Raw genomic sequence first — 112,770 nt, 5'->3', positions numbered from 1 at the left:
GGCGGAGGAGATCTACCCGATGATCGGGAATGCGAAGACCGTGGCTCGGGTCCTTGGGATTCCGTACTTTCCGGTGACGCCCACGTTTCCTTGGCTGGGGCCTTTGGGGGTGGTGCCGTTGCCCACGAAGTGGACCATTCAGTTCGGGGAGCCGATCCCTACGGATGGGTATCCGCCCGAGGCGGCTGAGGATCCGATGCTGATGTTCAATTTGACGGATCAGGTGCGGGAGCAGATTCAGCACACGCTGTACAAGTTGTTGGTGCAGCGGCGGTCTGTGTTCTTCTGACGGTCGGTGTTCTGCTGGCGGTCGGTGGCCCTCGCGGGGCGCCCCAGGCCCGCCCCTTCCTGAACCGGGGGCCGCCGCCCCCGGGCCCCCGGCTCAACCGCATTGGCGCTTCGCGCCTCGTCCTCAAACGCCGGACGGGCTGAAATGCCTCGCCGCTGCGCGGCTTGTCCTCGTTTACGTCTGGTCTTCGCCTTCGATTCCCAGTTCTGGGAGGAGGCCTGGGATCAGGGGCGGCAGGGTTACCTCTGGGTTGGCGGGCTTGGGGTGGGGGTTGGGGTTTTCTGGGCTGGTGGGCTTGGGGGTGGGGGCGTCCGCCTTTGGTGGGTCGATCAGGCCGTCGGTGACGCCGGGCAGCAGGCCGTCGCTCTCCTTGTGGGAGGGGGAGGGCGGCTTCGGCTTGCCCGGGGTGCGGTGGGGCTGGGAGTCGTCCGAGGCGTGCGGGGAGGCGGGGCGGTCCCGGTGCGGGGCGTCGGGGGCGCTCTCGCGGGGGCGGTCGTCCGGTGCGCGGTGCTTGCCGCCGGGGGCGCGGGGGAGCAGGGAACGCAGCGGTTCGACTTCCTGCTCCATGGCGTCGAAGACGGAGGTGACCTCCGCGCCGACGTCGCCGAGCTGGACCGGGAGCTTGGCGCGCAGGTCGCGCCAGCTGGCGCCGTGGGCCTTGGCGAAGGAGGAGAGGGCCTGGATGGGGCCGAGGGAGCCGTCGCGCTGGTAGGCCTGGGTGAGGAGGCGGTGGCCTTCCGAGGCGTCGTGGCGCATGCCGGACAGGGCGCGGCGGATCTCGCCGAGCGACTCGTGGTCGAGGTCGCCGGAGCGGGCGCGCTCCATCAGGCGGCGGGCCTCGCTGAAGCGGGTCGAGGCCTGGTCGAGATAGATCTGGCCGCGGTCGGTGTCGTTGTCGGCCATGCCGAGCTTGAGGTCTTCCATGCCGCGTTTGAGGCCGTAGAGCGAGTCTCCCGGCAGCGCGTCGTTGCTGGCGGCGGCGATGCCGCCGAAGGCGCCGGCGGCGACGCCGACGGTGAGCCCGCCCGCGGCGATGCCTTTGGACAGGCGGGTGCGCGGCTTGAGCTTCCGCAGGGCGCGGTGCGCGCCTTTGCGGGAGCGCTGGCGTGGTACCGCTGCGCCGTCGCCCGTGGTGCCTGCCGCCAGCATGGCCTCCATGGCCGCTACCAGCTGGGCCCGCTGTACCACCTTGACCTCCGGGTCCAACTCCGGCTTCGGGAGTTGGGCCAGGCCGTCGGCGAGCGCCAGGAGGCGGTCGCCGACGGCCGGTCCGGGAGCGGCGGAATCATCGGTCTTGTCGGCCGCCGGGTCCTGGCCGGAGAGCTCCTCCAGGGCCTGGGCGAAGGCGTTCGCCCGCCGGTGGGCCGATACGTTCGCGATCACTGGCGGCACCTCCTCTCGTCATGACGTCGACTCCCCAGGGGGTCCTGAGGGTTGCACGTCCTGAACGCTTCCACACGATCGAGTGAGCGGAGGCAGTCAGGCCGCGACCACAGGGAGCCTGCATCCCGCACAACGAGCGTCGCGGCACTTGGGTTACGGACGGAGGATGATCGGACCGCGAAAGAATGAGGTGCCGCCGCGACGGCCATCTGGCCGCCACGGAGGGTGAGTTGGCCGTCGCCCGGTGTGCTGGACCGGGGGCGGCGGGCCGCTCGGTCGCCGGGTCCGGGCGGTCAGCGGGCCGTCAGCGGGCGTCGTCCGGGAGGAGCCGGGCGAGGGTGCGGACCGCTCGGTACTGAAGGGTTTTGATCGCACCTTCGTTCTTGCCCATGACGCGCGCGGTCTCGGCGACCGAGAGGCCCTGGAGGAAGCGCAGCGTCACGCACTCCTGCTGCTGCGGGTTGAGGCGGCGTACGGCGTCGAGGAGCGCGGCGTTCGACAGGGACTCGAGGACGGAGTCCTCGGGGCTGCGTTCGACCTCGTTGGCGTCGAGCATTTCGCCGGTGGTCACTTCGAGGCGGAACCGGCTCGATTTGAAGTGGTCGGCGACGAGGTTGCGGGCGATCGTGACCAGCCAGGCGCCGAAGTCGCGGCCCTGCCAGGTGAAGGTGCCGATCCTGCGCAGGGCGCGCAGAAAGGTCTCGCTGGTGAGGTCCTCGGCGGTGGCCTTGCCGCCGACGCGGTAGTAGATGTAGCGGTAGACGGTGTCGCTGTACTGGTCGTAGAGGCGGCCGAAGGCGTCGGCCTCGCCCGCCTGGGCGCGTTCGACGAGGTCCATCATGCGGGCGCTGTCGCTGTCCGCGGCGGGGCGGCGAACGGTGGCGGATGCGGCGGCGCCGGAGCGCGCGCGTCTGCTCACCGCGGCACCGCCGTCCGCCAGGGCGTAGCACGGCCCGGCGGGTGCCGGGACGGCGAAGGCGGGGACGGCGTACGCGGTGGGGACGAAGCCGCGCAGGCGGTCGAGGACCGTTGCGCGGAGCGTAGCCAGGCCCGAGGCGTCAACCCCGACGTGTGGGTACACGGGACTCCCAGAGGCAGAGCTTCCATCACGTTCAGTGCGGGACCGTTCACCCGTCGTAGCGACGTGCGAGGTCCGGTATGCGTCTGAGGAGAATAACGCTTCGTACAGGCAGCGCTACACCCAGTTGCTCAAATCATCGATTACGTCGCTTCTCTTACCGATCGGCGGTCGGTCAAGTACCGCTTATTGAACGTTTGTTGATCGGATTAGCGCGCATTCGGGCTGGGCGTGGAGCGTGTTGTGGCCGAGTCGCACGAACGGGACTGGCGGGAGGCCTGGCGGGTAAGAGACAACGATTGCCGTTGTGTTCGCGCACGTGACACTGCGTGGCGAAGGCCGCGCGCAGCCTGAGTGGCTCGGCGGTGGGTCAGTGGCGGGGCAGTGCCGGGTCAGTGGCGGCCGCGGTGCCGGGTCAGTGGCGGCGGCGGTGCAGGGCGACGGCCGCGGCGGCGCCGCCCGCGAGCGCGCCCACGCCGGCGGCGGCCGGGATGCCGACCTTGGCCGCCTTGAGCCCCGTGCGGTAGTCCCGCAGGCGCCAGTCGCGGGCGCGGGCGTGCTTGCGCAGCTTGGCGTCGGGGTTGATCGCGTACGGGTGGCCGACGAGCGACAGCATGGGGATGTCGTTGTGCGAGTCGCTGTACGCGGCGCAGCGGCCCAGGTCCAGGCCCTCGGCGGCGGCCAGGGCGCGCACGGCCTCGGCCTTCGCGGGGCCGTGCAGGGGCTCGCCGACCAGCTTGCCCGTATAGACGCCGTGCATGGACTCGGCGACCGTGCCGAGGGCGCCGGTCAGACCGAGGCGGCGGGCGATGATGGTGGCCATCTCCACGGGGGCCGCGGTGACCAGCCACACCTTCTGGCCCGCGTCGAGGTGGGCCTGGGCGAGGGCGCGGGTGCCGGACCAGATGCGCTCGGCCAGATAGTCGTCGTACACGGCCTCGCCGATGGAGATCAGCTCGGCGACGCGGTGGCCCTTGACGATGGACAGGGCGCTTTCGCGGGCGTCCTGGAGGTGTTCCGGATCCTCTCCCGCGAGCCGGAACCAGGCCTGCTGCCAGACGAAGCGGGACAGCTCGCGGCGCTGGAAGAACTTCCGCTTGTACAGACCCCGGCCGAAGTAGAAGATCGCCGCACCCTGGAGGACGGTGTTGTCGAGGTCGAAGAAGGCGGCGGCCTTGTCGTCGCCGACGACCGGGAACTCCGGGGCCGCGGCGTCATCGGGCGCCGGGGCGGGGGCGAGGTCCTCCAGCTCCCGTGAGGACTTGCGCGCGGCCTCCGCCGAGGCCTCGCCTGCCAGGACGCTGCGCGCGGTGGCGGAGCGCCTACGGGGGTGGAGCCAACGCAGAGTGGCCATGCCGTCGAGCATAGCCACTCTGTTCGGTTCCCCCATGAATGCAAGGATTCGAACCCGTCAACTCGCTGTGTCGCGCTGGTCACAGTGGGACGTCCACGACGTTCACGATGTTCACGACGTGCGCGGGGCGCGCGGAGCACTGAAGAGGAAGGTGGCGGCATGAGCCCGCTTTTTCGCAGGTCGGCCCGGTCGGACGCGACGAAGGGGACGCGGCCTGCCCCCGGTGATCGCCTCGTCACGCTGATCGGCAAGCCCGAGTGCCATCTGTGCGAGGACGCCGAGGCGGTCGTCGCGCGGGTGTGCGGGGAGCTCGGCGTGCCGTGGGAGAAGAAGGACATCACCGAGGACGAGGCGCTGCACCGGGAGTACTGGGAGCAGATCCCGGTGGTGCTTGTGGACGGGGAGCAGCACACGTTCTGGCGGGTGGACGCCGGGCGGCTGCGGCGGGCGCTGACCGGCTGAGCGCGGGTGCCGGGGCCCCGGCCGGGACCGATGGCCGGATCTGGCGTCCGGGGCTGTCCGGAAAGTCGTTTAGCATCGGGGGCGGTTTTCAAGGTCTCGGGGGCGTGGATCGTGAGGAGTGTGTGCGGTTTTGCCCCCGTCGGGTGAGTGTCGTTCCTGGCTGCGCGCCGGTTCCACACAAGTGCGCCAGGAGCGCGTGACGCCGGTCACGTTGGCCGGGCAAATCGGACACCATCTTTGTGCACGCGTTCACAAAGACATAGCCTGCATCCGACGGGGCGGTCCTGGGACACGACGAGTGGCGCACGCCCGCCCGCAGCCCCGCTCTACCCGCAGGAGCACCGTGGCAACTGGCCGAACTCACCGACCGGCGACCCGTAGCCGAGGGATTCCCGAGGCCACCGTCGCCAGGCTTCCGCTGTACCTGAGGGCGCTGACCGCACTGTCGGAGCGCTCGGTGCCCACGGTCTCCTCCGAGGAGCTCGCGGCGGCCGCGGGGGTCAACTCCGCGAAGCTGCGCAAGGATTTCTCGTACCTCGGTTCGTACGGCACGCGGGGTGTCGGCTACGACGTCGAGTACCTCGTCTACCAGATCTCCCGTGAGCTCGGACTGACGCAGGACTGGCCGGTCGTCATCGTCGGCATCGGCAACCTCGGCGCGGCGCTCGCCAACTACGGCGGGTTCGCCTCGCGCGGGTTCCGCGTGGCCGCCCTCATCGACGCCGACCCCGCGATGGCGGGCAAGCCCGTGGCCGGGATGCCGGTGCAGCACACCGACGACCTCGAGCGGATCATCAGCGACAACGGCGTCTCCATCGGTGTCATCGCCACCCCCGCCGGTGCCGCGCAGCAGGTGTGCGACCGGCTCGTCGCCGCGGGCGTCACCTCCATCCTGAACTTCGCGCCGACCGTCCTGACCGTCCCGGACGGCGTCGACGTGCGCAAGGTCGACCTCTCCATCGAGCTGCAGATCCTCGCCTTCCACGAGCAGCGCAAGGCCGGCGAGGAGGGCTCCGGCGACTCCGCCGCCGCGCCCGCCGCCTCCCAGGAGCAGCGCAAAGGGCCCGACGGGGACGTCCCCGCCGTGATGCCCGCATGAGCCTTCTCGTCGTCGGCCTCAGCCACCGCAGCGCTCCGGTGAGCGTGCTCGAGCGGGCCGCGCTCACCGCTGGCGCGCAGGCCAAGCTGCTCCAGGACACGCTCGCCGCCGAGCCCGCGGCGGAGGCCGCCGTGCTCGCCACCTGCAACCGCATCGAGCTGTACGCGGACGTGGACAAGTTCCACGCGGGCGTGGCCGAGCTGTCGACGCTGCTCGCGCTGCGCAGCGGCGTGAGCCTGGAGGAGCTCACTCCTTATCTGTACGTGCACTACGAGGACCGGGCCGTCCACCACCTGTTCTCGGTGGCGTGCGGGCTCGACTCGATGGTCGTGGGCGAGGGGCAGATCCTCGGCCAGATCAAGGACGCCCTCGCCCGCGCGCAGGACCTGCACACCGCGGGGCGGCTCCTGAACGACCTGTTCCAGCAGGCGCTGCGGGTCGGCAAGCGGGCGCACTCGGAGACCGGCATCGACCGGGCCGGGCAGTCCCTGGTGACCTTCGGCCTGGAGCAGCTCGCCGGGCGCGAGCCCGTGGACGTGTGGGCCAAGGGCAAGCGCGCCCTGGTGATCGGCGCGGGCTCCATGTCCTCGCTGGCCGCGGCGACCCTCGCCCGCTCCGGCGTCGACGAGGTCGTGATCGCCAACCGCACCTTCGAGCGGGCCGAGCGGCTCGCCCAGATCCTCGTCGAGGGCGGCACGGGCGTGACCGCCCGCGCCGTGCCGATGGCCGACGTGGCCACCGAGTTGACACGTGCCGACGTGGCCGTGTCCTGCACCGGCGCGACGGGCCTGGTCCTGACGGGCGCCGACGTCGCGGCGGCGGTGTCTGGCCGTACCGCAGTAGCCGACTCCCCGGCGGACGGCGGCGCGGGACACGTCTGCCCCGACGACGCCTGCGTCATCACGCCCGCCGACGCCCCCGACGCCCCCGAAGCCGCCGACGCCCCCGGTGCCGTACGGCCGGACACCGGCGCGGGCATCGGTGAGGCCACCGCGTACGAGCGGCACGGCGCCCTTGTCGACAACAGCCCCGCGGTCGGCGGCGCCTCCGTGCCCCGGGCCGCGACGGCCGTGGCCCGCGCTCACCGCCACCTCTCCCGTGGCGTCGCGCTCGCCCTCCTCGACCTGGCGATGCCCCGTGACATCGACGCGGCCGCGCACCGGATCGCGGGCGTCCGGCTCGTCGACATCGAGTCGCTCGCGGAGGCCTCCGCCGACGCGCCGATGGCGGCCGACGTGGACGCCGTGCGCACGATCGTGTCCGACGAGGTCGCCGCGTTCGGTGCCGCGCAGCGCGCCGCGCACGTCGCGCCGACCGTGGTGGCGCTGCGCACGATGGCCGCTGACGTCGTGACCAGTGAGATCGCCCGGCTCGACGGGCGGCTGCCGGAGCTCGGCGACAAGGAGCGCGCCGAGATCACGCAGACCGTGCGCCGCGTCGTCGACAAGCTGCTGCACGCGCCGACGGTACGGGTGAAGCAGCTGGCCAGCGAGCCCGGCGGCGCCGGGTACGCGGACGCCCTGCGCACCCTGTTCGACCTCGACCCGGAGACGGTCGCGGCCGTGTCCAGGGCCGACCACCTGAGCGCCAACGGCGCCAAGCACAACGAGAACGACAACCCCAAGCGAGGCCTGGCATGACCGAGAAGGCGTATCGACTCGGGACCAGGCGCAGCAGACTCGCCCTGGCCCAGTCCGGTCAGGTGGCCGAGAAGGTGCGGCAGCTGACGGGCCGCCCCGTCGAGCTCGTCGAGATCACCACGTACGGCGACACCTCGCGCGAGCACCTCGCGCAGATCGGCGGCACCGGTGTGTTCGCGACCGCGCTGCGGGACGCGCTGCGCGCCGGTGAGGTCGACTTCGCGGTGCACTCGCTGAAGGACCTGCCGACCGCGCTCCCCGATGACCTGGTGCTCGCGGCCCTGCCGCCGCGCGAGGACCCGCGGGACGCGCTCGTCGCGCGCGAAGGACTCACCTTCACGGAGCTGCCGAGCGGCGCGAAGGTGGGCACCGGATCGCCGCGGCGTGCCGCGCAGCTCAACGCCTATGCCCGCGCGCACGGCATGTCCATCGAGACCGTGCCGATCCGCGGCAACGTCGACACCCGGATCGGATTCGTGCGTGACGGCAAGCTCGACGCCGTCGTCCTGGCCGCCGCGGGCCTCAGCCGCGTGGGCCGGATCGGCGAGGTGACCGACTTCCTGTCGGTCGACATGGTTCTGCCCGCCCCCGGCCAGGGGGCACTGGCGATCGAGTGCGCCGCGTCCGACGCGGACCTGATCGCCGCGCTCGCCGAGCTCGACGACCCGTTCACTCGGGTCGCCGTGACCGCCGAGCGCGCCCTGCTCGCCGCCCTGGAGGCCGGTTGCAGCGCACCTGTCGGTGCGTTGGCCGACCTGTTGGCCGACGGGCAGATTGTCAAGGAAATGCGCCTGCGCGGCGTCGTCGGTGCCACCGACGGCTCGGCGCTGGTGCAGCTGTCCACCACCGGTCCCGTGCCCGAAACGGAAGACCAGGCGACGGCGCTCGGGCGGGAACTCGCCGCCGAGATGCTCGCCAAGGGCGCGGCCGGTCTGATGGGGGAGCGAGCACTTTGAGCCCCACCTCGAACTTTTCCGGCCTTCCCGCACACGGGCACGTCACCTTCCTCGGTGCCGGACCCGGAGATCCGGGACTGCTGACCCTCCGCGCCGTCGAGGCGCTGGCCCGAGCGGATGTGCTGATCGCCGAGCCGGATGTTCTCGATGTCGTGCGTGTGCATGCCCGAGGGGGTGTGGACACACCTCTCCCGGACGCGACTGACGGCACGTCAGAAAGCCTGCGGGGCCCGACGTCCCAAGCCGCCGCCAATCTTGTCATGGCGGCCGTGCGGGGCGGCAAGCGGGTCGTGCGCGCGGTGACCGGGGATCCCGGTCTGGACACGGACGCCGCCGACGAGATGCTGGCCTGCGCCGCCGCGGGCATCCCCTTCGAGGTGGTGCCGGGCATCGCGGCCGCGGTCGGCGTGCCCGCCTACGCGGGGGTGCCGCTGCGCGACCCGCAGGGCACCGACGTGCGGTTCGTCGACGCGCGCACGGCGTCCGACCGCTGCTGGAGCGAGGTCGGCGCCTCTGACGGGACCGTCGTGGTCTCCACGTCCCTGGACTCCGTCGCGGCGGCCGCCGGTGAGCTGGTGTCCGCGGGGCGCAAGCCCGACACGCCGATGACGGTGACCATCGCCGGTACGACGACGCGCCAGCGCACCTGGACCGCGACGCTTGGCACCGTCGCGCAGGTCCTCAAGCAGGCGAAGGTCCTCCCGTCCCCCGACGGGGGCCGGTCCGTCATAGCCGTGGTCGGCGAGCGTTCCGCCGCCGCCCAGCGCGACCAGCTGTCGTGGTTCGAGTCGAAGCCGCTCTTCGGGTGGCGGGTCCTCGTACCGCGTACGAAGGAGCAGGCGGCCTCGCTCTCCGACCAGCTGCGGTCGTACGGGGCCGTGCCGCACGAGGTGCCGACGATCGCCGTCGAGCCGCCGCGCACGCCCCAGCAGATGGAGCGCGCCGTCAAGGGCCTGGTGACCGGGCGCTACGAGTGGATCGCCTTCACGTCGGTCAACGCCGTCAAGGCGGTGCGGGAGAAGTTCGAGGAGTACGGGCTCGACGCCCGTGCGTTCGCGGGCATCAAGGTCGCGGCCGTGGGCGAGCAGACGGCCGCCGCGCTCATCGCCTTCGGCGTGAAGCCGGATCTGGTGCCGAGCGGCGAGCAGTCGGCGGCGGGCCTCCTTGAGGACTGGCCTCCTTATGACCCCGTCTTCGACCCGATCGACCGGGTGTTCCTGCCCCGGGCCGACATCGCCACCGAGACGCTCGTCGCCGGGCTCATCGACCTCGGGTGGGAGGTCGACGACGTCACCGCCTACCGGACGGTGCGCGCTTCGCCGCCGCCCGCCGAGACGCGTGAGGCGATCAAGGGCGGCGGGTTCGACGCGGTCCTGTTCACGTCGAGCAGCACCGTGCGGAACCTGGTCGGCATCGCGGGCAAGCCGCACAACGTGACCGTCATCGCCTGCATCGGGCCCGCCACCGCGAAGACCGCGGAGGAGCACGGCCTTCGGGTGGACGTGATGGCTCCGGAGCCGTCCGTGCACAAGCTGGCGGCGGCGCTCGCGGAGTTCGGGGCGCGGCGGCGGGTGGCCGCGCTCGAGGCGGGGGATCCGGTGACGCGGCCCTCCGAGCGGCGGCCGGGGGCGCGCAGGCGGCGGGCCGCCGCGCCGTAGCCTTGCCCTCGCGGGTGCGCCCCAGGCCCGCCCCTTCCCGAACCGGGGGCTGCCGCCCCCGGCCCCCCGCTTAACTGCATTGGCGCTTCGCGCCTCGTCCTCAAACTCCCCCAAGCTCTTAAGGAGCAGGGGGGACCCCCTCGACGGGCTGAACAACGAGGTGAACACATGAGCACGTACGGTTCGTTTCCCGGCTCGCGGCCCCGGCGGCTGCGGACGACCCCCGCGATGCGGCGCATGGTCGCCGAGACGCGGCTGCACCCGGCCGATCTGATCCTGCCCGCGTTCGTGCGGGAGGGCGTCAGCGCGCCGGTGGAGATCGCGTCCATGCCGGGCGTCGTGCAGCACACCCGGGACACCCTGAAGAAGGCGGCCGTTCAGGCGCTGGAGGCCGGGGTCTCCGGGATCATGCTGTTCGGGGTGCCGGAGGAGTCCAAGAAGGACGCCCTCGGCACGCCGGGTACCGACCCGGACGGGATTCTCCAGGTCGCCATCCGCGATGTGCGGGCCGAGGTCGGGGACGACCTGCTCGTCATGTCCGACCTGTGCTTGGACGAGACGACGGATCACGGGCACTGCGGGGTGCTCGACAGCGAGGGCCGCGTCGACAACGACGCCACCCTGGAGCGGTACGCCGAGATGGCGCAGGTGCAGGCCGACGCGGGCGCGCACGTGGTCGGGCCGAGCGGGATGATGGACGGTCAGATCGGCGTCGTCCGGGACGCCCTCGACCAGACGGGGCACGAGGACGTCGCCGTGCTCGCGTACACCGCCAAGTACTCCTCCGCGTTCTACGGCCCGTTCCGGGAGGCCGTCGGGTCCTCGCTGCGGGGCGACCGCAAGACGTACCAGCAGGATCCGGCCAACAGCCGCGAGTCGCTGCGGGAGCTGGCGCTCGACCTGGAGGAGGGCGCCGACATGGTGATGGTGAAGCCCGCCGGGCCCTACCTCGACATCCTCGCCAAGGTCGCCGAGCGCGTGGACGTGCCCGTCGCCGCGTACCAGATCTCCGGCGAGTACGCGATGGTCGAGGCCGCCGCCGAGCGCGGGTGGATCGACCGTGACAAGGCGATCATGGAGTCGCTCCTCGGGATCAAGCGGGCCGGGGCGAACATGATCCTCACCTACTGGGCCACCGAGGTGGCGCGGGGCCTCTGAGCGGGTCCTCCCGGACGGCGCTTGACCTCAACTTTGGTTGAGGGATCAAGGTGGTGTGCGTCAAGACGTACACGTCCCGTGTCCAGGAGGACTTCAGATGCACGCCGTCGTACTGCGCGAGTTCGGGCCCGCCGAGAACCTCCGCTACGAGACCCTTCCCGACCCCGAGCCCGGCCCCGGCCAGCTGCGGATCTCCGTACGGGCGGCGGGAGTCCACTTCATCGAGACCGTGATGCGGGCGGGGGCGGCCAGCGACCTCGCGCCGCCGCTGCCCGAGCTCCCCGCCGTCTTCGGCGGGGAGGTCGCGGGCGTCGTCGACGCGGTCGGCCCCGGCGTGGACGGCTCCTGGCTGGGGCGGTCCGTGGTGACCGCCTTCGGCACGCCTGGCGGCTACGCCGAACTGGCCGTCGCCGACGCCGGGCAGGTCTACCCGCTGCCCGACGGGCTCGGCTTCCAGGACGCCGTCGCCATGGTCGTCACCGGCGCCACCGCCGTGGGGCTGCTGGACATCGCCCGGCTCACCGCCGACGACGTGGTGCTCGTGACCTCCGCCGCCGGGGGCGTCGGGCGGCTCGTGGTGCAGCACGCGCTCGCCGTCGGCGCCACCGTGGTCGGCGCCGCGGGCGGCGGCGCCAAGACCGACGCCGTGCGCGCGCTCGGCGCCGCCGCCGTCGACTACCGGCGGGACGGCTGGGACGACGCCGTACGGGATGTGCTCGGCGGCGCGGCCCGGCCGGTCAGCGTCGTCCTGGACGGCGTCGGCGGGGCGCTGGCGGCCACCGCCGCCGAACTGCTGCGCGACGGCGGGCGGTTCGTGTCCATCGGGGCCGCTTCGCAGGTCGACTTCAAGCCCGCGGGGGACCGGGTCCGCTACGTCAACGCGCTGCACGACCTCCTGGCCCGCCCCGAGGACAGGGCCGGCTACATGCGCCGCGCCCTGGACGCGGGCGCGCGCGGCGAGCTCGTGCCCGCCGTGCAGTCCTTCCCGCTGGCCCACGCCGCCGAGGTGCACGCCGCCCTGGAGCGCCGGGAGACCACCGGCAAGGTCGTGCTCGTCCCCTGAGGGTTCGCGCCTTGAGGGGGGAACGCCTAGCCCCGCTTGAGGAGTTCGGCCAGGCGTGACAGGCCGTCCGCGCCGTGTCCCTGCTCGACCGCGCGGTCGAGGAGGGGCTGCATCCCCTGGAACAGCTCGTCGCTGACGCCCGCCTCCGCGAACGCGGCGAGCAGGTTCGGGAACGCCGCCTGGTTCACCTCCAGGCTGGACACGTCCGTCAGGTGCTGCCCGGACTCCAGGGCCGCCGCCGTGCCGGGCACGAGGCCCCGCGTCATCGCGACGACCCAGTCGGAGAGCAGCGGCGCGAACTCCCGCGGCGGCACTCCCGCTTCGCGGGTCAGCGCGAACGCCTGCGTCACGCCCTGGATCATGCCGTACATGCCGGTGAGCAGCGACAGGTCCCACAGCGCGGCGAGGCCCGCGTCCTCGCCGACCCACTTGGTGTCGGCCATCGCGGCCAGCGTCGCGCGGTGCTCCTGGAACGCCTTCTCGTCACCGCTGTAGAGGATGTACGCGCCCGGCGTCGCGATCATCGGCGGGATCGCCATGATCCCGGCGTCGACGTAGGCGATGTCGTGCTTCGCCGCCCAGGCCGCGAGCTCGCGGGCCTGCGCCGGGGTGCCGTTCGTGGTGTTCACCAGGGTCTTGCCGCGCAGCTCCGCGGTGAGCGGCTCGAAGAGGTCGCGGACGTGGTCGTTGAGGGTGAGGCAGGCGATCACCAGGGGGCTGGCGGTGACCGCGTCCAGGGGCGTCTCGGCGGGGGTCGCGCCCTGGGCCGCGAGGGGGCCCGTCTTGGCCGCCGTGCGGTTCCAGACCGTGGTGGGGTGGCCCGCCCTGAGCAGCGCGGCCGCCAGGGCGCTGCCCATGTTGCCGAGACCGAGGACGGAGACGGGCGGCTTGGGGGACGCGGAGGACATGGGGCTCCTTGAGGAAGGCGGGGGGTGGGTGGAGGGGTGTCTGGGTGGATCGAGGTGATGCCTCGATCCTCTGGCCCCGCGATCCTTTGAACAAGTACCGACTAAATAGTGGGGTACTTACCAAAACGTAAGTGAAGAGGCTGCGCCCGCGAACCAGGGGGAGGTTCGCGGGCGCGGGGCGTGGACTACCAGACGAGGGCGTCGGCCGCCGACGTCTGCCAGTAGGTGACGAAGGCCGAGCTGTCCACGTACACCCCGCCGGCCGGGAGCTTCGGGTGCGTCGTGGAGCCCGCGCCGCCGTTCGCCGCGCGGTTGGCGAACAGGACGCCGAGCTTCTTGGCCTGGTAGCCGTCCGCGCCCTCCGGCGACGACGTGCCGATGCCCGCGTACGCGGACTGGCCCGGCTTCAGCGTGACGACCGCCTGCGGCTGGCTGTCCTGGAGGATGTGCGTGGCGGACTGCGCCTGGTCGAAGCGCAGGTACGGGGCGTGGTAGGCGTAACAGGTCTTCGTGCCCGTGTTCTTGGCGGTCAGGAGCAGGTGATTGATCGGGCGGTCGACCTCCTTGACCGTGACCTTGGTGGTGGCGGAGGTGCAGGCGACGGGGGCCGCGGCGGCCTTGGCCGGGGCGGCGGTCGCCGACGTCCCGGCGAGGGCGGTGAGGGAGAGCGCCGCGGTGAGGGTGACGAGGGCGATCTTGCGCATGGTGAGCCTGTCTTTCTGGGTTTGAGTGGTGAGGTGGTCTGGTGGTCTGTTGGTTTGTCGGTCCGCTGGACTTGGTCAGTTGAGTGCGTCGGTCGAGCTGGTCAGCCAGTACGTGACGCGCAGGCTGTCGTCCACGTGGACGCCCTTCGCCTGGAGCGCGGCCGTGGCCAGCTGGTCGCTGCCCTCGAAGCCGATCTCGAGGCTCTGCGCGGTGCGGCCCTCTCCGCCGCTGCCGTCACCGGCGGAGAGGATCACTCCGGCGTAGCCCTTGGCGCCCGGCTTGAGCGAGGTGACCGCCTGCGGCTTGGTCTGCTCCATGACCGGCGGCACGGACTGCGCGCCCTCGAACTTGACCCGCGGATAGCCCTTCAGGTCGCACATCTTGGAGCCGGTGTTGGTGACCGTGAGGAGCATGTAGTTGAGGGGACGCTGGACCGGCGTCGCCGTGACCGAGGTGTTCGCGGCCGAGCAGGGCACGCGGTTCGCGGGGTCGTACGGGTCGGAGCCCTCGGAGCCCTTGGACCCCCCGGAAGCTTTGGCACCGGACGAGCCCTTGCCGGTGCTCCCCGAGGAGTCGGCGCCGCCGTCCCCGGACGTCCCCGAGGCCGCGCCGGAACCGCTGGCTCCGCCCGGCTCCGCGGACTTCCGCGGGTCCTTGTCTGCGGCCGACTGCCCGGGCTTCGCGGCGCCCTCGTCCCGGGTGCCGTCGCCATCGCCGCCGCACGCCGTCAGCGAGAGCGCGGCGACCGCGAGCGCCGCGGCGGCGAACAGACGGGTACGGGAACGGCGGTGGGGCGCACGCATGGCTGGTCTCTTCTCATGTGATGGGTTAGACGCACGCCGCTCTGCGGGCTTTTCGGGAGCGGCGTGCTTGTATGACCCACAGCTTGTGCGGCGCTTCGTCCCAGGAGCCAGCGTTGCTGGCGCCTTCGGGACGCTGGAACGTTCGCATGGGCCCTGACCTGGGGGAACAGGCGTTGCTTGGAATGGCGGCACGGGATGGAGGACGGCGTGGGGGCGGGCGATCTCGCGGAGTTGCTACGAGAACTGAAGGGAAGGTCCGGGCTCAGTTACGGGGTCCTCGCCAAGCGGCTGCACGTGAGCACGTCGACGCTCCACCGCTATGTGAACGGCACGGCGGTGCCGACGGAGTTCGCCCCGGTGGAGCGCCTTGCCCGGCTGTGCAAGGCCACGCCGGACGAGCTGATGGAGGTCCACCGGCGGTGGATCGTCGCCGACGCGACCCGGGGCCGCAAGGCGGAGCCGTCCGAGGCCGACGCGACGCCTCCGGCGGCGAACGGACCCTCGGCATCCGGGGCCGCCGACCCCGCCGGGACCACCACCCGGCCCGACGCCACCGCGTCCGAGGCCACCGCGTCCGAGGCCGCCGCTGCCTTGGACGAGGCACCGGCACCGGCGTCGGCACCGGCACCGACGTCGGCGGAAGCCTCGCCAGGACCGGAGCTCTCGACGGGTTCAGCGTCCCCGGCGGCGGAGCGCGGCCCCCGCACACCGGCGTCGGCCCTGGACGAGCCCGGACCGGCCCGCGCGGGCGGTGACGAGCGGCAGCCGCGCGCCCGCACGCCGCGTACCAGGCGACGGCAGCTCGCCGCGCTCGCCGCCGTCGGTGTCGTCCTCGCCCTCGGCGGCACGGCCCTCGCCCTGCACGGGCTGTCCGACGGCTCCGGCGGCTCCGACGGCGACCGCAAGAGCTCATCCGTGGGCCAGGGCCCCCGTGGGGCGACCGAGGGCGCGCCGTCCGGCAAGGACGAGAAGGACCCCTCGGGCAAGCCCTCCGCCACGTCCTCCGCGCACCCCTCCAAGAAGGGCGGGAAGGGCGAGGACAAGGGCGACGCGGACGGCGCCGGAGGTGTGAAGGGGAGCGGGACGGGCGGCGAAGGCAGCGAAGGCAACGCCCCGGGCTCCGGCGGCAAGGCCTCCGAAGGCTCCTCCGCCCGCGCCCCCGTCACCGTGTCCACCCAGTCCCAGCACTGGGACTCCCCCTGCGGGCGCCCGTACGTCATCCCGAGGACCCCGGGCCGGCTGCCCGCGCCGCCCAACGAGCAGGACGCCGCGGGCTGGGTGTCCGCGTTCGGCGCGGTCTCGGCCGAGCAGCAGGAGGTGAAGTTCACCGTCCAGGGCACCGGCAAAGAGACCGTCGTCCTTGAGTCCTTGAACCTGCGCGTCGTCGACAGGAGCACACCGCCCGGCTGGAACAAGTACCTCATGGGGTTCCTCGGGGTGGGCTGCGGCGGCAACGTGCCCAAGCACCTCTTCAACGTGGAGCTGGACAAGGGGCGGCCCGCCCTCGTCCCCGAGGGCGACGACTTCCCGTTCAAGGTGAGCGAGAGCGACCCCGAGGCCTTCTACGTCACCGCCTACGCCAAGTCCCGCGACGTGCGCTGGTACTTGGAGCTGGGGTGGTCCAGCGGCAACCGGCGCGGCACGCTCGTCATCGACGACGAGGGCAAGCCGTTCCGCACGACCGCCGCCTCGGACGACCGCCTGTACGGCTACACCATCGAGACCAGGAAATGGGTGAAGGCGTGGCGCAAGCCGGACGGGGGAGACGGGTACGAGTGGGAGAAGTAGGGCGCACGTCCGCATCGCGAAACGACTCCTGTAACGGCCACCCGGACGCTTAGGCTGCGTCACAACCGAAGGAGCCGCCGATGACCGCCCCCGCCCATGCGCCCAGCACCGCGCCCGTCCCCGCTCTCGCGGCCCGAGCCGCCGCCGTCGGCGGCTCGCCCGTACGGGACATCCTCGCGATCACCGCGCGCCCCGAGGTCATCAACTTCGCGGGCGGCCTGCCCGCCCCCGAGTTCTTCGACGGCGAGGGCGTCGCCGCCGCCTACCAGGCCGTCCTCGCCGCGCGGCCCGGGCAGGCGCTCCAGTACTCGACGACGGAGGGCGAGCCCGCGCTGCGCGGCCGCATAGCGGCGCGCCACACGGACCTCGGGCTGGCCACGGACGCCGACGACATCCTCGTCACCAGCGGCTCCCAGCAGGCCCTCTCGCTCCTCGCCACCGCGCTCGTCGAACCCGGCGACACGGTCCTCGTCGAGAACCCCTGCTACCTGGCGGCCCTCCAGGTGTTCGCGTTCGCCGGGGCCCGCGTGGTGGCCGTGCCGGGCGACGAGCACGGCATCGACCCGCAGGCCCTTGAACGGCTCGTCGCCGAGCACCGGCCGAAGCTCCTGTACCTGGTGCCGACGTTCCAGAACCCGACCGGGCGGACCCTGCCCGCCGAGCGGCGCGCGGCGGTCGCCGAGGTCGCCGCGCGGTGCGGCCTGTGGCTCGTCGAGGACGACCCGTACGGGGAGCTGCGGTTCGAGGGCGAGCGCGTGCCGTGGCTCGCCGCCCACCCCGGCGCCGAGGACCGCACCGCGCTGCTCGGCAGCTTCTCCAAGGTGATGGCGCCAGGGCTGCGGCTCGGCTGGCTGCGCGCCCCCGCCGGGCTGCTCCGCGCCTGCGCCATCGCCAAGCAGGCCGCCGACCTGCACACCCCCACCGTCAACCAGCTCGCCGCCGCCTGGTACCTGGAGCGGTACGACCTGGGCGCGCACGTCGCACGGGTGGCGTCCGCGTACGGCGAGCGCCGGGACGCGATGCTCGCGGGGCTCGCGGACGCCCTGCCCGAGGGCTCCACCTGGAACCGCCCGGAAGGCGGCATGTTCCTGTGGGTGCGCCTCCCTGACGGCTACGACGCCACGGCGCGCCTGCGCACCACCGTCACCCACGACGTCGCCTACGTCCCCGGCGCCCCCTTCTACGCGAACACCCCCGACCCGGCCACCCTGCGCCTGTGCTTCGTCACCCAGACCCCGGAGGAGATCGCGGAGGGGCTGCGGCGGCTGCGGGCGGGGCTCGCTGGCTAGGCCGAACAGACTGAGGCCCGGCCCCCGTGCGGGGGGCCGGGCCTCAGTCATGCGTACCTGAAGGTCTCCGCGTACGCGGAGATTCAGAGCCGCTCGGGCGTCCTGATGCCGAGGAGGGCCATGCCCTGGTGGAGGGTGCGGGCCGTCAGGTCGCAGAGGAACAGGCGGTTCTCGACCTCGGCCGGGGTGTCCGCCTTCAGGACCGGGCACTTGTCGTAGAACGTCGTGTACAGGGACGCGAGCTGGTAGAGGTACGCGGCCAGCTTGTGCGGGGCGTACTCCGCCGCCGCCTCGAAGACCGTGTCGCCGAACGCGTCCAGGTGCAGGCCGAGGGCGCGCTCCGCGGGGGACAGGGCCAGCTCCGGGTGCGCGATCGGCTTGGCGTCGCCCGCCTTGCGCAGGATCGACTGGATGCGGGCGTACGCGTACTGGAGGTAGACGGACGTGTCGCCGTTGAGCGAGACCATCTGGTCGAGGTCGAACTTGTAGTCCCGGTTCGGCGACGTGGACAGGTCCGCGTACTTCACCGCGCCGATGCCGACCTGCGCGGCCCGCTCCTGGATCTCGGCCTCGGTGAGGTCCCGCGCCTTCTCGCGCACGACCTCGGCGGCGCGCTGCGTCGCCTCGTCGAGGAGGTCCTCCAGGCGCACGGTTTCACCCGCACGGGTCTTGAACGGCTTGCCGTCCGCGCCGAGCACCGTGCCGTAGCCCATGTTGTGCGCGGTGACGTCGTCGTTCAGCCAGCCCATGCGCCGGGCCGTCTCGAAGACCATCTTGAAGTGCAGCGACTGCCGCACGTCCACCACGTACAGGAGCGTCGTCGCGTCGAGGCCGAAGACGCGGTCGCGGATCGAGGACAGGTCGGAGGCCGCGTAGCCGAAGCCGCCGTCCGCCTTCTGCACGATCAGCGGGACCGGCTTGTCGTCCTTGCCCTTGATGTCGTCGAAGAACACGACGAGCGCGCCCTCGGAGCGGACCGCGACACCGGACTCCTCCAGGAGGCGGGCGGTCTCCGGCATCAGGTCGTTGTACGCCGACTCGCCGACGATCTCCTCGTCGCGGACCTCCATGTCCAGCTTCTCGAAGACCGAGTAGAAGTAGACCTTCGACTCGTCGACGAACCGCTGCCACAGGTCGAGGGTCTCCTTGTCGCCGGACTGCAGGGCGACGACCCGCTTGCGGGCCCGCTCCTTGAACGCCTCGTCCGCGTCGAAGACCGCGCGCGAGGCCTTGTACACCCGGTTCAGGTTCGACATGGCCTGCTGGCCGTCCGTGTCGGTCTCCCCGGAGAGTTCCTCGGGGTTCTCGATCAGGTACTGGATGAGCATGCCGAACTGGGTGCCCCAGTCGCCGATGTGGTGGCGGCCGATCGTCCGCTCGCCCGTGAAGTCGAGCATCCCGCGCAGCGCGTCACCGATGACCGCCGACCGCAGATGGCCGACGTGCATCTCCTTCGCCACGTTCGGCTGGGCGTAGTCGATGACCGTGACGCCCGGCTTCGCCTTCAGCGGCACGCCGAGGCGGTCGCCGTCGGCGGCGCGGGCCGCCAGCGTGCTTGTGATCGCCTGGTCCGTGACCGTGATGTTCAGAAAGCCCGGACCGGAGACCTCGACGTCCTTCAGGAGCTCCGGGGCGTCGATCGCCTCGACGACCTGCACCGCCAGGTCGCGCGGGTTGGCCTGCTGCTTCTTGGCCAGGGCGAGGATGCCGTTGGCCTGGAAGTCGGCCCTGTCGCTGCGTCGCAGCAGCGGGTCGGCGGGGGGTGCCTCCGGCAGGGCTGCCGAGAGGGCGTCCGCGAGGCGCTGGTGGACGGTGGCGGTGAGGGACTGGACCGAGGCCATGGAGTGGGTGCCGTTCTCCTTGAGGGTGTGGATAGACACGGTCAGTATTCCACGGGGTGTCCAGCGGGTTTCGCGTCCGCGGGCCGGGGGCACGGGCCCTCGCGGGGCGCCCCAGGCCCGCCCCTTCCCGCTCCGGGGGCGGCTGCCCCCGTTCCCCCGCTTAACCGCATTGGCGCTTCGCGCCTCGTCCTCAAACGCCGGACGGGCTGAATCCGCGCTTGCCGCCAGCGAAACGCGTTTTCGTGGTTTCTGGAGGACCTGGGAGAATGGGGCGGTCCAGACAGGCAGTGAAGAAAGAAGGGCGTGCCGATCGTGGCTCAGAGCAGCGATACCACCGACTGGGTCTCCCGCTACGCGGATGAGGTCATCGCCGAGTCGGAGCGTCGTGCCCCGGCCGCGAAAGACTCCGGCGCCACCGGTCCCGCGGTCGTCGTCGCCTCGGGCCTCTCCCCGTCGGGCCCCATCCACCTGGGCAACCTGCGCGAGGTCATGACCCCGCACCTGGTCGCGGACGAGATCCGCCGCCGCGGGTACGAGGTCAGGCACCTGATCTCCTGGGACGACTACGACCGGTACCGCAAGGTCCCCGCGGGCGTCCCCGGCGTCGACGAGACCTGGGCCGAGCACATCGGCAAGCCCCTGACGTCCGTGCCCGCGCCCGCCGGGTCCGCGTACGCGAACTGGGCCGAGCACTTCAAGGCCGCGATGATCGCCGCGCTCGGCGATCTCGGCGTGGAGTTCGACGGGATCAGCCAGACCGAGCAGTACACCTCCGGCACCTACCGCGAGCAGATCCTGCACGCGATGCGGCACCGCGCCGACATCGACGCGATCCTCGACCAGTACCGCACCAAGGACAAGGCCACCGGCCAGCCGAAGGGCAAGGGCAAGCAGCAGCAGAAGCCCGTGGACGAGGCCGAGCTGGAGGCCGCCGAGGGCTCCGGCGCCGCCAGCGAGGACGACGGCAGCGGCGGCTCCGCCGGCTACTTCCCGTACAAGCCCTACTGCGGCCAGTGCGAGAAGGACCTGACCACCGTCACCTCGTACGACGACGAGACCACCGAGCTGGCCTACGTCTGCGCGGCGTGCGGCTTCGGCGAGACCGTGCGGCTGAGCGAGTTCAACCGCGGCAAGCTGGTCTGGAAGGTCGACTGGCCCATGCGCTGGGCCTACGAAGGCGTGATCTTCGAGCCCAGCGGAGTGGACCACTCCTCCCCGGGCTCGTCGTTCGTCGTCGGCGGCCAGATCGTGCGGCAGATCTTCGACGGCGTCCAGCCGATCGGCCCGATGTACGCCTTCGTCGGCATCAGCGGCATGGCCAAGATGTCGTCGTCGCGCGGCGGCGTGCCCACCCCGGCCGACGCGCTGAAGATCATGGAGGCGCCGCTCCTGCGCTGGCTGTACGCCCGCCGCAGGCCCAACCAGTCCTTCAAGATCGCCTTCGACCAGGAGATCCAGCGGCTCTACGACGAGTGGGACAAGCTGGTGGCCAAGGTCGCCGACGGCAGCGCCCTGCCCGCCGACGCCGCCGCCCACTCCCGCGCCGTGCGCACCGCCGCCGGAGAGCTCCCGAGCACCCCGCGCGTCATGCCGTACCGGACCCTCGCGTCCGTCGCGGACATCACCGCCGGTGCCGAGGACCAGACCCTGCGCATCCTCAGCGAGCTCGACCCGGCGAACCCGCTGGGCGGCCTCGACGAGGTGCGGCCGCGCCTGGACCGCGCCGAGAACTGGATCAGCACGTACGTGCCCGCCGACGCCCGCACCATCGTGCGCGCCGAACCGGACACGGAGCTCCTTTCGACCCTCGACGACCAGGGCCGCGAATCGCTGCGCCTGCTCCTGGAGGGCCTGGACACCCACTGGTCCCTCGACGGCCTCACCACGCTCGTCTACGGCGTTCCGAAGGTCATGGCGGGCCTCAGCCCCGACGCCAAGCCGACGCCGGAGCTCAAGGTCGCCCAGCGCTCGTTCTTCGCGCTCCTGTACCGGCTCCTGGTGACCCGCGAGACCGGCCCCCGCCTGCCCACGCTGCTGCTCGCCGTCGGCGCGGACCGCGTGCGCAAGCTCCTCGGCGCCTGACCCCGGCCCCACCGCCCCGGACCGCCCTCCCGCCCGCGCACCCCGCGGGCGGGAGGGCGGTCCGCGTTCCGCGTTTCGCGCGCACTGCATCGTTCGGGCTAGCCGGGGTTCCGACCCGGGGACGACGATCCGCCCCCGGGCGGGCGCGAACCTGGAGACATGAGAGAAATCGCCGCCATCGTCGGCTGGGTCGTCGGCATCCAAGGCGCCCTCGGCCTCGCCGGAAACCTCTTCGGCAACGGCTCCTGGGGCCTCATCCACAAGTGGTGGGACGTCCCCACGGCGGGCTACGCCGTGCTCCTCGCCCTCGGCGTCGCCCTCGCGGTCGTCGGCGAGCGCGGCAAGGCCAGGGTCCGCCGCTAGCGCCTCACGTGCTTGCGTAACGCGTTGACGGTGATGGACGGTCCGTCGGTAACGGAGTGTCACACGCTGATGCTGTCTGAGGTGTGACTCTCCGTGCGCGCCGTCCGAAGCCTGCTAGCAGGCCTTGATGTCGTCCTCGCATCCCTCGACAGCGTCTGGGGCGATGGTGTTCAGGCGCCAAAGGAACAGGCCGGTGCCGTCCTTCACCGGTTCAGCGCTGATCTTGAAGGGCTTCCCTGGAGGGATGGTGAACTGGTCGGCTTCGGGGTCTCCGCACCCGATGCCGTAGGGCTGTTCTTCGTCGCCGCGTGTCAGGGTGAGGGTGAGTTCGTCGACGCCGTCGGTGTCGCAGGTGATGTCGAGGCGGTAGGGCCTGTCGCCGGGCGCCTTGTAGGTCTTGGTCAGGCGGTCTGCGATGTACGAGGTGTCCGTGTCGACGAGCTTGGGGTTGGTGCCGTCGCCGTCGTAGGCGTCCAAGGCCCGCTCCGCCCGCTGCAGGGCATCGTCTGGTTCCCAGGCCCGGGCGTTTCCGCTTGACGTGTCTTGGCTGGAGTGGGATGCGGACGGCTGCGCTGCGGGCTTCTGCTCACGCCGTTCGTCGCGGCTGCCGTCTTCGTCCGCGCAGCCGACCAGGAGACCGGCCGTGGCGGCGGTCACGAGGCAGAGACGAAGGGTAGGCCGTATGTGCATGCATGCACCTTATGGGTTGCGCTGGATGACGCGGGCGTGGCCAGCGGGACCTTCTACGCGATGTGTTCTTCGGCGTCCAGGTCCTGCTGGTAGCGGTCGCGGAAGCTCTTCACGTAGGGCCTGAGGGTGCTCTCCGCGAGCGGGCCGCCCGTCTGGCCGGTGACGCCGTAGAGGTCCATCAGGTAGAGGCCCAGCTGGCGGGCGTTCGGGTAGTCGCCCATCTCGCTCACGTACTTGCGGAACGCGGTGAAGTACGCGTCCTCGCGGCTCATGTCGTCCGGCAGTCCGGGGCCGCTGTCGGCGGGCTCGGGCAGTGGCTCCGCCTCCTCGGCGGGGGACTGCGCCGGGGTGTGCTCCTCGCGGGGGTTCGGGATGAGGTGGCCGTTGGCCAGCGGGCGGGTACGGCCCGGGCCTGACGGGACGCGGAACTCGGGCCCCAGCTCCGAGGGGGCGTCGGCCTGCTGCGCGTACTGCTGTGCCTGTGCCTGCTCTTCGTAGGCCCGCTGCTGTTCGAAGGCCTCGTACGCCTGCTGGTCCGCGAAGGCCTCGTGGGCCTGCTGTTCCTCGTACCACTCGTCGTACGGCGCCTCCGGGGCGTACGACACCTGGTCCTGGCCCTGCTGCTGCGGGTGCGGCGCCTGCTGGCTCGCGAACCACGGGCTGGCGTGGTTGACGGGAGCGGGCTCCGGGGCGGGGGCCTCGGGCTCGGCCTTGCGCAGGGGCACGGGCGTGGGCGCGGGCGCGGCCTCGGCGGCGGGCTCCGGGGCCGGAGTGGCCTGGGCGGTGACGGGCTCCGGCGCGGGGGCCGCCGTCAGCTCCGGCTGCTCGGAGGGCGCCTGGACCGGCTGCTGGGCGACGGTCTGGGCCGGGGGAAGGACCGGCGGTTCGATGCCCGCGGCCGCCAGGCCCGCCGGGGCCGTTTCGGTGAGGGGCACGCCGTAGCGGGCCAGGCGCAGGGGCATCAGGGACTCCACGGGGGCCTTGCTGCGCCAGCGGCGGCCGAAGCGGGAGTGGAGGCGGGCCTGGTAGACGAGGCGCTCCTGCTCCAGCTTGATGACCTGGTCGTAGGAGCGCAGCTCCCACAGCTTCATGCGCCGCCACAGCAGGAACGTCGGCACGGGGGAGAGCAGCCAGCGCGTCATGCGCACGCCCTCCATGTGCTTGTCGGCCGTGATGTCCGCGATCCGGCCGATCGCGTGCCGCGCCGCCTCGACGGCGACGACGAACAGGACCGGGATCACGGCGTGCATGCCCACGCCCAGCGGATCGGGCCAGGCCGCCGCGCCGTTGAACGCGATCGTCGCCGCCGTGAGGAGCCACGCCGTCTGGCGAAGCAGCGGGAACGGGATGCGGATCCACGTCAGGAGCAGGTCGAGCGCCAGCAGGACGCAGATGCCCGCGTCGATGCCGATGGGGAACACCACCGAGAAGTCGCCGAAGCCCTTCTTCTCGGCGAGCTCGCGCACGGCCGCGTACGATCCGGCGAAGCCGATCCCGGCGATGATGAGCGCACCGAAGATGACGACGCCGACGAGTATCCGGTGCGTCCGTGTCAGCTGCATCGCGGCCACCCGCGAACCCCTCCCTAGGCCATGTGTTGCGAGCGACAGCCTGGCACATGTGTGCGTACGGGCGTGGGCCGGTACGGCAGGAGCCCGGCCGCGCGGGCGGCCGGGCTCCTCAAATCGCTGGTGGGAGGCGTGAGTTGGGGCTGGGAGCGGGTCGCTCGGGCGGGGTTAGCTCTTCGCCTTGGGCTTGTCGCCGTTCAGCGCGGAGCCCGTGCCCTCGTCGCCGGAGCCGCCCTTCGCGCCGCCGCCGGAGCCCTTGGAGCCGTCCTTGGAGCCGTCCTTGGAGCCGTCCTTGGCGTCGCCCTTCGTGCCGTCTCCGGAGCCGCCCTTCGACTTGTCCGAAGTCGGCGCGCCGCCCGCCTTGTTCGCCGCGGTGACCGCCGCGACGGCCTCCTTCGCGGCCTTCTGCGTGTCCTTGCCGAGGGCGGCGGCGTCCGGCTGCTCGTCGCCCGCGAGACCGGCGCCGTTGTAGTCGACGGTGACGACGGCGTTCTCCACGCGCGCCACCAGCGTCTGCTGCCGGAAGTTCTCCTTGTCCTTCTTCACGCCGTAGCTGACCAGCGTCGCCTGGTCGCCCGTGCCCGGCACCGGCGTGGTCTTGACGCCGTGCGCGCCCTTGACGGCCTGCGCGTCCGAGACCTGCTTGGCGAAGTTCGTCCGCGCCCGCTTCTCGCCGCTGCCCAGGGACGAGTCGGACTCGAAGCGGTTCAGGGAGACCCGCAGCCAGCGGAACTGGGAGCCGTCGACGCCGTTGTCGTCGAGGCTCTCCCAGGTGCAGTTGCCGCGCGTGGACACATCGTCCGACGTGCCCGTCTTGCCCGCCTTGTCCTTGGCGGCCGGGACCAGGTCGTCCAGCGTCTTCTTCGTGACCGTCTTGCACGGCTCGGGAAGCTTGGCGAACACGGCCTTCTCGACCGTCGCCGCCTCGCCGCCGGAGCCCGCCGACGCCGAGGCGGAGGGCTTGGAGCCCGCGTCCTTCTTGGCGTCGTCCGAGCCGGAGCCGGAGTCGTCCCCGCTGCAGGCGGAGGCGAAGAGGATCACCGGTGCGGCTGCCGCGCCCACAAGAACGCGGGTGAGTCGCTGTCGCTGTCGCTGTGCGGGTCGGTGCATGGTTCCTTCACTCGTGTTCGCTCGTGGCGTCCGTGCCGGGTGTGCGTGGACCACGGGGTCCGTTGGGCCACCGTACGCGGTGAGCGACGCGGGTGACCCGGCTTCCCGGGAGCCGGTACGGGCCTTCGGGAGCCGTCAGCCGTCGAAGCGGTCGGCGAGCTTTTCCGCCAGTTCGCGCGCGTTGTCCTGCATTTCCTTGGAGTCGGGGACCTCGGTGCGGCGGGCGGGCTGCTCGTCGTACTCGACGGTGACGATCACGTTCGACGTGCGGAACACCACAGTCACGGTGCGGTGCCTGCTGGCCGAGGCGGCGGTGGCGAGCGCGTCGTTGACGAAGGCCTCGTCGCCGAGGTCGTCCAGGGTGCGGGGTTCGAGGCCCGCGGGGGTCGCCTCGGCGTCGGCGGTGCCCGTGGCGTCATCGGAACCGGCGCTCTCCTCGGGCCCGACGGCGCTCTCCTCGGGCCCGGCGCCGTCCCCCTTCTTGGCCTTCCCCTGGCGCGCGGCCTGCGCGGAGGCGCCGCCCTGCGGCTTGGCGGCGGCCTCCGTGCCGTCGCTGTCGCCGTCGTCAGAGGCCTTGGGCGTGCCCTCCTCGGGCTTCCCGGACTTCCCGGGCTTGCCTGAGCCCCCCTCGTCCCCCTCGTCCCCGGACTCCCCAGACTCTCCCGACTCCTCGGGCTCCTCCGACTCCACAGGCTCCGGAATGCCCGCTTCCGTCAGCTTCGCCCGGTACACCTCCTGCGCGCGGGCGTCATCGCTGACCGTCCCGTCGTACGACACCACGCGCTCGAAGTCGACGAGCAGATGGTGCGTGGCGTCCGCCGACTCCACCTTCCAGCGGCAGCCCACACGCCGGTCGGTGTCGTACGTGACCGTGGCCGTGCCCTCGTACGCCTTCTCGCGCTGCCTCGCGTCGTCGATCTCCTGGAGGCCGGGCAGCATCGAGTCGAGCGTCGAGCTGTCGACCGCGCCGCAGGGCTCGGGCAGCGTCCGGTACTTGCCCGGCTCGGACACGGCGTTCGTACTGTCGGCGTCGCCCGACTTGCCGTCGCCGCCGTCGTCGACGCCCGAGCCGCCGGAGCAGCCGGCCAGCAGCGCCACGAGGAGCGCCGCGGCGCCCGGTACGTAGACCTTCCTCCGCTGCACCGTGCTGGCTCCTCTCGACGTGGACGGGGGGTTGCCCGGCCCGTCCGGCCTGGTTATTGGGTTGCCGCCGGCCTGGGGCCGGTGGACACAATGTGTATCGCACGCACTGCCGTGGACGCCGGTCCGTTATCCCATTCGTTGACCTTGGCTCCGGTATTTGCGCTACAGAACTTTTGTTTTCAGCCGGGGGAAAGAAGGCGTTATGTCATACGTGGAGATGCCGGGAGCGCAGGTCCCGATACGGATGTGGGCCGACCCGGCGACGGTCGAGGACGCCGCGATGCAGCAGCTGCGGAACGTCTCGACGCTGCCGTGGATCAAGGGCCTGGCCGTCATGCCGGACGTCCACTACGGCAAGGGCGCGACGGTCGGCTCCGTGATCGCCATGAAGGACGCGGTGTGCCCGGCGGCGGTCGGGGTCGACATCGGCTGCGGCATGTCGGCGGTGCGCACGTCCCTGACGGCGAACGACCTGCCGGGCGACCTGTCCCGCCTCCGCTCGAAGATCGAACAGGCGATTCCGGTGGGCCGGGGGATGCATGACACCCCCGTGGACCCGGGCACCTTCCATGGCTTCGCCACCGCGGGGTGGGACGGGTTCTGGGGGCGGTTCGACGGGGTCGCGGAGGCGGTGAAGTTCCGCGAGGAGCGGGCGGTCAAGCAGATGGGGACGCTCGGAGCCGGCAATCATCATCTTGAAGTGTCCGTTGATTCAGATGGTTCGGTCTGGCTCACGCTGCACTCCGGGTCCCGCAACATCGGCAAGGAACTCGCCGAGCACCACATCGGCGTCGCCCAGCGGCTCCCGCACAATCAGGGTCTGGTCGACCGCGACCTGGCGGTCTTCGTCTCGGACACCCCGCAGATGGCGGCGTACAGGAACGACCTCTACTGGGCGCAGGAGTACGCGAAGTACAACCGCTCGATCATGATGGCGCTCCTGAAGGACGTCGTCCGCAAAGAGTTCAAGAAGGCCAGGCCGACCTTCGAGCCGGAGATCTCCTGCCACCACAACTACGTGGCGGAGGAGCGGTACGACGGCATGGACCTGCTGGTCACGCGCAAGGGGGCCATCCGGGCGAGCTCCGGTGACCTCGGCATCATCCCAGGTTCCATGGGCACGGCGACGTACATCGTGAAGGGCCTCGGCAACGAGAAGGCCTTCAACTCCGCGTCGCACGGGGCGGGTCGGCGCATGAGCCGCAATGCCGCCAAGCGGCGCTTCTCGCTGCGGGATCTGGAGGAGCAGACGCGGGGCGTGGAGTGCCGCAAGGACTCGGGCGTCGTGGATGAGATCCCGGCCGCCTACAAGCCGATCGAGCAGGTGATGGAGAGCCAGCGTGACCTCGTCGAGGTCGTGGCGAAGCTGAAGCAGGTCGTCTGCGTGAAGGGTTAGCAGGGCCGGTGGGGCGGCCTGAGTGGCCGCCCCACCCGCCTCTGTCAGTCAGGCAGTGGAACCAGTCCGTTCCGGAGCCTCCAGCGGCGCGTCTGACAGGCGCTTTGTGAATAGCCCAGCTCGGCGGCGGCCTCGGCCAGCGTCGGTGCGGCCAGCAGGGTCTTGTCCTCCTCACTCGTCCAGCGGATGCGCGGCGGCTGAGGTCTACTGCCCGCCGGGCGCAGCCAGTTCAGGACCGACATGGCTGAGGCCTGCTTGCGTTCGAGAGCGAGGCAGGCGGGGTGGTAGAGGTCCGCTACCAGCGCCTGCGCCGTCTCTGTGACGTAGAGGATGTTGTAGACGCCGTCCCGTGCGTTGCGCTTGATGGTCCGCTCGGTGCCTGTGAGCTGGCGCGTGTGGTCGCAGAAGAACTCGGCGATCGCTGTACTCGCCGTGGTCAGCGAGACGAAGGGAATGCCTTGGCTGGTGAAGCCGACCGAGCCGTCCGCGTCGACGACACCTCGGACGTAGTCGCGCCGGGAGAAGGCCACGCTTGGTGGTGCGATCTGCGTGGACTTGCGGCCGTAGGGCAGGCCGAGTTCGTTGAGTGTGGTGCGTGCCTCTAGAGAGCACAGGCTCCAGATGGCCGATGTGTGCGTCTGGGCGAAGTTCGTCGAGCGCGTCCGCTGGCGGATGGAGCTCTTGTAGGGAGTCAAGCGCTGGAACGCCTGCAGGATCTCGATGTCCCGGGCGCTGACCTCCACCGTGAGGTGCCCTCTGTCCCGCGACCGAGAGGCCAGGTGCCCGTCCATCTGTAAGAACCCGAACATGTACGCGTACGCGGGGACTTCGAGGTCCATGAAGCGCTGCCCGCTAGGCTCGTGCGCAGCCATGAGGAAGTGCCTTTCCTGTTTGGTCAGGCCCTCGGTTCGGGATGCCGCCCGGCCGGGGGCCGTCTGGTGATGTTGACGGCCTGAGCCTAGGCAGGTCGAACGCCAAGCGGACATGGCGATAGAACGCGTTCACCTGGATAGGTGAACGCGTTCTGGGTGGGGTGGCCGGGCCGCTCGGGGCGGGCGCTTACTTCGCGTGGGAGACCGCGTAGATCATGACGAAGGCCACGATGTGGATGCCGAAGAGGAAGTACGCCAGGTACCACCAGACCATGCGTTCGTTCTTCTTCTCCTCGGCGAGGCGGCGGGACTCCTGTTCGTAGCGGAGGCGGTCGAGGGGGTCGGTGGAGTCGGGGGAGCCGTCGGGGGTGCCGGGGTCGTCGGCGGGGTAGGTCACCGCTGTTCCCGGTGGACCTTCGTGTTGGAGGCCTGGGCGCGGGGGCGGACGACCAGGAGGTCGACGTTGACGTGCGGGGGCCGGGTGACCGCCCAGGTGATCGTGTCCGCGACGTCCTCGGCGGTCAGCGGCTCGGCCACGCCCGCGTACACCTTGGCGGCCTTCTCCTCGTCGCCGCCGAAGCGGGTGCGGGCGAAGCCCTCCGTCTTCACCATGCCGGGGGCGATCTCGATCACCCGGACGGGGGTGCCGACGATCTCCAGGCGGAGCGTCTCGGCGAGGACGTGGGCCCCGTGCTTCGCCGCCACGTACCCGGCGCCGCCCTCGTACGTGGCGTGGCCCGCCGTCGAGGAGACCACGACCACCGTGCCGTCGCCGCTCGCGGTGAGGGCGGGGAGGAGGGCCTGCGTCAGGTTCAGGGTGCCGATGACGTTGGTCTCGTACATCTGGCGCCAGTCGGCGGGGTCGCCGGTGGCGACGGGGTCGGCGCCGAGCGCGCCGCCCGCGTTGTTGACCAGGACCGCGAGCCGGGGGAACGCCGTGGCGAAGGTGTCCACGGCGGCGCGGTCGGTGACGTCGAGGGCGTATGCCGTCGCGCTGTGGCCCGCGTCCGTCAGCTCCGCCGCCAGCGCCTCGACGCGGTCCTTGCGGCGTGCCGTCAGGACGACCCGGTACCCGGCGGCCGCGAGGCCGCGCGCGGTGGCGGCGCCGATGCCGCCGCTCGCGCCGGTGACGACGGCGATGCCGGGCTTGCGGGGTGCTTCGGCGTTCGGCATGGGGGCTGCTCCCTGGGGTGCGGGGCTCGTACGGGTGTGCTGGCTCCGGCAGCCAGGATAGGCGGACGGCGCGGGCCGCTCCGTGGCGCCGCCGGTCAGTGCGGGGCGTACGCGGTCGGGGGAACTCCCACGGTGGCGGTGAAGTCCCGTACGAGGTGGGCCTGGTCGGCGTAGCCGAGGTCGGCGGCGAGGGCGGCCCAGTCCACGGCGGCCTCGGTCTCGGCCCGCTCCAGGGCCTCGTGGATGCGGTAGCGGAGGATGACCCACTTGGGGCCCACGCCCACGTACGCCGAGAACAGGCGCTGCAGCGCGCGCACGGAGAGGCCTTCCGTGCGGGCGAGGGCGGAGACCCGGCGGACGGTGCGGTCGGTGCGGACGCGGTCGACGAGGGCCATGGCCTGGTCGGCGCCCGGGTCCGGCGCGGGACCGAGGCGCAGCAGCAGCGCGTCGAGCGCGCTCACGCGCGCGTGGTCGTCGGCGGGTCCTGTCACGTCCCGTGCGGGGTACGCGGGCAGGGTGGGTGGGGTGGTGAAGACGGCGCTGAGGGGGAGCTGCCTGCCGGTGAGTTCGATCACCGGGTGCTCGGGGGCGAAGGGCCGGAACCCGCCGGGCCGGAACTGTACGCCGCAGACGCGTCCGCGTCCTTCGAGCTTCTTGCTGAACAGGCCGAGGCCGACTCCGGCGACCTCCCCGAAGGGCTCGTCCTCGCCGAGCCGCTGGAAGACGACGTTGACGGAAGGGTGCGGTACGACGTGTGACACGTACGGCGCGGGCAGGTCCCAGTCGATCAGCCAGTAGTGCTCCAGGTAGGGGCGCAGCGGGGGCGCGGGCAGGTGGCGGCGGAACCGTACGTGCCGCAGGAGCGCGGCGGCGTCGACGATGCCCCGGGTGTCGCGGCGGGGCGCGGGGTTCGGCATGGCGGGATGGTATGCGCGGGGTGTGACAGGGCCGGGGAGCGACAGGGCCGGGGTGCGGTGGGCCGTTGCCTCTGGGGTGTCGTGTTTCTTCAAGGCAGGGTGCCCGCTGTCTTCGTACGGTCGGTTCATGGACACGAACACGAACACGAACACGAACCAGAAGCTCGGTGATCTGCTCGCCGTCGCGGCGGGGCGGGCCGTCCCGGTGGTCAGGGGCATCGGTGACGGTCGGCTCGCGGACCGTACGCCGTGTGCCGAGTACGACGTGAAGGACCTGGTGAACCACCTTTTCCACGTGGTGGTGCAGTTTCAGGCGCTGGCCGCGAAGGAGGGCGCCGACTTCGCGGTCACGCCCGACTACGTGGGCGGGGGCGCGGACTGGCGCGAGCGGTTCGCCGGGGAGGCGGACCGGCTCGTGGACGCGTGGTCGGCGCCGGGTGCCGACGAGGGCACGACGGGTGCGATGGACCTCCCGGCGGCCACGGTCGGCGCGATGGTGCTGCTCGACCTGACCGTGCACGCGTGGGATCTGGCGCGGGCGACGGGCCAGGAGTACGGGGACGGGGACGAGCGTGTCCTCGGCGTTCTGCGCGAGGCCGTCGCCGAGATGGCGCCGATGGCGCGCTCCATGGGCATGTTCGGCGATCCGGTGCCGGTGGGCGATGCCGCTTCCGGTCTTGAGCGGCTGCTCGCCTCGACGGGGCGGGACCCCGGCTGGGGGTGACACCGGTGGGCGCCCGGCGGCGCCGTGGCAAGTAACCGTATTCCACGCGGTGTTGGTGTGAGGGGATGACCAGCGTCAGTCTTCCGCTGGCGTGTCATGGCAGCCACCATGGAAGCGGATTCTGAGTCGCGGAACCGTCACGTCAGGGGGAACCACGGTATGGCGAAGTCTGGGAAGGACTTCTGTTCCGACTTGGTTGATCTGTCCGGGGTCTCCTTGATGTCCTTGGCGGAGCTGCACACCGGGGGCGACCCGGCGCTGCGGCGGGCCCTGAGCCGGGTGCGGAGCCAGGCGAGCGTGTCCGCCGCGACGCTGGACGAGCAGAACAGCGAGGAAATGGAGTTGCTGCGCGGCTCCCGGGCGAGGCCGCGGCGGTGATCGGGGCGCGGCTTGACCCGTATCGGCTCACCGAGGAGTCGTTGCGGTCCATCGCCGCGGGTGAGGCGCGGGTGCCGGAGCTGCTGCTGCTGCGCTCCGCCCAGCGCAGCAGGCTGCTGCTGGTGCTGAGGTCCCTGGTCGACCACGGTGGCGCCGGGGCGGCGGCCGACGCGGCCTGGCAGCTGCTGGCCACCGCGCACCGGCGCGACGCCGCGGCCGTCGACGGGGTGCTCGCGGATCCGGCCGTGATGGCCTGGGCGGTGCGGCTGCTGCGCCGGCTGAGCGGTGCGGTGCCGCCGGTCGCGCGCCCGGCGCCGCTGTGGGCGGACGTCGCCCAGTTCCAGGCCGTGGCCGCGGCGGCGGCGCTGCGCGCGGGCGTCCCCGCGACCGTACGGGTGCCCGCGCACCGGGGCATGGTGTGGGTGCCGGGGGCCGGGGTCGCGGGCCGGGTGTCGTCGCGCCGCTGGAGCGAGGCCGAGATCCGCGTGGCGGACGGCGCCACGGTCGTACGGGGCGAGAGCGCGCGGGTCCGGCTGCCACGCGCCCTGCGGGACCGGGCCCCGGGCTGGCATCCGCTGCCGGTGCTTTGGGAGGAGGGGCGGGGGGCGGCCGCCCCCCGCCTGGACGCGGCGGCGACCCCGGGCCCGCACCCGGAAGCGGCGGCGACCCCGCGCCCGGACGCGGCAGCCGCCCCGCACCCGAACCCGCCAGCCGCCCTCCGCCTGGACACCGTCACCCCCTACCGTGACTTCCAGGTCTCGCCGCGCGCCCCCGCGCGGATCAGCGGGCGCTGGGCGCGGCTGTGGCACCGCCGGGTCGCCGCCGCCTGTGTGCTGCTGGCCCGTGAGTGCCCGGTGGACGCCCTCGCCCTTTCGTCGCTGCTTCGGGTGCTCGTGCCGCGCGGCTTCGACGTGCCCGTGCGCGGCCCGGTGGCCAGCTCCTCGTCGGCGGACTCCTTCGGCGCGGTGACGCTGTCGCTGCCGTACGACGAGGTGCAGTTGGCGGCGGCGCTGGTGCACGAGACGCGGCACCAGCAGCTGAACGCCCTGCTCGTCCTCGTCCCCCTGGTGCGCGCCGTCGAGGGGGGCGCGCGGCGGCTCTACTTCGCGCCGTGGCGCAGCGATCCCCGTCCGGCGTACGGCACCTTGCACGGCGTGTTCGCGTTCTCGGGGGTGGCGCGGTTCTGGCGTACGCACCGGGGGTTCGTCGCGGGGGCGGAGGCTCGGCGTGCCGACTTCGAGTTCGCGGTGCTCCGGGAGCAGGTGCGGGAGGCCGTGGCGGCGCTGCTCGCGGGCGGTGAACTGACGCCGCCGGGGCGTTTGTTCGTCCAGGAGGTCGAGGCGGTCGCCGAGGGCTGGCGCGAGGACGAGGTCGCGCCCGGGGCCGCCCGGCTCGCCGCGCACTACGGGGCGTTGCGGCGGGTGGTGTGGCGGGCGCGGCACCGGGAGGCGGACGGCGCGCAGGTGCGGCGGTGCGCGGCGGCCTGGCTGGCGGGGCGGGGCGCTCCGGCGCTGCCGTCGTACCGGCTGCGGCCGCGCCCGGGCGCGTTGCGCACGCATGTGTTCGGGCACGTGGCCCGGTTGTATCTGGCGGCTCCGGAGGACTTCGCCGGGTGCCGGAGCGGGGCCGTGGCGGAGGGGGACGTGGCTCTCGCGGCGGAGTGCGCGGCGGTCGCGGGCGACGCGGAGGAGGCCGCGCGCCGTTACGCGGAGTGGGCCGCGGGGGACCCGGACGGCGTGGAGGCCTGGATCGGGGCCGCGCTGGCCGCGCCGGACCGCTCGGCGGCGGCCGAGCTGCTGCTCGACCGGCCGGAGGCGGTGGCGGCGGTGCGGCGGGCGGTGGCGGACGCCGGGGCCTGTCCGCCGCCCCCGCTGGAGCTGGCGGCCTGGCTCGGCGGGTCCGGCTGACGGCACCGCGTCCGGCCGGGCGGGCACCGCCTGGCCGGACCGGACGGCGCACACCGCGACCGGGACGTTCAGAACGAGATCAGAGCGAGACCAGCGCGAGGTCAGCGCAAGACCAGCGCGCGATCAGAGCGAGATCAGGTCGATGTCGGCGTTGGCCCGCAGGCCCTTCTCGGCGTCGCGGGTGGCCGGGTGGGAGGGGCCGAGGATGGTGCGGTAGGTGGCCAGGGCGTCATCGAGCAGGCGCCCGCTCTCCTCGGTGCGGCCGAGCGCCTTGAGGTCGTGGCTGAGGTTCAGCTGGACGGCGAGGTTCGCCGGGTGCCGTTCGCGCAGCCGTGCCGCCTCCTCGGCCACCGCGGCGTCGATCTCGTGGGCCCGGGTGGCGTCGCCGAGGGCGAAGTGGTCGCTGGCCAGGTTCATCCGGGCGAGGAGGGTGCGGGGGTGCTCCGCCGAGAGGGCCCGGGTCAGGCCGTCGACGATCTCCTGGTCCAGGGCCAGGGCGGCCTCGTTCTGGCCGAGCAGCCGCAGGGTCACGGCGAGGTTCATGGCCATGGCGTGACTGTGCGGGTGTTCGCGGCCGTACAGGCCGCGGTGGTGTTCCAGGGCCTGCTCGGTCAGCGCGCGCGACTCCTGGAGCTTGCCGACCTGGCGCAGGTCGTTGGCGTGGCTGATGGCCATCGTCAGGAACTGGCGGCTGCGCTCGCCGAAGCGGCCCCGGACCATGGAGATATAGGGCGTGGAGAGTTCGTAGGCGCCTTCGTGGTCGCCCTTCTTGCGGCGCGTCACGCAGAGGTTGCGGACCACCTGGGCGGTGAACCAGTGGTCGCCGCCGAGCTGTTCGCGCAGGTCCTCGACGAGCTGTTCGTAGCCTTCGAGGGCCTCCTCGTAGCGGCCGACCTCCTGGAGGTCGAGGAGGTAGGCGTTGTAGGTGGTCAGGGTGTACAGGTGGTCCTCGCCGAGGACCTCCACGCGGCGCTGCCAGGTGTCGTGGTCGAGGTCGCGTGCCTGTGCGGGGGCGCCGGCGAGGCGCAGGCTGACCGCGTAGTTGTGGGCGGTGAGCAGCGTCGCCGGGTCGTCGGGGCCGAACTCCGCGAGGCTGGTCTCGTAGACCCGCTGGTCGATCTCCCTGGCTTCGTAGAAGTTGCCGCGGATGCGGTGGTTGCCCGCCATGAAGCTCTGGGCCTGGAGGGTGTTCTCGTGGGTTTCGCCGAGGGCCCTGCGGTAGCGCTCGACGAGGTCGGCCTGCATGCGGAAGGCGCGGTCGAGGTCGAGGTTCTGCTCGCGTACGGTGCCCGCGATCTGCTGGTCTATGGCGAGGACTTCCTCGTGGTCCTGGCCCAGGCGCTCGCGCCAGATCTCCGAGGCGCGTTCGCCGAGGTTGAGCGCGGCCGCGTAGTCGCCGCGGGCGCGCAGGAACCACACCTCGTTCAGGACGAGGCGGCGGGTCCAGCCCTCCTCGCACTCGACGGCGTTGGAGGCGCGCAGATGGGTCAGGAGGGAGGAGTAGCGCGGCCAGAACGTGGCGCGCTGGGGGTTCCTGGGGTCGGCGTTGGACAGGAGCTGGTGCGCCGCGTGGCGCATCTGGGCGCGCTCCTGGGGGTTCATCTGCTCGACGAGGACGCGCTGGACCAGGCGGTGCAGCTGGACGGTGGACTGGCGGTGGTCGATGCGGGCCAGGGCGTAGCGGCCGATCTCGCGGACGGCGCGGCCGAGTTTGACGGGGTCGTCGAGCGCGGACTGGAGTTCTTGCGGTACGGAGATGCCGCGGACGGCGGAGAACAGGTCCCAGGAGATGGGCTCGGGCGCGAAGAACGCGCAGACCTGGAGGAGTTGGAGGGCGTCAGGGCGGTCCTCGCGGAGCCGTTCCAGGGAGACGTTCCAGGCGGCGGCGACCGGCATCTCGTAGTCGGGCGGCGGGTCGGACTGGAGGAGTTCGGCCCACTTGCGTTCGAAGAGTTCCAGGTACTGCTGGACGGGCATGCCCGTCTCGGCCAGCCAGACCGAGGCCTGTTCGACGGCGAGGGGCAGGTCGCCGAGGGAGGCCGCGAGGTGGTTGACGGCGTCGTCGGGGAGCTCGGGGCTGCGGCGGCGCAGCAGCGAGATGCTTTCCTCGCGGGCGAACACATCCACCTCTAGGGAGCTGGCGGTGTGGGACCACTGGACGTTGCGGGAGGTGACGAGGATGCGGCCGGGTCCGTCGCTGGGGAAGTACTTGCGTACCTCCTTCGGGTCCTCCGCGTTGTCGAACACGAGCAGCCAGTCGCTGTAGGGCTCGCCGCGGCGCAGGGCGTCGAGGACGGCGGGGACCGCCGTGATCTCGGAGCCCGCCTGGAGTCCCATCTGCTCGCCCAGTTCGATGAGTGACTGGACGATCTGGTTCTCCTGCTCGGAGGCCACCCACCAGATGAGGCGGTAGTCGCGGCTGTGCCGGTAGACGTATTCGACGGCGATCTGTGACTTCCCGACACCGCCCATCCCGTGGAGCGCCTCGGGGAGTACCGCGGTGACTCCGGTGCCGAGGCGGTCCTGCAGCTGTTCGAGCAGGACCTCGCGGCCGGTGAAGTTCCTGTTGCGCTGCGGTACGTTCCCCCAGATTCGGGGCGGGTCGTGCGGGCCGCGAGGGCCCGGGGCGACCGGCAGGCCGGCAGACACGGCGGGGCCTCCAGGGTGTGAACGGGGGGAAGGGGAGTTCGGCGGGGGCGACGACGCGGCGGCGGGGGTGGCGGGCGTCGTGCGGGGTGTCGTGGGCGGGGCGGCCTGGGATGGGGGCGATGCCGAAGAGCCCGTGCGGCTCGGGGCGTTCGCCTGGGCCTGCGGCCGGTACCGTATCGCAGTTTGATGGCTCTTTTTCAAGTTTGACCCGCTATCAGCCTGTGAGTACTGTAATGATGGCTTATGTCCTGATGTAAAGGAGCCGTCCTGAGTCAGGGCGCGCGGGCCTGCCGCATGGCGTTGCAAGAGCCTTCCGAGATGGTTGGCACGGGCGAGATAGGGCCCCGAGAGGGCGCACAGCGCGGTGTAGAGGTGGGTCACGAAAGGGCGGGTCTGGTCGGTGATCGGCGGGTCGGCGGGATCGCCGTCCGGCGCGACGAGGGCGCCGCCCCCCTCCCACAGCGCTTCGAGCCGCGGCCCGAGGAAGTCCTGGACCTGCCGCAGCGCCGCGATCGTGTCCGCGCGCCGCCCAAGGGCCAGGAGTTCGTCGCGCACGCCGTCGGCGAAGTCGAACGACACGCGGTGCGCGTCCTCGACGTCGGCCGCCGCGTCGCTGCGGCGGACCAGGCCGAGCAGCATGAGCTCCGCGAGGTTCCAGAACTGCGTGCCCTGCGCGGCCTGTTGGAGCAGCCGCATCACGGGCAGATTCAACGGGACCGCCGCCATCCGCTTCGCCAGGGCGAAGCTCGCGGGCGACGCGACCGCGCGGAAGCGGCGCACCATGGCGGCGGCCCGCGCCGCGCGTGCCTCCGCCGAAGGCGCCGCACGGACCCCACCGGCCGCACCGCCCGCGTCCCGTTCGGCGTCCGGCCCCAGGAGGACGTCCGCGAGCCTCCCCGGCACCCGCTCGGCCTCCTTGGCGCGCACATCGCCCTCCGGCGCGGTCAGAAGCGCGGCCAGGCGGTGCCACTCGCTGCCGTCGGCCGCGGCGACGAGCCGGGACCAGCGGGCGAGGGACTCCGGGCGCAGCTCGACCACGGGCACGGCGACGGCGTCGGCGGGGGCGGGGTCGGGGACCGCGTGCGGCCCGAGCGCGTCGGCGTCGGCGGGGCACGACTCGGCGTCGTAGCGGCGGTTGGGCTCGGCCGGGGACGCGGCCCGAAGCCGGGCCGTGGTGACCGTGGGGAGCGTGAGGTCCCACAGGTGCTGCGGCAGCACGTTCAGGACGGCGGTGGGCGACGAGCTGGCCAGGCGGTGCAGGAGCGCGGCCGCCCGGCCGTCGCGCCAGGCGTCGTGGCCGCCGTCCGTGACGATCAGGACCAGCTGCCGGGCCCCCGGCGCCGCGGCCCGCGCCGCCGCCTCGGCGGCCTCCTCCAGGCGCCAGGACACCCGCCGGACCGTGCGGAAGGCGGCGGTCTGCTCCATCAGCGCGCCGATCTGCCGGGCCGTCCTGCGCCACAGCGCCATGGACGGGCCCTCGTCGACGAGGAGCAGCAGGTCCTGGCGGCGCTCCGGCAGCGAGCGGCACACCGGCGTCCACAGGTCCTCCACCGCGGCCCGCTCGGCGGTCGCCTCCTCGTCCAGTTCCAGGTCGTGGGGCGAGGAGCGGAACAGGCGCAGGGGGCGCAGGGAGCGGCCGAGCGCGAGGGATTCGGCGAGCCGGGGCCGGTCGGGCACGGCGGTCTGGTCGGCCTCCGCGCTCCCGGCGCCCCGGCGCGCCCCGGCGAGCGGCCGGACCGGTGCCGCGGCCGCAAGCGGCGCCCGCTCGTGGGTCTCTGCCGACTCCTCCTGTGGACCCTGGGCGCCCCGGCCCGGACGGCGGCCGCCCGGCACCGGCGGCGGCGGGTCCTCGGTGCGCAGGGCGCGGTCCGTGCTCCGGGCCGTCGCCGTGCCGGGGAACGCGGTCGATGCGGCGTCCTGGAAGGCCGCCAGGTACAGGGCGTCCGCGAGCTCCGTCCACGTGGGGGCGGACTCCTCGCGGACGGCGGGGGCCCGCCCGCCCTGCCGGGCGGGCGGGGGCGGCGGCTCGGAGGCGGCGGCCGGCGCGCTCGTCATCCGTTCCTCGATTCCGCCCCCGCTCCGTCGAGCCGGTGCCACAGCGCGTCAACGAGCTCCGCCAGCGCCTCCTCGTCGGCGGGGAGGCGCCCTGAAGTCGCCAGGTACACGGAGTTGAGCAGTTGGTCGACGGCCAGGCCGCCGCGCTCCTGGCTGCGCCGCAGGAACCGCTCGATCAGATCGCCGTCCTCGGCGTACGCGGCAGCGGCGGCGGAGGCCGCGGGGGCCGCGTCCCGCGCCCCGTCCGGCGGGCGCGCCAGGTGCGCCCGCACCATCTCGACGAGCTGGGCCCGATCGGGATCGGGCATCCGCAGCCGCAAACAGCGGCGCAGGAAGGCGGGCGGGAACTCGCGCTCGCCGTTGGAGGTGATGACCACGATCGGGAAGGCCCGGCAGCGGACGACGCCGCCGGTGATCTCGGCGCTGCCCAACGGGTCGTCGGTCAGGACGGTCACGCGCGGGTGGCGCCGCCTGGCCCGCAGCAGCTCGGAGACCGGGAACTGGCCCTCTTCGAAGACGCTGAGCAGGTCGTTCGCGAGGTCCTGGTCGCTCTTGTCGAGCTCGTCGATCAGCAGCACGCGCGGGGTCTCGTACGGGAGCAGCGCCGTTCCCAGCGGGCCGAGCTGGACGTAGTCGCCGATGCCGGGAAGCTGCTCGTCGCCCGCGCCCGCCGCGCGGCCGTCCGCCGGGGGCGCGCCGTCGGCCGTACGCAGCGCGCGTAAGGCGGCCGAGTCCTGCACGCGGCCGATCGCGTCGTACTCGTACAGTCCCGAACGCAAAGTCGTCCGGCTGGTGATGTGCCAGCGCAGGACCCTGCCGAGGCGCAGTTCGCGGCTGATGCGGTAGGCGAGGCTGCTCTTGCCGGTGCCGGGCCTGCCGGTCACGAGGAGCGGGCGGCGCAGCAGCAGCGCGGCGTTGACCATGTCGGCCTCGCGGCGCAGCTGTTCGGACAGCGCGGGCGTTCCCGAGGGCCGCCCGAGCCTGCGCTCGGCCTCCTCGTCGTCGGCCGGGGGCGGCGCCACCACGGGGCCGCCGGTGAACCTGCGCCAGGGCGGCGGTTCGGGCAGCAGCTCGCGCAGGCTGGTGTCGTACAGGGGCTGGCCCGAGCCGCGGTAGATCCACCATCGGCTCTGGCTGGGGGAGACGGGTCCGGGTCCTTCGGCGCCGGGCGCGGACAGCGTGCCGGGGTCCTTCGCCTCCGGGGCCCCGGTCATGTCCTGTGACCGGACGTCCGTGGCATCCGTGGCGTCCGTGTCGTCCATGGTGTCCGTGTCGTCCGTCTCGTCGACCGGGCGGATCCCCTCGGCTTCGCCGTCCTCGGGAAGCATCGCGTCCTACCCTCCCCCCTGTGCGGAAGAATCCGCCATGGCCCCGCCCCCTCCGGGGAGGCGGTACGGATCGTCCCAGAGCAGTGCTGCATGGCGACCGAGCGTAGAGGAGTCGCCCTCAGCAGCATCCCCGCCTTTCGCCTCTATGCGCAACGATCGGACTGCATCTGGTAGTTGGTGGATTCCGGTGCGAGCGGCCAAGTCGGCCAGTTCGTCGCGGAACACCGGATCGACGCCGCCCCGCCTGTCCCACACCACGATCGGCACCCCCGCCCGCAGCGACTCCGCCAGCTCGTCGACGCCCGCGCCCTGTCCGCCGGGGCGGCCCGGCGCGTCACTGAGGACCACCATCACGCGCCGCGGGTCCGACAGGAGCCGGGAGCGGCCGTCGTCGGGGAACCAGTGCACGGGCCCCGCGCAGCCCGTCAGGAGCGCGTCCCAGCGGCGCGCCCAGCGTCCATGGGTGTCCGTGCGTTCCATCCTTTCGAGGCTCCTGAGCACCACCGGGTGGTCCTCCCCGAGGCTGCCGTCCGCGCCGTGGAAGCCCTTCTTCGCCCACTGCTCCACGGGCAGGCAGAGCAGTTCGCGGGGCAGCACGAATTCCAGCGTGAGGTCTTCCTTGCAGAAGTAGGCCCAGCCCGTCTCCGCGTCCTCCACCAGGGACTTCACCTGTTCGGGCAGCTCGGTGACGTCGATGCGCAGATCTCCGCCGCGCACGGGATAGGGCTCGGGTCCCTCGATCTGCCACCAGTAGGACAGGAGCCGCTCGCCGTCGTGGTCGGGGTCGGGCAGCGGGCGCAGGCGGATGAGCAGACAGGCGCCGGGCGCCCACACCGGCTCCTGGCCGAAGGACCGCACCGGCGGCGCGGGGGCGGGCGCCGCGGCCCGGACCGGGCGGCCAAGAAGGCCGGATTCCGCCCCCGCCGCCACGGCTAGGGCCGTATCGCGGGGCTTGGCCGGTACGTCCTGGTACGTCGGCGGGCGGGCCTGCTCGCCGTGGCGCGGCGCGGGCAGGGCGGGGCCGCCGCGGTAGGCCTCGGGGCGGGCGCGGTGCTCGGCCACCCAGTCCAGGAGGTCCTGTTGCTGCTGGCCCTTCGCGTAGCGCGCGAGGTGCTCCACGAGCAGGACGCAGGGCGGCAGTTCGCCGGGGCGGGCGTTGAGCGTGGCCGCGTGCACGACGGCCAGCCACGGCTCCGTGCAGTGCGGGGGCAGCGGGTCGGCGCTGTGCCGCATGACGTCCTGGTAGGCCCCGGCGACGTCGAGCACCTCCAGGCCGCCGAGCGGGACCATCAGGCGCGACCAGTCCTCCGGCGGGAACAGCGGCGCGTCCGCCACCGCGATCGCCGTGCGCACGCGTTCGGTGTAGCGGGTGTTGCCTTCCAGGAGTTCGACGACGCCGCCGAGCACCTGGAGACCGTCGGGGTACTCCAGGATCGCCATCAGGAGCGAGGAGAGGTACGTGCGCCGCCGGGGGCTGTCCGGCACGGTGACCGTCGCGCCGATGGCCCGGCCGACCATGCGGACGCACTCGCGCAGGGTGGTCGACTCGTCGAAGGCCGGTACCCCGTCGAGGGCGTCGAGCACGATCTTGGGCGGTCCCCAGGACTGGGTCACGGGGCATCGCCGCCCGGAGCCTTCGGCCACACCTCGTCGATCAGGGCGAGCGCCGCCCGCGCGGGCCGTGACGCGTCGTCGAGGAGCCGCAGGGCCGCCACGAGCGAGTCCCGGCCCTCGCGGTGCTCGACACACGCCTGGACGAGATAGAAGACCTGGAGCCGGGGCCTTGGGTGGTCGCGCACCCCGTGCCGCAGCGGCGCGGGCAGCAGCCGCCGCAGCGTCGCCCCGCCGTCGTCCTCGATCTGAGGAACCTTCAAAAGGGCGTCGGCGAGGGCGAATTGCTGCCCGTCGGTGGGCGTCGCAGGGGCTGGTACGGGGACTTCGCGCGCCGCCTCGGGCCCCCAAGCGCCCGGGGCCGGGGGGCGCCCGTCGCGCACCGACGGGGCGAGCGGTGGCCACAGGCGGGCCGCCGCCTCCATGGGGAGCATCCACGCGGCTTTGACGCCCTTGTCGCCGAGCGCGGCCGTGAGCATGCCCACCACCTTGCCGGTGGCGGGGTCCCAGACGCCCGCGCCGCTGAAGCCCGGCTCGATCCAGGCGGTGGCGGAGCCCAGCCCTTCGAGTTGCACCCAGTCCCTGTGCGGCCCCCCGCGGCCCACAAGGCCGGCCCTCGACCACAGCCCGTCGGGGGCGCGGGCGGGGTGGCCGTACACGCTCACTTCGCGCTGGTCGGGGTCCCCGCACGGCCCGAGCGGCGCGCACCCGATGTCGTCGGGCGGCCGCCAGCCGGTGGTGAGGACCGCGAGGTCGCCGCCCGGCACTCCGTCGAGCGGGCCGGGGAACCAGCCGCCGGGCACGACCGTGGCCTCGCCCCGCTCCGCGTCCGGGCGGCCGCCGACGTCCAGGCGGACCGCTCCGGCGGGGGGATCGAGGCCCGCCCGCACGCGCAGGGCGCCCGCGACCACGTGCGCGCAGGTCAGCACGAGCCCGGGCATCACCAGGATGCCGGCGCCCCGTAAGGCACCCGTCGGCGTGAGGACGCGCACGCGCCCCGCCGCGGGCGTGCTCTGCCCATCCCCCTCGGCCACTGCCCCGCCCCTTCCCCCGGCACGGATCCGACGGCGCGCACTTCCCCGCAGGAAACCAGCGTACGAAGGACGCACGCTCCGCGCACCGGCGCTGCGCGCACCGGGGTATGCCGGGCCTTCACCCGTCGGTCCCCCGGTGACTACCCGGGGAACCCGGTGCTTACGGCCAGACCAGGCAGTACGCCTGGTGGCCCGCGTCGTGCAGGCGGTGGCTGAAGTCCTGCCACTCGTGCAGGAGTTGATACACGTTGAACGCGTCCCGGGGGCCGCCGCGGTCGGGCACCGTGGACCAGATGAAGGCGGCGGCGCCGACCGACTCCTCGCCGATGCCGCGCAGCGGGTCGACGACCGTCATGGGGAGCTTCACGACCGCGTAGTCGGGGTGGAGGACGACCAGTTCGAGCGGGGGGACCTTGTGCAGGGGTATGCCCTCGATGCCGGTGAGGACCATCGCGGCCATCGTCTCCGGCTTGATCTTGGTGAACATGCCGCCCATGCCGAGTTCGTCACCGCCGAGTTCCTCGGGGCGCATGGAGATCGGCACGCGGGCCGCGGTCGCTCCGTCCGGGGCGCCGAAGTATTTGTACGTCACCCCCACCCCGCCACTCCTGCTTCCCGTGCGCTCACGCCTCGCTCTGTCCGGGGCCCGCTGCTCGGGGGCCGGGGCCGGCTCCGCATCTCGCCGGTGCTTTCCCCGCCGGGCACGCCGGGGGCCCAGGCCGTCGGTCCCCTCGCCCAGTCCACCACCGCGCTGCATATCTCCACCCGACTGCTTTTCTAAGGCGCGCGGACCTTGCCGCGCAACCCGATCATCGTGTCAGTGACCTCCCCCACGGTCACCCGCCGAAACGTGGGGTGAAACACCAGTCCACAGGATTTCCGCACCACTGCCCTGGGAGGAGGGCCGCGGTGGCGGAAAGCCGCCGTACAGGAGGCCCCGGCACGACGTCCGAACCCTCTGACACCATGGTTCATGTGAGCTTCCCGTATAGCGCCCCAGTTTCGCAGACTCTTTTCGACCGTGCGGCGGCCGTGACGCCCGGCGGTGTGAACTCGCCCGTGCGCGCGTTCCGCGCGGTGGGGGGTACGCCCCGCTTCATGGTGTCCGGTACCGGTCCGTACCTGACGGACGCCGACGGCCGTGATTACGTCGACCTCGTGTGCTCGTGGGGTCCCATGATCCTCGGGCACGCCCACCCGGAGGTCGTCGCCGCCGTCCAGGAGGCCGTCGCGCGCGGCACCTCCTTCGGCACGCCCGGCGAGGGCGAGGTGGCGCTCGCCGAGGAGATCGTGGCCCGCGTCGCGCCCGTCGAGCAGGTCCGGCTCGTGTCCAGCGGCACCGAGGCGACGATGTCCGCCATCCGGCTCGCCCGCGGGTTCACCGGGCGCGCCAAGGTGATCAAGTTCGCCGGGTGCTACCACGGGCACGTGGACGCCCTGCTCGCCGCGGCCGGGTCCGGCGTCGCGACGCTCGGCCTGCCGGACACGCCGGGCGTCACGGGCGCGCAGGCGGGCGACACCATCGTCCTGCCGTACAACGACCTTGAGGCCGTGCACGAGGCCTTCCACAACCACCCCGGCCAGATCGCCTGCGTGATCACGGAGGCGTCGCCGGGGAACATGGGCGTGGTGCCGCCGGGGCCCGGCTTCAACGCGGGCCTGAAGGCGGCCTGCGAGAAGAACGGCGCCCTGTACATCTCGGACGAGGTGATGACGGGCTTCCGCACCAGCAAGGCCGGCTGGTTCGGCGTCGACGGCGTGGTGCCCGACCTGCTGACGTTCGGCAAGGTCATGGGCGGCGGCTTCCCCGCCGCCGCGTTCGGCGGCCGCGCGGACGTGATGGCGCACCTGGCGCCCGCCGGGCCCGTCTACCAGGCGGGCACGCTTTCGGGCAATCCGGTCGCGACGGCCGCGGGCCTCGCGCAGCTGCGGCTGCTCGACGACGCCGCGTACGCCACGGTGGACGCCGTCTCCGCGCGGGTGCGCGCCCTGGTGACCGAGGCGCTGACCAAGGAGGGTGTGGCGCACCGGCTGCAGAACGCGTCGAACATGTTCTCCGTGTTCTTCACGGACCGCGAGGTCCGTAACTACGAGGACGCGAAGGCGCAGGAGTCGTTCCGCTTCACCGCGTTCTTCCACTCGATGCTGTCGCAGGGCGTGTACCTGCCGCCGTCGGCCTTCGAGTCCTGGTTCGTCTCCACCGCCCACGACGAGCGCGCGATCGAGAAGATCGCCGCCGCCCTTCCGGCCGCCGCGCGCGCCGCGGCCGAAGCCACGAACTCCCCGGAGGCCACCGCATGAGCGCGGGCACCACGAACACGGGCGACGAGCTCACCGTCGTCCACCTGATGCGCCACGGCGAGGTGCACAACCCCGAGGGCATCCTCTACGGGCGGCTGCCCGACTACCACCTGTCGGACCTCGGGCGGCGGATGGCCGACCGGGTCGCCGAGCACCTGTCCTCGCGGGACGTCACGCACGTGGTGGCCTCGCCGCTCGACCGGGCGCAGGAGACGGCCACGCCGATCGCCAAGGCGCACGGCCTGGACCTGGCCACGGACGGGCGGCTCATCGAGGCGGACAACGTCTTCGAGGGCAAGACCTTCGGCGTCGGCGACGGCGCCCTGAAGAACCCGGACAACTGGAAGCACCTCGTCAACCCCTTCAAGCCGTCCTGGGGCGAGCCGTACATCGAGCAGGTCGTACGGATGATGGGCGCGCTCGACGCGGCGCGGGACGCGGCGCGCGGGCACGAGGCGGTGTGCGTGAGCCACCAGCTGCCGATCTGGATCGTGCGCAGCTTCGTGGAGAAGCGGCGCCTGTGGCACGACCCGCGCAAGCGGCAGTGCACGCTGGCCTCGCTGACGACGTTCACCTATCGCGGCGACAAGATCGTTTCTGTGGGTTATTCGGAGCCCGCGCGCGATCTCGTCCCCAAGCACCTGCTGGCGGGCGCCAAGCCGGTGAAGGGGAAGGCCAAGGCCTTCGGGGCGTGAGCGCCCCGAAGGGGCGCGGGGAACTGCGCGACCAGCCACAGCCGGCCCGCGGCTGAACGACCGCCTTAGCTGTGCGGCAGCCATGCGTGGGCTGTGTGCGCCGGGTGACGGGGTCGGCACCCTATGGCGCGGAATGTCTGTTCTTTGTCATAGACCCCAGATTTGTGTGGCTTGGCAGGAACCTGCCCCCAGGTCGCGCCCTCTAAGTGGTTGTCCTTTGCACAACCGAGGGCGCGACGAATGGGGATGGAATGCGCGACGACAGCCGGACGGACATAGGCGCCGAGGAGCAGGCCGCGAGCCGGAGTGCTCTCAGCCGCCGGGGTGCGATCGGCCTGGGTGTCGGCGCCGCGGCGGCCTTCGGCCTGACCGCCTGCGGGTCGGGCTCCGGCTCCGGCGACGCGGGCTCGGGCGGCGACAAGGGCAAGGGCGGCGACGCCAAGCCGGAGCGGCCCGCGAAGCCGATCGGCGACGGCTCCACGTCGTTCACCGGCAAGCAGCCGAGGCAGCCCGAGGCGCCGCGGCCGCTTGAGCCCGGCGAGACGCCGCCGCAGTTCGTGATCTTCTCCTGGGACGGCGCGGGCGAGGTCGGCAACGGCCTCTTCCCGCGCTTCCTGAAGCTCGCCGAGGAACACGACGCCCGGATGACGTTCTTCCTCTCCGGTCTCTATCTGCTCCCGGAGTCCAAGAAGCGGCTCTACCGGCCGCCGAACAACTCCGTGGGCGCCTCCGACATCGGCTACCTCACCGACGGCCACATCAAGGAGACGCTGAAGTACGTGCGCCAGGCGTGGCTGGAAGGCCATGAGATCGGCACGCACTTCAACGGGCACTTCTGCGCGGGCACCGGAACCGTCGGCAACTGGACGCCCGCCCAGTGGCGCAGCGAGATCGACCAGGCGATGTCCTTCGTGAAGAAGTGGCGCACGAACACGGGCTGGACGGATCTGCCCTCGCTGCCCTTCGACTACGACAAGGAACTCGTCGGCGGCCGCACGCCCTGTCTGCTCGGCCAGGACAACCTGCTGCCGACCGCGAAGAAGCTCGGCTGGCGCTACGACGCGTCCTCGCCCGGCGGCCGCCAGATGTGGCCCCAGAAGAAGCTCGGGATCTGGGACCTGCCGCTGCAGCAGATACCTTTCCCCGGCCACTCCTTCGAGGTCCTCTCGATGGACTACAACATCCTCGCCAACCAGTCGAAGAACTCCACCAAGGCGCCGCCGGCCAACTACCCGGCCTGGCGCAAGCAGGCCACCGAGGCCTACCTCGCGGGCTTCAAGCGGGCCTATGAGTCCAACCGCGCGCCGTTCTTCATCGGCAACCACTTCGAGCAGTGGAACGGCGGCATCTACATGGACGCCGTCGAGGCGGCCCTCAAGGGCATCGCGGGCAAGAAGGACGTACGCCTGGTCTCCTTCAGGCAGTTCGTGGACTGGCTCGACGTGCAGAAGCCCGAGGTCCTGCAGAAGCTGCGCAGCCTGGAGGTCGGACAGCGCCCGGCCGGTGGCTGGAAGAGCTTCCTGTCCGGCGCGGGCACCGGCGGCAGCCGCAAGGACGCCGAGCGGGACACCGGCGACGCGGCCTGACCCAGGCGCTCGCGAACCGCGCGGAAACCCTGTCTGAAATGGGACTTTCCGCAACCGCGGGGGGCGTCGTAGATCCCCGAATCGGGCATGCGAAACTTTTCACATGAGTGCCGCCTGCCGCGTCCCCCGCAGCCAGAACCGCAGCCTTCAGCCCAGCGCCAGCAGTCGTCGCCGCCGCGCGACACTGCTGGCCGCGGGCGCGGCGGCCGCGGCGCTCACCCTCTCGGCGTGCGGCTCAGGGGGCACCTCGGGCGGCTCCGGCAAGACCAACTTCGTCACCGGGTCCGACGGCATCTCCACCGTGAGCAAGGGCGACCGGCACGACGCGCCCGACCTCGACGGCGAGACCCTCGAAGGCGAGGAGCTCAGCCTCGCCAAGTACAAGGGCAAGATCGTCGTCCTGAACGTCTGGGGCTCCTGGTGCGCGCCGTGCCGGGCCGAGGCGCCGATCTTCGCGAAGGTGGCCAAGGACACCAAGGCCAAGGGCGTCGAGTTCCTCGGGATCAACACCAAGGACCCGCAGAAGGGCCCGGCGATCGCCTTCGAGAAGGACAAGGGCATCACGTACCCGAGCCTGCACGACCCCATGGGCAAGCTCATGCTGCGCTTCCCCCGGGGCACGCTCAACCCGAACTTCATCCCCTCCACGCTGGTCATCGACCGCGAGGGGAAGATCGCGGCGCGCTCGCAGCAGGCCCTCAACGAGGAGAAGCTGCGCAAGATGATCGACCCCGTACTCGCGGAGAAGTGACGTGGCCGCCGCCGACGTCCTCACCACGGCCTCCACGCTCGCCGCGTCCGGGCCGAACCAGACCATCCTCAACGGAGCCCTGCTCTTCGCGATCCCCGTCGCGATGCTCGGCGGCCTCGTCTCCTTCTTCTCCCCGTGCGTCCTGCCGCTCGTGCCGGGCTACCTCTCGTACGTGACCGGCGTGACCGGCCAGGACCTGGAGGAGGCCAAGCGGGGCCGGATGGTCGCGGGCGCCGGGCTCTTCGTGCTCGGCTTCACCGCGATCTTCGTGCCCGCCGGGATGTTCGTCGGGGCGCTCGGGGAGAGCCTGAAGGAGCACCAGAGCGCCGTCACGAACGTGCTCGGCGTGGTGATGCTCCTGCTCGGCCTGTTCTTCATGGGCCTGATGCCCTGGCTCACCCAGCGCGAGTTCCGCTTCCACAAGCGGCCCGCCACCGGGCTCGTGGGGGCCCCGATACTGGGCGCCCTGTTCGCCGTAGGGTGGACGCCGTGCATCGGCCCGACGCTCGCGGCCGTCAACGTGCTGTCCTTCGAGGGCGCGGACCCGCGGCGCGGCGCGCTCCTCGGCGTCGCGTACTGCCTCGGCCTCGGCATCCCGTTCATCGCCGCGGCCGTCGCGTTCCGCAAGGCGCTCGGCGCGTTCGGCTGGGTGAAGCGGCACTATGCCTGGGTGATGCGGATCGGCGGCGGCATGATGATCGTGACCGGACTGCTGATGCTGACCGGCGTCTGGGACAGCGTCATGCAGCAGATGCAGGTCTGGTCCAACGGCTACTCGGTGGGAATCTGATCCATGAGCAAAACCACGGCCGACGCCACGAGCGACGCCGACCACGCCACCCCCGAGGGCCGGGACGAGCTCGGCACCGCCGGTGCCCAGCTGAGCACCGCGCCCCTGGAGGAGACCGCGGGCGCCGTGCCCGCGATGGGCCTCATCGGCTGGATCCGCTGGTTCTGGCGGCAGCTGACCTCCATGCGGGTCGCGCTCCTGCTGCTCCTGCTGCTCTCGCTCGGCTCGATCCCCGGCTCGCTCATCCCGCAGCAGGGCACCGACGAGCTGAAGGTCCAGGACTTCAAGGACACGCACACCACGCTCGCGCCGCTCTACGAGAAGCTCGGCCTGTTCCACGTCTACAGCTCGGTGTGGTTCTCCGCGATCTACATCCTGCTCTTCGTCTCCCTCATCGGCTGCATCGTGCCGCGCACCTGGCAGTTCGTGGGCCAGCTCCGCGGCCGCCCGCCGGGCGCGCCCAAGCGGCTCACGCGGCTGCCCGCGTACACGACCTGGCGCACCGACGCCGCGCCCGAGGAGGTCAATAAGGCCGCGCTCGCCCTGCTCAAGCAGCGCCGCTTCCGCTCCCACGAGGTGGGCGGGGCCGTCGCCGCGGAGAAGGGCTATCTGCGCGAGGCCGGGAACCTGAGCTTCCATGTCGCCCTGATCGTGATGCTCATCGCCTTCGCGGCCGGACAGCTGTTCAAGTCCGAGGGCGGCAAGCTGATCATGGAGGGCGACGGGTTCTCCAACACGCTCACGCAGTACGACGACTTCAAGTCCGGCAACCTCTTCAGCACCGAGGACCTGGAGCCGTTCAGCTTCAAGCTCGACCGGTTCGAGGGCTCGTACGAGATGACGGGCCCCCAGCGCGGCACCGCCCGCACCTTCAAGGCGCACGTGACCTACAGCGAGGGCGCGCACGGGCCCGAGAAGAAGAAGGTCATCCAGGTCAACAAGCCGCTGGAGATCAACGGCACCAAGGCCTACCTCATCGGCCACGGATACGCGCCCACGGTCACCGTCCGCGACGGGCGCGGCAAGGTCGTCTCCCGGGTCTCCGTGCCGCTGCTTCCCATCGACTCCATGGGCACGGCCACCGGCGCCATCAAGATCCTCGACGGCTACCGCGCCCCGAGCGGCAAGAAGGAGCAGCTCGGCTTCAACGCCTTCTTCGTGCCGACGTTCGCCGGTGACGGCAAGGGCCAGATGTTCTCCCAGTTCCCCGCGCCCTTCAATCCGCGGCTCGCGCTCTCCGCGTACCACGGCAGCCTCGGCGTGGACTCCGGCATTCCGCAGAACGTGTACCAGCTGGACACGAAGAAGATGCGGAAGTTCAAGGACGCCAACGGCGAGCTCCTGAAGAAGCGGCTCAAGATCGGCGAGACCATGAAGCTGCCGAACGGCGCCGGGTCGATCACCTTCGAGAAGGAGCTCAAGCAGTGGGCCACCTTCCAGATCTCCCGGGAGCCGGGCGGCGGCTGGGCGCTCGGCGGCGCGATCGCCGCGATCGCGGGCCTCGCCGGTTCGCTGTTCATCCAGCGCCGCCGCGTCTGGGTGCGGGCGGTGCGCGGCGCCGACGGCGTCACGGTCGTGGAGATGGCGGGCCTCGGCCGCAGCGAGTCCGCGAAGGTCCCCGAGGAGCTGGCCGCGCTCGCGGCCGCGCTCCACGAGCGGGCACCGACGGCGTCGGAGCCCGAGGACACCGAGGCGCTCCCGGACCCCGAGCCCGGCGACCCCGCGACGCCGTCCGCCGAGGACTCCGCGACGCCGTCCGCCGAGGACCCCGCGACGCCGTCCGCCAAGGACTCGACGACACCGTCCGCCAAGGACTCGGCCCCCGTGACCGAACAACCCGACCCCACCCCCGATGTTCCTGCCGAAGGGGCTGAGAAGTGACGCTCGCCACCACCCTCGCCGCCGAACCCAACGAGAACCTCGCGCACATCAGCAATGTGCTGATCTACTCCGCGATGGCCGTCTACCTCCTCGCCTTCTTCGCGCTCATGGCGGAGTGGCTGTTCGGCAGCCGCAGCAAGGTCGCCCGCACGGCCGCCGCGCTCACCAGCGCGGCCGGGGCCGCCGAAGCCGACACCAAGGCGGCCGCGCCCGCCGTGACCGTGCGCTCCCAGGGCGGCACGGCCACCCTGGAGCGCCCGAAGGCCGCGCCGAAGGTCGTCACGCGCGCCGCGGCGGGCAGCCGTGACGTGCCGGACGGCCCGGGCGCCGCGGCCGGGGACGAGCAGGGCGACCTCTACGGCCGCATCGCCGTGTCCCTGATCGGCCTCGGCTTCCTCATCGAGGCCGCCGGTGTCGTCACCCGCGCGCTGTCCGTGGAGCGGGCGCCGTGGGGCAATATGTACGAGTTCAACATCACCTTCTCCACGGTCGCGGTCGGTGTCTTCCTGTCGCTGCTCGCCCTGAAGAAGAACGTCCGCTGGATCGGCCTGCCGCTGATCACGACGATCCTCCTCGACCTCGGTCTCGCCGTCACTGTCTTGTACACCGACAGCGACCAGTTGGTTCCCGCCCTGCACTCGTACTGGCTGTGGATCCACGTCTCGACCGCCATCTTCTGCGGCGCCGCCTTCTACGTCGGCGCGGTGTCCACAGCGGCGTACCTCTTCAAGGACTCCTACGAGGCCAAGCTCCAGCGCGGCGACACGCCGGGCCGGTTCGCGACCTCCGTCATGGAGCGGCTGCCCGCGTCGGCCTCCCTCGACAAGTTCACGTACCGCATGAACGCCGCGATCTTCCCGCTGTGGACGTTCACGATCATCGCGGGCGCGATCTGGGCGGGCGACGCCTGGGGCCGCTACTGGGGCTGGGACCCCAAGGAGGTCTGGTCCTTCATCACCTGGGTCGCGTACGCCTGCTACCTGCACGCGCGCGCCACCGCGGGCTGGAAGGGCCGCAAGGCCGCCTATCTGGCCCTGATCGCCTTCGGCTGCTGGCTGTTCAACTACTACGGCGTGAACATCTTCGTCAGCGGCAAGCACTCGTACGCCGGGGTCTGACCCCTCCCTGAAGGCCCCGAAGGCCGGTTTCCGTGACCCACGTCACGGGAACCGGCCTTCGTCGTACGGACAGACAACAGAGCGTGGAGATGAATGAGGGGGAACTCGCGGAACAGCGACGGCGATTACGGGTACGGATCAGGGGCTCCGACCCCGACGCGTTCGGGGAGCTCTTCGACACCTACGCCCGGTCCGTCTACAACCACGCCTACCGCCTGACGGGCGACTGGTCGACGGCCGAGGACCTCGTGTCCCTGACCTTCCTGGAGGCGTGGCGGCTGCGCGACAAGGTCGACGCCGACGGTGGCTCGCTGCGGCCTTGGCTGCTGGGCATCACCACGAACGTGACCCGCAACCAGCGGCGCGCGACCCGCCGCCACGCCGCCGCCGTGGCCCGCCTTCCGCGCGCCGAGGCCGTCGCCGACTTCGCCGACGAGGTCGCCGGGCGCGTCGACGACCGGGAGCAGCTGGCCCTCGTGCGCACGGCGCTCGCCAAGCTGCGCCGCGCCGAGCGCGAGGTGCTCGCCCTGTGCGTGTGGTCGGGGCTCGGCTACGAGGCGGCGGCGGGCGCACTCGGCGTCCCGGTCGGGACGGTGCGCTCGCGCCTCTCCCGGGCCAGGAAAAAGCTCGCGAAATATATGGAACCACCCAAAGGGCGCGGACAGATGAGAGATGACCGCACCACCGCGGTCGGGCCTATTGAGGAGGGCGTCCGATGAAGTCACCCGAAGACCGTGCTGACTTCCCGACCCCGCTGGAGCGGGACCTTCCGCCGGGCCGCCATCCGCGCCTGAGGGAGCATCTGTTGAGCGAGATACGGCACGAGGACAGCGCCGCCGACACGGGGTGGAGCATCAAGGGCAGGCGCTGGCTGCGGCCTTCGCTGGTCGCGGGGGCGGTGGCCGCGGCGGTCGCCGCGGGCCTGGTGGTCGCCCAGCCCTTCGGCGGCGATGCGGCGCAGGCAGGGCCGCCGTCGAAGGAGACGGTGGCGATGCTCCAGGACATCGCGGCGGCGGCGAAGCGGCAGCCCGTACCGAAGGAGATCCGGGACGACCAGTTCGTCTACACCAAGATGAAGGAGCGGTACGTGCAGACGGGGGGTGACGTGAAGGCCCGCCTCGAGCCCCTGCACCTGGCGGAGGGGTGGGCGTCGGTCGACGGCAAGCACACGGGGATGTCGCACGTCCCCTTCCGGAAGTGGAACTACGAGCTGTCGCCGCCGGACCTGCCCCTGGTGGAGGCCTCCAGGAACTACCGCAGCCTGGAGAAGCTGCCGACCGATCCGGTCAACATGCGGGACTGGTTGTACCGGGTGGCGACCGGGGGCGAGAGCGAGGACCAGAACGCCTTCGTGTACGTCAGTGAACTCTGCGGTGTCCTGATGCCGCCGAAGCAGGCCGCGGCCCTCTTCCTCGCCGCGTCGAAGATCCCCGGCGTCGAGCTGATCGACGACGCGGTGGACGCGGCCGGGCGGCACGGCGTGGCCATCGCCCGCGAGAACGACGGCGAACGGCAGGAGCTGATCTTCGACAAGAAGACCAAGCGGTTCCTCGGCGAGCGCCAGGTGGCGGTGGAGGACCTGCCGACCGGCTTCAAGAAGGGCACGGTGACCGCGCACAGCGCGGTCCTGGAGCGCGAGATCGTCGACAAGGCGGGCGAACGCCCCTAGCGGCGGCGCCGACCCGGGAGCCGGGTGCGTGACCTGGGGGAGCGTGTGCGTGAGTCTTGCCCCATGACCGAAACCATCGAACAGGGGACCAGCCGGACCAAGGGGGACACGCACACGCTCCACTGGGTGCTGAATCTGCCGCACCCGGTGGAGCGGGTCTGGGCGGCGGTGGCCACCCCGGAGGGACTTCCGGGGTGGCTCGCCGCCGCCGACGTGTTCGAGCCGCGCCTCGGCGGAGCCGTCACCCTGCGCTGGCTCAACACGGACGACGGCGTGCACTCCGGGCGCGTCACCGCCTGGGACCCGGACGTCGTCGCCGAGTACACGATCGATCTGCACGGCCGGTGCCGCTTCCATCTGGAGCACGCGGGGGCCACGGGCACCACCCTGCGCTTCACCAACGAGCTCACCGGTGACGACTCCTTCCGGCTCGACTGCCTGGCCGGGTGGCACGACCACTTCGGGTTCCTGGTGGACGCCCTTGCGGGACGGCCGAAGGACTGGTCGACGTGGACCCTGGACCGCTGGCGCGAGCTGCGGGCGGCCTACGCCTAGCGCACGCGCAGCAGCAGCTTGCCCGTCGTCGTGCGGCCGCCGAGGAGTGCGTGCGCCTTCGCGGCCTCCGCCAGGGGGAACTCGGCGGTGACGGGCAGCGTGACGGTGCCGTCGGCGACCGTACGGAAGGCGCGTTCGGCGAGCGCCCGCAGCGCCGCCGGGTCCTTCTGGGCGAGGGTCAGGATCGAGAAGCCCGCCACGGAGCGTGTGCCCGGGAACAGCTCGGCCTGGCCCACCCGCCACGGCTCGGCCGAGCTCGCGTTGCCGTAGGACACCAGGCGGCCGAAGGTGGCGAGCGCGTCGAGGCTCGCGCGGAAGGTGTCGCCGCCGACCGGGTCGAGGGCGAGGTCGACGCCACGGCCGCCGGTGGCCGCGCGGGCCGCCTCGGCGAAGTCGCCGGTGAACACATCGTCGTAGCCGTGACGACGGGCGTATTCCGCCTTCGCCGCGCTCGACACCACGCCGAACACCCGGGCCCCGGCGGCCTTCGCCAGCTGGCCGAGGACGGTGCCCACGCCGCCCGCGGCGCCCTGCACCAGGACGCTCTCGCCCGCGCGCAGCCGCCCGGCCTCGTGCAGCAGGGCGTGGGCGGTGGGCAGGACGGTGGGGAGCGTGGCGGCCGTGCGCAGGCTGATCCCGGCCGGGACGGCGAAGACAGTGGCGGCGTCCGCGAGGGCCACCTCCGCGTAGGCGCCGCCCGCCGTGAGCGCGGCCACCTCCTGGCCGACGGCGGGCCCCCTCACGCCGGGCCCGAGCGCCCGCACCCGCCCCGACACCTCGAGGCCCGGCACGAACGGCAGGCCCGGCACGCGATAGCCCTCGGCGCGGGCCTTGAGGTCGGCGAAGTTCACGCCGGTGTACGCGACGTCGATGGCGACCTGGCCGGGGCCGGGGGCGGGGGCGTCGATGTCGACGACGTTCAGGACGTCGGGGCCGCCGAACTCGGTGATCTGGACTGCGCGCATGGGGGAGTCTCCGGTGTTCGATCCACATTGAACACTCGGGACTGTATGGTTTTCATCGAACACTCTGCAAGGGGGAGGCGATCCCATGGCCGGACGTACCCGTCATCGCGCGGCGCCGGTGCACGCACGGCTCGAGGACGTCACCGTGCGGGAGGCGCTCGCGGCGCTCGCCGATCCCGTACGGATGTACCTGGTACGGGAGCTGGCGGCGTCGGCGGACTGGTCGCGGGCGTGCGGCAGCTTCGACGTGCCCGTCGGCAAGGCCGCCCTCAGTCATCACTTCGCGGCGCTGCGGGCGGCCGGTCTCGTCGAGCAGCGCGACGAGGGGCCGCGCCGGGTGAACCGGCTGCGGCGCGCGGAGTTCGACGCGCGCTTCCCCGGGCTGCTCGCCCTGGTGCTGCGCGGGGACTGACCCGGATCAGCCGGTGGTGATCGCGTCCAGCTGGGCCCGCAGATAGGTGTGCGAGTCGGTGCCGCGCACGTCCGTGCCCGGGTCGCAGTCGTAGAAGTACACGAGCGACATCAGCTCCTCGGCGGGCGCGTCGGCCGGGGGCGGGAGCACGCGGTGGCGCCCCGAGCGCCAGCGGCCGCCGCTCCAGCGGGCCATCAGGTCACCGATGTTGATGGTGAACGCCTCGGGGTGCCACGGCGCGTCCTGCCAGCCGTCGTCGTCCGTGAACACCTGGAGGCCGCCGCGGCCCGCCTGCCGGTCCAGGACCGTGACCGTGCCGAAGTCGGTGTGCGCGCCGATGCGGAACTGGCCCGGCTCCGGCTCCCCGACCACGTCCCTGCCCGGATACCAGTTGATGTTGAAGCCCCAGGTGGGGTGGCCGGTGTGCCGGGTGAAGAAGTCCTCGGGCTCGCCGAGCGCGGCCGCGAGCAGTTCGAGCAACTGGTCGGAGAGGGCCCGCATCTGGGCGAGGTACGTCTGTACGGGGGTCTGGAGCCCGGGGGTCTCGCTCGGCCAGGTGTTGGGCGCGAACCACTCGGCGTCGACGGCCGGGTCGCCGGTCGGCTCGTCGGCGGCGAAGCAGAACGACTCCTTCAGGTCCGGCGGCGAGGGTGTGCCCTCCGCGTACGCGTTGGCCTCGGCGCCGGGGCCCAGCCAGCCGCGGCCGCCCACCTTCGCGGCGTACGCCGCCTTGGCGGCGGGTGGCAGGCGGAAGAAGGCGCGGGCCTCCTGGCGGATGGTCGCGCGGAGGTCGGGGGTGACGTCGTGGCCGGTGAGGAGGAGGAAGCCGGCGGTGCGGAGGCCGTCGTTGACGGCTTTGATGATCTGGGTGCGGGTGGTGGGGGTGCCGTCGCGCCAGGCGCGGAGGTCGACGGTGGGGATCGTCATGGTGCCCATGGTGCCCTCGCGGGGCGCCCCAGGCCCGCCCCTTCCCGATCCGGGTGCGGCTGCCCCCGTTCCCCCGCTCACCGATATTGGCGCTTCGCGCCTCGTCCTCAAACGCCGGACGGGCTAGAAGCGGCCAGTTTCAGCCCGTCCGGCGTTTGAGGACGAGGCCGCAGGCCGATGCTTTTCGGGGGTCCAGGGGGCGGAGCCCCATGGTTTCGGGAAGGGGCGGGGTGGGGGAGGAGCCCCCGGCAGGGCCCTACTTGTCGTCGCGGTTTTCGCCCAGGCCCTTGAGGAAGTCGGGGTTGTCATCGGGGGCCACCCAGCCCCCGGACCGGCGCGGCGCGCCCCCGGCGGGCTGCCGCTTCTTGCCGGTGACGAACCACGCGATCGGCCCGAGCAGCACCTCGCCGAACAGGAGCACGATGATGACCCACACCACCTTGGGCAGATGGCGTACTTCGTTCTCCGGAGTGTTCAGAACGTCGATGAAGGCGTAGATCCACACCGCCAGGACCAGCAGGAACGGCAGATACCTGAGCATGTGCGGACGATCCTCCAAGGAGCGGAGCCAGGGCGCCGGGCGTACCCGGTGACGGGCCCAGGGTAGCCCGTGACCGATACTTGACCGCATGGCTTATGACGATCTCCGCTCTCTGCTGAGGGCACTGGAGCGCGAGGGCGATCTGAAGCGGATCAAGGCCGAGGTCGACCCGTATCTGGAGGTCGGCGAGATCGTCGACCGCGTACAGAAGTCCGGCGGCCCGGCGCTCCTCTTCGAGAACGTCAAGGGCAGCGACATGCCCCTCGCGATGAACGTGTTCGGCACCGACCGCCGGCTGCTCAAGGCCCTCGGCCTGAAGTCGTACGGCGAGATCAGCGAGAAGATCGGCGGGCTGCTCAAGCCGGAGCTGCCGCACGGCTTCGTCGGCGTGCGCGAGGCCTTCGGGAAGCTCGGCGCGATGGCGCACGTACCGCCGAGGAAGGTGAAGGACGCCCCCGTGCAGGAGGTCGTCCTCACCGGCGACGACGTGGACCTGAACCGGCTGCCCGCCCTCTTCACCTGGCCCAAGGACGGCGGCTCGTTCTTCAACCTGGGGCTCACCCACACCAAGCACCCCGAGACCGGCGTCCGCAACCTCGGCCTCTACCGCCTCCAGCGCCACGACGAGCGCACCATCGGCATGCACTGGCAGATCCACAAGGACAGCCGCAACCACTACCAGGTGGCGGCGCGCAGGGGCGAGCGCCTGCCGGTCGCGATCGCCTTCGGCTGCCCGCCCGCCGTGTCGTACGCGTCGACCGCGCCGCTGCCCGGCGACATCGACGAGTACCTCTTCGCGGGCTTCCTCCAGGGCAAGCGCGTCGAGATGGTCGACTGCAAGACCGTGCCGCTCCAGGTGCCCGCGCAGGCCGAGGTGGTCATCGAGGGCTGGCTGGAGCCGGGCGAGATGCTGCCCGAGGGTCCCTTCGGCGACCACACCGGGTTCTACACGCCGCAGGAGCCGTTCCCCGCGCTGAAGATCGACTGCGTGACGATGCGGAAGCGGCCGCTGCTCCAGTCGATCGTGGTGGGGCGCCCGCCGACGGAGGACGGCCCCCTCGGCCGGGCGACGGAGAGGTTCTTCCTCCCCCTCCTCAAGATCATCGTGCCGGACATCGTGGACTACCACCTGCCGGAGTCGGGCGGCTTCCACAACTGCGCGATCGTCGCGATCGACAAGAAGTACCCGAAGCACGCGCAGAAGGTCATGCACGCCATCTGGGGCGCGCACATGATGTCGCTGACCAAGCTGATCGTGGTCGTGGACTCCGACTGCGATGTGCACGATCTGCACGAGGTGGCGTGGCGGGCGCTCGGCAACACCGACTACGCCCGTGACCTGACCGTCGTCGAGGGACCGGTCGACCATCTCGACCACGCCTCCTACCAGCAGTTCTGGGGCGGCAAGGCGGGCATCGACGCCACCAAGAAGTGGCCCGAGGAGGGCTACACCCGGGACGGCGGCTGGCCCGACATGGTCGAGTCCGATCCGGACACGGCGGCGAAAGTCGACCGCCGCTGGAGGGAGTACGGCCTGTGAGTTCCGCTTCCGCCGCGCTGCCGCAGCCGGGACGTACGAAAGCCTTCCTGCGGCTCGTCATGATCGAGCACTCGGTGTTCGCGCTGCCCTTCGCCTACATCGCCTCCCTGACGGCGATGTACGAGTGGGACGAGAACATCCACTGGGGGCGGCTGCTGCTCGTCACCGTCTGCATGGTCGGCCTGCGTACGTTCGCGATGGCCGCCAACCGCATCATCGACCGCGAGATCGACGCCCGTAACCCGCGCACCGCGCACCGCGAGCTCGTCACCGGCGCCGTCACCGTGAAGTCCGCGTGGACCGGCGCGCTCGTCGCCGTCGTGGTCTTCCTGGGCTCGGCCGCGCTGCTCAACCCGCTGTGCCTGGCGCTCGCGCCGGTCGCGGTGGTGCCGATGGTCGTCTATCCGTACGGCAAGAGGTTCACCAACTTCCCGCAGGCGATCCTCGGCGTCGCGCAGGCCATGGGGCCCGTCGGCGCGTGGATCGCGATCACCGGCGAGTGGTCCTGGACGGCCGTGGTCCTCGGCCTCGCGGTGGGCGTGTGGATCGGCGGCTTCGACCTGATCTACGCCTGCCAGGACGTGGAGACCGACCGGGAGATCGGCGTCATGTCGGTGCCCGCGCGGTTCGGCATCCCGGCCGCCGTCTGGGGCGCGCGCGTCTGCCACGCCATCACGACGGCGCTGTTCGTCTGGTACGCCCTCGCCACCGGCGCGGGCGCGTTCTTCTGGCTCGGACTCCTGATCGTGGCGGGCGCCTTCGTGTACGAGCACTCGATCGTGCGCCCCCATGACCTGACCCGGGTCAACCGCGCGTTCTTCCAGGTCAACGGCTTCATCGGGATCGCGCTCTTCGTGTGCGCGCTGCTCGACCTGCTGGTGCGCGGACTGACGCTGTGAGAGGTGTACGGGGTCCATGGAGAGACTGCGGAGCGTGACCGTGGGAGACGACGAGCGGCGCAGGCCCTGGGTCGTGGGGGTGTCGGGCGCGTCCGGCACCCCGTACGCGGCCTCGGTCCTTCGGGCGCTCCTGGCGGCGGGGGAGAGCGTGGACCTGGTGGTCTCGCGCGCCTCCCGCCTGACCCTGCTCGACGAGACCGGCATCTCCTTCCGCGACGCGCACTGGCGCGCGGACCTGGAGGAGTGGCTGTCGCGGGGGGCGGACGGCAAGCCGGGCACGTTCCGGGTGAGCGTGGACGACGTGCGGTACTGGGCGGCCGGTGACCTCGCGGCGGGGCCCTCGTCGGGTTCGTACGCGACGAAGGGCATGCTGATCGTGCCCGCGTCGACGGCGTGCGTGGCCGGGGTGGCGCTGGGGCTTTCGAAGGACCTGCTGCAGCGCGCGGCGAGCGTGACGCTCAAGGAGGGGCGGCGCCTGGTGGTGTGCGTACGGGAGACGCCGCTGAACGGGCAGACGCTGCGGCACCTGGTGAGCCTGGACGAGGCGGGCGCGATCGTGCTGCCCGCCTCTCCGGCGTTCTACGCGGGGGCGACGCACATCCAGGATCTGGTGGACTTCGTCGCGGGGCGGACGCTGGACGCGGCAGGGGTGCCGCACCAGCTGTACCGCCGCTGGGAAGGGGAGCTAGGAGGCGGCTCCCGGTGAGGGCCGAACGCCCCCGTAGTGAACGCCCCCGTAGGGAGCGGTCGGCGGTTGAGCGGTCAGCGCTTCTTGGTGGCGCGCTGCTTCTTGGCGGCCTTGCGCGCCGAGACGGCGGGCTGGTGGGCACGCGAGCGGTTGGCCAGGTCCTGCAGCTCGCGCATACGGGCGTAGGCCATCTCGATCGTGTACACGGGGAACACTCCTGAAGAATTCGAAGGATCGTCGTTGATCGGCTGAGATTCTGAAAGATTCACAGGGTGTAGACCCTGTTGTGCCTTAGATTCTACACGTAGACTCGCGAAAACGCTAAATAATGAAAGGCTTCGACCTATGGATGCCGTGGACAGGCAGCTCATCCAGGCTCTGCGCGAGAACGGCCGTGCTTCCTACGCCGAGCTGGGGCGCCTCGTCGGCCTCTCCGGGCCCAGCGTCACCGACCGCATCAACCGCCTGGAGGCGGCCGGCGTCATCACCGGCTACCGCGCGACGGTCGACTCCGCGTCCCTCGGCCTCGGCGTCACCGCCCTGATCGGTATCTCGCTGTCCGACGCCGCCGACCACGAGGACGTCGCCCGGCGCCTGCGCGACCTGCACGAGATCGAGGACTGCTGGTTCATCGCGGGCGACGACTCGTACATGCTCAAGGTCCGCGCCTCGGACGTGGACGGCCTGGAGAAGACCATCCGCCGTCTCAGCGGCACCAAGGGCGTCTCCCGCACACGCACCACGATCGTCCTCTCCACGAAGTGGGAGAACCGGGTCGGAGAGCTGCCGGAAGAGGTCTAGGGCGCCAGCGGGGCCCTAGGGGGCGCCCCTGCCCCAGGAGGCGGGGGGAGTACCGTTGGTCCGGTCTGTCGCAGGTCGTCGGAGAGATAGAGGTACGGGCATGGACGCAGGGCTCAAGCGCGAGCTGGAGGAGAAGGTTCACTCCGGTGAGCGGCTGTCCCGCGAGGACGGCATCGCCCTGTACGAGTCCGACGACCTGGCCTGGCTCGGCGGCCTCGCGCACGAGGTGCGCACCCGCAAGAACGGCGACGTCGTGCACTTCAACGTCAACCGTCACCTCAACATGACGAACGTGTGCACCGCGTCCTGCGCCTACTGCTCCTTCCAGCGCAAGCCGGGCGAGAAGGACGCGTACACGATGCGCATCGAGGAGGCCGTCCGCCTCGCCAAGGCGATGGAGGGCGAGAACCTCACCGAACTGCACATCGTCAACGGCCTGCACCCGAACCTGCCGTGGCGCTACTACCCGCGCTCGCTGCGGGAGCTGAAGGCGGCCCTGCCGAACGTCTCCCTCAAGGCCTTCACCGCCACCGAGATCCACCACTTCGAGACCATCTCGGGCCTGTCCGCCTCGGAGATCCTCGACGAGCTGATCGACGCGGGCCTCGAATCCCTGACCGGCGGCGGCGCCGAGATCTTCGACTGGGAGGTCCGGCAGCACATCGTGGACCACAAGACCCACTGGGAGGACTGGTCCCGCATCCACCGCCTGGCGCACGAGAAGGGTCTCAAGACCCCCTCGACGATGCTGTACGGGCACATCGAGGAGCCCCGCCACCGCGTCGACCACGTCCTTCGGCTGCGCGAGCTCCAGGACGAGACCGGCGGCTTCCAGGTCTTCATCCCGCTGCGCTACCAGCACGACTTCGTGGACATGCAGGACGGCAAGGTCCGTAACCGCCTCCAGGCCCGCACGAAGATGGCCTCCGGCATCGAGGCCCTGAAGACCTTCGCCGTCTCCCGGCTGCTCTTCGACAACGTGCCGCACGTCAAGGTCTTCTGGGTCATGCACGGCGTCGACACCGCGCAGCTCGCCCTCCAGCACGGAGCGGACGACATGGACGGCTCGGTCGTCGAGTACAAGATCACGCACGACGCGGACAACTTCGGCACGCCGAACAAGCTGACCCGCGAGGACCTGCTCGACCTGATCCGCGAGGCGGGCTTCCGCCCGGTGGAGCGCAACACCCGCTACGAGATCATCCGCGAGTACCCAGGACCCGACCGGGAGCTGCGCGAGTCGCCGCAGCCGATGCGGCTCTGACCCCCTCTCCTGCCCGGTGGGGCTCCCGTGCTTCACTGGAGGGACTCGGCCAGCTCTGGCTATTTCGGAACGGAAGAGTGGATTGACATGCTCCGCTACACGCTGATGCGCCTCGGGGTCTTCGCGGGCTGCTTCTTGGTCGTCTGGGGCCTCGTCTACTCCGGCATCGTGCCGCGCGGCCTCGGCGGCTCCAACCTCCTGTGGGTGGCGATGCTCGCCCTGGTGGTCTCCGCGCCGATCAGCTTCATCGTGCTGCGCAAGGAGCGCGACCGCGCCTCGGAGAAGGTCGTCGCCAAGGTCGACAACGTCAAGGCCACCCTGGAGCGCAACCGCACGCAGGAGGACGGCGCCGACGACGCGGCGCGCGCCCAGTCGTAAGACGACGCCGCCCGCGCGCGGTCGTAACGTACGTCACACGCATGCACCCGCACCCCGGTGCCGGAGGACCCCCTCCGGCACCGGGGTGCGGTGCGTCGTGCGGGAGTTGGACGGGAGCCGGGGCGGACGGGTGAGGACCCCGAGGCCCCCATACCTCAAACAAGACCTTTGATGTTCTCAAAGCGTGAGTGTTAACGTGTTCGACATGAAGACAGCAGCCGCGCACCGCAACGCCATGAGCGTCCCGCTCGTGGCGCGCCTGCATGTCGATCTCTGCCGCTGCATGTCCGCGGCCTGTCGCGTCATCTGAACGACTTCGACACCTGCACTGCAGCGGCGCCCGTGACCCTTCGCGGTCGCCGCTCCTCACGTCCCCCCCGTCATTACCCGGAGTGTGTCCGTGTCCGCGAATTCCGCGTCCCCCACCGATGAGCCGAAGCCCGGCTTCCGGATACCCGCGTACCTCAAGCCGCCCTTCTGGGCCCAGATCCTCGGCGGTCTCGTCCTCGGCGTCCTGCTCGGCTGGCTCGCCCGCAGCCAGGACATCAGCTGGCTCGTCACCACCCTCTCCAAGGTCGGCGACACCTTCATCGGCCTGCTGAAGCTGGCGGTCGCCCCGCTCGTCTTCTTCGCCATCCTGATCTCGATCACGAACCTGCGGAAGGTCAACAACGCCGCCCGGCTCGCGACCCGCACGCTGCTCTGGTTCATGATCACGTCGCTGATCGCGGTCGTCATCGGCCTCGTCATCGGCCTGGTCACCAACCCCGGCGCGGGCACGGGCCTGACGCCCAAGGACGGCGCCAAGCCCGAACACGAGGGCTCCTGGATCGACTTCCTCACCGGCATCATCCCCACGGACGTCATCACGCCCTTCACCGAGCTGAACGTCCTCCAGATCGTGTTCATGGCCGCCGTCGCGGGCATCGCCATCCTCAAGATCGGCGACGAGAAGGCCAAGCCGATCCTGGACCTCAGCGAGTCGGTCCTCGCGCTGCTCCAGAAGGCCCTGTGGTGGGTCATCAAGCTCTCCCCGATCGGCACCATCGGCCTCATCGGCTTCGCCATCGCCGACTACGGCTGGAACCTGATCAGCAAGTACGCCACGTTCACCGCCGACATCTACATCGGCTGCGCCCTGGTGATGTTCGGCGTCTACCCGCTGCTTCTCGCGTTCGTCGCCAAGGTCAGCCCGCTGCAGTTCTTCAAGGGCGCCTGGCCCGCGATCCAGCTGGCCTTCGTCTCCCGCTCGTCCGTGGGCACCATGCCGGTCACCCAGAAGGTCACCGAGCGCCTCGGTGTGCCGAAGGAGTACACGTCCTTCGCGGTGCCGTTCGGCGCCACCACCAAGATGGACGGCTGCGCCGCGATCTACCCGGCGATCGCCGCGATCTTCGTCGCGCAGATCTTCGACGTGAACATGGGCATCAAGGAGTACCTGCTCATCGCCTTCGTGTCGGTGGTCGGCTCCGCCGCGACGGCCGGTCTGACGGGCGCCACGGTCATGCTGACCCTGACCCTCTCCACCCTCGGCCTCCCGATGGAGGGCGTCGGCCTCCTCCTCGCCATCGACCCGGTCCTGGACATGATGCGCACGGCGACGAACGTCGCCGGTCAGGCCCTGGTCCCGGTCGTGGTCGCGGCCCGCGAGAACATCCTGGACCGGGAGGCGTACGAACACGCCTCCGCGTCCCCGCTGGACGAGGGTCCGCTGCCGGCCACGGCCTGAGCCCCTCGCCCACAACGGACCGTGCCCCTCGCTGAGATGTTCAGCGGGGGGCGCGGTGCTGCTACCGCGGGCATGTGCGGGCGTGGAGGTAGCCCAGTACGGGGCCGTTGAGGCCTTGCCAGAGGTGGGGGCGGAGAGGTTCGCCGACCGCGATGGCGGTCCTGCACTCCGCGCACGAGGGCTCGGGCCTGCCCGCCTGTTGCTGTGCGCTCAGGTGCGCCTCGCGCAGGACGTGGGCTCTCGGGCAGGGCCGCAGCGGGCAGTGTTCGCAGGTGATGCCGTGGTCGTGCCAGTCGAGGTAGGTGGCCACGGTGTGGTTCTCGATCTCGCAGCAGGGCACGCAGCCGTGGGGGCGCCAGTCGCCGGTGCCGCCGAGGTCGATGCCTTCGCCGGGGTGCAGTTCGTGGCGGCACCAGACGCAGGCGGTGCCGGTGCGTTGGGGTGGGGGGAGGGTGCCGGGGTCTGCCGGGAGGGCGTACAGCGCCAGGAGCGAGGGTCGGTCAGGCATCGGTGCGGGCTCCCCTGGTCCAGGCGGCGCGCAGCCGGGCTCCCTCGACGCAGTCGGCGAGGAGGCCGAGGTGTCTGCGGGGGCAGGTGTCGAGGTGGGCGCGGTAGGCCGCGTACCGGTGGTCTGGGAAGTCGTGGTCGTTGGCTTCGGCGGGCGCGCTCATGGGCCCACCGTCCGGGGTGGGGTGTCTCATGTCTGTGACCGTAGGCGGGGCCGGGACGGCGAGGGGGTGGGAAACCTACCCCCTCGTCAGTGGGTAGGTTTCCTGCCCCTTACGCGATCACACAGGCACACCGAGCTCCTGCGCCAGATCGGCCGCGTCCTCGCGCACCATGCGCGGTCCGCACCGCACGAGTTCTGGCAGCACGCTGCGGGTGTGCAAGTTGTACTGGACGGTTTCCGGTGACTCCTTGAACGCCCGCTGTAGGTAGCTCACGGCGGCGGCGCTCTCGTCGAGCAGGGTGTGCGCCCGGGCCGTCTCGATGAGGTGGTACGAGCGGCGCGTCGCCGAAGGGATCGTGCGGAGGTCGAGACTGGCGGCGACGTCCACGGCTTTGGTGGGCCGCACCAGGTCGTTGTACATGGTGATCGCGTAGCCGTCGACGATGCCCCGGCCGAAGATCAGCCACGGATGCGCGTAGTCGTCGCCGAGCTGGCGGGCGGCGGCGTCGGCCTTGTCCCAGTACCGCCACGCGTCCCCGCTCTGGCCCGTCTTCGCGTACGACAGGGCGACCGCGAGGTACAGGAGCCCCTGGCGGGCGATGTGGTCCGGGTCATCGGCGCCTCGCAGGAGCGAGGCGGCCTGCTCGGCGAGGTCGACGCGGGCCTCCGCGGCTTCTCCGGCGTCGCGGTGGACGTGGTTGACGTACCAGGCCGCGGCAGCGATCGCGCGGGGGCTGTCGGCGTCCTGCGCGGCGGTCATGGCACGGTCACCGGCCAGCAGGATCAGGTCCGGGGCGGGCTGGAAGCTGAGGAAGAGCTGAGCGAGGTGGTAGGCCTCGGCCTTGGCCACGAGCGCCCGGCGGCGGTCGGCTCCCTCGAGGGTGCGCGCGGCGTGCCGGGTGTCGTCGAGGAGCGCGGGCAGCAGCTGCGCGATGCGGCTGCGGTTCCCCTGGGGCGCGTCGCGCGTCCCCGCGCGGTGGTCCCGGGCGTGCCACAGCTTCCACATCTGCCGCAGGCGGGCGGCCAGTACGTCGGCGGGCTCCGGCTGGCGGTCGGCTGGCGCGAGGCGGTACGCGTTCAGGGCTTGCTTGATGAGCGGCAACTGGCCGTGCTCGGCCTTGGTGTAGGTCGCGGCCGCGATGCGGTCGTCCCCGGTGAGCTCCGTGATGTCCTCGACGCCGAGGACCCGTGCGAGCCTCAGCAGCTTGGGAAACCGGGGCATCCCGATGGTGCCGCGCTCGATCGCCTTGACCCACGCCTCGGAGTGGCCCATCAGGCCCGCGACGTAGGCGCGGGTCTTGCCCGCGCGGACGCGGGCCCGCTTGACGCGCTGGCCGAAGGTGAGTTGGGGGGCCGGTCCTGTGTCGGTGACTTCGGGCATACGGGTGCCTCCGTTCAGAGCTCGACACTCCGAACGTACTCCCCACGCGCATCACCTGGGGAGGATCAGAGGCCTCCGCCCCGCACGGGCGTGGCACGTACCTGGAGGTGCGTACTTGATCAAGAAGCGGTGCGGGGGGAGTCTGGTTCAGGCGCGCCAAGCCCCTCGTCCCTCATCGAGCCTTCCCTCGCGGCCAGGTGATCCCGGCCCCAGGCGGAGAGCAGTTCAAGGAGTTCGTAGAGCCGACGGCCCCGCTCGGTCAGTGAGTACTCGACCCGGGGCGGTACCTCTCCGTGGTCTTCCCGGTGCACGATCCCGTCCGCCTGGAGTTCCCGGAGCTGCTGGGTCAGCACCTTCTCGCTGATGCCGGTGACCAGTCGCCGGGTCTGTCCGAAGCGGCGCGGCCCTTCGGACAGCGCCCACATGATGAACGACTTCCATTTGCCCTCGAACACCCCGACGGCCACGCCCATCCCGCACGTGTGCGGATCGGTCACCGTCACGACCTCGGAGTCCCCCATGTCTGCTTCCCCCGTCACTGTGCTCGGCCTGGGCCCCATGGGCCAGGCCCTGGCCTCCGCGTTCCTGGCCGCGGGCCATCCGACAACCGTCTGGAACCGTACCCCGGGCCGGGCGGAAGCCCTGGTGGAGAGCGGTGCCGTCGAAGCCGCGACCGCCGCCGACGCCATCGCGGCGAGCGGGCTCGTGGTGGTCTGCGTGCTGGATTACGACGCCGTACGCGCCGTCACCGCCCCGCACACCGCCGCGCTCAAGGGCCGCACCCTGGCCAACCTGACCGCCGGTACCCCCGACGACGCCCGCGCGACCGCCGAGTGGGCCGCCACGCACGGGATCGACTACCTCGACGGCGCCATCATGGTTCCGACGTACCTGGTCGGCGGCCCGTCCACCCTGGTCCTGCACAGCGGCCCGGCCGACGTGTTCGAACGCCACCGCGACACCCTCCAGGCCATCGGCGGTACCTGTGCGCACCTGGTGCGGACCCGGGCCGCGCGGGGGCGCACGACGTCGCGCTGCTCGACATCTTCTGGACCGCGCTGACCGGCGTCGTCCACGCCTTCGCCCTCGCGGGGGCCGAGGGCGTCACCGCCCGCGACCTGGCCCCCTACGCCAAGGGGGTCGCCGGTCTGCTGCCCGCCGTCATCGACACCTTCGCCGAGCAGGTCGACACCGGCAGCTACCCCGCGGGAGGCTCCAACCTCCGCTCGGCGGCGGCCATCATGTCCCACGTCCTCGACGCGTCCCGCAGCCGGGGAGTCGACAGCACGGTCATCTCCGCCGCCCACGAGATCGCCCGGCGGGGCATGACGGCCGGTTACGCCGACGCCTCGTACGCGCACGTCGCCGAACTCCTCCGCGACTGACCCGGCCGCTCGGCTGGGGCGGTCGTACGCTGAGCCGTGGACGGTTGGTGCGGAAGGGCGGGCGGTCGGGGTGGGAGAGGTCAGGACCGGGGGTGGGGCCGGAGCGCGGGTGGGGCGGAAGCGGATGCCCCGGGCCGTGCGGGAGCGGCAGATGCTGGACGCGGCGGTGCGGACGTTCGGACAGCGGGGGTACCGGGCCGCGTCGATGGACGAGATCGCCGAAATCGCGGGCGTCTCCAAGCCGTTGATCTATTTGTATCTGAGTTCCAAGGAAGCACTTTTCACCGCTTGCATTCGTCGTGAGGCCGCCGCCCTTATCGCCGCGGTGCGCCATGCCGTCCGTCCCGACGGGCCCGCCGACCGGCAGTTGTGGGACGGCCTGCGGGCGTTCTTCGAGCACACCGCGCGCCACCCCGACGCGTGGGCCGTGCTGCACAGCCAGGCCCGCACGGTCGGCGAGCCGTTCGCCGCCGAGGTGAACGTGTTGCGTGCGGAGATCGTCGCGTTCGTGACCGCGCTCATCGCGGCCGCCGCGCGCGAGGCCCACCGGGATCCGTCCCTGGCGGAGCGGGAGGTCGCGGGGCTCGCGCAGGCGCTCGTCGGCGCCGCCGAGTCCCTCGCCGGGTGGGCCAACGCGGAGCCGTCCGTCTCGGCCAAGGAGGCCGCCGCCACCCTCATGAACTTCGCCTGGGCCGGGCTCGGCGACCTCATGGAGGGCCGCCGCTGGTCACCGCCCCGCTAGGAGCGCTACGCGCCCAGGAAGCTTTGGCCGCAGACGCGGATGACCTGGTCGTTCACGTCGGCGTGGGCCAGCCAGGCCGTGGTTTCGGCGACGTCGACGGGCAGTCCGCCCTGGGCGAGGGAGTTCATGCGGCGGCCCGCCTCACGCAGGAGCAGGGGGATGCCCGCGGTCATCCGGGTCTCGATGAAGCCGGGCGCGACCGCGTTGACGGTGACCCCGTGCTCGGCGAGGGCGCGGGGCGCGAGGGAGTGGACGAACCCGACGACGCCCGCCTTGGCGGCGGCGTAGTGGGTCTGGCCCGCGTTCCCGGCGATCCCGGCGATCGACGCGGTGGCGACGACGCGGCCGCCGCGCCGCAGGGTGCCGGTCTTGAGCAGGAAGTCGGTGGTGCGCAGCACGCTGCCGAGGTTGACGTCGAGGACCGCACTCCACCGGTCGGCGGCCATGGTGGCGAAGCGGCGGTCCCGGGTGACGCCCGCGTTGTGGACCAGGACGTCGAGCCCGTCGGGGAGCGCGGCGGCGATGCGCTCGCCCGCGTCGTCGGCGGTGATGTCGAGGGGCAGCGGGCTGCCGCCGACGCGGGCGGCGACGCGTACGACGTCGTCGCGGGCGGCGGGGACGTCGAGGACCACGACATGGGCGCCGTCACGGGCCAGGACGTGGGCCACGGCCTCGCCGATGCCGCGCGCGGCGCCGGTAACGAGGGCGGTCCGCCCGGCCAACGGCCGGTCCCGGTCGAGGGGTTCGGGGGCGGGTGCTCCAGGGTCGGACGCTTCGGCCTCTTCGGGGGTTTCCGGGCCGACCGCGATCACCTGGCCGTTCACGTACGCCGACTTCGGAGAGAGGAGGAAGCGCAGGGTGGACTCGGCCGCCGTCGCCGTGTGGGTGCGGACGAGCGTGACGGTCCTGCCCCGGCCGAGCTCCTTGGCGAGGGAGCGGGCGAAGCCCTCCAGGGCCTGCTGGGCGGCGGCCTGGTGGTGGTCGGCGGGGGAGAGGGGCGCGCCGATGAGGACCACGCGGCCGCAGTCGGCGACCGTCGGTGCCACGGGGTGCAGGGTGGCGTGCACGTCCGCGAGCGCGGTGACCGTGGCGACGCCGGTGGCGTCCAGGACCACGGCGGCGGGCCGCCGGGCCCCCAACGGGTCGGTACGGGGCGGCAGTCCGGCGCGGGTGAGCACCTCGTACAGGCCGGGCAGGGGTACGTCGCCCGCCGTCAGGTGCAGCAACGGACCGTCGAGCACGGGGTGTTCGGGCGACCAGCGGCGCAGCGGCACCGGCCGGGGCAGGCCGAGCCCGCGAGTGAGGAAGCGGCCGGGGGCGGTGCGGGTGAACGTCAGATAGCGGTCGGCCATGGTCGGGCTCCCAGCTCGGGCGTGCGCTCTGCGGCAATTTACTTTTGAGTAAGGTTACTCAGGGGTCAGGAGCTGGTCGAGGGGGTGGGCGGATCGCGTCGACTCTCGGCGTCCCGTCGGCGTCCTCTCGGCGTCAGCGCCCAGCGTCACCCCCCGGCGACGGCTCATGGTCACGCTGCGTTACGGGGCTGAACGGGCGAGGTGGGGCGGGTGAGCCTAGGGTTGCCGCAGGGGGACCGCACCTCTGGGAGGCTGCCGTGCGCACGACGGCGTTCGTGGGCGTCACCGCCCTCGCCCTGACCCTCACGGCCCTGCCCGTCGCCACCGCGCCGACCGGAGCCGCCGAAGGGCCCGACCTCAAGCGCTTCTACGGGCAGAAGGTCACCTGGTCCGCGTGCACGCCCGAGAAGCAGAACCTGCCGGAGTCGGTCACCAAGAACGCGGACGTCCGCTGCGGCACCCTCACCGTCCCGCTCGACTACGCCGCCCCCAAGAAGGGCACCGTCGAGCTGGCCATGATGAAGGTGCGGGCCAGCGGCAAGAAGCGCGGCTCGCTCCTGGTGAACTTCGGCGGTCCCGGAGGGGCCGGGGTGTCCGGGCTCGCCGACGCGCTCAAGGACTTTGGGTACGTCGGCAAGGGGTACGACGTCATCGGCTTCGACCCGCGCGGAGTGGGCCTGAGCGACCCCGTCAGCTGCGGCGGCGAGCCGGAGGAGGACGAGATCGACAGCGCCGGTGACGCCGCCGCCGTCCTCGACCGGCTGCGCGCGACGGCCAAGCGGTGCGCGGAGGAGTCCGGGCCCGTACTGCCGTACGTCGGCACCGTGAACGTCTCGCGCGACATGGACGTCATGCGGCAGGCCCTCGGCGACAAGAAGCTCAACTACCTGGGCTTCTCCTACGGCACGCGGCTCGGCGCGGTGTACGCGGCGCAGTTCCCGAAGAAGGTCGGCCGCATGGTGCTCGACGGCGTGGACACGCTGACCGAGCCCGTCGACGAACAGGCGCTCGTGGGCGCCGAGGGGCGGCAGACCGCGCTCGACAACTTCCTGCTGTGGTGCACGAAGAACGCCGGATGCGTGTTCGGCGACGACTCGCGCAAGGCCCGCACGGCCATGGTGAAGCTCGTCGACGACCTCGACGCGATGCCGCTGCGCTCCACCGAGGGCCAGGAGTTCACCGGGCAGGACCTCGTGGCCGTCCTCGGCACCGCCCTCTACAGCCGCCAGGCCTGGCCCGCCCTGTCGCAGGCCCTCGGCGGGCTGCTCGCCGACGGCGACCCGCGGGCGCTGCTGCGCATGGGCGGGGCGGTGGGGCAGGCGCGTACGGATGTACGGGACGTACGGCAGGCGCGGACCGAGGTGCCCGAGGACAACTCGACCGCCGCGCTGATGGCCGTGAACTGCGCCGACGACCCCGACCGGCCCGACGCGAAGGGCATCGAGAAGGAAGTCGCCCGGTTGCAGGGCGAGTTCAAGGACGCCTCGGCCGTCTTCGGCCCGTCGATGCTGATGCCGGTCCTGTGGTGCTTCGGCCGGCCCGCGGGCACCTCGTACATCCGCGACGACGTACGGGACGTCGACACCCCGAAGCTCCTCCTGGTCGGGACGCGGGGCGACCCCGCGACCCCGTACCGCTGGACGGAGGAGACGGCGAAGCGCCTCGGGTCGTCCGCCGTCGTGCTCGACAACAAGGGCGACGGGCACACCGGGTACTTCGGCTCGAAGTGCGTGAAGGCGAAAGTGGACGCGTTCCTGCTGTACAAGCAGCTGCCGAGCAGCGGCAGTTCCTGCGCGGCCGAGTGGCGCGAGTGACGCGTTGGGCGGTCAGCGGTCAGCGGTCAGCGGTCAGTGGGCAGTGGTCAGCGGGGTGGTGTGCGCGCCGCCGTGTCCAGGCGCAGCATCGCCTCCTCGTCGGCGCTGCCCGGCTCCGCCTGGTAGGTGACCAGGCGCTGGCCGCCGGTGCGGGCCAGCTTCATCACCTCGTACGTGAGGGTCATCGGGCCCGCCTTCGGGTGCGCGAAGGACTTGACGCCGCCGCCGCGCTCCCGCACCTCGTACCGGTCCCACAGACGGGCGAAGTCCGGTGACTTCAGCATCAGTTCGCCCACGAGCGCGGTGAGCCGCGGCGAGTCGGGGTCGCGGCCGCCGACCGCGCGCAGGTGCGCCACGGAGCGGGCCACGGTCTCCTCCCACGGCACGTACAGGGCGCGGCCGACCGGGTGCAGGAAGACATAGCGCAGGACGTTGCGCTCCCGTGGCGGCCAGTCCCACAGGCCCGGCATCAGGCGGCGGCCCGGCGGGTTCGCGGCCAGCATGTCGCCGTACGGGCCGACCACGTACGCGGGCAGCGGGCGCAGCGCCTCCAGCATGCGCAGCACCGAGTCGCGGACGGTGGACTCCGTGGTGGGGTGCGGCTCGGTGAGCCGCCCCGAGGCCAGCTCGGCGAGCTCGTGCAGCCGCTCGTGGGCGTCGCCGGACAGGCGCAGGGCACGGGCCAGGGCGTCGATCACCGCCGCCGACGGGTTGGTCTCGCGGCCGCGCTCCAGGCGCGTGTAGTAGTCGACGCTCACCCCGGCGAGCGTCGCCAGCTCCTCGCGGCGCAGGCCCGGCGTCCGCCGCAGGCCCGTGCCCGCGGGCAGGCCGGCGTCCGCGGGGCGGACCTGGGCGCGGCGCGCGCGCAGATAGCGGCCGAGTTCGGTGCCGCCGGTGGTCTTCATGTGCCCATTGTCGCCGGTGGGAGGGCGTTCTGGGGGGCCGTGTCAGGGCCAGGAACACGGCGGTCTGCCGGGCGCGCGGGGGCTTGGGCAGCCTGGGCCTTGGCCGTCCCCGCCGCTCCGCGCCGGGCGGGCTCTTCGGCGCTCCGCGCCGGGGCCCTCGCCGCTCCGCGGCCCGGAGCCGTGCCGCTCCGCGGCTGAGCCCCGCCGCTCCGCGGCGTGGCTGTCCCACCCACCCGCCCTCTTCTCCGCCGCTCCGCGACGACCCCAGAACCAGGACCCCCCCCATGACCACTGCACTAACCACCCAACCCCGGCCCACCTCCACCCTCCCCCCACCCCCACCCACCCCCTCCCCGCCCTCCTCGCCTCCCTCCTCGGCTTCACCCTCATCACCCTCGACGTCTCCGCCGTCAACATCGCCCTGCCCGACATCCAGGCCTCGCTGCACGGCGGCATGACCGGCCTCCAGTGGGTCGTGGACGCGTACACGCTGATATTCGCCGCGCTGATGATCTCCGCGGGGGCGCTCGCCGACCGCGCGGGCGCGCGGCGGGCGTACGCCTGGGGGACCGGCCTGTTCACGCTGGCCTCGCTGGCCTGCGCGCTGGCGCCGGACATCGGGGCGCTGGTGGCGGCCCGCGTGGCCCAGGGCGCGGCCGCCGCCGTGGTGATGCCCGCCTCGCTCGCCCTGATCCGGCAGGCGTACGACGACGCGCGCGCCCGTGCCCGCGCGGTCGCGCTGTGGACGGTCGGCGGCTCCGCCGCGATGGCCGCGGGCCCGGTCCTCGGCGGTGTCCTGACCCAGACCGTCGGCTGGCGCGCGGTGTTCCTGCTCAACCTGCCGCTGGGCGCCCTGATCCTGGCGCTGCTCACGCGCACGGCGCCCTCGCCGCGCCGCCCGGCCCCGCTGGACGTGCCGGGCCAGGTCACCGCGGTCCTCGCGCTCGGGGGTCTCGCGTACGCGGTGATCGAGGGCGGGCACGCGGGCGCGACGGCGCCGTCGGTCCTGGCCGCGGCGGGGCTCGCGGTGGCCGCCGCGCTCGGCTTCCGCGCCGCCGAGCGCCGCCACCGCGCGCCGATGGTGCCGCCGGAGCTGCTGCGCAGGCGCGAGGTGGGCGTCTCGCTGGCGGTGGGCTTCGCGGTGAACGCGGGGTTCTACGGGGTGGTGTTCCTGCTCGGCCTGTACCTACAGGAGCTGCGGGGCATGTCGGCGGTGGCGGCGGGCCTGATGTTCGTGCCGCTTGCCGTGCTGATCACGTCGACGAACCTCGTGTCGCCGCGGCTCGCGGAGCGCGTCGGCCGCCGCCCGGTGATCGTGGCCGGTCAACTGATCCTGGCCGTGGCGATGTTCGCGCTGCTTCCGCTGGCGGAGACGACCCCGCTGTGGCTGGTCCTGGTGCTCCTCGTGCCGACGGGGATCGGCGGCGCGCTCGCCGTCCCCGCGCTGACGGCCCTGCTGATCGACGCGGTCCCCGGCCATCGCGCGGGCACGGCGTCGGGCCTGCTCAACTCCCTGCGCCAGACCGGCGGCGCCCTTTCGGTGGCCCTGTTCGGCGCGCTGATCGGCGGCGGCGGGGCGTACTCCGTGGCGGGCATGCGCCAGGGGCTCGCGGTCGTGGGCGCACTCCTCCTTGCCACGGCGGCGCTGTCGCTGTGGCGGCTGCCGAAGGGCGGGGCGCGCGGGTGACCCGGGGGCCCCGGGCGAGGAGCCCGGAGCCCGCCAGGACCCACCTAGCAGTTGCCCCGTACCGGCTTCCCCGCGAACCGGTCGGCCAGCCACTGGGCCGCGAAGGGGGACTGGGTGATGACGCCGCTGACGTGTTCGCCGAGCGGGATGGTGTGCCACTCGACGGCGGCGCCCCGGGCGCACCAGTCCGTGCGGACCTGCTTGCCGACGCGGTAGGGGATGAGTTCGTCGGCGAGCGCGTGGTAGAGGTACACCGGCGCGTCGGGCGCGCGCGTGCCGACCTGGGACTCGCGCAGGCGCTGCTGCCAGTCCGGCTGTTCCAGGGGGTTCCTCGTGGTGACGTCCTTGATGCGCGTGAAGGAGCCGATGACCGCGCCGTCGGCCACGCAGCTGTCGCGCAGCGAGCCGATGAGGGACGTGCCGCGGGGGTTGAGGTAGGACTCCAGGTCCAGCTCGGGGTACGCCGCGTTCTGGCCGATGGCGGCCATGAAGACCAGACCGGAGCCGTATGAGCCGTCGTTGAACTTGGCCACCTCCATCAGGTCGCCGGGCACGCCGCCCGTGGCCGTGCCCTTGACCTTGAGGTCGGGCGCGTAGGAGCCGTGCAGTTCGGCGGCCCAGGAAGAGGCCTGGCCGCCCTGGGAGTAGCCCATGATGCCCACGGGCGAGTCCTTGGAGAGGCCCGCTTCGGGCAGGCGGATCGCGGCGCGGGCCGCGTCGAGGACGGCGTGGCCCTCCGCGCGGCCGACGGTGTAGGTGTGGTCGCCGGGCGTGCCGAGGCCTTCGTAGTCGGTGACGGCGACGGCCCAGCCGCGCAGGGTGAGCTGCTGGATGAGGTTGGCTTCGAGGGTGGTGCCGCGTGGGAAGCCCGCGCTGGGCGCGCAGCGGTCGCCGACGCCCACCGTGCCGACGGCGTAGGTGATCAGCGGGCGCGGGCCCGGGCGTCCGTCCTGCGGGACGATGACGGTGCCGGTGACCGTGTTGGGGCGGCCCGTCGCCGTCGTCGAACGGTAGTGGATCTTCCAGGCCTTGGTGTTCGTGGGCTGGCCGGGCAGCGGGTGGAAGGCGCTGGGCTCGGTCCTGATGACGTCGCCGGGGGCGGCCGCCGCCCCGGGAGCGCTGTCATCGGATGAGGCGGATGCGGGTGCGGAGCTGAGGGTGGCGGCGGCGAGTCCGGCCGCGACCGTCACGGCGAGTCGTCTGAGGGACGTGGGCGCGTGCATGCGGCTCTCCCAACTGTGCGTGGGGCACGGAGGCTTGGGGCGTGGAGCTCGGGGCGATGCCCATTCAGTCATCCATCGGGCTCGCGGGCATCGGCCATTCAGGTGTCGACGACCGTAGTGACCCGCGAGTAAGGAGGGGTCTGACGGAAACGCTCAGCTTCGTTGACCCGGTGTGTCATCGCGGTACGCGTACCGGTACGCGCCCGGCGTCGTCCCCGTCCACCGGCGGAACGCCCGGTGGAAGGCGGTGTCCTCGGAGAAGCCGAGCCGCGCGGCGAGGTCCGCGATCGGCTCGCGGCCCTCGGCGAGGCCCGCGATGGCCGCGTCCCGCCGCACGGCGTCCTTCAACTGCTGGTACGAGGTGGACTCCTCGGCGAGGCGGCGGCGGAGCGTGGAGGGGCTGAGCGCGAGGCGCGCGGCGATCTCGCCGAGCGAGGGCAGGCGCGGCGAGGCGCGCAGGGCGGTGGCGAGCGCCCGCCGCACCTGCTCGGCGACCGTCGTGCCGTACGCGCGGCGGGAGAGCAGGTCGAAGGGGGCGCGGCGGAGCATCGCCTGGAGCGCGTCCTCGTCGCGGACCAGGGGCGCGTCCAGCCAGTGCGGGTCGAGTCCGGCGCCGGTGCGCTCGGCGCCGAAGCGGACGGGGCAGCCGAAGAGCTGTTCGTACTCGTCCTTGTGCGGGGGCGGCGGGTGCCCGAAGTCGGCCCAGCGCAGCGGGATGCGGCGGCCGATCAGCCAGCTGCACAGCCGGTGCCAGATGATGACGAGGCACTCGGCGAGGAAGAAGTCCTGGTCGAGGTCGTTGCGCACGGTGAAGACGGCGAGGTCGTCGGTGCGGGTGAGGGCGAGGTCGGGGCCGGTGGGGAACAGGCCGTAGAACGTCACCCCGCGCTCCATCGCGGCGCCCAGGTCGCGGCAGCCGAGGGTGGCGTAGCACATCATCGCGAAGGTGCCGGGGCGGCTGGGGGCGGAGCCGAGGCCGAGGAACTCGTCCTCGGTCGCCCGGTACAACTCCCGGAACAGGCGGGCGAACTGGGGGGCCGTGACGCGGGCGCGGTCGTCGCCGAGCAGCAGCGGGGGGATCTGTGCCGCCTGGAGGAGGGGCACGGTGTCGACGCCGTGCCGCTGGGCTCCCCGCAGCACGGCCCGCACATGGTGCACGGTGATCGTCCGCCTGGCCATGACCATGACGTTAGCCTCAACGCGCCTGCTCAAGAAGGGAGTGCCCGCGTGTGCGCCAGGGGTTGGCCGATTCGGCCCGGGGCGCGCGGGCGCGTGTGGTGAGCGCGCGGGTCAGCCGTGGTGGCGTTTCGGGTCATGCCGCGCGGGCGTGCGCTGTCCCTAGCGTCGTACGCATGACACCACGGCCGAACACCCTGTCCGTCCTCGCGGAGTGGGCGGCGGACCGCCACGGCGAGCTGCCCGCGCTGCGGTCCCTGCGCGCACAGGGTCCGAGGGAGGTGTCGTACGTCCGGCTGCGCGACGAGGCGCGGACGGTGGGCCGGGCCCTGATCGGCATGGGCGTCGCGCCCGGCGACCGGGTGGGGATCCTCGCCGAGACCCGCGCCGAGTGGACGTACGCGCACCTCGGGGTCCTCGCGGCGGGCGCGGTCGTGGTGCCGGGCTATCCGACGGCGGGCGCGGACGAACTGGTCTGGGTGCTCGGTGACTCGGGCGCCTCGGTGGTGCTGTGCGAGGACGCGGAGCGGATGGCCTCGGTGGAGCGCCTGCGGGGGAAGCTGCCGGGGGTGCGGCGCCTGGTGGCGATGACGGAGCCGGGCGCGTACGAGACGCTCGCCCCGGTGGCGGAGCTCCTTGAGCGGGCGGCCGGGCGCGCCCCTGACGACCCCGCGACCATCATCTACACCTCGGGCACCACGGGACCGCCCAAGGGCTGTGTGCTCACCCACGGCAACCTCGGGGCGGTGCAGGACGCGACCCTGCCGCTGATCGAGGGCGGTCCGGGCGACGCCACGTATCTGTATCTGCCGCTCGCCCACCTCCTCGCGCAGCTCATCGAGTTCACCACGCTCATCGAGGGCGGCACGCTGGTGTACTTCGGCGGCCGGGTCGAGGACGTCGTCACGGAGCTCGCCCGGGCCCGGCCGACGCATCTGCCGTCCGTGCCCCGCCTCTTCGAGAAGGTGTACGGGACGGTCCTCTCCCTGGCCGAGTCCCAGGACGGCGGCCGCGAGCGCTTCGAGGAGGCGGTGCGCGTCGGCGTCCTCGCCGCCGACGGGGCGCTGCCGCCCGGCCTTCAGGGCGCGTACGAGGCCGCCGACAAGGCGCTGTTCGCGCTGGTCAGACAGGCGCTGGGGGGCCGGGTGCGCTGGGCCCTGACGGGCGGCGCCCCGATCGCCCCGCACGTCCTCGACTTCGTACGGGCCGCGGGCATCCAGGTCTTCGAGGGGTACGGGATGACGGAGTCCGGCGGCGTCATCACGCTGAACCACCCGGGCGCCGTGAAGTACGGCACGGTGGGGCGGCCCATAGCGGGCTGCGAGGTGCGTGTCGCGGACGACGGCGAGGTCCTCGCGCGCGGCCCGAACGTCTTCCCCGGCTACCACGCCGACCCGGCGGCCACCCGGGACGCGCTCGACGCGGACGGCTGGCTGCACACCGGTGACCTGGGGGCCTTCGACGCGGACGGCTACCTCACGATCACCGGCCGCAAGAAGGACCTCATCATCACCTCGGGCGGCAAGAACATCACGCCCTCGCTCGGGGAACTGGCCGTGCAGGCCTCGCGGTTCGTCTCGCGCGCGGTCCTCGTCGGCGACCGGCGCCCCTACCCCGTCGCGCTGATCACGCTCGACGAGGAGGAGGTCACGGGGTGGGCCGACCGCGCGGGCCTGGTCCTCACCGCGCCCCTGTCGGCCGACCCGACGGTCCGCGCCCTGGTCCAGGAGGCCGTCGACGAGGCCAACACCCGCGCCTCGCGCCCGGCCCGCATCCGCGGCTTCGCCGTCCTCGACGAGGACTTCACGGTGGAGTCGGGCCTGCTCACACCGAGCCTGAAGGTACGCAGACGGGCGGTGACGGAGCGGTACGGGGACGTGGTGGAGGCGCTGTACGAGGCCTAGGACCCCGGGGCCCTACGACAGCCCGGCGAGGCGGAGCAGGGCGGTGGTGGCGGCCGCGCCGATGACCACCAGCACGAACGGTGCCCGCCGCCACGCGAGCACCCCGCCGACGAGCACCCCGGCCGGGCGCGAGAAGCCCGCGAACTCCTGGCCCTCGGCGAGCGCGCCGGTGGCGAGCAGCGCCACCAGGATCACGGCCGCCGCGGTGGCGAGCAGCTCCTGGGCGCGGGCGGGCAGCTCCACGCGGCCGTGGAGCAGCGGCCCGGCGAGGCGGAAGGCGTAGGTTCCGGCGGCGAGGGCCAGGACGCAGGCGAGCTGGGAGTTCACGAGGGGCTCCCGGCTTCGGGGCGGCGGCCCGCGACGAGCAGGCCGAGCAGGGCGAGCAGCACGGGGAGCCCGGCGGGGAGCAGCGGCGTCGCGGCCACGGCGAGCACCGCGCCCGCGGCCGCCGCGCGCCGGGCCCCGTCCGTGGCGTCCCGCAGGACGGGCAGGACCAGGGCGACGAGCATGGCGGGGAACGCGGCGTCGAGCCCGAACCGCGCGGTGTCGCCGAGCGCGGACCCGGCGAGGGCGCCCGCGAACACGCTGAGGTTCCACGCGGCGAACAGGCCGAGCCCGGAGATCCAGAACGCGGCCCTGCGCCGCGCCGGGTCCGGCTGGGCCAGGACGAAGGCCGCCGTCTCGTCGGTGACCAGGTGCGCGCCGACGAGCCGCGCGGGCCAGGAGCGGCCGATGCTGCCGGCGACGGCGAGGCTGAAGGCGGCGGTGCGGGTGTTGAGCAGAAGCCCGGTCGCGGCGGCGGCCGCGGCGCCCCCGCCGGAGGTGAGGATGGCGACCGCGCTGAACTGGGCGGAGCCCGCGTACACGAGCAGCGACATGGTGACCGGCACCCACACCGGCAGGCCCCCCGCCACGGCGATCGCGCCGAAGGAGACCCCGACGACAGTGTCGGCGAGCAGGACGAGGCCGATGTCCCGCAGGACGCCGGAGGGCAGATCGGAGAGACGGACGAACCCGGTTGTTCGTTCTGCCGGGTCGCCCGTTCGGTGTATCGAACGCATGCGACGTAGAATGAGCCAGGGAGATTGCGTTCGTCAAGGCGAACGATTCGTCTCGCACACCGAACAGCCAGGTCGCCAGAGTGAGGACGAACCGCATGACTGAGGGCACGGGAAGCGGCGCGGGCGCCCCCGGGGCGCCCCGTGAATGGGTCGCGGCGGCGCTGCGCCGGGAGCGGGCGCGCGCCGGGCTCTCCCTCTCCGAGCTGGCCAAGCGCGCCGGAATCGCCAAGTCCACGCTGTCCCAGCTGGAGGCGGCCACCGGCAACCCCGGCATCGAGACGGTGTGGGCGCTCGCGGTGGCGCTCGGCGTCCCGTTCAGCGCGCTCACCGAGTCCGCGGCGCCCTCGGTGACCGTGATCCGCGCGGGCGAGGGCCCGACGATGCACGCCGAGCGCTCCTCGTACGCGGGCACCCTCCTGTCCGCGGGCCCCTCCGGAGTCCGCCGCGACATCTACCACGGAGCCCTGGAGCCCGGCCCGGCGCGCGAGTCGGACCCGCACAACCCCGGCGCGATCGAACACCTGATCGTCAGCACGGGCACCCTCCTGGCGGGCCCCCAAGGCGACCAGGTCGAACTCCACCCCGGCGACTACATGTCCTACCGAGGCGACGTCCCCCACACCTACGAGGCCCTGACCCCGTCAACGACGTTCATCTTGATCATGCAACACCCCTAGCCCCCGGTCAGGCGACAGTCCTAGCCCGTCCGGCACCCGAGTCCAAGCCGCGAGCAGGCGACAGCCCAAGCCCGTCCGGCGTTTGAGGACGAGCCGCGAAGCGGCAATGATCAAGCCGGTCCGGCGCTTGAGGACAAGCCGCGAAGCGGCAAAAACCGGGCCCACCAGACCAAGGCAGGGGGCACCCCGGGGCCCACCCCCGGGCCTGGTCAAGGCGCCCCCGCCAGGAAAAGGCAGGAGCCCCGTCACCCCCGCCGAAGCGGGAGGCGCGGGGCTCCTTGGGTACTGCTTCCGTCCGGATCGAGCCGCCCTTATGGGAGGATCAAGCCGCCCTTACTGGGGGGTGACGTTCTCCGCCTGCGGACCCTTCGGGCCCTGCGTGACGTCGAAGGTCACGGCCTGGTTCTCCTCAAGGGAACGGAAACCGTTGGCGTTGATCGCGGAGTAGTGCACGAAGACGTCGGGGCCGCCGCCTTCCTGGGCGATGAATCCAAAGCCCTTTTCGGCGTTGAACCACTTCACGGTTCCGGTAGCCATAAGCCCTCCTTGGGCCAAAGGGTTGCCCTGCTCCAGAACCTGCGATTGTTGAAACAACTGCAAAAGTCTGAAAACGACGAGAGCCCGCGGGTCACATGCTCCGCAGGCTCTGTACTGCAAGGGAAACCAAACTGCAACTTGCGGTGAGCTTAGCACGCAGGAGCCGAGAAGCAATAGGGATCAAGATCACGTCACCCGGAGGTTTGACGCCCTCTTAAGGACGGTTGACGTGAGCCCCGGCCGGGCCCCGGCGCCCGGACCGTAGCGCGCGAGGGCTAGCCTCACCGATGTGGACAATTCTCCCGCTGACACCTCGAGCGGGGCGGGAGCCGACCGGCTCCCCAGCTCCCGCCGCACCGCACGGCCGCGCGTCGGCCACATCCAGTTCCTGAACTGCATGCCCCTGTACTGGGGCCTCGCGCGGACCGGCACGCTGCTCGACTTCGAGCTCACCAAGGACACCCCTGAGAAGCTCAGCGAGCAGCTGGTGCGCGGCGAGCTCGACGTCGCGCCCGTCACGCTGGTCGAGTTCCTGCGCAACGCCGATGACCTGCTCGCCTTCTCCGACCTGGCCGTGGGCTGCGACGGCCCGGTCATGTCGTGCGTGATCGTCTCCCAGGTGCCCCTCGGCCAGCTGGACGGGGCGCGGGTGGCGCTCGGCTCCACCTCGCGCACCTCCGTGCGCCTGGCGCAGCTGCTGCTCGCCGAGCGGCACGGCGTGCGTCCCGACTACTACACGTGCCCGCCCGACCTCGGCCTGATGATGCGGGAGGCGGACGCCGCCGTGCTCATCGGGGACGCGGCGCTGCGCGCGAACCTCATCGACGCGCCCCGGCTCGGCCTGGAGGTCCACGACCTGGGCCAGATGTGGAAGGACTGGACGGGCCTGCCGTTCGTCTTCGCGGTGTGGGCGGCGCGGCGCGACTACGCGGAGCGCGAGCCCGAGGTCGTCAGCGCCGTGCACAAGGCGTTCCTCGCCTCGCGCGACCTGTCCCTGGAGGAGGTCACGAAGGTCGCCGAGCAGGCCGCGCGCTGGGAGGCCTTCGACGCGGGCGTCCTGGAGCGGTACTTCACGACGCTCGACTTCCGCTTCGGCGCCGCGCAGCTGGAGGGCGTCACGGAGTTCGCCCGCAGGGTGGGTCCGACGACGGGCTTCGCCGAGGACGTACGGGTGGAACTGCTGCGGTCATAGCGGCCGGGCCGAGCCGGGCCGGGCCGGGCCGAGCCGCCAGAAGGGCCCCAAGCCGCCGGACCGCCAGACGGCCCGGCGGCTCGGCGCCTCAGGAGCTGGGCACCGGGCCCCGCATCTTCTGGCTGATCCACTGGATGGGCCCGTCGCCCATGCCCGGCACGTACGAGCGGGCACTGTGGCTGCCGCCCTCGATGACGTGCAGCCGGGTCTTGACGGGGCCCTTGCCGTACTTCTTCATGAACGCCCGCAGGTTCGGCTGCCCGGACTCCTTGGTGCCGACCTGGAAGGCGATGTCGACCTCGGGGCCCCCGTGGCGGATGAGGCGCTCGGCGAGCCGCCCCGGGTCGTTGGCGCGCCGCTGCGCCTCGTGCCCGCGCCACAGCGGCGAGTCCGGCACGGTGTCGGGGCCGGAGGCGATGACGGCCTTGAACTTCTCCGGGTGCCGCAGCACGGACTTCAGCCCCACGAAGCCGCCCGAGGACGAGCCCATGAACCCCCAGCCGTCGCGGGACTTGAAGGTGCGGAAATTCGCCTTCACGAAATCCGGTACGTCTTCGGTCATCCAGGTGCCCATTTTCGGCTGCCCCGGTATGTCACTGCCGTCGTAATAGAACTTGTCGTCGGGATTGAGCACCGGCATCACCACAATGAACGGCAGGCTCTTGCCGGTCTTCGACCACGCGGCGATGGAGCTCTCCAGCTTCAGGTCCGTGCCCATCCAATAGTTATTGGGGTAGCCGGGTCCGCCGGGCAGCGCGATGAGGACGGGGAAGCCGCTGCGCGCGTACTTCGGATCGAAGTACTGCTTGGGCGCCCAGACCCAGACCTTGCCCGTGAAGCCCGACTTCCCGCCCTTCAGGGTGGTGACGCCGATCTTGGTGCCGTCATCGAGCGTGCTCTCGGTGGTGAACGAGGCGCGGGGGCCGGTCGGAAGGCGGGTGTCCTTGGCCGCGCTATTGCCGTTGCCATGGTGTTCGCCCTTGGAGCCCTGGCCCGTCGGCGTGGACGCCTTCGGACCGTCGAAGCTCATGGGCTTGCCCTGGTCGGAGGAGGAGCAGCCGCCGAGGAGGAGCGCGGTGGCGAGCGCGGCGGCGGCGACGGGGACGGTGGTGCGGCGGACGTTCATGTGACCTCGATGGACCTGGGGAGCGGACCGTGTCCGTACGGCGAACGCGGGACGAGCCGGAAGCGAACGCAGAGTGGACAAGGAGGGCAATACGGTCAATTACGCCTGTCTAGAGGGAGAAACCGGGGCCCGGGTTCCCGGGGTCGTAGGCTGATCCATGGCACCGGAACGCGTACGGCGCACAGGGGGAGGCCTTCGCGATGCAGCCGCTCGAACCGGACGAGCCCACGGTCATCGGGCCCTACCGACTGCTCGGCCGCCTCGGCTCCGGCGGCATGGGCCGGGTCTACGTGGGACGCAGCGCGGGCGGCCGTACGGTCGCGGTGAAGATCGTGCACCCGCACTTCGCCCTGGACGACGAGTTCCGCGCCCGCTTCCGGCGCGAGGTCGCGGCGGCCCGCCGGGTCGGCGGCGCCTGGACGGCGCCGGTCCTGGACGCGGACCCCGAGGCGCGCGTCCCCTGGGTCGCCACCGGCTACGCCGCGGGTCCCTCGCTCACCGAGGCGGTACGGGAGACGGGCGCGCTCCCCGAGCACACCGTGCGGGTCCTCGGCGCGGGCCTCGCGGAGGCGCTCGCCCAGGTGCACGGCCTCGGCCTGGTGCACCGCGACGTGAAGCCGTCGAACGTCCTGCTGACCCTGGACGGCCCCCGTCTGATCGACTTCGGCATCGCCCGCGCGACGGACGGCACGGCCTCGCTCACCTCCACCGGCGTCTCCATCGGCTCGCCCGGCTACATGGCGCCCGAGCAGATCCTCGGCAAGGGCGTCACCGCCGCCGCCGACGTCTTCTCCCTGGGCGCGGTCCTCGTCTACGCGGCGACGGGGGAGACCCCCTTCCCCGGCGACTCCTCGGCGGCGCTGCTCTACAAGGTCGTCCACGAGGAGCCCCAGCTGGGCGCGCTCCAGGGCGAGGTGCGGGAGCTCGCCGCCGCGTGCCTGGCGAAGGACGCCGCCGCGCGCCCCGCCCCCGACGAACTGGCCCGCCGCCTCGCGCCCGAAGGCGCGGGCCCGCTGGTGGCGGCGGGCTGGCTGCCGGGGCCGCTGGTGGAGCGGGTCAGCCGGAGCGCGGTGCGGCTGCTCGACCTGGAGGCGCGGGACGGTACGGGGCAGGTGGCGGCGGAGCCGGAGTCCGGCCCGGTGTCGTTCGCGGGGCCCGCGGTGGGCCCGGCCCCGGGCGCGCAGGAGCCTTCCGCGGCGGGCGTGTTCGGCCCGCCGGACCCGTCGTACGGCGCGCCGGGGAGCCAGGCGTACGGGCACGCGCCCGGAGACCGCGTGCCCGGTGACCACGTGCCCGCGCAGGCGGCCGCGCCGCACGACGCGGTGCCGGGTGCCCCGGCGGCGCCCGGCAAGCTCACGCTCTCGGTCGCGGCGGCGGCGACCCCGGCGGCGCCCGACGGCCGGGGCCGCAGGGTGAGTTGCACGGTCGCGCTCGCGGTCGCCGGGGCGCTCGCCGCCGTCACCGTGGGCGGGGCGTTCCTGTTCTCGCTGCTGCCGGGGTCCGGCTCCGACGACTCCGCCGACACCGGGGCGCGCCCGCCCGCGGCGTCCAACGAGCCCCACGGCACCGGGGACGCCGGCGACGGCCAGGACGGCGCCGTGCCCGCGCGCTATCTGGGCCACTGGCGCGGCAAGGCCTCCGCACAGGACGGCCTCGTACCCCTCGGCACCTTCGACGTCACCGTGCGGCAGGTGCCGAAGCCGGGACAGCGCATCGGCACGGTGACGCAGACGGACCCCATCGGCGCCAAGTGCGTCGACGTCCTCACCCTGAAGTCGGCCACCAAGAAGGAGCTGGTCGCGACGGGCGTCGGCGCCGAGTCCAACGGCGGCCAGTGCTCCCAGGCCTCCCACACGGTGCGGCTGCGCCCCGTGGGAGCGGAGCTGGAGTACACGTCCGTGGACCCGAAGGCGGGCGATCCGCAGGCCCGCTTGAAGCGGGTCAAGGGCTAGGGCTAGGGCTAAGGCATCGGCCACCTGGGCGCCCGGCTCTGCCACGCCCCGTCCGCGTACTGGTGGGCGCGCGACGGCGTCGGCATCATGGGGCGATGCCGAGTGATGACGGTCACACAGATGGTCACAGAGAACACGGAGATCGCGGAGAGCACGGAGATCACAGGGAGTACGGGGAGTACGGGGAACGCGGGGAGTACGGGGATCGCCGGATCGCGCCCCCCGGCCAGGCCGACGAGCGGGTCATGCTCAGCGCCTTCCTCGACTTCCAGCGCGAGACGCTCGCCCTCAAGTGCGCGGGTCTGACCCCGGCTCAACTGCGGCGCTGGGCGGTGCCGCCCTCCTCGCTGAGCCTGCTGGGCCTGGTGCGGCACCTGGCCGAGGTGGAGCGCGGCTGGTTCCGGTGCGTGCTGCTCGGGGAGGCGGACAAGCCCCACTGGCCGGGGGAGGCGGGGGCGGCGCGGTGGGACGTCGACGACGCCGACGTGGCCGAGGCGTTCCAGGTGTGGCGCGCCGAGTGCGAGCGCTCCCGGGCGACCGTCGCGGACGCGCGCGACCTCGACGCCACCGGCTCCCACGGCGGCGTCACGTACTCACTGCGGCACATCCTCACGCACATGATCGAGGAGTACGCCCGCCACAACGGCCACGCCGACCTGCTGCGGGAGCGGATCGACGGGGCGACGGGGGAGTAGCCGGACGGAAGCGGGCCCGGCCGCGCGGCGGCCGGGCCCGCCTCGCTCAGCCGCGGGCCAGGGCCCGCTTCACGCGCTTCGCCGACGCCGAGTCCCCGAGCGACTTCCACAGCTTCGCCGAGCTCACCGAGGTGTAGACGCCGGGCGCGCCCTGGTCGCCGCAGCCGTCGCCGTACGAGACCACGCCGATCTGGATGGGCGCGGCGCGGCCGGGCACCTTGCGGAAGATGGGGCCGCCGCTGTCGCCCTGGCAGGAGTCCTTGCCCTCGACGCCCGCACAGAAGTTGACCTTGGAGTCATAGCCGTCGTAGCTCGTCCGGCACTCGCCGTGGGACAGGATCGGCACGCGCACCTGGCGCAGCCGGTCGGGCGTGTACGTCAGGTCGGTGTCCGTGTTGCCCCACCCCGCGACCGTGGCCTTCTGGCCCGGGCGCAGCAGGGAGTCGGTGCCCTGGGTGGGGAGCTTGACGGCGCTGATGCCCCGCACGGGCTTGCTCAGCTGGATGAACGCCACGTCGTAGGCGTCCTTGCCCTGGAGGTAGCGGGGGTGGACGACGATGCCGCGCTTGGCGACGTTGCGTATCTGGCCCTGCTTGGCGTTCGACAGGACCGTGCGGCCGATCGCCGTCTGGATCGACTTCGGCTTGACCGGCTTGCCGGTCTCGTCGTCGACCAGGCAGTGCGCGGCCGTCATCACCGTGTCCGGGGTGACGAGGCTGCCGCCGCAGAACTGGCGGCTCTTGACGCTGCCGGGGCCCTTGTCGAGGACGGCCACCATGAAGGGGTAGGCGTCGTTGGAGACCTCGGTGCCGCCGACGATGGCGTGGGCGGCGGGGGCACCGGTGGCGACCATCGCGAGGGCGGCGGCGCCCGCGAGGCCCGCGGCCGCGGCGCGCTTCTTGCGGGTGAGTACGTGGTGGTTCATGGGGGGTTGGTCTTCTCTTTCGCCGTGGTGTCGAAAGCGGGTGCTTCCGGGCGCGCGCGCCTCCGGGGGACTCCCGGGACCGCGCGTGCTGATCAAGGAGAGGGCGTACGGGGGGCGCGGGTTCACCAGTCCGTGGGCGCCGCGCCATCAACTTCCGGACGCTTTTGGACACTTAGGGCATCTTGACGGGCTCCAGGGCTGCGGGGAGCACTCATTGACCCTCTGTCTTATCCACAATCGCGGGTTTGTCCACAGCCGCTGCCGGGATGCGGGGCGCGTCCGTACGATCACATGACGTCAAGGCCTTCCGGCCCCAGCCCTCGACCTTCGGGATGGCCATGCTGCCGCTGATCCTCGCCGGAGCCCTGTGGGGCGCGCTCGCCGGACTCGTGCTGCCGCGCGCGGTGTATCGCTTCTCGGTCCCGCCCGAAGAGCCCTGGCGCGGCCGCTGCCCGGACGGCGAGCACACGATCAAGGGCTGGCTGGGCCCCGCCCGATGCCCGGACGGGGTGCGGTACGGGCCGCGGCCCGGCGGGATAGCCCTGGCCGCGGCGGCGGTCTCGGCCGCGCTCGCGGCGGCCACGGGCCCCCGCCCTGAGCTCGCCGTGTGGCTGCTGCTCACCCCGCCCGCCGTGGTGCTCGTGCTCGTCGACCGCGCGGTGCTGCGGCTGCCGAACGTGCTGACGCTGCCCCTCGCGGCGGCGGCCCTCGCGCTGCTCGGCGCGGCCGCCGCGCTGCCCGGGCACGGCGGTTCCTGGAGGGGCGCCGCGCTCGGCACGCTCGTGCTCGGCGGCGGCTATTTCATAATGTTCCTGATCAAACCGGAGGGGATGGCGTTCGGTGACGTCAAGCTGGCGCTCGCCGTCGGCGCGGCCCTCGGCTGGTACGGCTGGGGGGCGCTGGTGCTCGGCACCCTCGCCGCATTCCTGTGCTTCGGGCTGTACGGCGGCTGGCTCGCGATAGCGCGCGGCCTTGGCCGGAGGACGCCGATAGCCTTCGGCCCGTTCCTGCTCGCGGGGGCGCTGGCCGGGGTGCTCATCGGGGCGCACGCGGCCTGAGGGACCGCCGGAGCCCGGCCGCCGTCCCGCGCCCGCTCCCACCGGCGGACGGCCGCGAGGCCTGGCGTACGCTGAAGAAGATCTGCCCCCTTTATGGACCTTACGAAAGGGACGCCCCGGTGACCGAGAAGGCCGACCTCCAGTCCGTGCTCGACCGTGCCGCCGAGGGTGGGCGGATCACTCCCGAGGAAGCCCTCGACCTGTACCGCGACGCTCCGCTGCACGCGCTCGGCGCCGCCGCCGACGCCATCCGCCGCCGTCGGTACGCGGGCGTCGAGCACATCGCGACGTACATCATCGAGCGGAACATCAACTACACGAACGTCTGCGTGACGGCGTGCAAGTTCTGTGCCTTCTACGCCGCCCCGAAGGACACCAAGAAGGGCTGGACGCGCGACCTCGAGGACATCCTGCGCCGCTGCGCGGAGACCGTGGAGCTCGGCGGCACGCAGATCATGTTCCAGGGCGGGCACCACCCGGACTTCGGCGTGGAGTACTACGAGAAGCACTTCGCGGCCATCAAGAAGGAGTTCCCGCAGCTCGTCATCCACAGCCTGGGGGCGAGCGAGGTCGAGCACATGGCCCGCATCTCCAAGGTGTCGGTCGAGGAGGCGATCCAGCGGATCAACGCCGCCGGGCTCGACTCCTTCGCGGGCGCGGGCGCCGAGCTGCTCCCGGCGCGCCCCCGCAAGGCCATCGCGCCCCTCAAGGAGTCCGGCGAGCGCTGGCTGGAGATCATGGAGGCCGCGCACAACCTGGGCGTGGAGTCCACCTCCACCATGCTGATGGGCACGGGCGAGACGAACGCCGAGCGCATCGAGCACCTGCGGATGATCCGCGACGTACAGGACCGGACGGGCGGCTTCCGGGCCTTCATCCCGTACACGTACCAGCCGGAGAACAACCACCTCAAGGGCCGCACGCAGGCTTCCCTCTTCGAGTATCTGCGGATGATCGCGATCGCGCGGATCTTCCTGGACAACGTCGCCCACATCCAGGGCTCCTGGCTGACCACCGGCAAGGAGGCGGGCCAGATGACGCTGCACTACGGCGCGGACGACCTCGGCTCGGTGATGCTGGAGGAGAACGTGGTCTCCTCGGCGGGTGCCAAGCACCGCTCCAACCTGCGCGAGATGATCGACATGATCCGCACCGCCGACCGCGTGCCCGCGCAGCGCGCCACGACGTACGAGCACCTGGTCGTGCACGACGACCCGGCGAACGACCCGGTCGACGAGCGCGTCGCCTCGCACATCTCCTCCACGGCGATCGAGGGCGGCACGGCCCACCCGGAGCTGAAGCTCCTCGCGGCCAACTAGCCTCGCGTGAGGGCCAGTTGCTGACAGTTCACCACGCGCGCGCGGTCCGGCCCGCCCCCTCGGGGGCGGACGCCGTCGTCGTCGACGGCGCCCGGATCGCGGCCGTCGGGCCGTACGAGGAACTGTGCGCGGCGTACGGCGAGAGGGCCCGGGTCCGGCGCTGGGACGGCGTCCTGACCTCCGGCCGCCACGAGCCCGACGCCCTGGCGCTCCTGGAGCGCGCGTACTGGCCCGACCCGCGCGAGGCCGACGAGCTCGGCACGGACCCGCTGACCGGCGCGGCCCTGGAACGGCTCGGCATGACCGACACCCGCTGGGGCCACAGCGCCCGCCGCGGCCTGCAGCGCCTCCTCGCCACCGGCACCACCACCCTGGCGGGCCCCTTCACCCACCCCGCGGTCCGCACGGCCGTCACCCGTTCAGGCATCAGGGTCACCACCACCCCACCGCGAGCCCCCCTCTCCCCGGGTTCCCCCGCAGACTTCGCGATCTTCACCGAGCCCGAAACCTGCCTGGCCACGGCCATCGAGGGCCGCTTGGTCTTCCGCCGCAGATAAAGGCATGGGGCCAGGGGGCGCCCCAAAGGGGCGCGGGGAACGGCGCGAGCAACCCAACACAACCCGCACCCGCTGGAAGCCCGAGGCGGCACCCCCTACCGCGACGGCCGCCGCAGATAGCAGGACGGGCCCACCAGAGCGCCCCGAAGGGGCGCGGGGAACGGCGCGAGCAACCACACGCGACCCGCACCCGCCAAGAACCCCCAGGGGGCAGACGCTCCCGCGCACAGCCCGCCGCAGGCGAAGGGCGCCGCCAAGCAAGAAGACCGGCCTGACACAATAGGCCGGGTGACCCGCGCATCCCTGGACAAGCAGCCGCACGAAGTCGCCACGATGTTCGACGACGTCGCGGAACGGTACGACCTGACCAACGACGTGATCTCGCTCGGGCAGGCCCGGCTGTGGCGCAAGGAGGTCGCCAGGGCCGTGGACGCGCGCCCCGCGCAGAAGGTCCTCGACCTCGCCGCAGGGACCGCGACCTCCTCGCAGCCCTTCGCGCGCGCCGGCGCGTACGTCGTCCCGTGCGACTTCTCGCTCGGCATGCTGCGCGTCGGCAAGCAGCGGCACCCCTGGATGCCGTTCACGGCCGGGGACGCCACGAAGCTGCCGTTCAAGGACGACACCTTCGACGCCGTCACGATCTCCTTCGGGCTGCGCAACGTCCACGACACCGACGCCGCGCTGCGCGAGATGCTGCGCGTGACCCGCCCCGGCGGCCGCGTCGTGATCTGCGAGTTCTCCGAGCCCACGTGGGAGCCGTTCCGCACGGTCTACATCGAGTACCTGATGCGCGCCCTGCCCCCGGTCGCCCGCACGGTGTGCTCCAACCCGGACGCGTACGTCTACCTCGCCGAGTCCATCCGCTCCTGGCCCAACCAGCCCGAGCTCGCCGCGCGCCTGACCGGCGCGGGCTGGTCCAAGGTGGCGTACCGCAACCTGACCGGCGGCGTCGTCGCGCTGCACCGGGGCTTCAAGCAGGGCTGAGCGGGACCGGCCCGCGGGCGGGCGAAGGGTCTTTCTCCGTACTTCAGTTGACGGGAACCGTCAGTTGGAGAAGATGTGTCAGTTGATATGTCCCGGCCACGTTGCGTGGTCGGGACATAACGGTCGGCGCTCACCGGCCCGTCCCCTGACGATCTCCTGAAGACGGAGCGTTCCGATGTCGTCGCACTGCCCGCACTGCGGGGCACCCACCCCTGACGAGGCCCGCTTCTGTATGAGATGCGGGCGGGAACGGCCTCCGGAGGACGCCGCCGCCGAGGACAGCGCCGCCGAGGACGCCGCCCCGCAGGACGCCTCCGACGGCCCGTCCCACCCCAAAACACTGGTAGTTCCCCCTACCCCGGAGGCCCCGCCCGCTCTGGCGGCCCCACCGACCCCGGCAGCCCCACCGACTCCGGCGGCCCCGCCCGCCCCGGCGGTCCCGGCAACCCCGCCGCCTCCCGGCCAAGCCCCGGCCCCCGCCGCACCCGCACCCGCACCCGCCCCCACCCCCGTCGGCGCCTTCTTCGGGCGGGTCGTGCGCGGTGACTGGGCCGGGGCCGCGCAGGCCGCCCTGTGGCCGGTCGTGGCGCTGCTCGTGTCGGCCGTGGCGTGCGCCGTCCCGACGTACGGCCAGGACGACGAGGACTTCGTCGGCTTCGGCGACCGGCTGCGGATCGCCTTCGCCTTCGTGCTGCAGGCGGTGGGCGGCAACCCCGAGCTCACGCGCAGCGAGGACCGGGGCATCGACAGCGCCTCGGACTCCGTGGTCGACGGCACCTTCTCGGTGCACCTGATGCCGCTCACCGTGACCGCCCTGTTCATCGGGGCCGTCGTCATCGGCGCGCGCGTCCTCAGGAACCGGCTGCGGCAGCGCGGCCAGAGCCTGCCGGGAGCGACGGCGGGCCTGGAGGCCGCCGTCCGCGTCGCGGTGCTCACCGCGCTCGGCGTGCTCGTGCTCGCGCTGTTCGGACAGCCCGAGATCCAGGGCACCGAGGTGTCGTCGGGGGCGCTCCTCGCGACCCTCGGCGCGCTCGCGCTCACCCTCGCGGTCTCCGCGGCCGTGCTCCAGCGCGACAGCTCGGCGGCCTGGCTGGCCGCCCGCCCCGGCGCGCTCGCCTTCTCGCGCGCCCTGGGCACAGCCCTGCGCGCCCTGGTCGTCGTGCTGATCCTCGCCTCGGTCACCGGATACCTCAGCGTCACCCAGATCGACGCCTTCAACGGCTCGTCCGACGTGTCGGTCTCGGATGTCTCTGACGTCTCGGACGAGGGGATCTCGCCGTACTTCTTCCTGCTCCTCGTCCTGCCGAACCTCGGCATCTGCACGCTCGGCCTCGGCTGGGGCGCGCCGCTGAAGTCCAAGGCGGGCGGCGAGTCGCGGTTCGGCGACGACTACGAGCGCGAGTCCTTCGGCCTGTCCAAGCTGGCGGACCTGGTCAACTCCGGGGCCGTCGTGGGCGCGTTGGCGCTGGGCCTGGTGTGCGCGCTGGTGATCGGCGTCCTGGCCACGCGCCGCTGCGTGCGCCGGGGTGAGCAGATCCTGGCCGCGGGCATCTGCTTCGCGCTCATCCTGCTGCTCGCGGCGCTCGGCGGCCTCAGCGTCGATACGACCGCCAAGGAGCGCGGCTTCGGCGGCGACACGGCCACCAGCACGTTCGAGGCGGGCGTGAGCCTGCCGGACCTGCTGCTGTTCGGCCTGTTGTGGGTGGCCGGGGCGGTCCTGGTCGCGGTGGTGTTCACGGCGCGCGGGACGGGGGTGCCGCCGGGGCCGGTTCCTCCCGTGCCACCAGGCGCCCCGGGAGCCCCGGGAGCCCCGGGAGCGCCAGGAACTCCGGGTGCGCCCGTGGCGTACGCCGTCCCGGCCCCGTACGCCCCCACCCAAGGCGTCCTGATGCCACCGGCCGCCCCCGCGCGGCAGCGCGGCCGCGTCGGCGTGTGGGCCGTCACGCTGGCCGTCGCCCTCCTGGCGGGCGGCGGTGTCACGGCGGGCGTCGTCGTCTGGCAGGAGAACCAGGAGAGTTCCGACGGCGGCTCCAGCGCGTCCGGCGGCGGGGGCAAGCACGAGGGGTCCGCCGCGAGCCGCACCGATGAGCCGCGCGAGGACCCGCCGGCGGCGACCACCGAGCCCACCGAGCCCACCGGCCCTGCGGACGACGACAAGAGCGGCGCGACCGGCGGGGGCGAGGAGACCGTCGGCGACGACGTCGTGCCCTCGGGCTCCGAACGCGTGCGGGACCCCAAGGGCTTCTCGTTCGCGGCGCCACAGGGCTGGAGCCGCAAGGCGGGCGACAACCCGACGCAGTCGACGTACGCGGCCGCCAACGGTCCTGAGAACTTCCTCGTCGGGGTGATCCCGAACGCCGACTACACCTCCCTCGGGAACCTCACGGACATGGAGGAGCACGCCGAGAAGGACCCCGACAAGTCCGACTACCAGCGCGTCCGCCTGGAGGGGAACACCTTCCGGGGGCACTCCGGCGCGGTGTGGGAGTACACGTACACCGACCGCGCGGACCGCACGATCCACGCCATCAACCAGAGCTACATCGCGGACGACGGCACCGAGTACGCGATTCAGCTGTCCTGGCGCGAGAGCGTCTGGCCCGCCGGACACGGCGCGCGCACCCACCGGACGGCGCTCAACACCTGGCGCGTCACCGAGTGACCGCGCGGGCCGCTCCCGGAGCGGCCCGCGCGCCCGCTCACCGCGTGGCCGCGCCGTCCAAAGCCGCCCGCAGGGGCGCCTGCAAGACCTCCCGCGCCCCCTCCCGCGCCCCCGGCTCGTCGAGCTCCCGCTGGAGTCCGCCGCCCGACGGGTGGGGCAGCAGCGGCTCGCGCACGCCCGCGCCGCCCCCGCCCTCCTGCGGCCCGAGGTCGAACCACACGGTCACGACGGCGCCTCGCGGGACCTCGGTGTCCGGCGGCGGATACTGCCGCACCACATAGTCGAACGGCAGGTCCAGGGCGTCGGACCGGTCGCCCGCGACGAGGAGCAGATCGAAACCCATGGCGGTCTCTCGCGCGTCCATCGCCATCAGCCCCACGAGGCGCGGCACGCGCACTTCCGGCGGCCCGGCGTGCCCGGGTGTCTTCGGCACAGGCGTCACCCCCCAGCGGTATGGGCAGGGTAGCCCCGCCGGGGCCGACCACAACCCCGTGCGGAGCCCGTCCCGTTACAACGTGAGCCGGTAGCAGTAGGCCTCGTGGTCCGAGCGGGGCTTGGCGACCGTCTCCTCGCGCCGCATGCCGAGGCGGTCGGCCACCGCCATCGACCGCTCGTTGCGCACGTCGATCACGGCGACCACGGACGGCACGCCCACCGCCCGCAGCCGCGCCAGGGTCTCGCGGGCCGCCGCGGTCACATAGCCGCGGCCCCAGGCCCGGCTCGCGAGCCGCCAGCCGATCTCGATCTCGCCCTTGGGGCCCCACTCCCGCGGCCACGGCTGGGCGCCGGTCAGACCCACGGGCTCGCCGTCCGGGTCGAGCACGGTCCACAGGCAGAAGCCGAGTTCGGCGTCGTGCCGCCGCTGGCGCGCGGTCAGCTCCTCGTACACGAACAGCTCGGAGGACACGCCGTTCCCCACGAACTCCATGACCGCGGGGTCGTCGAAGAGCCGGTGCCAGACGACGGCGTCCTCGTCGGTGGGGACGCGCAGCCGCACGTCCACACGGCTCATGTCGCTCAGCTCGCTCACAAGTGGCCCTTCGGCTGGTTGATCAGTACCGCCTCATAGACTGCCCTCATCCCGTGCCCGTCGGCACACTGATTTCGAGCCTTGGGGAGAACCCGCCGTGACCGAGCCCCTCTCCGAAAACTCCGCGGACGTCATCGTCGTCGGCGCCGGGCCAGCCGGTTCGACGACGGCGTACTACCTGGCGAAGGCGGGGCTCGACGTACTCCTCCTGGAGAAGACCGCTTTCCCTAGGGAGAAGGTCTGCGGCGACGGTCTGACACCGCGCGCCACCAAGCAGTTGGTGGCCATGGGAATCGACATCTCCGAAGAGGCCGGCTGGCTGCGGAACAAGGGGCTCCGCATCATTGGCGGCGGCGTACGGCTCCAGCTGGATTGGCCGGATCTCGCCTCTTACCCCGACTACGGACTCGTGCGGAAGCGCGACGACTTCGACGAGCAGCTCGCCCGCCAGGCCCAGAAGGCGGGCGCGCGGCTGTACGAGCGGTGCAACGTGGGCGCCCCGATCGTCGACGACCGCACCGGCCGCATCACCGGCGTGGAGGCCAAGCTGGGCGAGGAGAAGACGCCGGTCACCTTCCACGCGCCCCTGGTCGTGGCCGCCGACGGCAACTCCTCGCGCCTTTCCCTCGGGATGGGCCTGCACCGCCGCGAGGACCGCCCGATGGGCGTCGCCGTGCGCACGTACTTCACCTCGCCGCGCCACGACGACGACTACCTGGAGTCCTGGCTGGAGCTGTGGGACCGGCGCGGCGCGCAGGACCGGCTCCTGCCCGGCTACGGCTGGATCTTCGGCATGGGCGACGGCACGTCGAACGTCGGCCTCGGCGTCCTGAACACCTCCGCCGCCTTCAAGGAGCTGGACTGGCGCGAGATCCTCAAGGCCTGGTGCGCCTCGATGCCCGAGGACTGGGGCTACACCCCCGAGAACATGACGATGCCCATCCGCGGCGCCGCCCTGCCGATGGCCTTCAACCGCCAGCCGCACTACACCAAGGGCCTGCTCCTGGTCGGGGACGCGGGCGGTCTCGTCAACCCGTTCAACGGCGAGGGCATCGCGTACGCCATGGAGTCCGGGCAGATCGCCGCGGACGTCATCGTGCAGGCCCTGGCCCGCGCCACGCCCGCCCAGCGCGAACTGGCCCTGCGGAACTACCCGAAGACCCTCAAGGAGACCTACGGCGGCTATTACACGCTCGGCCGCGCCTTCGTGAAGCTCATCGGCAACCCGAAGGTCATGCAGATCGCCGCCCAGCGCGGCCTCACGCACCCGCTCCTGATGAAGTTCACCCTCAAGATGCTCGCCAACCTCACCGACCCGACGGGCGGCGACGCGATGGACCGCATCATCAACGGCCTCAGCCGAGTGGCCCCCAAGGCGTAAGCGCCTCCGAAGGGGCGCGGGGCGACAGCGCCTCCGAAGGGGCGCGGGGAACTGCGCGCCCAGCCACAATGCACCCGCAGCCGACACACCGACCTCCAGGACCCAAAACGAAGGCAAGGGAAAGGGCCGCCGCTCCAGAAGTGGAGCGGCGGCCCTTTCACCTGGTCAAGCTCAGAGCACTCGTACGGCCCCGGTGGCCGGGTAGCCAGACAGGTCCTGGATCACGACACCCTTGCTCGGGTTCGCGGCGTCCAGGTACTGGCCGTTACCGATGTACACACCCACGTGGTACGCCGATCCGGCGGCGCCCCAGTACAGGATGTCGCCCACCTGGAGGTTGGAGAGCGAGACGGGGGTGCCGACCGTCGACTGCGCCTGTGAGACGCGCGGCAGGTCGACGTTGGCCTGCTTGAAGGCGGCCTGGACGAGGCTGGAGCAGTCCCACGCGTTGGGGCCCGATGCGCCCATCACATAGGCGTCGCCCAGCTGGGCCTTCAGGAAGCTGATGACGGCGGACACGCTGCCGCTGGCGGGCGGCGTGGCGATGTCGGAGGCGGAGGAGCCGCCGCCGGAGCCGCCGGAGGGCGCGGAGTTGGTGCTGAGCGACGTGCGCTCGGTGGACCGCGCGGCGCGCTCCTGCGCGGCCTTGCGCTTGGCCTCGGCGTCCGCCTCGGCCTTGGCCTTGGCCTTCTTCTCGGCCTCCGCCTTCTTCTCGGCGGACTTCTGGTCCTTGGTGGCCTGCTTGGCGGCCTTCACGGCGGCCGCTTCCTGCTGGGCGCGCGCCTCGTAGCTGTCGGCGGTCTGCTGGGTGGCATCCGCGGACTGAGCGATCTGGGCGGACAGATCGGCCGTAAGGGTCGGCATCTCGATCGTCTCGGTCACCGGCTCGGCGGCATTCGCCGTACCAGCGGCGCCGGCCACTGCCAGGGTGCTGAAGACGCCACCGGCAACTCCTGCGCGCAGAGCCATCTTCGACGCGCTGCGGCGGGGCTTCCGGTGGCTGGGTATGTGAGCGGTGTGGGACATGAGAACAACCGCTATCAGGGACACACGGTTCCCTTCAAGAAACGTGTGCTGCGCCACAGTTGCCCGTGGCGAGGCTGAATCCCGGGCGTGTCGCTTCTTATTGACGCCGTAACGGGCAATGCGGACAGGTGCGATCACGCCTGTGATCATGGGTTTTCCGCGTTACGTCCGAAATGCCCATGGACTAACACGCGTTGAACCGGTTGGCCAAGCCCGGTTGTTCGGTGCGGGGTTCGGATGTGGCACAGGTCACTTCCCCGTCCGCCCGGCGTCGCGCCGAGACCTGACTGAGACCTTCCCGAGATCTGGCGTACGCCGACGCGCGGACCGCCGGGCGTGTCGGCATGTGAGCCGACGGGAACGCCCGTGCGCGGCTTCGGTGGGGGACTCGTGAATCCCCGCACGCATCGGGCCCCCGTCCGCACCGCCCCGGGTGCGTCCACTCCCGTCCGCGCCACTCCCGCCAACGGGTGAACGCGACCCTCTATCAAGTGATCACGTCCAGCGCCAATTTGCCTGTAGTGACCATCGCTTGATAGTGCAACCCCGCGTCGACCAGGCCCGATGGGGCAAGTTGTCACCTCTGGTGATCACTCAGGTGCTTCGCGTACGAAGATCACCGCTCATCCGACTTCATGATCCTTCGTCAGGTGGTGGAGATCACAAAGGCGTTGTCGTACCCCGTGTCGCAGATCACAGACCGGCGGGCATAAGATGCGGGGCAGTTGGGCTTGTGACCTGCTTCACATGTAAGCGATCTTCGAGGGCTCCGAGGGCCTCGTGGCGCGCGGACGGCCGGAGCGGCGAGCGGGCCCGACGCAACCGCCAGCAGTCAGTGCCGACTGAGAGGAGCGAGGAGCGGTGAACGCGTATGCGCCCATCCTCGTACTGGGAGCCCTCGGGGCAGGCTTTGCGATCTTCTCCGTGGTCATGGCCACGCTTATCGGTCCAAAGCGGTACAACCGCGCGAAGCTCGAGGCCTATGAGTGCGGCATCGAGCCGACCCCCACGCCGGCCGGCGGCGGGCGCTTCCCCATCAAGTACTACCTGACGGCGATGCTCTTCATCGTCTTCGACATCGAGATCGTCTTCCTCTATCCCTGGGCCGTCACCTTCGACGCCCTGGGGATCTTCGGGCTCGTGGAGATGCTGCTCTTCGTGCTCACCGTCTTCGTCGCGTACGCGTACGTCTGGCGGCGCGGCGGCCTGGAATGGGACTGAGGAGCCACTGAGCATGGGACTCGAAGAGAAACTGCCGAGCGGATTCCTGCTGACCACCGTCGAGCAGGCCGCGGGCTGGGTGCGCAAGTCATCCGTCTTTCCCGCCACGTTCGGCCTCGCGTGCTGCGCCATCGAGATGATGACGACCGGCGCCGGGCGGTACGACCTGGCGCGCTTCGGCATGGAGGTCTTCCGCGGCTCGCCGCGGCAGGCGGACCTGATGATCGTCGCCGGGCGCGTCAGCCAGAAGATGGCGCCCGTCCTGCGCCAGGTCTACGACCAGATGCCGAACCCCAAGTGGGTGATCTCCATGGGGGTCTGCGCATCGTCCGGCGGGATGTTCAACAACTACGCGATCGTCCAGGGCGTCGACCACGTCGTCCCCGTCGACATCTATCTGCCCGGCTGTCCGCCCCGGCCCGAGATGCTGATGGACGCGATCCTCAAGCTGCACCAGAAGATCCAGGGCTCCAAGCTCGGTGTGAACGCGGAGGAAGCGGCCCGCGAGGCGGAGGAAGCGGCCCTGAAGGCGCTCCCCACCATCGAGATGAAGGGGCTGCTGCGGTGAGCGACCAGCACCAGAACGGCACCGGCGTCCCCGCCCCGCGCGACACCTCCGGCGAGGTCATCGGCGTCCGCAGGGGCATGTTCGGCGCCGACGACGGCGGCGACACCTCCGGCTACGGCGGGCTCGTCCGCACCGTCACGCTGCCCGGCGCCTCCGCGCGCCCCTACGGCGGCTGGTTCGACGAGGTCGCCGACGAGCTCGAAGGGGCCCTCGAGGAGCAGGGCCTGGTCGTCGAGAACGCCATCGAGAAGACGGTCGTCGACCGCGGCGAGCTCACCTTCCACATCGCGCGCGAGCACCTCGTCAGGGTGGCCCAGACCCTGCGCGACGACCCCGCGCTGCGCTTCGAGCTGTGCACCGGGGTCTCCGGAACGCACTTCCCCGGCGACAAGGGCCGCGAGCTGCACGCCGTCTACCACCTGCGCTCGCTCACCCACAACCGCCTGATCCGCCTGGAGGTCAGCGCCCCGGACGCCGATCCGCACGTCCCGTCCCTCGTCGCCGTCTATCCGACGAACGACTGGCACGAGCGCGAGACGTACGACTTCTTCGGCCTGGTCTTCGACGGCCATCCAGCCTTGACGCGGATCATGATGCCGGACGACTGGCAGGGCTTCCCGCAGCGCAAGGACTACCCCCTCGGCGGCATCCCCGTCGAGTACAAGGGCGCCCAGATCCCGGCTCCGGACCAGCGGAGGTCGTACTCATGAACACGCAGTCAGCTTCCGCGCGCGAAACAACGGAAGGCCACGAGACCGCGGCAGGCCGCGAGACCACGGAAGGCACCGTCTACACGGTCACCGGCGGCGACTGGGACGAGGTCGCCAAGGCCGCGGTCGAGGCCGACGACGAGCGCATCGTCGTCAACATGGGCCCCCAGCACCCCTCCACGCACGGCGTGCTCCGGCTCATCCTGGAGATCGAGGGCGAGACGGTCTCCGAGGCCCGCTGCGGCATCGGCTACCTCCACACGGGCATCGAGAAGAACCTCGAATACCGCACCTGGACCCAGGGCACCACGTTCGTCACGCGCATGGACTATCTGACGCCGTTCTTCAACGAGACGGCGTACTGCCTGGGCGTGGAGAAGCTCCTCGGCATCGAGGACGACATCCCCGACCGCGCCTCGATCATCCGCGTGCTCCTGATGGAGCTGAACCGGATGTCCTCCCACCTGGTGTGCATCGCCACCGGCGGCATGGAACTCGGCGCCACCACGATCATGATCTACGGCTTCCGCGATCGTGAACTCATTCTCGACATCTACGAGCTGATCACCGGCCTGCGCATGAACCACGCGTACGTCCGGCCGGGCGGACTCGCCCAGGACCTGCCGCCCGGCGCGGTGGACCAGATCCGCGAGTTCGTGAAGAAGATGAAGAAGAACCTCCCGGAGTACGACAAGCTCGCCACCGGGAACCCCATCTTCAAGGCCCGCATGCAGGACGTCGGCTACCTCGACCTGACCGGCTGCATGGCCCTCGGCGCCACCGGGCCCGTCCTGCGCTCCGCGGGCCTCCCGCACGACCTGCGCAAGACACAGCCCTACTGCGGCTACGAGACCTACGACTTCGAGGTGCCGACCGCCGACACCTGCGACTCCTACGGGCGCTTCCTGATCCGCCTGGAGGAGATGCGCCAGTCGCTGGCCATCGTCGAGCAGTGCCTGGACCGGCTGCGGCCGGGCCCGGTCATGGTCGCCGACAAGAAGATCGCCTGGCCCGCCCAGCTCGCCCTCGGCCCGGACGGCCTCGGCAACTCGCTCGACCACATCAAGAAGATCATGGGCACCTCCATGGAGGCCCTGATCCACCACTTCAAGCTGGTGACGGAGGGCTTCCGGGTGCCGCCGGGACAGGCCTACACCGCCGTGGAGTCACCCAAGGGCGAACTCGGCGTGCACATCGTCTCCGACGGGGGCACCCGCCCCTACCGGGTCCACTTCCGCGACCCGTCCTTCACCAATCTGCAAGCCATGGCGGCGATGTGCGAGGGCGGCCAGGTCGCCGACGTCATCGTCGCCGTCGCGTCCATCGACCCCGTGATGGGAGGCGTCGACCGGTGACAGACGTATCGCCGACGAGCCTGGGCATGCCCCAACTCCCCGCCCCCGACTACCCGGCCGACGTACGGGCCCGGCTCGAAGCGGACGCCAAGGAGGTCATCGCCCGCTACCCGGACTCCCGCTCCGCGCTGCTCCCGCTGCTGCACCTGGTGCAGTCACAGGAGGGCCACGTCACCCGCACCGGGATGCGGTTCTGCGCGGAGGTGCTCGGCCTGACCACCGCGGAGGTCACCGCCGTCGCGACCTTCTACTCCATGTACCGGCGGGGGCCCTCCGGCGACTACCAGGTCGGCGTGTGCACCAACACGCTCTGCGCGGTCATGGGCGGCGACGCCATCTTCGAGGCGCTCCAGGAGCACCTGGGCGTCGGCAACGGCGAGACCACCGCCGACGGCAAGGTCACGCTCGAACACATCGAGTGCAACGCCGCCTGCGACTTCGCGCCCGTGGTGATGGTCAACTGGGAGTTCTTCGACAACCAGACCCCGGCGAGCGCCCGGCGCCTGGTCGACGACCTGCGCGCGGGAGCCCGGGTCGAACCGACCCGCGGCGCCCCCCTGTGCACGTTCAAGGAGACGGCCCGCATCCTCGCGGGCTTCCCGGACGAGCGCCCCGGAGCCGTCGAGGCCACCGGCGGCGCGGGCCCCGCGTCCCTGATCGGACTGCGCCTGGCCAAGGGCGAGACGCCCCCCGCGCGCGTGGTCCATCCGCGCACGGGCGGACCGGAGGGCGCACAGCCGCACGATCCGTCGCCCAGCGAGCACCTGAGCTCGCACGACGCGCCGCGTAAGACCTCGGCATCGGACCCCGCGCACCCCGCGGGCCCGGTCGGCGAGGACCGCGAGGAGGGGAAGTGATGACCGTGGCAGCCGAGATCAACGAGACCAGCCCCGAGAAGCTGCTCGCCCCGGTCCTCTCGGCCTTCTGGGACCAGGAGAAGTCCTGGACCCTGGACGTCTACCGGAGGCACGACGGCTACGAGGGCCTGCGCAAGGCCCTCGCGATGGCACCGGACGACCTCATCGCCTATGTGAAGGACTCCGGACTGCGCGGCCGCGGCGGCGCCGGCTTCCCCACCGGGATGAAGTGGCAGTTCATTCCGCAGGGCGACGGCAAACCGCACTATCTAGTTGTCAACGCCGACGAATCGGAGCCGGGGACCTGCAAGGACATCCCACTCCTCTTCGCGAACCCGCATTCCCTCATCGAGGGCATCGTGATCGCCTGCTACGCGATCCGTTCGTCGCATGCCTTCATCTATCTGCGGGGCGAGGTCGTCCCCGTGCTGCGGCGGCTGCACGAGGCCGTGCGCGAGGCGTACGCGGCGGGCTACCTCGGCAAGGACGTCCTGGGCAGCGGACTCGACCTCGAACTCACCGTGCACGCGGGCGCGGGCGCGTACATCTGCGGTGAGGAGACCGCGCTGCTCGACTCCCTCGAAGGCCGCCGCGGTCAGCCGCGACTGCGTCCCCCCTTCCCTGCCGTCGCGGGCCTCTACGCGTGCCCCACTGTTGTCAACAACGTCGAGTCCATCGCGTCGGTTCCCGCGATCCTGCATCGGGGGAAAGACTGGTTCAAATCGATGGGAAGCGAGAAGTCGCCCGGCTTCACGCTGTATTCGCTCAGCGGACACGTCGCCGGGCCCGGCCAGTACGAGGCGCCGCTCGGCATCACGCTGCGCCAACTGCTCGACATGAGCGGCGGCATGCGGCCAGGGCACCGGCTCAAGTTCTGGACGCCGGGCGGCTCTTCGACGCCGATGTTCACCGACGAGCACCTCGACGTGCCCCTTGACTACGAGGGCGTCGGCGCCGCCGGATCCATGCTCGGCACCAAGGCCCTGCAGTGCTTCGACGAGACGACCTGCGTGGTGCGGGCCGTCACCCGCTGGACCGAGTTCTACGCCCACGAGTCCTGCGGAAAGTGCACGCCCTGCCGCGAAGGCACGTACTGGCTCGTGCAGTTGCTGCGCGACATCGAGGCGGGCAAGGGCGTCATGGCCGACCTCGACAAGCTGAACGACATCGCCGACAACATCAACGGCAAGTCCTTCTGCGCCCTCGGCGACGGCGCGGCCTCGCCGATCTTCTCCTCGCTGCAGTACTTCCGCGAGGAGTACGAGCAGCACATCACAGGACGGGGCTGCCCCTTCGACCCCGCCAAGTCCACCCTCTGGGCCGACAAGCCCATGGCGAACACGGAGGTGAACGCATGACAGTGACCACTAGTAGCGCTCCCTCCGGGGGCGGCGAGGCGCCGGTCCCGCCGGCGGACCTGGTCACGCTGACCATCGACGGCGCCGAGATCAGCGTCCCCAAGGGGACCCTGGTGATCCGCGCCGCCGAACTCCTCGGCATCGAGATCCCGCGCTTCTGCGACCACCCGCTGCTCGACCCCGCGGGCGCCTGCCGCCAGTGCATCGTCGAGGTCGAGGGCCAGCGCAAGCCGATGGCGTCCTGCACCATCACCTGCACCGACGGCATGGTGGTGAAGTCGCAGCTGACGTCGCCGGTCGCCGAGAAGGCGCAGCGCGGCGTGATGGAGCTGCTTCTCATCAACCACCCGCTGGACTGCCCGGTGTGCGACAAGGGCGGCGAGTGCCCGCTGCAGAACCAGGCGATGCAGGTCGGCGATCCGGACACGCGCTTCGAGGGAAAGAAGCGCACGTACGAGAAGCCGGTGCCGATCTCCACGCAGGTGCTCCTCGACCGCGAGCGGTGCGTGCTGTGCGCGCGCTGCACGCGCTTCTCGAACCAGATCGCGGGCGACCCGATGATCGAGCTGGTCGAGCGCGGCGCGCTCCAGCAGGTCGGCACGGGCGAGGGCGACCCCTTCCAGTCGTACTTCTCCGGGAACACCATCCAGATCTGCCCGGTGGGAGCACTCACGTCACACGCCTACCGCTTCCGCTCGCGCCCCTTCGACCTGGTGTCGTCGCCGTCGGTGTGCGAGCACTGCGCGGGCGGCTGCGCGACCCGCACCGACCACCGGCGCGGCAAGGTCATGCGCCGCCTCGCGCAGGACGAGCCCGAGGTCAACGAGGAGTGGATCTGCGACAAGGGGCGCTTCGCGTTCCGGTACGCGCAGAAGGCGGACCGCCTGACCACGCCCCTGGTGCGCGGCGCGGAGTCGGGCGTGCTCGAACCGGCCAGCTGGCCCGAGGCGTTGGAGGCGGCCGCCAAGGGCCTCGCCGCCGCGCGCGGACGCGCTGGGGTGCTGACCGGTGGGCGCCTCACCCTGGAGGACGCCTACGCCTACAGCAAGTACGCGCGCGTGGCGCTCGACACCAACGACATCGACTTCCGCGCGCGGGCGCACTCCAGCGAGGAGGCCGACTTCCTGGCGGCGCGGGTCGCCGGGCGTGGCCGTGACCTCGACGGGACCGGCGTCACGTACGCCGCCCTGGAGCAGGCGCCCGCGGTGCTGCTCGTCGGCATCGAGGCCGAGGAGGAGGCGCCCGGCGTCTTCCTGCGGCTGCGCAAGGCCTCGCGCAAGCACGGCCAGCGCACGTTCGGCGTCGCCACCCACGCCACCCGCGGCCTGGAGAAGGCGGGCGGCACGCTGCTGCCCGCCGCGCCGGGCACGGAGACCGAGTGGCTGGACGCGCTCGCCGCCGGGGTCGGCCTGGAGGACGACGGGGCCAGGGCCGCTGAGGCGCTGCGGGCCGAGGGCGCCGTCATCGTCGTCGGCGAGCGCCTCGCGACGGTGCCCGGCGCGCTCACCGCCGCCGTACGGGCCGCGTCCGCGACGGGCGCGGGTCTGGTGTGGATGCCGCGCCGCGCGGGCGAGCGCGGTGCCCTCGAGGCGGGCGCGCTGCCGTCGCTGCTGCCGGGCGGCCGCCCCGCGACCGACCCGCGCGCGCGGGAGGAGGTCGCCGCCGCCTGGCACCTGGCCGAACTGCCGCACCGCTACGGCCGCGATACCGGCCAGATCATCGAGGCCGCCGCGACCGGCGAGCTCGGTGCGCTCCTTGTCGCGGGCGTCGAGGTCGGGGACCTGCCCGACCCGGCACGCGCGCGTGAGGCGCTGGCCGCGGTCGGCTTCCTGGTCAGTCTGGAGCTGAGGCCGAGCGAGGTGACCGAGCACGCCGACGTGGTCCTGCCGGTGGCCGCGGTCGCCGAGAAGCCGGGCTCCTTCCTCAACTGGGAGGGCAGGGCCCGGCTTTTCGACGCGGCGCTCAAGCCCGACCAGATGACGCGCCGCCTGGCGCCCACCGACGCGCGCGTCCTGCACATGCTGGCCGACGCGGGCGACGTCCACCTGGGCCTGCCCGACCTGCTGACGCTCCGGCGCGAGCTGGACCGGCTCGGCGGCTGGGACGGACCCCGCGCGACCGAGCCCCTGGAGACGGCGGCTTCCCTGCCGCGGCCCGCCTCCGGAGAGGCCGTGCTCGCCGGGCACCGGCTGCTGCTCGACCAGGGCCGCCTCCAGGAGGGCGACGACGCGCTCGCCGGGACGCGGCACGCCGCCCACGCGCGCGTGTCGGCCGCCACCGCGGCCGAGGCGGGCGTCAAGGACGGCGACGCCCTGGCGGTCTCCGGCCCCCGGGGCGTGACCACGCTTCCGCTGCGGGTCACGGAGATGCCCGACCGGGTGGTCTGGCTGCCCCTGAACTCGACCGGGGGAGGCGTCACTTCGGACACCGGCGCCCGGCCCGGCGACCTCGTCCGCATCGGCCCGGCCGCCCCGCCGGAGCCCTCTGAGGCCACGGAGGTGACGTCGTGACACCGTTCGCCGCAGCCCAGAGCGCGGTGCCGTTCGCGGCGGAGGACCTGTCCATGTTCGGCCGGGACCCGTGGTGGCTGGTCGCCGTCAAGGCGGTCTTCTGCTTCGCGTTCCTGATGCTGACCGTGCTGTTCTCCATCGTCTGGGAGCGCAAGGTCGTCGCCTGGATGCAGCTGCGCATCGGCCCCAACCGCCACGGCCCCTGGGGCCTCCTCCAGTCCCTCGCGGACGGCATCAAGCTGATGCTCAAGGAGGACCTGATCGTCAAGCGCGCGGACAAGGTCGTCTATATCCTCGCGCCGATCGTGGCCGCCATCCCCGCGTTCATGGCGATCGCGGTGATCCCCTTCGGGCCCGCGGGCAACGAGGTCTCGATCTTCGGCCACCGCACCACGATGCAGCTCACCGACCTGCCGATCGCGATGCTCTACATCCTCGCGGTCGCCTCGGTCGGCATCTACGGCATCGTCCTGGCGGGCTGGAGTTCCGGTTCGACGTACCCGCTGCTCGGCGGTCTGCGCTCGTGCGCGCAGATGATCTCGTACGAGATCGCGATGGGCGCCGCGTTCGCCTCGGTGTTCCTGTACTCCGGTTCGATGTCGACGTCGGCGATCGTGGAGGCGCAGCAGGAGCGCTGGTACGTGCTGCTCCTGCCGGTGTCGTTCCTGATCTACATCGTGACGATGATCGGCGAGACCAACCGGGCGCCGTTCGACATGCCGGAGTCCGAGGGCGACCTCGTCGGCGGCTTCAACACCGAGTACTCGTCGATCAAGTTCGCGATGTTCATGCTCGCCGAGTACGTCAACATGGTGACCGTCTCGGCCGTGTCGGTGACGCTCTTCCTCGGTGGCTGGCGGGCTCCCTGGCCGGTCAGCACCTTCTGGGAGGGCGCGAACCACGGCTGGTGGCCGATGGCCTGGTTCGTGCTCAAGGTGCAGCTGCTGCTGTTCTTCTTCATCTGGCTGCGCGGCACGCTCCCGCGCGTGCGCTACGACCAGCTGATGAAGCTCGGCTGGAAGGTCCTCATCCCGGTGTCGGTGGTCTGGCTGATGCTCGTCGCCACCGTCCGCGCGCTGCGCAACGAGGACTACGACTTCGCCGGGATCGCGCTCTACGTAGGCGGGGGCGTCCTGGCGCTCCTGGTCCTCTCCTTCATCGCGGACTTCTTCCGCGACCAGCGGGACAGGCGGGAGGCACAGGGCGCGGCCGACGCCGAGGAGACCGCCGAATCCGCCGCCTTCGACCCGATGGCCGGTGGCTTCCCGGTGCCGCCGCTGCCCGGACAGACCCTGCCGCCCGTACCGCGCCGACGCCCGCGCCACGAGCGGGAGTTGATTGTCAGTGGTGGCCCCGATACTCAAAGTGACGGAAAGGAGGCGTCCGATGGCTGAGCAGTCGAACCAGCCCGAGCGGCCGGAGCGCGGGCGGCTGCCCGCGCAGCCCCAGGGCTCGGATCCGCACGCGGCGAACCAATCGGATCAGGGGTTCCAGAACCCCGTCGCGGGCTTCGGCGTGACCTTCAAGGCCATGTTCAAGAAGCGGCTGACCGAGCAGTATCCGGAGCAGCAGAAGACCACCGCTCCCCGTTTCCACGGCAGGCACCAGCTCAACCGCCATCCGGACGGCCTGGAGAAGTGCGTCGGCTGCGAGCTGTGTGCCTGGGCCTGCCCGGCGGACGCCATCTATGTGGAGGGCGCGGACAACACCGAAGAAGAGCGCTACTCCCCGGGCGAGCGGTACGGGCGGGTCTACCAGATCAACTACGCCCGCTGCATCCTGTGCGGCCTGTGCATCGAGGCGTGCCCCACGCGCGCGTTGACGATGACGAACGAGTTCGAGCTCGCCGACAGCAGCCGCGAGAGCCTCATCTACACCAAGGAGCAGCTGCTCGCGGGCCTCGAAGAGGGCATGGTCGACAGCCCGCACGCGATCCACCCGGGCACGGACGAGGGCGACTACTACCGCGGTCTGGTGACGCGGGCCGCCCCCGGCACGGAGCGCCAGGTGGCCGTCTCCCAGGGCGAGCGGCCCGCGGAGGCGGCCCCGGCCCCCGGGGGCGAGGGGGTGGACGCATGAGCGCCGTCGCGGCGTACACCACCTCCACGGGCGAGGCCGTCCAGTTCTGGGTGCTCGGCACGGTCGCCGTCATCGGCGCGCTGTGCACGATCCTCATGAAGAAGGCGGTCCACAGCGCCCTGTGCCTGGCCGGGACCATGATCATCCTGGCGGTGTTCTACCTGGCCAACGGCGCCTACTTCCTCGGCGTCGTCCAGATCGTCGTCTACACCGGCGCGATCATGATGCTGTTCCTCTTCGTCGTCATGCTCGTCGGCGTCACCGCCGCCGACTCCCTGACGGAGACCATCAAGGGGCAGCGCTGGCTCGCGCTCCTGTGCGGCCTCGGCTTCTCCATCCTGCTGTTCGCGGGCATCGGCAACGCCTCCGTGAAGGACTTCAACGGCATCGGCAAGGCCAACGAGGGCGGCAACGTGGAGGGTCTGGCCACCCTCATCTTCACGAAGTACGTCTTCGCCTTCGAGATCACCGGCGCCCTGCTGATCACGGCGACCGTCGGCGCGATGGTGCTCACCCACCGCGAGCGCACCGAGCGCGCCAAGACCCAGCGCGAGCGCGCCGAGGAGCGCGTGCGCGAGGGCAAGCACCTGCCGCCGCTCCCGGCCCCGGGTGTGTACGCCCGGCACAACGCCGTGGACATCCCGGGCCTGCTCCCGGACGGCACGCCGGCGGAGCTCACGGTCAACAGGACGCTGCGCGAGCGCGGCCAGATCCGTGACGTGTCCAACGAGGCCCTGGACGACCTGCGCGCCCTGGAGCAGCGCTCCGCCGACCGCCTGGAGCGTCCGGACCCGCGCCGCACCGACACCGCGCGCGCGGACGGCGGCGAGCGGGCCGGGCAGACCGAGGAGGCGTCGAAGTGAATCCGGTCAACTACCTGTACCTGGCGGCCCTGCTGTTCGCCATCGGCGCCACGGGCGTACTGATCAGGCGGAACGCGATCGTCGTCTTCATGTGCGTCGAGTTGATGCTGAACGCCTGCAACCTCGCGTTCGTGGCGTTCTCCCGGCTGCACGGCAACCTGGACGGCCAGATCATCGCCTTCTTCACGATGGTCGTCGCGGCGGCCGAGGTCGTGGTCGGGCTCGCGATCATCGTGTCGCTGTTCCGCTCCCGCCATTCGGCTTCGGTCGACGACGCCAGCCTGATGAAGCTCTGAGGGGTCGCTGAATCGTGGAGAAACTGATTGCGCTGCTCATCGCGGCGCCCCTGCTCGGAGCGGCCGTCCTGCTGTGCGGCGGGCGCGCGCTCGACCGCGTGGGCCACTGGCTCGGCACCCTCCTCTCGGCCGCGTCCTTCGCCTTCGCGGTGGTGCTCTTCGCCGACATGCTCGGCAAGGGCGCCGAGGAACGGTCGCTGCGCCAGCACCTGTTCAGCTGGATCCCGGTCGAGGGCTTCAAGGCGGACGTCGCCTTCCAGCTCGACCAGCTGTCGATGACGTTCGTCCTGCTGATCTCCGGCGTGGGCACGCTGATCCACCTGTACTCGGTCGGGTACATGGAGCACGACGAGCGCCGCCGCCGCTTCTTCGGCTATCTGAACCTGTTCCTCGCGGCGATGCTCCTGCTCGTGCTCGCCGACAACTACCTGCTCCTGTACGTCGGCTGGGAGGGCGTCGGCCTCGCCTCGTACCTCCTGATCGGGTTCTGGCAGCACAAGCCCAGCGCGGCCACCGCGGCGAAGAAGGCCTTCCTGGTCAACCGCGTCGGTGACATGGGCCTCTCGATCGCGATCATGCTGATGTTCACCACCTTCGGGTCGTTCGCCTTCGGCGACGTCCTGAAGGCCACGGAGGAGACCAGCGAGGGCAAGCTCACCGCGATCGGCCTGATGCTGCTGCTCGCGGCGTGCGGCAAGTCCGCGCAGGTGCCGCTGCAGTCCTGGCTCGGGGACGCGATGGAGGGCCCCACGCCCGTGTCGGCCCTGATCCACGCGGCGACGATGGTGACCGCGGGCGTGTATCTGATCGTGCGCTCCGGGGAGATCTTCAACGCCGCGCCGGACGCGCAGCTGGCCGTGACCGTCGTGGGCGCGGTGACGCTGCTCTTCGGTGCGATCGTCGGTTGCGCGAAGGACGACATCAAGAAGGCGCTCGCGGGCTCCACGATGTCGCAGATCGGGTACATGATCCTGGCCGCGGGCCTCGGCCCGATCGGCTATGTCTTCGCGATCATGCACCTGGTGACGCACGGCTTCTTCAAGGCCGGGCTCTTCCTCGGCGCCGGTTCGGTCATGCACGGCATGAACGACGAGGTGGACATGAGGAAGTACGGGGGCCTCAGGAAGTACATGCCGGTGACGTTCGTGACCTTCGGGCTCGGCTATCTGGCCATCATCGGCTTCCCCGGCCTGTCCGGCTTCTTCTCCAAGGACAAGATCATCGAGGCGGCGTTCGCCAAGGGCGGCACGCAGGGCTGGATCCTCGGCTCGGTGGCGCTGCTCGGCGCGGCCATCACGGCGTACTACATGACGCGCGTGATGCTGTTGACCTTCTTCGGAGAGAAGCGCTGGCAGCCGGACGCGGACGGCAAGCAGCCGCATCCGCACGAGTCGCCCAAGTCCATGACGATCCCGATGATCCTGCTGGCCTTCGGTTCGGTGTTCGCCGGTGGCTTCTTCAGCATCGGCGACCGCTTCACGCACTGGCTGGAGCCGGTCACCCACCACGACCACGGCGACTCCCCGCTGAGCGCCGCCACGGTCACGGGCGCCACGATGGTGGTCCTGGTCATCGGCGTCACCCTGGCCTGGCTCCAGTACGGCCGCAGGCCGGTCCCCGTGGTCGCCCCGCGCGGCTCGCTGCTCACCCGCGCGGCCCGCCGCGATCTGCTCCAGGACGACTTCAACCACGTGGTCCTGGTGCGCGGCGGCGAGCACCTCACCCGCTCCCTGGTGTACGTCGACCACACCCTGGTCGACGGCGTGGTCAACGGAACGGCGGCCTCCGTCGGCGGACTCTCCGGGCGGCTTCGCAAGATCCAGAACGGCTACGCCCGTAGCTACGCGGTCTCGATGTTCGGCGGCGCGGCGATCCTCATCGCCGCGACGCTGCTGATGAGGGCGGTCTGATACCGATGTCCTTTCCTCTGCTGACAGCGACGGCCGCGGTGCCCGCGGTGGGCGCGATCGTCACGGCGGCCGTCCCGGCCGCCCAGCGCACCGCCGCCAAATGGCTCGCGCTGTTCTTCTCGCTGGCCACGCTCGCCCTGGCCGTCACGGTCGCGGTCCGCTTCGACCCGGACGGCGACCGGTACCAACTGACCGAGTCGCACTCCTGGATCAAGGACTTCGGGGTGCGCTACGAACTGGGTGTGGACGGCATCGCGGTCTCCTTGATCGCGCTGACCGCCCTGCTGCTGCCCTTCATCATCCTGGCGGGCTGGCACGACGCCGATCCCCTGGAGACGAAGTCCTCGCGCTGGCGGCCGACCCAGGGCTTCTTCGCCCTGATCCTCGCCGTCGAGGCGATGGTGATCATCTCCTTCGAGGCCACCGACGTCTTCCTGTTCTACATCTTCTTCGAAGCCATGCTCATCCCGATGTACTTCCTCATCGGTGGCTTCGGAGACCGCGCCCACGCGGGCAGCGACGAGAACGCCTCGGCGCAGCGCAGCTACGCCGCGGTGAAGTTCCTGCTCTACAACCTGGCCGGCGGTCTGATCATGCTGGCCGCCGTGATCGGGCTCTACGTAGTCGCCGGAAACTTCTCCCTCCAGGAGATCGCCGAAGCGCGCGCCAACGGCTCGCTCGACATGGCGACCAACACCGAACGGCTGCTGTTCCTCGGCTTCTTCTTCGCCTTCGCGGTGAAGGCCCCGCTGTGGCCGCTGCACACCTGGCTGCCGAACGCGATGGGCGAGTCCACGGCCCCGGTCGCCGTCCTGATCACGGCCGTCGTGGACAAGGTCGGCACGTTCGCGATGCTGCGCTTCTGCCTCCAGCTGTTCCCGGAGGCCTCGAAGTGGGCGACGCCGGTGATCCTGGTCCTGGCGCTCATCAGCATCATCTACGGCGCGCTGCTCGCCGTCGGCCAGCGCGACATCAAGCGCCTGGTGGCGTACGCGTCGATCTCGCACTTCGGGTTCATCGTCCTCGGTATCTTCGCGATGACGTCCCAGGGGCAGTCGGGCGCCACGCTCTACATGGTCAACCACGGCCTGTCGACGGCCGCCCTGATGCTGGTCGCGGGCTTCCTCATCTCCCGCCGCGGCTCGCGTCTGATCGCGGACTACGGGGGAGTGCAGAAGGTCGCCCCTGTGCTCGCGGGCACCTTCCTCATCGGCGGTCTCGCCACGCTCTCGCTGCCGGGACTCGCGCCGTTCGTCAGTGAGTTCCTGGTCCTGGTCGGCGCGTTCGCGCGCTATCCGGCGGTGGGGGTCATCGCCACCGTCGGCATCGTGCTCGCCGCGCTCTACACCCTCGTCCTCTACCAGCGGACGATGACGGGCCCGGTGAGGCCCGAGGTCGCCAAGATGCCCGACCTGCGGGTCAGGGAGCTGGTCGTGGTGGCCCCGCTGATCGCCCTCCTGATCGGCCTCGGCGTCTACCCGAAGCCGCTCACCGACCTGGTGAACCCGGCCGTGGAGCACACCATGTCCGACGTACAGAAGAAGGATCCCAAGCCCGAGGTGGAGGCGGCCAAGTGAGTGCGACAGCCGTCCACAGCCTGTGGACAACGGCGGCCGAGCCGATCGACAAGATCGACGCTCCGAAGATCGAGTACGGCCAGCTGGCGCCGACCCTGATCATCATCGGTGCCGCCGTCATCGGAGTGCTCATCGAAGCCTTCGTACCGCGCAAGTTCCGTTACTACGCCCAGCTGTTCGTGTCCGTCGTCGCGCTCACCGCCGCCTTCGCCGCGGTCGTGGCGCTCGCCGCCGGGGACTACGGCACCACGAAGGCCCGCATCGCCGCCATGGGTGCGATCGCGGTCGACGGACCCGCGCTCTTCCTGCAGGGCACGATCCTGCTCGTGGGCCTGGTCTCGATCTTCACCTTCGCCGAGCGGCGCCTGGACCCGGCCGCGCACGGCAACCGCGTCGACTCCTTCGTGGCGCAGGCCGGGGCCGTGCCCGGCGGCGCGGGCGAACAGGCCGCCGTGAAGGCCGGGTTCACCACCACCGAGGTGTTCCCGCTCGCGCTGTTCGCCATCGGCGGCATGCTCGTCTTCCCCGCGGCGAACGACCTCCTGACGCTGTTCATCGCCCTGGAGGTGTTCTCCCTCCCGCTCTATCTGCTCTGCGCGCTCGCCCGCCGCAAGCGCCTCATGTCGCAGGAAGCGGCCGTGAAGTACTTCCTGCTCGGCGCGTTCGCGTCCGCGTTCACGCTGTTCGGCATCGCGCTCCTGTACGGCTACGCGGGCTCGGTGTCGTACGGCACCATCGCGGACGTCGTCGACGGCACCGTCGCGGAGGTCGACCCGGCCCTCGCCAACACCATGGGCAATGACGCGCTGCTCCTGATCGGCGCCGCGATGGTCGTGATGGGCCTGCTGTTCAAGGTGGGCGCGGTGCCGTTCCACATGTGGACGCCGGACGTCTACCAGGGCGCGCCCACGCCGGTCACGGGCTTCATGGCGGCGGCGACGAAGGTGGCCGCGTTCGGCGCCCTGCTCCGGCTGCTCTACGTGGTCCTGCCGGGCCTGCGCTGGGACTGGCGCCCGGTGATGTGGGGCGTCGCGGCGATCACGATGCTGGGCGGCGCGATCGTCGCGATCACCCAGACCGA

102 protein-coding genes and 2 pseudogenes (2 of these 104 only partly in view) are annotated in these 112,770 nt (G+C 71.8%); 64 read left to right on the top strand and 40 right to left on the bottom strand.

All coding sequences use genetic code 11. The annotated features are described in order from the left end of the window. Positions 1-289, top strand: the 3' end of a protein-coding gene (locus tag AC07A4_RS04660) for a lysophospholipid acyltransferase family protein (RefSeq protein WP_478592780.1). 926 nt of this gene lie to the left of the window's left edge; the window shows 289 of its 1,215 coding nt (coding positions 927-1,215); the start codon falls outside the window, past its left edge; the stop codon is at positions 287-289. A 174-nt stretch (positions 290-463) separates the two neighbouring features. On the opposite strand, the gene AC07A4_RS04655 is transcribed toward AC07A4_RS04660, so the two are convergent. The 3 genes from AC07A4_RS04655 to AC07A4_RS04645 all read right to left on the bottom strand — a co-directional run bounded on the left by AC07A4_RS04655 (position 464) and on the right by AC07A4_RS04645 (position 4,104). After that, on the bottom strand, positions 464-1,672 hold the full coding sequence (locus AC07A4_RS04655; RefSeq protein ID WP_478592778.1) for a DUF5667 domain-containing protein: 1,209 nt from the start codon (positions 1,670-1,672) through the stop codon (positions 464-466). Positions 1,673-1,976: 304 nt separating this feature from the next. Beyond that, positions 1,977-2,753: an ECF subfamily RNA polymerase sigma factor, BldN family gene (locus AC07A4_RS04650; RefSeq protein WP_478592776.1), complete on the bottom strand. Its 777-nt coding sequence runs from the start codon at positions 2,751-2,753 to the stop codon at positions 1,977-1,979. Positions 2,754-3,165: 412 nt separating this feature from the next. Continuing rightward, a complete protein-coding gene (locus AC07A4_RS04645) occupies positions 3,166-4,104 on the bottom strand; it encodes an HAD family hydrolase (RefSeq protein ID WP_478592773.1) in 939 nt (312 codons plus the stop codon). Between the two features lie 159 nt (positions 4,105-4,263). On the opposite strand from AC07A4_RS04645, the gene AC07A4_RS04640 reads away from it, so the two are divergent. The 7 genes from AC07A4_RS04640 (at position 4,264) to AC07A4_RS04610 (ending at position 12,140) form a co-directional block, all read left to right on the top strand. Continuing rightward, the gene (locus AC07A4_RS04640; protein WP_478592770.1) at positions 4,264-4,566 is read left to right on the top strand and encodes a glutaredoxin family protein; all 303 of its coding nucleotides are present in this window, start codon (positions 4,264-4,266) and stop codon (positions 4,564-4,566) included. A gap of 343 nt (positions 4,567-4,909) precedes the next feature. Then, complete coding sequence (locus AC07A4_RS04635; RefSeq protein ID WP_478592768.1) at positions 4,910-5,665, top strand: redox-sensing transcriptional repressor Rex; 756 nt, start codon at positions 4,910-4,912, stop codon at positions 5,663-5,665. Next, a complete protein-coding gene (locus tag AC07A4_RS04630; protein ID WP_478592765.1) occupies positions 5,662-7,305 on the top strand; it encodes a glutamyl-tRNA reductase in 1,644 nt (547 codons plus the stop codon). Before AC07A4_RS04635 ends, AC07A4_RS04630 begins: the two co-directional genes overlap by 4 nt. Further along, on the top strand, positions 7,302-8,261 hold the full coding sequence (gene hemC, locus AC07A4_RS04625) for a hydroxymethylbilane synthase (RefSeq protein ID WP_478592762.1): 960 nt from the start codon (positions 7,302-7,304) through the stop codon (positions 8,259-8,261). Before AC07A4_RS04630 ends, hemC begins: the two co-directional genes overlap by 4 nt. Continuing rightward, entirely contained in the window at positions 8,258-9,919 is a 1,662-nt protein-coding gene (locus AC07A4_RS04620) for a bifunctional uroporphyrinogen-III C-methyltransferase/uroporphyrinogen-III synthase (RefSeq protein WP_478592759.1), read from the top strand. Before hemC ends, AC07A4_RS04620 begins: the two co-directional genes overlap by 4 nt. Positions 9,920-10,087: 168 nt before the next feature. Beyond that, positions 10,088-11,077 (top strand): porphobilinogen synthase, encoded by a 990-nt coding sequence (gene hemB / locus AC07A4_RS04615; RefSeq protein WP_478592757.1) that lies wholly within the window; start codon positions 10,088-10,090, stop codon positions 11,075-11,077. Positions 11,078-11,174: 97 nt separating this feature from the next. Beyond that, positions 11,175-12,140 carry a zinc-binding dehydrogenase gene (locus tag AC07A4_RS04610; RefSeq protein ID WP_478592754.1) on the top strand — a complete coding sequence of 322 codons (966 nt, stop codon included), beginning with the start codon at positions 11,175-11,177 and terminating at the stop codon, positions 12,138-12,140. Positions 12,141-12,166: 26 nt separating this feature from the next. Here the strand turns inward: AC07A4_RS04610 and AC07A4_RS04605 are convergent, their stop codons facing one another. From AC07A4_RS04605 to AC07A4_RS04595, 3 genes are all read right to left on the bottom strand, one after another. Continuing rightward, positions 12,167-13,048: an NAD(P)-dependent oxidoreductase gene (locus AC07A4_RS04605; RefSeq protein ID WP_478592751.1), complete on the bottom strand. Its 882-nt coding sequence runs from the start codon at positions 13,046-13,048 to the stop codon at positions 12,167-12,169. 185 nt (positions 13,049-13,233) lie between these two features. Further along, complete coding sequence (locus AC07A4_RS04600; protein ID WP_478592748.1) at positions 13,234-13,752, bottom strand: DUF4232 domain-containing protein; 519 nt, start codon at positions 13,750-13,752, stop codon at positions 13,234-13,236. Between the two features lie 75 nt (positions 13,753-13,827). Next, entirely contained in the window at positions 13,828-14,556 is a 729-nt protein-coding gene (locus AC07A4_RS04595) for a DUF4232 domain-containing protein (protein ID WP_478592746.1), read from the bottom strand. Positions 14,557-14,763: 207 nt separating this feature from the next. On the opposite strand from AC07A4_RS04595, the gene AC07A4_RS04590 reads away from it, so the two are divergent. Beyond that, positions 14,764-16,344, top strand: a complete 1,581-nt coding sequence (locus tag AC07A4_RS04590) for a helix-turn-helix domain-containing protein (RefSeq protein ID WP_478592743.1) — start codon at positions 14,764-14,766, stop codon at positions 16,342-16,344. An 80-nt stretch (positions 16,345-16,424) separates the two neighbouring features. Continuing rightward, positions 16,425-17,633: an aminotransferase-like domain-containing protein gene (locus AC07A4_RS04585; RefSeq protein WP_478592741.1), complete on the top strand. Its 1,209-nt coding sequence runs from the start codon at positions 16,425-16,427 to the stop codon at positions 17,631-17,633. Positions 17,634-17,716: 83 nt separating this feature from the next. Here AC07A4_RS04585 and argS read toward each other — a convergent pair whose 3' ends face one another. Then, positions 17,717-19,474: an arginine--tRNA ligase gene (argS, locus tag AC07A4_RS04580; protein ID WP_478592953.1), complete on the bottom strand. Its 1,758-nt coding sequence runs from the start codon at positions 19,472-19,474 to the stop codon at positions 17,717-17,719. A 303-nt stretch (positions 19,475-19,777) separates the two neighbouring features. On the opposite strand from argS, the gene lysS reads away from it, so the two are divergent. Beyond that, on the top strand, positions 19,778-21,556 hold the full coding sequence (gene lysS / locus AC07A4_RS04575; RefSeq protein WP_478592738.1) for a lysine--tRNA ligase: 1,779 nt from the start codon (positions 19,778-19,780) through the stop codon (positions 21,554-21,556). A 159-nt stretch (positions 21,557-21,715) separates the two neighbouring features. Beyond that, on the top strand, positions 21,716-21,919 hold the full coding sequence (locus AC07A4_RS04570; RefSeq protein ID WP_478592735.1) for a hypothetical protein: 204 nt from the start codon (positions 21,716-21,718) through the stop codon (positions 21,917-21,919). 114 nt (positions 21,920-22,033) lie between these two features. On the opposite strand, the gene AC07A4_RS04565 is transcribed toward AC07A4_RS04570, so the two are convergent. From AC07A4_RS04565 to AC07A4_RS04550, 4 genes are all read right to left on the bottom strand, one after another. After that, entirely contained in the window at positions 22,034-22,576 is a 543-nt protein-coding gene (locus AC07A4_RS04565) for a hypothetical protein (RefSeq protein ID WP_478592732.1), read from the bottom strand. Between the two features lie 86 nt (positions 22,577-22,662). Then, entirely contained in the window at positions 22,663-24,171 is a 1,509-nt protein-coding gene (locus tag AC07A4_RS04560; RefSeq protein ID WP_478592729.1) for a DUF2637 domain-containing protein, read from the bottom strand. 174 nt (positions 24,172-24,345) lie between these two features. After that, complete coding sequence (locus AC07A4_RS04555; protein ID WP_478592726.1) at positions 24,346-25,287, bottom strand: DUF3558 domain-containing protein; 942 nt, start codon at positions 25,285-25,287, stop codon at positions 24,346-24,348. A 135-nt stretch (positions 25,288-25,422) separates the two neighbouring features. Then, a complete protein-coding gene (locus AC07A4_RS04550; RefSeq protein ID WP_478592724.1) occupies positions 25,423-26,430 on the bottom strand; it encodes a DUF3558 domain-containing protein in 1,008 nt (335 codons plus the stop codon). 202 nt (positions 26,431-26,632) lie between these two features. Here AC07A4_RS04550 and AC07A4_RS04545 point away from each other — a divergent pair, with 202 nt between their 5' ends. Beyond that, the gene (locus tag AC07A4_RS04545) at positions 26,633-27,826 is read left to right on the top strand and encodes an RtcB family protein (RefSeq protein ID WP_478592722.1); all 1,194 of its coding nucleotides are present in this window, start codon (positions 26,633-26,635) and stop codon (positions 27,824-27,826) included. A gap of 44 nt (positions 27,827-27,870) precedes the next feature. Here AC07A4_RS04545 and AC07A4_RS04540 read toward each other — a convergent pair whose 3' ends face one another. The 4 genes from AC07A4_RS04540 to AC07A4_RS04525 form a co-directional block, all read right to left on the bottom strand. Continuing rightward, positions 27,871-28,665 carry an LAGLIDADG family homing endonuclease gene (locus AC07A4_RS04540; RefSeq protein ID WP_478592720.1) on the bottom strand — a complete coding sequence of 265 codons (795 nt, stop codon included), beginning with the start codon at positions 28,663-28,665 and terminating at the stop codon, positions 27,871-27,873. A gap of 220 nt (positions 28,666-28,885) precedes the next feature. Continuing rightward, entirely contained in the window at positions 28,886-29,095 is a 210-nt protein-coding gene (locus tag AC07A4_RS04535) for a hypothetical protein (protein ID WP_478592718.1), read from the bottom strand. Continuing rightward, a complete protein-coding gene (locus AC07A4_RS04530; RefSeq protein WP_478592715.1) occupies positions 29,092-29,871 on the bottom strand; it encodes an SDR family NAD(P)-dependent oxidoreductase in 780 nt (259 codons plus the stop codon). Before AC07A4_RS04530 ends, AC07A4_RS04535 begins: the two co-directional genes overlap by 4 nt. Positions 29,872-29,966: 95 nt before the next feature. Continuing rightward, the gene (locus tag AC07A4_RS04525; protein WP_478592713.1) at positions 29,967-30,788 is read right to left on the bottom strand and encodes a DUF6597 domain-containing transcriptional factor; all 822 of its coding nucleotides are present in this window, start codon (positions 30,786-30,788) and stop codon (positions 29,967-29,969) included. 127 nt (positions 30,789-30,915) lie between these two features. On the opposite strand from AC07A4_RS04525, the gene AC07A4_RS04520 reads away from it, so the two are divergent. From AC07A4_RS04520 to AC07A4_RS04510, 3 genes are all read left to right on the top strand, one after another. Then, a complete protein-coding gene (locus AC07A4_RS04520) occupies positions 30,916-31,512 on the top strand; it encodes a TIGR03086 family metal-binding protein (protein WP_478592711.1) in 597 nt (198 codons plus the stop codon). A 159-nt stretch (positions 31,513-31,671) separates the two neighbouring features. Further along, the gene (locus AC07A4_RS04515; RefSeq protein ID WP_478592709.1) at positions 31,672-31,890 is read left to right on the top strand and encodes a hypothetical protein; all 219 of its coding nucleotides are present in this window, start codon (positions 31,672-31,674) and stop codon (positions 31,888-31,890) included. Continuing rightward, positions 31,887-33,797 carry an aKG-HExxH-type peptide beta-hydroxylase gene (locus tag AC07A4_RS04510; protein WP_478592706.1) on the top strand — a complete coding sequence of 637 codons (1,911 nt, stop codon included), beginning with the start codon at positions 31,887-31,889 and terminating at the stop codon, positions 33,795-33,797. Before AC07A4_RS04515 ends, AC07A4_RS04510 begins: the two co-directional genes overlap by 4 nt. Positions 33,798-33,920: 123 nt before the next feature. On the opposite strand, the gene fxsT is transcribed toward AC07A4_RS04510, so the two are convergent. The 5 genes from fxsT to AC07A4_RS04485 form a co-directional block, all read right to left on the bottom strand. Next, a complete protein-coding gene (fxsT, locus tag AC07A4_RS04505; protein WP_478592703.1) occupies positions 33,921-38,501 on the bottom strand; it encodes an FxSxx-COOH system tetratricopeptide repeat protein in 4,581 nt (1,526 codons plus the stop codon). Then, on the bottom strand, positions 38,498-39,715 hold the full coding sequence (locus AC07A4_RS04500; protein ID WP_478592951.1) for an AAA family ATPase: 1,218 nt from the start codon (positions 39,713-39,715) through the stop codon (positions 38,498-38,500). The genes fxsT and AC07A4_RS04500 overlap by 4 nt, the downstream gene beginning before the upstream one ends. A gap of 120 nt (positions 39,716-39,835) precedes the next feature. Then, positions 39,836-41,443: a VMAP-C domain-containing protein gene (locus AC07A4_RS04495; RefSeq protein WP_478592700.1), complete on the bottom strand. Its 1,608-nt coding sequence runs from the start codon at positions 41,441-41,443 to the stop codon at positions 39,836-39,838. After that, the gene (locus AC07A4_RS04490) at positions 41,440-42,474 is read right to left on the bottom strand and encodes a trypsin-like peptidase domain-containing protein (protein WP_478592698.1); all 1,035 of its coding nucleotides are present in this window, start codon (positions 42,472-42,474) and stop codon (positions 41,440-41,442) included. Before AC07A4_RS04490 ends, AC07A4_RS04495 begins: the two co-directional genes overlap by 4 nt. Positions 42,475-42,634: 160 nt before the next feature. After that, positions 42,635-43,231 (bottom strand): hypothetical protein, encoded by a 597-nt coding sequence (locus AC07A4_RS04485; RefSeq protein WP_478592695.1) that lies wholly within the window; start codon positions 43,229-43,231, stop codon positions 42,635-42,637. A gap of 209 nt (positions 43,232-43,440) precedes the next feature. On the opposite strand from AC07A4_RS04485, the gene hemL reads away from it, so the two are divergent. From hemL to AC07A4_RS04435, 10 genes are all read left to right on the top strand, one after another. Continuing rightward, positions 43,441-44,775: a glutamate-1-semialdehyde 2,1-aminomutase gene (hemL, locus tag AC07A4_RS04480; RefSeq protein ID WP_478592692.1), complete on the top strand. Its 1,335-nt coding sequence runs from the start codon at positions 43,441-43,443 to the stop codon at positions 44,773-44,775. Further along, the gene (locus tag AC07A4_RS04475; protein WP_478592690.1) at positions 44,772-45,470 is read left to right on the top strand and encodes a histidine phosphatase family protein; all 699 of its coding nucleotides are present in this window, start codon (positions 44,772-44,774) and stop codon (positions 45,468-45,470) included. The genes hemL and AC07A4_RS04475 overlap by 4 nt, the downstream gene beginning before the upstream one ends. Before the next feature lie 251 nt (positions 45,471-45,721). Continuing rightward, complete coding sequence (locus tag AC07A4_RS04470) at positions 45,722-47,056, top strand: polysaccharide deacetylase family protein (protein ID WP_478592688.1); 1,335 nt, start codon at positions 45,722-45,724, stop codon at positions 47,054-47,056. 103 nt (positions 47,057-47,159) lie between these two features. Further along, the gene (locus AC07A4_RS04465; RefSeq protein ID WP_478592686.1) at positions 47,160-47,807 is read left to right on the top strand and encodes a TlpA family protein disulfide reductase; all 648 of its coding nucleotides are present in this window, start codon (positions 47,160-47,162) and stop codon (positions 47,805-47,807) included. A 1-nt stretch (position 47,808) separates the two neighbouring features. Continuing rightward, positions 47,809-48,597 carry a cytochrome c biogenesis CcdA family protein gene (locus AC07A4_RS04460; RefSeq protein WP_478592684.1) on the top strand — a complete coding sequence of 263 codons (789 nt, stop codon included), beginning with the start codon at positions 47,809-47,811 and terminating at the stop codon, positions 48,595-48,597. Positions 48,598-48,600: 3 nt separating this feature from the next. Further along, positions 48,601-50,478: a cytochrome c biogenesis protein ResB gene (gene resB / locus AC07A4_RS04455; protein WP_478592682.1), complete on the top strand. Its 1,878-nt coding sequence runs from the start codon at positions 48,601-48,603 to the stop codon at positions 50,476-50,478. After that, positions 50,475-51,596 carry a c-type cytochrome biogenesis protein CcsB gene (gene ccsB / locus AC07A4_RS04450; protein ID WP_478592680.1) on the top strand — a complete coding sequence of 374 codons (1,122 nt, stop codon included), beginning with the start codon at positions 50,475-50,477 and terminating at the stop codon, positions 51,594-51,596. Before resB ends, ccsB begins: the two co-directional genes overlap by 4 nt. 89 nt (positions 51,597-51,685) lie before the next feature. Next, positions 51,686-52,315, top strand: coding sequence for an RNA polymerase sigma factor (locus tag AC07A4_RS04445; protein WP_478592949.1), 630 nt, complete (start codon positions 51,686-51,688; stop codon positions 52,313-52,315). Next, positions 52,312-53,265 carry a CU044_5270 family protein gene (locus AC07A4_RS04440; protein ID WP_478592678.1) on the top strand — a complete coding sequence of 318 codons (954 nt, stop codon included), beginning with the start codon at positions 52,312-52,314 and terminating at the stop codon, positions 53,263-53,265. The genes AC07A4_RS04445 and AC07A4_RS04440 overlap by 4 nt, the downstream gene beginning before the upstream one ends. 63 nt (positions 53,266-53,328) lie before the next feature. Further along, positions 53,329-53,820 (top strand): SRPBCC domain-containing protein, encoded by a 492-nt coding sequence (locus AC07A4_RS04435; protein WP_478592675.1) that lies wholly within the window; start codon positions 53,329-53,331, stop codon positions 53,818-53,820. On the opposite strand, the gene AC07A4_RS04430 is transcribed toward AC07A4_RS04435, so the two are convergent. Beyond that, positions 53,817-54,785 carry a quinone oxidoreductase family protein gene (locus AC07A4_RS04430; protein WP_478592672.1) on the bottom strand — a complete coding sequence of 323 codons (969 nt, stop codon included), beginning with the start codon at positions 54,783-54,785 and terminating at the stop codon, positions 53,817-53,819. The two genes, AC07A4_RS04435 and AC07A4_RS04430, sit on opposite strands and share 4 nt — an antisense overlap. Before the next feature lie 85 nt (positions 54,786-54,870). Here AC07A4_RS04430 and AC07A4_RS04425 point away from each other — a divergent pair, with 85 nt between their 5' ends. Next, on the top strand, positions 54,871-55,197 hold the full coding sequence (locus AC07A4_RS04425; RefSeq protein ID WP_478592670.1) for an ArsR/SmtB family transcription factor: 327 nt from the start codon (positions 54,871-54,873) through the stop codon (positions 55,195-55,197). A gap of 6 nt (positions 55,198-55,203) precedes the next feature. On the opposite strand, the gene AC07A4_RS04420 is transcribed toward AC07A4_RS04425, so the two are convergent. Both AC07A4_RS04420 and AC07A4_RS04415 read right to left on the bottom strand, forming a co-directional pair. After that, on the bottom strand, positions 55,204-56,124 hold the full coding sequence (locus AC07A4_RS04420; RefSeq protein ID WP_478592667.1) for an isopenicillin N synthase family dioxygenase: 921 nt from the start codon (positions 56,122-56,124) through the stop codon (positions 55,204-55,206). A 256-nt stretch (positions 56,125-56,380) separates the two neighbouring features. Beyond that, complete coding sequence (locus tag AC07A4_RS04415; RefSeq protein ID WP_478592665.1) at positions 56,381-56,665, bottom strand: PLD nuclease N-terminal domain-containing protein; 285 nt, start codon at positions 56,663-56,665, stop codon at positions 56,381-56,383. 88 nt (positions 56,666-56,753) lie between these two features. Here AC07A4_RS04415 and AC07A4_RS04410 point away from each other — a divergent pair, with 88 nt between their 5' ends. Genes AC07A4_RS04410 through AC07A4_RS04400 form a run of 3 tightly spaced genes read left to right on the top strand, consistent with a single transcriptional unit; the run spans position 56,754 to position 59,810 of the window. Continuing rightward, the gene (locus AC07A4_RS04410) at positions 56,754-58,205 is read left to right on the top strand and encodes a menaquinone biosynthesis decarboxylase (RefSeq protein WP_478592662.1); all 1,452 of its coding nucleotides are present in this window, start codon (positions 56,754-56,756) and stop codon (positions 58,203-58,205) included. Continuing rightward, entirely contained in the window at positions 58,202-59,104 is a 903-nt protein-coding gene (mqnP, locus tag AC07A4_RS04405; RefSeq protein WP_478592660.1) for a menaquinone biosynthesis prenyltransferase MqnP, read from the top strand. The genes AC07A4_RS04410 and mqnP overlap by 4 nt, the downstream gene beginning before the upstream one ends. A 34-nt stretch (positions 59,105-59,138) precedes the next feature. Continuing rightward, a complete protein-coding gene (locus AC07A4_RS04400) occupies positions 59,139-59,810 on the top strand; it encodes a UbiX family flavin prenyltransferase (protein WP_478592657.1) in 672 nt (223 codons plus the stop codon). A 56-nt stretch (positions 59,811-59,866) separates the two neighbouring features. Here the strand turns inward: AC07A4_RS04400 and AC07A4_RS04395 are convergent, their stop codons facing one another. Then, complete coding sequence (locus AC07A4_RS04395) at positions 59,867-59,998, bottom strand: hypothetical protein (protein ID WP_478592963.1); 132 nt, start codon at positions 59,996-59,998, stop codon at positions 59,867-59,869. Between the two features lie 139 nt (positions 59,999-60,137). On the opposite strand from AC07A4_RS04395, the gene AC07A4_RS04390 reads away from it, so the two are divergent. From AC07A4_RS04390 to AC07A4_RS04375, 4 genes are all read left to right on the top strand, one after another. Further along, positions 60,138-60,593 (top strand): Lrp/AsnC family transcriptional regulator, encoded by a 456-nt coding sequence (locus AC07A4_RS04390; RefSeq protein ID WP_030685400.1) that lies wholly within the window; start codon positions 60,138-60,140, stop codon positions 60,591-60,593. A 100-nt stretch (positions 60,594-60,693) separates the two neighbouring features. Further along, the gene (mqnE, locus tag AC07A4_RS04385; RefSeq protein WP_478592654.1) at positions 60,694-61,857 is read left to right on the top strand and encodes an aminofutalosine synthase MqnE; all 1,164 of its coding nucleotides are present in this window, start codon (positions 60,694-60,696) and stop codon (positions 61,855-61,857) included. A gap of 87 nt (positions 61,858-61,944) precedes the next feature. Further along, positions 61,945-62,235 carry a DUF4229 domain-containing protein gene (locus AC07A4_RS04380; protein ID WP_478592651.1) on the top strand — a complete coding sequence of 97 codons (291 nt, stop codon included), beginning with the start codon at positions 61,945-61,947 and terminating at the stop codon, positions 62,233-62,235. A 400-nt stretch (positions 62,236-62,635) separates the two neighbouring features. Continuing rightward, complete coding sequence (locus AC07A4_RS04375) at positions 62,636-63,964, top strand: dicarboxylate/amino acid:cation symporter (protein ID WP_478592648.1); 1,329 nt, start codon at positions 62,636-62,638, stop codon at positions 63,962-63,964. 61 nt (positions 63,965-64,025) lie between these two features. Here AC07A4_RS04375 and AC07A4_RS04370 read toward each other — a convergent pair whose 3' ends face one another. The 4 genes from AC07A4_RS04370 to AC07A4_RS04355 all read right to left on the bottom strand — a co-directional run bounded on the left by AC07A4_RS04370 (position 64,026) and on the right by AC07A4_RS04355 (position 66,536). Then, positions 64,026-64,472 carry a hypothetical protein gene (locus AC07A4_RS04370; protein WP_478592645.1) on the bottom strand — a complete coding sequence of 149 codons (447 nt, stop codon included), beginning with the start codon at positions 64,470-64,472 and terminating at the stop codon, positions 64,026-64,028. Next, positions 64,465-64,665, bottom strand: coding sequence for a hypothetical protein (locus AC07A4_RS04365; RefSeq protein ID WP_478592643.1), 201 nt, complete (start codon positions 64,663-64,665; stop codon positions 64,465-64,467). The genes AC07A4_RS04370 and AC07A4_RS04365 overlap by 8 nt, the downstream gene beginning before the upstream one ends. Positions 64,666-64,752: 87 nt before the next feature. Beyond that, positions 64,753-66,015: a helix-turn-helix domain-containing protein gene (locus AC07A4_RS04360; protein WP_478592641.1), complete on the bottom strand. Its 1,263-nt coding sequence runs from the start codon at positions 66,013-66,015 to the stop codon at positions 64,753-64,755. A 119-nt stretch (positions 66,016-66,134) separates the two neighbouring features. Continuing rightward, complete coding sequence (locus AC07A4_RS04355; RefSeq protein ID WP_478592638.1) at positions 66,135-66,536, bottom strand: winged helix-turn-helix transcriptional regulator; 402 nt, start codon at positions 66,534-66,536, stop codon at positions 66,135-66,137. On the opposite strand from AC07A4_RS04355, the pseudogene AC07A4_RS04350 reads away from it, so the two are divergent. Next, positions 66,535-67,400 (top strand): annotated as a pseudogene (locus AC07A4_RS04350) (NAD(P)-dependent oxidoreductase). The gene AC07A4_RS04355 and the pseudogene AC07A4_RS04350 overlap by 2 nt on opposite strands. A gap of 124 nt (positions 67,401-67,524) precedes the next feature. Continuing rightward, positions 67,525-68,142 carry a TetR/AcrR family transcriptional regulator gene (locus AC07A4_RS04345; protein WP_478592636.1) on the top strand — a complete coding sequence of 206 codons (618 nt, stop codon included), beginning with the start codon at positions 67,525-67,527 and terminating at the stop codon, positions 68,140-68,142. Positions 68,143-68,147: 5 nt separating this feature from the next. Here the strand turns inward: AC07A4_RS04345 and AC07A4_RS04340 are convergent, their stop codons facing one another. After that, the gene (locus AC07A4_RS04340) at positions 68,148-69,494 is read right to left on the bottom strand and encodes a 3-oxoacyl-ACP reductase (RefSeq protein ID WP_478592634.1); all 1,347 of its coding nucleotides are present in this window, start codon (positions 69,492-69,494) and stop codon (positions 68,148-68,150) included. A 257-nt stretch (positions 69,495-69,751) separates the two neighbouring features. Between AC07A4_RS04340 and AC07A4_RS04335 the strand changes: the two genes are divergently transcribed. Next, positions 69,752-71,308 (top strand): alpha/beta hydrolase, encoded by a 1,557-nt coding sequence (locus tag AC07A4_RS04335; protein ID WP_478592631.1) that lies wholly within the window; start codon positions 69,752-69,754, stop codon positions 71,306-71,308. Positions 71,309-71,355: 47 nt separating this feature from the next. On the opposite strand, the gene AC07A4_RS04330 is transcribed toward AC07A4_RS04335, so the two are convergent. Then, positions 71,356-72,213, bottom strand: coding sequence for a helix-turn-helix domain-containing protein (locus AC07A4_RS04330; RefSeq protein ID WP_478592628.1), 858 nt, complete (start codon positions 72,211-72,213; stop codon positions 71,356-71,358). 388 nt (positions 72,214-72,601) lie between these two features. Here AC07A4_RS04330 and AC07A4_RS04325 point away from each other — a divergent pair, with 388 nt between their 5' ends. Continuing rightward, entirely contained in the window at positions 72,602-73,900 is a 1,299-nt protein-coding gene (locus AC07A4_RS04325) for an MFS transporter (protein ID WP_478592946.1), read from the top strand. A gap of 44 nt (positions 73,901-73,944) precedes the next feature. On the opposite strand, the gene AC07A4_RS04320 is transcribed toward AC07A4_RS04325, so the two are convergent. Continuing rightward, positions 73,945-75,123 (bottom strand): lipase family protein, encoded by a 1,179-nt coding sequence (locus tag AC07A4_RS04320; RefSeq protein ID WP_478592626.1) that lies wholly within the window; start codon positions 75,121-75,123, stop codon positions 73,945-73,947. A gap of 153 nt (positions 75,124-75,276) precedes the next feature. Continuing rightward, entirely contained in the window at positions 75,277-76,302 is a 1,026-nt protein-coding gene (locus AC07A4_RS04315; protein WP_478592623.1) for an AraC family transcriptional regulator, read from the bottom strand. A gap of 173 nt (positions 76,303-76,475) precedes the next feature. On the opposite strand from AC07A4_RS04315, the gene AC07A4_RS04310 reads away from it, so the two are divergent. Next, entirely contained in the window at positions 76,476-78,203 is a 1,728-nt protein-coding gene (locus AC07A4_RS04310) for an AMP-dependent synthetase/ligase (protein ID WP_478592621.1), read from the top strand. Between the two features lie 12 nt (positions 78,204-78,215). Here the strand turns inward: AC07A4_RS04310 and AC07A4_RS04305 are convergent, their stop codons facing one another. Then, positions 78,216-78,530: an AzlD domain-containing protein gene (locus AC07A4_RS04305; RefSeq protein WP_478592619.1), complete on the bottom strand. Its 315-nt coding sequence runs from the start codon at positions 78,528-78,530 to the stop codon at positions 78,216-78,218. Continuing rightward, complete coding sequence (locus AC07A4_RS04300; protein ID WP_478592616.1) at positions 78,527-79,264, bottom strand: AzlC family ABC transporter permease; 738 nt, start codon at positions 79,262-79,264, stop codon at positions 78,527-78,529. Before AC07A4_RS04300 ends, AC07A4_RS04305 begins: the two co-directional genes overlap by 4 nt. 95 nt (positions 79,265-79,359) lie before the next feature. Between AC07A4_RS04300 and AC07A4_RS04295 the strand changes: the two genes are divergently transcribed. Then, positions 79,360-79,941, top strand: coding sequence for a helix-turn-helix domain-containing protein (locus tag AC07A4_RS04295; RefSeq protein ID WP_478592614.1), 582 nt, complete (start codon positions 79,360-79,362; stop codon positions 79,939-79,941). 333 nt (positions 79,942-80,274) lie between these two features. Here AC07A4_RS04295 and AC07A4_RS04290 read toward each other — a convergent pair whose 3' ends face one another. Beyond that, positions 80,275-80,478 (bottom strand): cold-shock protein, encoded by a 204-nt coding sequence (locus AC07A4_RS04290; protein ID WP_266600482.1) that lies wholly within the window; start codon positions 80,476-80,478, stop codon positions 80,275-80,277. Between the two features lie 379 nt (positions 80,479-80,857). On the opposite strand from AC07A4_RS04290, the gene AC07A4_RS04285 reads away from it, so the two are divergent. After that, the gene (locus tag AC07A4_RS04285) at positions 80,858-81,670 is read left to right on the top strand and encodes a menaquinone biosynthetic enzyme MqnA/MqnD family protein (RefSeq protein ID WP_478592943.1); all 813 of its coding nucleotides are present in this window, start codon (positions 80,858-80,860) and stop codon (positions 81,668-81,670) included. An 88-nt stretch (positions 81,671-81,758) separates the two neighbouring features. Here the strand turns inward: AC07A4_RS04285 and AC07A4_RS04280 are convergent, their stop codons facing one another. Beyond that, positions 81,759-82,796: an alpha/beta hydrolase gene (locus AC07A4_RS04280; RefSeq protein WP_478592610.1), complete on the bottom strand. Its 1,038-nt coding sequence runs from the start codon at positions 82,794-82,796 to the stop codon at positions 81,759-81,761. A gap of 200 nt (positions 82,797-82,996) precedes the next feature. Here AC07A4_RS04280 and AC07A4_RS04275 point away from each other — a divergent pair, with 200 nt between their 5' ends. Both AC07A4_RS04275 and AC07A4_RS04270 read left to right on the top strand, forming a co-directional pair. Continuing rightward, a complete protein-coding gene (locus AC07A4_RS04275) occupies positions 82,997-84,748 on the top strand; it encodes a protein kinase domain-containing protein (RefSeq protein ID WP_478592607.1) in 1,752 nt (583 codons plus the stop codon). A gap of 245 nt (positions 84,749-84,993) precedes the next feature. Continuing rightward, a complete protein-coding gene (locus tag AC07A4_RS04270) occupies positions 84,994-85,443 on the top strand; it encodes a DinB family protein (RefSeq protein WP_478592605.1) in 450 nt (149 codons plus the stop codon). Positions 85,444-85,489: 46 nt separating this feature from the next. On the opposite strand, the gene AC07A4_RS04265 is transcribed toward AC07A4_RS04270, so the two are convergent. After that, entirely contained in the window at positions 85,490-86,368 is an 879-nt protein-coding gene (locus AC07A4_RS04265) for a S1 family peptidase (protein ID WP_478592602.1), read from the bottom strand. Positions 86,369-86,700: 332 nt separating this feature from the next. On the opposite strand from AC07A4_RS04265, the gene AC07A4_RS04260 reads away from it, so the two are divergent. The 6 genes and pseudogenes from AC07A4_RS04260 (at position 86,701) to AC07A4_RS04235 (ending at position 92,948) form a co-directional block, all read left to right on the top strand. Then, positions 86,701-87,426 (top strand): prepilin peptidase, encoded by a 726-nt coding sequence (locus AC07A4_RS04260; protein ID WP_478592941.1) that lies wholly within the window; start codon positions 86,701-86,703, stop codon positions 87,424-87,426. A 119-nt stretch (positions 87,427-87,545) separates the two neighbouring features. Continuing rightward, positions 87,546-88,745: a cyclic dehypoxanthinyl futalosine synthase gene (gene mqnC / locus AC07A4_RS04255; protein WP_478592599.1), complete on the top strand. Its 1,200-nt coding sequence runs from the start codon at positions 87,546-87,548 to the stop codon at positions 88,743-88,745. A gap of 17 nt (positions 88,746-88,762) precedes the next feature. Beyond that, entirely contained in the window at positions 88,763-89,302 is a 540-nt protein-coding gene (locus tag AC07A4_RS04250) for an imidazolonepropionase-like domain-containing protein (protein ID WP_478592596.1), read from the top strand. Positions 89,303-89,590: 288 nt separating this feature from the next. Continuing rightward, positions 89,591-90,286, top strand: coding sequence for a demethylmenaquinone methyltransferase (locus AC07A4_RS04245; RefSeq protein WP_478592594.1), 696 nt, complete (start codon positions 89,591-89,593; stop codon positions 90,284-90,286). A 175-nt stretch (positions 90,287-90,461) separates the two neighbouring features. Then, a pseudogene (locus AC07A4_RS04240) lies at positions 90,462-90,530 on the top strand (zinc-ribbon domain-containing protein); the annotation flags it as partial. 291 nt (positions 90,531-90,821) lie between these two features. Then, positions 90,822-92,948 carry a hypothetical protein gene (locus AC07A4_RS04235; protein ID WP_478592961.1) on the top strand — a complete coding sequence of 709 codons (2,127 nt, stop codon included), beginning with the start codon at positions 90,822-90,824 and terminating at the stop codon, positions 92,946-92,948. 37 nt (positions 92,949-92,985) lie between these two features. Here AC07A4_RS04235 and AC07A4_RS04230 read toward each other — a convergent pair whose 3' ends face one another. Together AC07A4_RS04230 and AC07A4_RS04225 are read right to left on the bottom strand one after the other, a co-directional pair. After that, positions 92,986-93,318: a PASTA domain-containing protein gene (locus tag AC07A4_RS04230; RefSeq protein WP_478592939.1), complete on the bottom strand. Its 333-nt coding sequence runs from the start codon at positions 93,316-93,318 to the stop codon at positions 92,986-92,988. A 138-nt stretch (positions 93,319-93,456) separates the two neighbouring features. Then, positions 93,457-93,960: a GNAT family N-acetyltransferase gene (locus AC07A4_RS04225; RefSeq protein ID WP_478592937.1), complete on the bottom strand. Its 504-nt coding sequence runs from the start codon at positions 93,958-93,960 to the stop codon at positions 93,457-93,459. Positions 93,961-94,075: 115 nt separating this feature from the next. Between AC07A4_RS04225 and AC07A4_RS04220 the strand changes: the two genes are divergently transcribed. Then, positions 94,076-95,359, top strand: a complete 1,284-nt coding sequence (locus AC07A4_RS04220) for a geranylgeranyl reductase family protein (protein ID WP_478592591.1) — start codon at positions 94,076-94,078, stop codon at positions 95,357-95,359. 171 nt (positions 95,360-95,530) lie between these two features. Here the strand turns inward: AC07A4_RS04220 and AC07A4_RS04215 are convergent, their stop codons facing one another. Continuing rightward, positions 95,531-96,385, bottom strand: a complete 855-nt coding sequence (locus tag AC07A4_RS04215) for a C40 family peptidase (protein WP_478592588.1) — start codon at positions 96,383-96,385, stop codon at positions 95,531-95,533. An 861-nt stretch (positions 96,386-97,246) separates the two neighbouring features. Between AC07A4_RS04215 and AC07A4_RS04210 the strand changes: the two genes are divergently transcribed. The 14 genes in view from AC07A4_RS04210 to nuoN are tightly spaced (at most 53 nt apart) and all read left to right on the top strand, a layout consistent with a single transcriptional unit that may run on beyond the window. After that, the gene (locus AC07A4_RS04210; RefSeq protein ID WP_003992243.1) at positions 97,247-97,606 is read left to right on the top strand and encodes an NADH-quinone oxidoreductase subunit A; all 360 of its coding nucleotides are present in this window, start codon (positions 97,247-97,249) and stop codon (positions 97,604-97,606) included. Positions 97,607-97,619: 13 nt separating this feature from the next. Continuing rightward, positions 97,620-98,174, top strand: coding sequence for a NuoB/complex I 20 kDa subunit family protein (locus AC07A4_RS04205; RefSeq protein WP_031035164.1), 555 nt, complete (start codon positions 97,620-97,622; stop codon positions 98,172-98,174). Continuing rightward, positions 98,171-98,884, top strand: a complete 714-nt coding sequence (locus AC07A4_RS04200) for an NADH-quinone oxidoreductase subunit C (RefSeq protein WP_478592585.1) — start codon at positions 98,171-98,173, stop codon at positions 98,882-98,884. Before AC07A4_RS04205 ends, AC07A4_RS04200 begins: the two co-directional genes overlap by 4 nt. Next, positions 98,881-100,239 carry an NADH-quinone oxidoreductase subunit D gene (locus AC07A4_RS04195; RefSeq protein WP_478592582.1) on the top strand — a complete coding sequence of 453 codons (1,359 nt, stop codon included), beginning with the start codon at positions 98,881-98,883 and terminating at the stop codon, positions 100,237-100,239. Before AC07A4_RS04200 ends, AC07A4_RS04195 begins: the two co-directional genes overlap by 4 nt. 26 nt (positions 100,240-100,265) lie before the next feature. Continuing rightward, positions 100,266-101,096, top strand: coding sequence for an NADH-quinone oxidoreductase subunit NuoE (nuoE, locus tag AC07A4_RS04190; protein WP_478592935.1), 831 nt, complete (start codon positions 100,266-100,268; stop codon positions 101,094-101,096). Next, positions 101,093-102,454 (top strand): NADH-quinone oxidoreductase subunit NuoF, encoded by a 1,362-nt coding sequence (nuoF, locus tag AC07A4_RS04185; protein WP_478592579.1) that lies wholly within the window; start codon positions 101,093-101,095, stop codon positions 102,452-102,454. The genes nuoE and nuoF overlap by 4 nt, the downstream gene beginning before the upstream one ends. Continuing rightward, on the top strand, positions 102,451-104,964 hold the full coding sequence (locus AC07A4_RS04180; RefSeq protein WP_478592576.1) for an NADH-quinone oxidoreductase subunit G: 2,514 nt from the start codon (positions 102,451-102,453) through the stop codon (positions 104,962-104,964). The genes nuoF and AC07A4_RS04180 overlap by 4 nt, the downstream gene beginning before the upstream one ends. Positions 104,965-105,017: 53 nt before the next feature. Beyond that, positions 105,018-106,358, top strand: coding sequence for an NADH-quinone oxidoreductase subunit NuoH (gene nuoH / locus AC07A4_RS04175; protein ID WP_478592932.1), 1,341 nt, complete (start codon positions 105,018-105,020; stop codon positions 106,356-106,358). Next, complete coding sequence (gene nuoI / locus AC07A4_RS04170; RefSeq protein ID WP_478592574.1) at positions 106,351-107,043, top strand: NADH-quinone oxidoreductase subunit NuoI; 693 nt, start codon at positions 106,351-106,353, stop codon at positions 107,041-107,043. Before nuoH ends, nuoI begins: the two co-directional genes overlap by 8 nt. Then, positions 107,040-107,906: an NADH-quinone oxidoreductase subunit J gene (locus tag AC07A4_RS04165; RefSeq protein WP_478592571.1), complete on the top strand. Its 867-nt coding sequence runs from the start codon at positions 107,040-107,042 to the stop codon at positions 107,904-107,906. The genes nuoI and AC07A4_RS04165 overlap by 4 nt, the downstream gene beginning before the upstream one ends. Continuing rightward, positions 107,903-108,202, top strand: coding sequence for an NADH-quinone oxidoreductase subunit NuoK (gene nuoK / locus AC07A4_RS04160; protein ID WP_478592568.1), 300 nt, complete (start codon positions 107,903-107,905; stop codon positions 108,200-108,202). Before AC07A4_RS04165 ends, nuoK begins: the two co-directional genes overlap by 4 nt. A 14-nt stretch (positions 108,203-108,216) precedes the next feature. Further along, positions 108,217-110,112, top strand: coding sequence for an NADH-quinone oxidoreductase subunit L (gene nuoL / locus AC07A4_RS04155; RefSeq protein ID WP_478592566.1), 1,896 nt, complete (start codon positions 108,217-108,219; stop codon positions 110,110-110,112). Positions 110,113-110,117: 5 nt separating this feature from the next. Beyond that, positions 110,118-111,689 carry an NADH-quinone oxidoreductase subunit M gene (locus AC07A4_RS04150; RefSeq protein WP_478592563.1) on the top strand — a complete coding sequence of 524 codons (1,572 nt, stop codon included), beginning with the start codon at positions 110,118-110,120 and terminating at the stop codon, positions 111,687-111,689. Further along, on the top strand, positions 111,686-112,770 hold the 5' portion of the coding sequence (nuoN, locus tag AC07A4_RS04145; RefSeq protein WP_478592561.1) for an NADH-quinone oxidoreductase subunit NuoN. The gene runs 565 nt beyond the window's last position; the window shows 1,085 of its 1,650 coding nt (coding positions 1-1,085); it begins with the start codon at positions 111,686-111,688; its stop codon lies beyond the right edge, outside the window. Before AC07A4_RS04150 ends, nuoN begins: the two co-directional genes overlap by 4 nt.

This window comes from Streptomyces sp. NPDC043996 (assembly GCF_056435225.1).
This window is presented reverse-complemented; position numbering and strand designations above follow the sequence as displayed.

Coding starts and splice junctions, on each gene's coding strand:
- AC07A4_RS04645 (WP_478592773.1), bottom strand. CDS start 4,104: ATGGCCACTCTGCGTTGGCTCCACCCCCGTAGGCGCTCCGCCACCGCG.
- AC07A4_RS04640 (WP_478592770.1), top strand. CDS start 4,264: ATGAGCCCGCTTTTTCGCAGGTCGGCCCGGTCGGACGCGACGAAGGGG.
- AC07A4_RS04630 (WP_478592765.1), top strand. CDS start 5,662: ATGAGCCTTCTCGTCGTCGGCCTCAGCCACCGCAGCGCTCCGGTGAGC.
- hemC (WP_478592762.1), top strand. CDS start 7,302: ATGACCGAGAAGGCGTATCGACTCGGGACCAGGCGCAGCAGACTCGCC.
- hemB (WP_478592757.1), top strand. CDS start 10,088: ATGAGCACGTACGGTTCGTTTCCCGGCTCGCGGCCCCGGCGGCTGCGG.
- AC07A4_RS04610 (WP_478592754.1), top strand. CDS start 11,175: ATGCACGCCGTCGTACTGCGCGAGTTCGGGCCCGCCGAGAACCTCCGC.
- AC07A4_RS04605 (WP_478592751.1), bottom strand. CDS start 13,048: ATGTCCTCCGCGTCCCCCAAGCCGCCCGTCTCCGTCCTCGGTCTCGGC.
- AC07A4_RS04600 (WP_478592748.1), bottom strand. CDS start 13,752: ATGCGCAAGATCGCCCTCGTCACCCTCACCGCGGCGCTCTCCCTCACC.
- AC07A4_RS04595 (WP_478592746.1), bottom strand. CDS start 14,556: ATGCGTGCGCCCCACCGCCGTTCCCGTACCCGTCTGTTCGCCGCCGCG.
- AC07A4_RS04585 (WP_478592741.1), top strand. CDS start 16,425: ATGACCGCCCCCGCCCATGCGCCCAGCACCGCGCCCGTCCCCGCTCTC.
- argS (WP_478592953.1), bottom strand. CDS start 19,474: ATGGCCTCGGTCCAGTCCCTCACCGCCACCGTCCACCAGCGCCTCGCG.
- AC07A4_RS04570 (WP_478592735.1), top strand. CDS start 21,716: ATGAGAGAAATCGCCGCCATCGTCGGCTGGGTCGTCGGCATCCAAGGC.
- AC07A4_RS04560 (WP_478592729.1), bottom strand. CDS start 24,171: ATGCAGCTGACACGGACGCACCGGATACTCGTCGGCGTCGTCATCTTC.
- AC07A4_RS04555 (WP_478592726.1), bottom strand. CDS start 25,287: ATGCACCGACCCGCACAGCGACAGCGACAGCGACTCACCCGCGTTCTT.
- AC07A4_RS04545 (WP_478592722.1), top strand. CDS start 26,633: ATGTCATACGTGGAGATGCCGGGAGCGCAGGTCCCGATACGGATGTGG.
- AC07A4_RS04540 (WP_478592720.1), bottom strand. CDS start 28,665: ATGGACCTCGAAGTCCCCGCGTACGCGTACATGTTCGGGTTCTTACAG.
- AC07A4_RS04530 (WP_478592715.1), bottom strand. CDS start 29,871: ATGCCGAACGCCGAAGCACCCCGCAAGCCCGGCATCGCCGTCGTCACC.
- AC07A4_RS04525 (WP_478592713.1), bottom strand. CDS start 30,788: ATGCCGAACCCCGCGCCCCGCCGCGACACCCGGGGCATCGTCGACGCC.
- AC07A4_RS04520 (WP_478592711.1), top strand. CDS start 30,916: ATGGACACGAACACGAACACGAACACGAACCAGAAGCTCGGTGATCTG.
- AC07A4_RS04515 (WP_478592709.1), top strand. CDS start 31,672: ATGGCGAAGTCTGGGAAGGACTTCTGTTCCGACTTGGTTGATCTGTCC.
- fxsT (WP_478592703.1), bottom strand. CDS start 38,501: ATGACGAGCGCGCCGGCCGCCGCCTCCGAGCCGCCGCCCCCGCCCGCC.
- AC07A4_RS04500 (WP_478592951.1), bottom strand. CDS start 39,715: ATGACCGGGGCCCCGGAGGCGAAGGACCCCGGCACGCTGTCCGCGCCC.
- AC07A4_RS04485 (WP_478592695.1), bottom strand. CDS start 43,231: ATGCAGCGCGGTGGTGGACTGGGCGAGGGGACCGACGGCCTGGGCCCC.
- hemL (WP_478592692.1), top strand. CDS start 43,441: ATGGTTCATGTGAGCTTCCCGTATAGCGCCCCAGTTTCGCAGACTCTT.
- AC07A4_RS04475 (WP_478592690.1), top strand. CDS start 44,772: ATGAGCGCGGGCACCACGAACACGGGCGACGAGCTCACCGTCGTCCAC.
- AC07A4_RS04470 (WP_478592688.1), top strand. CDS start 45,722: ATGCGCGACGACAGCCGGACGGACATAGGCGCCGAGGAGCAGGCCGCG.
- AC07A4_RS04465 (WP_478592686.1), top strand. CDS start 47,160: ATGAGTGCCGCCTGCCGCGTCCCCCGCAGCCAGAACCGCAGCCTTCAG.
- resB (WP_478592682.1), top strand. CDS start 48,601: ATGAGCAAAACCACGGCCGACGCCACGAGCGACGCCGACCACGCCACC.
- AC07A4_RS04445 (WP_478592949.1), top strand. CDS start 51,686: ATGAATGAGGGGGAACTCGCGGAACAGCGACGGCGATTACGGGTACGG.
- AC07A4_RS04440 (WP_478592678.1), top strand. CDS start 52,312: ATGAAGTCACCCGAAGACCGTGCTGACTTCCCGACCCCGCTGGAGCGG.
- AC07A4_RS04435 (WP_478592675.1), top strand. CDS start 53,329: ATGACCGAAACCATCGAACAGGGGACCAGCCGGACCAAGGGGGACACG.
- AC07A4_RS04430 (WP_478592672.1), bottom strand. CDS start 54,785: ATGCGCGCAGTCCAGATCACCGAGTTCGGCGGCCCCGACGTCCTGAAC.
- AC07A4_RS04425 (WP_478592670.1), top strand. CDS start 54,871: ATGGCCGGACGTACCCGTCATCGCGCGGCGCCGGTGCACGCACGGCTC.
- AC07A4_RS04420 (WP_478592667.1), bottom strand. CDS start 56,124: ATGACGATCCCCACCGTCGACCTCCGCGCCTGGCGCGACGGCACCCCC.
- AC07A4_RS04415 (WP_478592665.1), bottom strand. CDS start 56,665: ATGCTCAGGTATCTGCCGTTCCTGCTGGTCCTGGCGGTGTGGATCTAC.
- AC07A4_RS04410 (WP_478592662.1), top strand. CDS start 56,754: ATGGCTTATGACGATCTCCGCTCTCTGCTGAGGGCACTGGAGCGCGAG.
- AC07A4_RS04390 (WP_030685400.1), top strand. CDS start 60,138: ATGGATGCCGTGGACAGGCAGCTCATCCAGGCTCTGCGCGAGAACGGC.
- mqnE (WP_478592654.1), top strand. CDS start 60,694: ATGGACGCAGGGCTCAAGCGCGAGCTGGAGGAGAAGGTTCACTCCGGT.
- AC07A4_RS04380 (WP_478592651.1), top strand. CDS start 61,945: ATGCTCCGCTACACGCTGATGCGCCTCGGGGTCTTCGCGGGCTGCTTC.
- AC07A4_RS04370 (WP_478592645.1), bottom strand. CDS start 64,472: ATGCCTGACCGACCCTCGCTCCTGGCGCTGTACGCCCTCCCGGCAGAC.
- AC07A4_RS04365 (WP_478592643.1), bottom strand. CDS start 64,665: ATGAGACACCCCACCCCGGACGGTGGGCCCATGAGCGCGCCCGCCGAA.
- AC07A4_RS04360 (WP_478592641.1), bottom strand. CDS start 66,015: ATGCCCGAAGTCACCGACACAGGACCGGCCCCCCAACTCACCTTCGGC.
- AC07A4_RS04355 (WP_478592638.1), bottom strand. CDS start 66,536: ATGGGGGACTCCGAGGTCGTGACGGTGACCGATCCGCACACGTGCGGG.
- AC07A4_RS04345 (WP_478592636.1), top strand. CDS start 67,525: ATGCCCCGGGCCGTGCGGGAGCGGCAGATGCTGGACGCGGCGGTGCGG.
- AC07A4_RS04340 (WP_478592634.1), bottom strand. CDS start 69,494: ATGGCCGACCGCTATCTGACGTTCACCCGCACCGCCCCCGGCCGCTTC.
- AC07A4_RS04330 (WP_478592628.1), bottom strand. CDS start 72,213: ATGAAGACCACCGGCGGCACCGAACTCGGCCGCTATCTGCGCGCGCGC.
- AC07A4_RS04320 (WP_478592626.1), bottom strand. CDS start 75,123: ATGCACGCGCCCACGTCCCTCAGACGACTCGCCGTGACGGTCGCGGCC.
- AC07A4_RS04315 (WP_478592623.1), bottom strand. CDS start 76,302: ATGGCCAGGCGGACGATCACCGTGCACCATGTGCGGGCCGTGCTGCGG.
- AC07A4_RS04310 (WP_478592621.1), top strand. CDS start 76,476: ATGACACCACGGCCGAACACCCTGTCCGTCCTCGCGGAGTGGGCGGCG.
- AC07A4_RS04300 (WP_478592616.1), bottom strand. CDS start 79,264: ATGCGTTCGATACACCGAACGGGCGACCCGGCAGAACGAACAACCGGG.
- AC07A4_RS04295 (WP_478592614.1), top strand. CDS start 79,360: ATGACTGAGGGCACGGGAAGCGGCGCGGGCGCCCCCGGGGCGCCCCGT.
- AC07A4_RS04290 (WP_266600482.1), bottom strand. CDS start 80,478: ATGGCTACCGGAACCGTGAAGTGGTTCAACGCCGAAAAGGGCTTTGGA.
- AC07A4_RS04280 (WP_478592610.1), bottom strand. CDS start 82,796: ATGAACGTCCGCCGCACCACCGTCCCCGTCGCCGCCGCCGCGCTCGCC.
- AC07A4_RS04275 (WP_478592607.1), top strand. CDS start 82,997: ATGCAGCCGCTCGAACCGGACGAGCCCACGGTCATCGGGCCCTACCGA.
- AC07A4_RS04270 (WP_478592605.1), top strand. CDS start 84,994: ATGCTCAGCGCCTTCCTCGACTTCCAGCGCGAGACGCTCGCCCTCAAG.
- AC07A4_RS04265 (WP_478592602.1), bottom strand. CDS start 86,368: ATGAACCACCACGTACTCACCCGCAAGAAGCGCGCCGCGGCCGCGGGC.
- AC07A4_RS04260 (WP_478592941.1), top strand. CDS start 86,701: ATGGCCATGCTGCCGCTGATCCTCGCCGGAGCCCTGTGGGGCGCGCTC.
- AC07A4_RS04230 (WP_478592939.1), bottom strand. CDS start 93,318: ATGGCGATGGACGCGCGAGAGACCGCCATGGGTTTCGATCTGCTCCTC.
- AC07A4_RS04225 (WP_478592937.1), bottom strand. CDS start 93,960: ATGAGCCGTGTGGACGTGCGGCTGCGCGTCCCCACCGACGAGGACGCC.
- AC07A4_RS04215 (WP_478592588.1), bottom strand. CDS start 96,385: ATGTCCCACACCGCTCACATACCCAGCCACCGGAAGCCCCGCCGCAGC.
- AC07A4_RS04205 (WP_031035164.1), top strand. CDS start 97,620: ATGGGACTCGAAGAGAAACTGCCGAGCGGATTCCTGCTGACCACCGTC.
- AC07A4_RS04195 (WP_478592582.1), top strand. CDS start 98,881: ATGAACACGCAGTCAGCTTCCGCGCGCGAAACAACGGAAGGCCACGAG.
- nuoE (WP_478592935.1), top strand. CDS start 100,266: ATGCCCCAACTCCCCGCCCCCGACTACCCGGCCGACGTACGGGCCCGG.
- AC07A4_RS04180 (WP_478592576.1), top strand. CDS start 102,451: ATGACAGTGACCACTAGTAGCGCTCCCTCCGGGGGCGGCGAGGCGCCG.
- nuoH (WP_478592932.1), top strand. CDS start 105,018: ATGTTCGGCCGGGACCCGTGGTGGCTGGTCGCCGTCAAGGCGGTCTTC.
- nuoI (WP_478592574.1), top strand. CDS start 106,351: ATGGCTGAGCAGTCGAACCAGCCCGAGCGGCCGGAGCGCGGGCGGCTG.
- AC07A4_RS04165 (WP_478592571.1), top strand. CDS start 107,040: ATGAGCGCCGTCGCGGCGTACACCACCTCCACGGGCGAGGCCGTCCAG.
- AC07A4_RS04150 (WP_478592563.1), top strand. CDS start 110,118: ATGTCCTTTCCTCTGCTGACAGCGACGGCCGCGGTGCCCGCGGTGGGC.